This window comes from Rugamonas apoptosis, assembly GCF_014042355.1.
Lineage (GTDB): Bacteria > Pseudomonadota > Gammaproteobacteria > Burkholderiales > Burkholderiaceae_D > Rugamonas > Rugamonas apoptosis.
The window spans coordinates 115,344-226,204 of sequence record NZ_JACEZU010000001.1 but is presented as its reverse complement, the minus strand read 5'-3'; the positions used below and the strand labels follow the sequence as shown (position 1 = coordinate 226,204).

General features: G+C 64.1%; 112 protein-coding genes and 1 tRNA gene (2 of these 113 cut by a window edge). 95 read left to right on the top strand and 18 right to left on the bottom strand.

The features are described from left to right. On the bottom strand, positions 1-473 hold the 5' portion of the coding sequence (gene aqpZ / locus H3H39_RS01000; protein ID WP_182151403.1) for an aquaporin Z. Its footprint begins 214 nt before the window's first position; only the first 473 of its 687 coding nucleotides appear in the window; the start codon lies at positions 471-473; its stop codon lies beyond the left edge, outside the window. A 358-nt stretch (positions 474-831) separates the two neighbouring features. Between aqpZ and H3H39_RS28250 the strand changes: the two genes are divergently transcribed. From H3H39_RS28250 to H3H39_RS00935, 13 genes are all read left to right on the top strand, one after another. After that, the gene (locus H3H39_RS28250; protein WP_182151402.1) at positions 832-1,989 is read left to right on the top strand and encodes a methyl-accepting chemotaxis protein; all 1,158 of its coding nucleotides are present in this window, start codon (positions 832-834) and stop codon (positions 1,987-1,989) included. Between the two features lie 9 nt (positions 1,990-1,998). After that, positions 1,999-2,367, top strand: a complete 369-nt coding sequence (locus H3H39_RS00990; RefSeq protein ID WP_182151401.1) for a response regulator — start codon at positions 1,999-2,001, stop codon at positions 2,365-2,367. Between the two features lie 72 nt (positions 2,368-2,439). Next, the gene (locus H3H39_RS00985) at positions 2,440-2,757 is read left to right on the top strand and encodes an STAS domain-containing protein (protein WP_182151400.1); all 318 of its coding nucleotides are present in this window, start codon (positions 2,440-2,442) and stop codon (positions 2,755-2,757) included. A 44-nt stretch (positions 2,758-2,801) separates the two neighbouring features. Continuing rightward, positions 2,802-4,970, top strand: coding sequence for a chemotaxis protein CheA (locus H3H39_RS00980; RefSeq protein WP_182151399.1), 2,169 nt, complete (start codon positions 2,802-2,804; stop codon positions 4,968-4,970). 35 nt (positions 4,971-5,005) lie between these two features. Continuing rightward, positions 5,006-5,566, top strand: coding sequence for a chemotaxis protein CheW (locus H3H39_RS00975; RefSeq protein ID WP_182151398.1), 561 nt, complete (start codon positions 5,006-5,008; stop codon positions 5,564-5,566). Between the two features lie 22 nt (positions 5,567-5,588). Further along, positions 5,589-6,395: a CheR family methyltransferase gene (locus tag H3H39_RS00970; RefSeq protein ID WP_182151397.1), complete on the top strand. Its 807-nt coding sequence runs from the start codon at positions 5,589-5,591 to the stop codon at positions 6,393-6,395. 2 nt (positions 6,396-6,397) lie between these two features. Next, positions 6,398-6,916 (top strand): chemotaxis protein CheD, encoded by a 519-nt coding sequence (locus H3H39_RS00965; RefSeq protein ID WP_182151396.1) that lies wholly within the window; start codon positions 6,398-6,400, stop codon positions 6,914-6,916. Next, a complete protein-coding gene (locus H3H39_RS00960; RefSeq protein WP_182151395.1) occupies positions 6,913-8,001 on the top strand; it encodes a protein-glutamate methylesterase/protein-glutamine glutaminase in 1,089 nt (362 codons plus the stop codon). Before H3H39_RS00965 ends, H3H39_RS00960 begins: the two co-directional genes overlap by 4 nt. 13 nt (positions 8,002-8,014) lie before the next feature. Then, the gene (locus H3H39_RS00955; protein ID WP_182151394.1) at positions 8,015-9,310 is read left to right on the top strand and encodes an EAL domain-containing response regulator; all 1,296 of its coding nucleotides are present in this window, start codon (positions 8,015-8,017) and stop codon (positions 9,308-9,310) included. Positions 9,311-9,381: 71 nt separating this feature from the next. Beyond that, the gene (locus H3H39_RS00950; protein ID WP_182151393.1) at positions 9,382-11,061 is read left to right on the top strand and encodes a HAMP domain-containing methyl-accepting chemotaxis protein; all 1,680 of its coding nucleotides are present in this window, start codon (positions 9,382-9,384) and stop codon (positions 11,059-11,061) included. A gap of 59 nt (positions 11,062-11,120) precedes the next feature. Next, positions 11,121-12,779 (top strand): methyl-accepting chemotaxis protein, encoded by a 1,659-nt coding sequence (locus tag H3H39_RS00945; protein ID WP_182151392.1) that lies wholly within the window; start codon positions 11,121-11,123, stop codon positions 12,777-12,779. Between the two features lie 14 nt (positions 12,780-12,793). Continuing rightward, positions 12,794-13,315, top strand: coding sequence for a chemotaxis protein CheW (locus H3H39_RS00940; RefSeq protein ID WP_182151391.1), 522 nt, complete (start codon positions 12,794-12,796; stop codon positions 13,313-13,315). Positions 13,316-13,510: 195 nt separating this feature from the next. After that, positions 13,511-14,995 (top strand): methyl-accepting chemotaxis protein, encoded by a 1,485-nt coding sequence (locus H3H39_RS00935; RefSeq protein WP_182151390.1) that lies wholly within the window; start codon positions 13,511-13,513, stop codon positions 14,993-14,995. A gap of 31 nt (positions 14,996-15,026) precedes the next feature. On the opposite strand, the gene H3H39_RS00930 is transcribed toward H3H39_RS00935, so the two are convergent. Further along, complete coding sequence (locus H3H39_RS00930; RefSeq protein ID WP_182151389.1) at positions 15,027-15,707, bottom strand: pyridoxamine 5'-phosphate oxidase family protein; 681 nt, start codon at positions 15,705-15,707, stop codon at positions 15,027-15,029. A gap of 94 nt (positions 15,708-15,801) precedes the next feature. Between H3H39_RS00930 and pdxR the strand changes: the two genes are divergently transcribed. After that, a complete protein-coding gene (gene pdxR / locus H3H39_RS00925) occupies positions 15,802-17,301 on the top strand; it encodes a MocR-like pyridoxine biosynthesis transcription factor PdxR (protein ID WP_182151388.1) in 1,500 nt (499 codons plus the stop codon). Between the two features lie 52 nt (positions 17,302-17,353). On the opposite strand, the gene H3H39_RS00920 is transcribed toward pdxR, so the two are convergent. The 3 genes from H3H39_RS00920 to H3H39_RS00910 all read right to left on the bottom strand — a co-directional run bounded on the left by H3H39_RS00920 (position 17,354) and on the right by H3H39_RS00910 (position 21,562). Then, positions 17,354-19,813 carry a TonB-dependent receptor plug domain-containing protein gene (locus H3H39_RS00920; protein ID WP_182151387.1) on the bottom strand — a complete coding sequence of 820 codons (2,460 nt, stop codon included), beginning with the start codon at positions 19,811-19,813 and terminating at the stop codon, positions 17,354-17,356. 291 nt (positions 19,814-20,104) lie between these two features. After that, complete coding sequence (locus H3H39_RS00915) at positions 20,105-20,893, bottom strand: spermine/spermidine synthase domain-containing protein (protein WP_182151386.1); 789 nt, start codon at positions 20,891-20,893, stop codon at positions 20,105-20,107. A 165-nt stretch (positions 20,894-21,058) separates the two neighbouring features. Then, positions 21,059-21,562: an FxDxF family PEP-CTERM protein gene (locus H3H39_RS00910; protein WP_182151385.1), complete on the bottom strand. Its 504-nt coding sequence runs from the start codon at positions 21,560-21,562 to the stop codon at positions 21,059-21,061. Positions 21,563-21,899: 337 nt separating this feature from the next. Between H3H39_RS00910 and H3H39_RS00905 the strand changes: the two genes are divergently transcribed. From H3H39_RS00905 to H3H39_RS00895, 3 genes are all read left to right on the top strand, one after another. After that, a complete protein-coding gene (locus tag H3H39_RS00905; protein WP_182151384.1) occupies positions 21,900-22,442 on the top strand; it encodes a GbsR/MarR family transcriptional regulator in 543 nt (180 codons plus the stop codon). 103 nt (positions 22,443-22,545) lie between these two features. Further along, positions 22,546-23,832 carry an SDR family oxidoreductase gene (locus H3H39_RS00900; protein ID WP_182151383.1) on the top strand — a complete coding sequence of 429 codons (1,287 nt, stop codon included), beginning with the start codon at positions 22,546-22,548 and terminating at the stop codon, positions 23,830-23,832. Between the two features lies 1 nt (position 23,833). After that, positions 23,834-24,298, top strand: a complete 465-nt coding sequence (locus H3H39_RS00895; protein WP_182151382.1) for a DUF2269 family protein — start codon at positions 23,834-23,836, stop codon at positions 24,296-24,298. A 20-nt stretch (positions 24,299-24,318) separates the two neighbouring features. Here the strand turns inward: H3H39_RS00895 and H3H39_RS00890 are convergent, their stop codons facing one another. Then, positions 24,319-26,235: a phosphoethanolamine transferase gene (locus H3H39_RS00890; RefSeq protein ID WP_182151381.1), complete on the bottom strand. Its 1,917-nt coding sequence runs from the start codon at positions 26,233-26,235 to the stop codon at positions 24,319-24,321. A gap of 290 nt (positions 26,236-26,525) precedes the next feature. Between H3H39_RS00890 and rpsL the strand changes: the two genes are divergently transcribed. The 34 genes from rpsL to dsbD all read left to right on the top strand — a co-directional run bounded on the left by rpsL (position 26,526) and on the right by dsbD (position 48,166). Continuing rightward, positions 26,526-26,909, top strand: a complete 384-nt coding sequence (rpsL, locus tag H3H39_RS00885; RefSeq protein ID WP_073223278.1) for a 30S ribosomal protein S12 — start codon at positions 26,526-26,528, stop codon at positions 26,907-26,909. Positions 26,910-27,054: 145 nt separating this feature from the next. Further along, positions 27,055-27,525, top strand: coding sequence for a 30S ribosomal protein S7 (gene rpsG, locus H3H39_RS00880; protein WP_008444271.1), 471 nt, complete (start codon positions 27,055-27,057; stop codon positions 27,523-27,525). A gap of 114 nt (positions 27,526-27,639) precedes the next feature. Further along, positions 27,640-29,745, top strand: coding sequence for an elongation factor G (gene fusA / locus H3H39_RS00875; RefSeq protein ID WP_182151380.1), 2,106 nt, complete (start codon positions 27,640-27,642; stop codon positions 29,743-29,745). A gap of 64 nt (positions 29,746-29,809) precedes the next feature. Continuing rightward, complete coding sequence (gene tuf, locus H3H39_RS00870; protein ID WP_182151379.1) at positions 29,810-31,000, top strand: elongation factor Tu; 1,191 nt, start codon at positions 29,810-29,812, stop codon at positions 30,998-31,000. A 127-nt stretch (positions 31,001-31,127) separates the two neighbouring features. Beyond that, entirely contained in the window at positions 31,128-31,445 is a 318-nt protein-coding gene (rpsJ, locus tag H3H39_RS00865) for a 30S ribosomal protein S10 (RefSeq protein WP_117014469.1), read from the top strand. Positions 31,446-31,701: 256 nt separating this feature from the next. Next, complete coding sequence (gene rplC / locus H3H39_RS00860) at positions 31,702-32,358, top strand: 50S ribosomal protein L3 (RefSeq protein WP_182151378.1); 657 nt, start codon at positions 31,702-31,704, stop codon at positions 32,356-32,358. Positions 32,359-32,361: 3 nt separating this feature from the next. Then, positions 32,362-32,982, top strand: a complete 621-nt coding sequence (gene rplD, locus H3H39_RS00855; RefSeq protein WP_182151377.1) for a 50S ribosomal protein L4 — start codon at positions 32,362-32,364, stop codon at positions 32,980-32,982. Further along, positions 32,979-33,293, top strand: coding sequence for a 50S ribosomal protein L23 (gene rplW, locus H3H39_RS00850; protein ID WP_182151376.1), 315 nt, complete (start codon positions 32,979-32,981; stop codon positions 33,291-33,293). The genes rplD and rplW overlap by 4 nt, the downstream gene beginning before the upstream one ends. Further along, positions 33,293-34,120 carry a 50S ribosomal protein L2 gene (gene rplB, locus H3H39_RS00845; protein WP_182151375.1) on the top strand — a complete coding sequence of 276 codons (828 nt, stop codon included), beginning with the start codon at positions 33,293-33,295 and terminating at the stop codon, positions 34,118-34,120. The genes rplW and rplB overlap by 1 nt, the downstream gene beginning before the upstream one ends. A gap of 9 nt (positions 34,121-34,129) precedes the next feature. Next, entirely contained in the window at positions 34,130-34,405 is a 276-nt protein-coding gene (rpsS, locus tag H3H39_RS00840) for a 30S ribosomal protein S19 (protein WP_008444295.1), read from the top strand. Then, positions 34,402-34,734, top strand: coding sequence for a 50S ribosomal protein L22 (gene rplV / locus H3H39_RS00835; protein ID WP_182151929.1), 333 nt, complete (start codon positions 34,402-34,404; stop codon positions 34,732-34,734). The genes rpsS and rplV overlap by 4 nt, the downstream gene beginning before the upstream one ends. A 9-nt stretch (positions 34,735-34,743) precedes the next feature. Then, positions 34,744-35,553, top strand: a complete 810-nt coding sequence (rpsC, locus tag H3H39_RS00830) for a 30S ribosomal protein S3 (RefSeq protein WP_182151374.1) — start codon at positions 34,744-34,746, stop codon at positions 35,551-35,553. Positions 35,554-35,555: 2 nt separating this feature from the next. Next, positions 35,556-35,975 carry a 50S ribosomal protein L16 gene (rplP, locus tag H3H39_RS00825; RefSeq protein WP_056404292.1) on the top strand — a complete coding sequence of 140 codons (420 nt, stop codon included), beginning with the start codon at positions 35,556-35,558 and terminating at the stop codon, positions 35,973-35,975. 12 nt (positions 35,976-35,987) lie between these two features. Continuing rightward, a complete protein-coding gene (gene rpmC, locus H3H39_RS00820) occupies positions 35,988-36,179 on the top strand; it encodes a 50S ribosomal protein L29 (protein WP_182151373.1) in 192 nt (63 codons plus the stop codon). Continuing rightward, positions 36,176-36,448 (top strand): 30S ribosomal protein S17, encoded by a 273-nt coding sequence (rpsQ, locus tag H3H39_RS00815; RefSeq protein WP_182151372.1) that lies wholly within the window; start codon positions 36,176-36,178, stop codon positions 36,446-36,448. The genes rpmC and rpsQ overlap by 4 nt, the downstream gene beginning before the upstream one ends. A gap of 265 nt (positions 36,449-36,713) precedes the next feature. Further along, positions 36,714-37,082, top strand: coding sequence for a 50S ribosomal protein L14 (gene rplN / locus H3H39_RS00810; protein ID WP_008444317.1), 369 nt, complete (start codon positions 36,714-36,716; stop codon positions 37,080-37,082). A 9-nt stretch (positions 37,083-37,091) separates the two neighbouring features. Beyond that, positions 37,092-37,406, top strand: a complete 315-nt coding sequence (rplX, locus tag H3H39_RS00805) for a 50S ribosomal protein L24 (RefSeq protein ID WP_182151371.1) — start codon at positions 37,092-37,094, stop codon at positions 37,404-37,406. A gap of 6 nt (positions 37,407-37,412) precedes the next feature. After that, on the top strand, positions 37,413-37,952 hold the full coding sequence (gene rplE, locus H3H39_RS00800; RefSeq protein ID WP_008444321.1) for a 50S ribosomal protein L5: 540 nt from the start codon (positions 37,413-37,415) through the stop codon (positions 37,950-37,952). Between the two features lie 7 nt (positions 37,953-37,959). After that, the gene (gene rpsN, locus H3H39_RS00795; RefSeq protein WP_182151370.1) at positions 37,960-38,265 is read left to right on the top strand and encodes a 30S ribosomal protein S14; all 306 of its coding nucleotides are present in this window, start codon (positions 37,960-37,962) and stop codon (positions 38,263-38,265) included. Positions 38,266-38,279: 14 nt separating this feature from the next. Beyond that, the gene (gene rpsH / locus H3H39_RS00790; protein WP_093556907.1) at positions 38,280-38,675 is read left to right on the top strand and encodes a 30S ribosomal protein S8; all 396 of its coding nucleotides are present in this window, start codon (positions 38,280-38,282) and stop codon (positions 38,673-38,675) included. A gap of 10 nt (positions 38,676-38,685) precedes the next feature. Further along, complete coding sequence (rplF, locus tag H3H39_RS00785) at positions 38,686-39,219, top strand: 50S ribosomal protein L6 (RefSeq protein WP_182151369.1); 534 nt, start codon at positions 38,686-38,688, stop codon at positions 39,217-39,219. 13 nt (positions 39,220-39,232) lie between these two features. Continuing rightward, positions 39,233-39,595: a 50S ribosomal protein L18 gene (gene rplR / locus H3H39_RS00780; protein ID WP_182151368.1), complete on the top strand. Its 363-nt coding sequence runs from the start codon at positions 39,233-39,235 to the stop codon at positions 39,593-39,595. 9 nt (positions 39,596-39,604) lie between these two features. Continuing rightward, positions 39,605-40,123 (top strand): 30S ribosomal protein S5, encoded by a 519-nt coding sequence (gene rpsE / locus H3H39_RS00775; RefSeq protein ID WP_182151367.1) that lies wholly within the window; start codon positions 39,605-39,607, stop codon positions 40,121-40,123. Between the two features lie 10 nt (positions 40,124-40,133). Beyond that, positions 40,134-40,313, top strand: coding sequence for a 50S ribosomal protein L30 (gene rpmD / locus H3H39_RS00770; RefSeq protein ID WP_182151366.1), 180 nt, complete (start codon positions 40,134-40,136; stop codon positions 40,311-40,313). 27 nt (positions 40,314-40,340) lie between these two features. Further along, on the top strand, positions 40,341-40,772 hold the full coding sequence (gene rplO, locus H3H39_RS00765; protein WP_182151365.1) for a 50S ribosomal protein L15: 432 nt from the start codon (positions 40,341-40,343) through the stop codon (positions 40,770-40,772). 32 nt (positions 40,773-40,804) lie between these two features. Further along, positions 40,805-42,139 carry a preprotein translocase subunit SecY gene (gene secY, locus H3H39_RS00760; RefSeq protein WP_182151364.1) on the top strand — a complete coding sequence of 445 codons (1,335 nt, stop codon included), beginning with the start codon at positions 40,805-40,807 and terminating at the stop codon, positions 42,137-42,139. Positions 42,140-42,160: 21 nt separating this feature from the next. Next, a complete protein-coding gene (gene infA, locus H3H39_RS00755) occupies positions 42,161-42,379 on the top strand; it encodes a translation initiation factor IF-1 (protein ID WP_005663428.1) in 219 nt (72 codons plus the stop codon). A gap of 32 nt (positions 42,380-42,411) precedes the next feature. Further along, positions 42,412-42,525 (top strand): 50S ribosomal protein L36, encoded by a 114-nt coding sequence (gene rpmJ, locus H3H39_RS00750; RefSeq protein WP_005663407.1) that lies wholly within the window; start codon positions 42,412-42,414, stop codon positions 42,523-42,525. Between the two features lie 27 nt (positions 42,526-42,552). Further along, positions 42,553-42,918: a 30S ribosomal protein S13 gene (gene rpsM / locus H3H39_RS00745; protein ID WP_008444337.1), complete on the top strand. Its 366-nt coding sequence runs from the start codon at positions 42,553-42,555 to the stop codon at positions 42,916-42,918. 14 nt (positions 42,919-42,932) lie between these two features. Beyond that, on the top strand, positions 42,933-43,337 hold the full coding sequence (gene rpsK / locus H3H39_RS00740) for a 30S ribosomal protein S11 (protein WP_008444339.1): 405 nt from the start codon (positions 42,933-42,935) through the stop codon (positions 43,335-43,337). Positions 43,338-43,590: 253 nt separating this feature from the next. Then, the gene (rpsD, locus tag H3H39_RS00735; protein ID WP_182151363.1) at positions 43,591-44,214 is read left to right on the top strand and encodes a 30S ribosomal protein S4; all 624 of its coding nucleotides are present in this window, start codon (positions 43,591-43,593) and stop codon (positions 44,212-44,214) included. Positions 44,215-44,422: 208 nt separating this feature from the next. Next, the gene (locus H3H39_RS00730) at positions 44,423-45,400 is read left to right on the top strand and encodes a DNA-directed RNA polymerase subunit alpha (RefSeq protein WP_182151362.1); all 978 of its coding nucleotides are present in this window, start codon (positions 44,423-44,425) and stop codon (positions 45,398-45,400) included. A gap of 247 nt (positions 45,401-45,647) precedes the next feature. Further along, a complete protein-coding gene (gene rplQ / locus H3H39_RS00725; protein WP_182151361.1) occupies positions 45,648-46,043 on the top strand; it encodes a 50S ribosomal protein L17 in 396 nt (131 codons plus the stop codon). Between the two features lie 161 nt (positions 46,044-46,204). Then, positions 46,205-48,166: a protein-disulfide reductase DsbD gene (gene dsbD, locus H3H39_RS00720; protein WP_182151360.1), complete on the top strand. Its 1,962-nt coding sequence runs from the start codon at positions 46,205-46,207 to the stop codon at positions 48,164-48,166. 39 nt (positions 48,167-48,205) lie between these two features. Here the strand turns inward: dsbD and H3H39_RS00715 are convergent, their stop codons facing one another. After that, positions 48,206-48,682, bottom strand: coding sequence for a Spy/CpxP family protein refolding chaperone (locus H3H39_RS00715; protein ID WP_182151359.1), 477 nt, complete (start codon positions 48,680-48,682; stop codon positions 48,206-48,208). A gap of 198 nt (positions 48,683-48,880) precedes the next feature. On the opposite strand from H3H39_RS00715, the gene H3H39_RS00710 reads away from it, so the two are divergent. From H3H39_RS00710 to H3H39_RS00685, 6 genes are all read left to right on the top strand, one after another. Next, positions 48,881-49,609 (top strand): response regulator, encoded by a 729-nt coding sequence (locus H3H39_RS00710; protein WP_182151358.1) that lies wholly within the window; start codon positions 48,881-48,883, stop codon positions 49,607-49,609. Further along, positions 49,606-50,964, top strand: coding sequence for an ATP-binding protein (locus H3H39_RS00705; RefSeq protein ID WP_182151357.1), 1,359 nt, complete (start codon positions 49,606-49,608; stop codon positions 50,962-50,964). Before H3H39_RS00710 ends, H3H39_RS00705 begins: the two co-directional genes overlap by 4 nt. 99 nt (positions 50,965-51,063) lie before the next feature. Next, positions 51,064-52,335, top strand: a complete 1,272-nt coding sequence (locus H3H39_RS00700) for an efflux RND transporter periplasmic adaptor subunit (RefSeq protein WP_182151356.1) — start codon at positions 51,064-51,066, stop codon at positions 52,333-52,335. Then, complete coding sequence (locus H3H39_RS00695; protein ID WP_182151355.1) at positions 52,332-55,463, top strand: efflux RND transporter permease subunit; 3,132 nt, start codon at positions 52,332-52,334, stop codon at positions 55,461-55,463. Before H3H39_RS00700 ends, H3H39_RS00695 begins: the two co-directional genes overlap by 4 nt. A 74-nt stretch (positions 55,464-55,537) precedes the next feature. Continuing rightward, positions 55,538-57,448, top strand: a complete 1,911-nt coding sequence (locus H3H39_RS00690) for an FAD/NAD(P)-binding protein (RefSeq protein WP_182151354.1) — start codon at positions 55,538-55,540, stop codon at positions 57,446-57,448. A 203-nt stretch (positions 57,449-57,651) separates the two neighbouring features. Next, positions 57,652-58,524, top strand: a complete 873-nt coding sequence (locus H3H39_RS00685) for a hypothetical protein (protein WP_229217812.1) — start codon at positions 57,652-57,654, stop codon at positions 58,522-58,524. A 117-nt stretch (positions 58,525-58,641) separates the two neighbouring features. Here H3H39_RS00685 and hemB read toward each other — a convergent pair whose 3' ends face one another. Both hemB and yihA read right to left on the bottom strand, forming a co-directional pair. Beyond that, positions 58,642-59,658 (bottom strand): porphobilinogen synthase, encoded by a 1,017-nt coding sequence (hemB, locus tag H3H39_RS00680; RefSeq protein ID WP_182151353.1) that lies wholly within the window; start codon positions 59,656-59,658, stop codon positions 58,642-58,644. 24 nt (positions 59,659-59,682) lie between these two features. Next, positions 59,683-60,435, bottom strand: a complete 753-nt coding sequence (yihA, locus tag H3H39_RS00675) for a ribosome biogenesis GTP-binding protein YihA/YsxC (protein WP_182151352.1) — start codon at positions 60,433-60,435, stop codon at positions 59,683-59,685. A gap of 196 nt (positions 60,436-60,631) precedes the next feature. Between yihA and H3H39_RS00670 the strand changes: the two genes are divergently transcribed. The 5 genes from H3H39_RS00670 to msrQ all read left to right on the top strand — a co-directional run bounded on the left by H3H39_RS00670 (position 60,632) and on the right by msrQ (position 66,456). Then, complete coding sequence (locus H3H39_RS00670; RefSeq protein WP_182151351.1) at positions 60,632-61,312, top strand: c-type cytochrome; 681 nt, start codon at positions 60,632-60,634, stop codon at positions 61,310-61,312. Between the two features lie 138 nt (positions 61,313-61,450). Then, positions 61,451-63,532, top strand: coding sequence for a cytochrome c biogenesis protein ResB (locus H3H39_RS00665; RefSeq protein ID WP_182151350.1), 2,082 nt, complete (start codon positions 61,451-61,453; stop codon positions 63,530-63,532). 26 nt (positions 63,533-63,558) lie between these two features. Continuing rightward, positions 63,559-64,713, top strand: coding sequence for a c-type cytochrome biogenesis protein CcsB (gene ccsB / locus H3H39_RS00660; protein ID WP_182151349.1), 1,155 nt, complete (start codon positions 63,559-63,561; stop codon positions 64,711-64,713). A gap of 92 nt (positions 64,714-64,805) precedes the next feature. Then, entirely contained in the window at positions 64,806-65,783 is a 978-nt protein-coding gene (gene msrP / locus H3H39_RS00655) for a protein-methionine-sulfoxide reductase catalytic subunit MsrP (protein WP_182151348.1), read from the top strand. A 1-nt stretch (position 65,784) separates the two neighbouring features. Next, the gene (msrQ, locus tag H3H39_RS00650; protein WP_182151347.1) at positions 65,785-66,456 is read left to right on the top strand and encodes a protein-methionine-sulfoxide reductase heme-binding subunit MsrQ; all 672 of its coding nucleotides are present in this window, start codon (positions 65,785-65,787) and stop codon (positions 66,454-66,456) included. A 58-nt stretch (positions 66,457-66,514) separates the two neighbouring features. Here msrQ and lysA read toward each other — a convergent pair whose 3' ends face one another. Continuing rightward, on the bottom strand, positions 66,515-67,792 hold the full coding sequence (gene lysA / locus H3H39_RS00645) for a diaminopimelate decarboxylase (protein ID WP_182151346.1): 1,278 nt from the start codon (positions 67,790-67,792) through the stop codon (positions 66,515-66,517). Between the two features lie 3 nt (positions 67,793-67,795). Continuing rightward, positions 67,796-67,978, bottom strand: coding sequence for an LPS translocon maturation chaperone LptM (gene lptM, locus H3H39_RS27715; protein ID WP_311196819.1), 183 nt, complete (start codon positions 67,976-67,978; stop codon positions 67,796-67,798). Positions 67,979-68,019: 41 nt separating this feature from the next. Between lptM and cyaY the strand changes: the two genes are divergently transcribed. Beyond that, positions 68,020-68,355, top strand: coding sequence for an iron donor protein CyaY (cyaY, locus tag H3H39_RS00635; RefSeq protein WP_182151344.1), 336 nt, complete (start codon positions 68,020-68,022; stop codon positions 68,353-68,355). Between the two features lie 36 nt (positions 68,356-68,391). On the opposite strand, the gene H3H39_RS00630 is transcribed toward cyaY, so the two are convergent. Next, on the bottom strand, positions 68,392-70,737 hold the full coding sequence (locus H3H39_RS00630; RefSeq protein WP_182151343.1) for a penicillin-binding protein 1A: 2,346 nt from the start codon (positions 70,735-70,737) through the stop codon (positions 68,392-68,394). Positions 70,738-71,094: 357 nt separating this feature from the next. Here H3H39_RS00630 and H3H39_RS00625 point away from each other — a divergent pair, with 357 nt between their 5' ends. From H3H39_RS00625 to H3H39_RS00585, 9 genes are all read left to right on the top strand, one after another. After that, complete coding sequence (locus H3H39_RS00625) at positions 71,095-72,171, top strand: pilus assembly protein PilM (protein WP_182151342.1); 1,077 nt, start codon at positions 71,095-71,097, stop codon at positions 72,169-72,171. Then, positions 72,171-72,857 (top strand): PilN domain-containing protein, encoded by a 687-nt coding sequence (locus H3H39_RS00620; protein ID WP_182151341.1) that lies wholly within the window; start codon positions 72,171-72,173, stop codon positions 72,855-72,857. The genes H3H39_RS00625 and H3H39_RS00620 overlap by 1 nt, the downstream gene beginning before the upstream one ends. A 14-nt stretch (positions 72,858-72,871) precedes the next feature. Then, positions 72,872-73,531 (top strand): type IV pilus inner membrane component PilO, encoded by a 660-nt coding sequence (locus H3H39_RS00615; RefSeq protein ID WP_182151340.1) that lies wholly within the window; start codon positions 72,872-72,874, stop codon positions 73,529-73,531. Further along, on the top strand, positions 73,528-74,082 hold the full coding sequence (locus H3H39_RS00610; protein WP_182151339.1) for a pilus assembly protein PilP: 555 nt from the start codon (positions 73,528-73,530) through the stop codon (positions 74,080-74,082). Before H3H39_RS00615 ends, H3H39_RS00610 begins: the two co-directional genes overlap by 4 nt. A gap of 59 nt (positions 74,083-74,141) precedes the next feature. Further along, positions 74,142-76,289: a type IV pilus secretin PilQ gene (locus H3H39_RS00605; RefSeq protein WP_182151927.1), complete on the top strand. Its 2,148-nt coding sequence runs from the start codon at positions 74,142-74,144 to the stop codon at positions 76,287-76,289. Positions 76,290-76,346: 57 nt separating this feature from the next. Then, positions 76,347-78,590, top strand: coding sequence for a beta strand repeat-containing protein (locus H3H39_RS00600; protein WP_182151338.1), 2,244 nt, complete (start codon positions 76,347-76,349; stop codon positions 78,588-78,590). A gap of 12 nt (positions 78,591-78,602) precedes the next feature. Then, a complete protein-coding gene (gene aroKB / locus H3H39_RS00595; RefSeq protein ID WP_182151337.1) occupies positions 78,603-80,249 on the top strand; it encodes a bifunctional shikimate kinase/3-dehydroquinate synthase AroKB in 1,647 nt (548 codons plus the stop codon). Next, positions 80,249-81,385, top strand: coding sequence for a deoxyguanosinetriphosphate triphosphohydrolase (locus H3H39_RS00590; RefSeq protein ID WP_182151336.1), 1,137 nt, complete (start codon positions 80,249-80,251; stop codon positions 81,383-81,385). Before aroKB ends, H3H39_RS00590 begins: the two co-directional genes overlap by 1 nt. 93 nt (positions 81,386-81,478) lie before the next feature. After that, positions 81,479-81,838: a hypothetical protein gene (locus tag H3H39_RS00585; RefSeq protein WP_182151335.1), complete on the top strand. Its 360-nt coding sequence runs from the start codon at positions 81,479-81,481 to the stop codon at positions 81,836-81,838. On the opposite strand, the gene mutY is transcribed toward H3H39_RS00585, so the two are convergent. The 3 genes from mutY to mutM are packed head-to-tail and all read right to left on the bottom strand — an operon-like array spanning position 81,835 to position 85,804. After that, complete coding sequence (gene mutY, locus H3H39_RS00580) at positions 81,835-82,995, bottom strand: A/G-specific adenine glycosylase (RefSeq protein ID WP_182151334.1); 1,161 nt, start codon at positions 82,993-82,995, stop codon at positions 81,835-81,837. The genes H3H39_RS00585 and mutY overlap by 4 nt on opposite strands. A gap of 8 nt (positions 82,996-83,003) precedes the next feature. After that, positions 83,004-84,932: a dynamin family protein gene (locus H3H39_RS00575; protein WP_182151333.1), complete on the bottom strand. Its 1,929-nt coding sequence runs from the start codon at positions 84,930-84,932 to the stop codon at positions 83,004-83,006. A 38-nt stretch (positions 84,933-84,970) separates the two neighbouring features. Further along, on the bottom strand, positions 84,971-85,804 hold the full coding sequence (gene mutM / locus H3H39_RS00570; RefSeq protein WP_182151332.1) for a bifunctional DNA-formamidopyrimidine glycosylase/DNA-(apurinic or apyrimidinic site) lyase: 834 nt from the start codon (positions 85,802-85,804) through the stop codon (positions 84,971-84,973). A 203-nt stretch (positions 85,805-86,007) separates the two neighbouring features. Between mutM and H3H39_RS00565 the strand changes: the two genes are divergently transcribed. The 7 genes from H3H39_RS00565 (at position 86,008) to pth (ending at position 92,069) form a co-directional block, all read left to right on the top strand. Continuing rightward, positions 86,008-87,732, top strand: a complete 1,725-nt coding sequence (locus tag H3H39_RS00565) for a tetratricopeptide repeat protein (protein WP_182151926.1) — start codon at positions 86,008-86,010, stop codon at positions 87,730-87,732. A 6-nt stretch (positions 87,733-87,738) separates the two neighbouring features. Continuing rightward, positions 87,739-88,353 carry a lipoprotein insertase outer membrane protein LolB gene (lolB, locus tag H3H39_RS00560; protein ID WP_182151331.1) on the top strand — a complete coding sequence of 205 codons (615 nt, stop codon included), beginning with the start codon at positions 87,739-87,741 and terminating at the stop codon, positions 88,351-88,353. 75 nt (positions 88,354-88,428) lie between these two features. Continuing rightward, positions 88,429-89,307 carry a 4-(cytidine 5'-diphospho)-2-C-methyl-D-erythritol kinase gene (gene ispE / locus H3H39_RS00555; RefSeq protein WP_182151330.1) on the top strand — a complete coding sequence of 293 codons (879 nt, stop codon included), beginning with the start codon at positions 88,429-88,431 and terminating at the stop codon, positions 89,305-89,307. Positions 89,308-89,382: 75 nt separating this feature from the next. Continuing rightward, positions 89,383-89,459 (top strand) — tRNA-Gln (locus H3H39_RS00550). Between the two features lie 156 nt (positions 89,460-89,615). Then, positions 89,616-90,566 (top strand): ribose-phosphate pyrophosphokinase, encoded by a 951-nt coding sequence (locus H3H39_RS00545; RefSeq protein WP_182151329.1) that lies wholly within the window; start codon positions 89,616-89,618, stop codon positions 90,564-90,566. 173 nt (positions 90,567-90,739) lie between these two features. Next, entirely contained in the window at positions 90,740-91,369 is a 630-nt protein-coding gene (locus H3H39_RS00540) for a 50S ribosomal protein L25/general stress protein Ctc (RefSeq protein ID WP_182151328.1), read from the top strand. A 115-nt stretch (positions 91,370-91,484) separates the two neighbouring features. Next, positions 91,485-92,069, top strand: a complete 585-nt coding sequence (pth, locus tag H3H39_RS00535; RefSeq protein ID WP_182151327.1) for an aminoacyl-tRNA hydrolase — start codon at positions 91,485-91,487, stop codon at positions 92,067-92,069. Between the two features lie 54 nt (positions 92,070-92,123). Here the strand turns inward: pth and H3H39_RS00530 are convergent, their stop codons facing one another. After that, positions 92,124-92,549, bottom strand: a complete 426-nt coding sequence (locus H3H39_RS00530; protein WP_182151326.1) for an acyl-CoA thioesterase — start codon at positions 92,547-92,549, stop codon at positions 92,124-92,126. Between the two features lie 383 nt (positions 92,550-92,932). On the opposite strand from H3H39_RS00530, the gene ychF reads away from it, so the two are divergent. Then, entirely contained in the window at positions 92,933-94,024 is a 1,092-nt protein-coding gene (ychF, locus tag H3H39_RS00525; RefSeq protein ID WP_182151325.1) for a redox-regulated ATPase YchF, read from the top strand. Positions 94,025-94,242: 218 nt separating this feature from the next. Then, the gene (locus H3H39_RS00520) at positions 94,243-95,637 is read left to right on the top strand and encodes a 2-hydroxycarboxylate transporter family protein (protein ID WP_182151324.1); all 1,395 of its coding nucleotides are present in this window, start codon (positions 94,243-94,245) and stop codon (positions 95,635-95,637) included. 97 nt (positions 95,638-95,734) lie between these two features. Here H3H39_RS00520 and H3H39_RS00515 read toward each other — a convergent pair whose 3' ends face one another. After that, on the bottom strand, positions 95,735-97,456 hold the full coding sequence (locus tag H3H39_RS00515) for an MORN repeat-containing protein (RefSeq protein ID WP_182151323.1): 1,722 nt from the start codon (positions 97,454-97,456) through the stop codon (positions 95,735-95,737). Positions 97,457-97,758: 302 nt separating this feature from the next. Here H3H39_RS00515 and H3H39_RS00510 point away from each other — a divergent pair, with 302 nt between their 5' ends. From H3H39_RS00510 to H3H39_RS00500, 3 genes are all read left to right on the top strand, one after another. Next, positions 97,759-99,396 (top strand): NYN domain-containing protein, encoded by a 1,638-nt coding sequence (locus H3H39_RS00510; RefSeq protein WP_182151322.1) that lies wholly within the window; start codon positions 97,759-97,761, stop codon positions 99,394-99,396. Positions 99,397-99,542: 146 nt separating this feature from the next. Beyond that, positions 99,543-100,397 (top strand): MOSC domain-containing protein, encoded by an 855-nt coding sequence (locus tag H3H39_RS00505; protein WP_182151321.1) that lies wholly within the window; start codon positions 99,543-99,545, stop codon positions 100,395-100,397. A gap of 129 nt (positions 100,398-100,526) precedes the next feature. Then, complete coding sequence (locus H3H39_RS00500; RefSeq protein ID WP_182151320.1) at positions 100,527-101,696, top strand: GGDEF domain-containing protein; 1,170 nt, start codon at positions 100,527-100,529, stop codon at positions 101,694-101,696. A gap of 79 nt (positions 101,697-101,775) precedes the next feature. Here the strand turns inward: H3H39_RS00500 and H3H39_RS00495 are convergent, their stop codons facing one another. Further along, positions 101,776-103,755: a monovalent cation:proton antiporter family protein gene (locus H3H39_RS00495; RefSeq protein ID WP_182151319.1), complete on the bottom strand. Its 1,980-nt coding sequence runs from the start codon at positions 103,753-103,755 to the stop codon at positions 101,776-101,778. 119 nt (positions 103,756-103,874) lie between these two features. On the opposite strand from H3H39_RS00495, the gene H3H39_RS00490 reads away from it, so the two are divergent. From H3H39_RS00490 to H3H39_RS00440, 11 genes are all read left to right on the top strand, one after another. Beyond that, a complete protein-coding gene (locus tag H3H39_RS00490) occupies positions 103,875-104,882 on the top strand; it encodes a KpsF/GutQ family sugar-phosphate isomerase (protein WP_182151318.1) in 1,008 nt (335 codons plus the stop codon). Then, a complete protein-coding gene (locus H3H39_RS00485) occupies positions 104,882-105,421 on the top strand; it encodes a KdsC family phosphatase (RefSeq protein WP_182151317.1) in 540 nt (179 codons plus the stop codon). Before H3H39_RS00490 ends, H3H39_RS00485 begins: the two co-directional genes overlap by 1 nt. A gap of 9 nt (positions 105,422-105,430) precedes the next feature. Next, on the top strand, positions 105,431-106,024 hold the full coding sequence (gene lptC / locus H3H39_RS00480; RefSeq protein ID WP_182151316.1) for an LPS export ABC transporter periplasmic protein LptC: 594 nt from the start codon (positions 105,431-105,433) through the stop codon (positions 106,022-106,024). A 17-nt stretch (positions 106,025-106,041) separates the two neighbouring features. Next, entirely contained in the window at positions 106,042-106,611 is a 570-nt protein-coding gene (gene lptA, locus H3H39_RS00475; RefSeq protein WP_182151315.1) for a lipopolysaccharide transport periplasmic protein LptA, read from the top strand. Between the two features lie 2 nt (positions 106,612-106,613). Further along, positions 106,614-107,369 carry an LPS export ABC transporter ATP-binding protein gene (lptB, locus tag H3H39_RS00470; RefSeq protein WP_182151314.1) on the top strand — a complete coding sequence of 252 codons (756 nt, stop codon included), beginning with the start codon at positions 106,614-106,616 and terminating at the stop codon, positions 107,367-107,369. Between the two features lie 17 nt (positions 107,370-107,386). After that, complete coding sequence (locus H3H39_RS00465; RefSeq protein ID WP_182151313.1) at positions 107,387-108,862, top strand: RNA polymerase factor sigma-54; 1,476 nt, start codon at positions 107,387-107,389, stop codon at positions 108,860-108,862. 70 nt (positions 108,863-108,932) lie between these two features. Further along, entirely contained in the window at positions 108,933-109,289 is a 357-nt protein-coding gene (gene hpf, locus H3H39_RS00460; RefSeq protein WP_182151312.1) for a ribosome hibernation-promoting factor, HPF/YfiA family, read from the top strand. 256 nt (positions 109,290-109,545) lie between these two features. After that, positions 109,546-109,875 (top strand): metalloregulator ArsR/SmtB family transcription factor, encoded by a 330-nt coding sequence (locus tag H3H39_RS00455; protein WP_311196818.1) that lies wholly within the window; start codon positions 109,546-109,548, stop codon positions 109,873-109,875. Next, positions 109,872-110,303 carry a YeeE/YedE family protein gene (locus H3H39_RS00450; RefSeq protein ID WP_182151310.1) on the top strand — a complete coding sequence of 144 codons (432 nt, stop codon included), beginning with the start codon at positions 109,872-109,874 and terminating at the stop codon, positions 110,301-110,303. The genes H3H39_RS00455 and H3H39_RS00450 overlap by 4 nt, the downstream gene beginning before the upstream one ends. Positions 110,304-110,313: 10 nt before the next feature. Next, on the top strand, positions 110,314-110,724 hold the full coding sequence (locus H3H39_RS00445; RefSeq protein ID WP_182151309.1) for a DUF6691 family protein: 411 nt from the start codon (positions 110,314-110,316) through the stop codon (positions 110,722-110,724). A gap of 59 nt (positions 110,725-110,783) precedes the next feature. Beyond that, positions 110,784-110,861, top strand: partial view of an enoyl-CoA hydratase/isomerase family protein gene (locus tag H3H39_RS00440; protein WP_182151308.1) — the beginning only. Its footprint extends 1,008 nt past the window's final position; only the first 78 of its 1,086 coding nucleotides appear in the window; it begins with the start codon at positions 110,784-110,786; its stop codon lies off the right edge, out of view.

Sequence of the window (110,861 nt, the reverse complement as noted above, 5' to 3'; positions counted from 1 at the left end):
CCGGCCGGCGCGCGCGCGTCGGTGGCGCCCAGGATGATCAGCAGGAACATCATCGTCATCACCACTTCCGTCACCAGCGCCGCCGTCAGCGAGTAGCCGCCCGGCGAATGGGCGCCGTAGCCGTTCGAGGCGAAGCCGGCGGCCAGCTCAAAGCCGCTCTTGCCGCTGGCGATCAGGTACAGCACGCCGCCGGCCACGATCGCGCCCAGCACTTGCGCCACGATGTAGGGCAGCAGCTTGGCCGCCGGGAAGCGGCCGCCGGCCCACAGGCCGATCGAGACGGCCGGGTTGAGGTGGCAGCCGGAGATGTGGCCGATGGCGTAGGCCATGGTCAGCACCGTCAGGCCGAACGCCAGCGACACGCCCAGCAGGCCAATGCCCACCCCGGGGAAGGCCGCCGCCAGCACGGCGCTGCCGCAGCCGCCCAGCACCAGCCAGAAGGTTCCAAAAAATTCCGCGCCATATTGTTTCATGTGATCCCTTTGCATAGGTGCGGCCCGCGGGCCGCGATTGAATTAACGTCTAAACAACGTTTGCAATTTACCTTGCGCCTCTGGAAAAGTCCACCACGCGGCCCGCGCGCGCGAAGTTGCGCTTTCGCAACGTGCCATGACGGTTTACCACTCTCCTTGCGTCAACTAATTTCGTACATGAATCTATTTGAATGGCCGCACAGGGGGCGCCCGCTAGAATCGACCAGCCGCAACAGTATGTCGGCGCCCATTTTTTTATTTAAAACATATGAGCAACGGACCCGAATTTTGCGATACAGTTTGTTGACGGTGCAGTGCGCCGCGGCGGCGCCAACTGACCATTTTTTGGTGGGGTCCAATGAATAGATTGTCCGGCTTGAGCAGCACGACCGTCGTTCCGCTGGCGCTGGCGATCGCCGGTGCGGTGGCCACCTTGATCGCCGGCGCGGCCAGCGGCTACGCCATCGTGTTCGCCTTGCTGCTGCTGGCGGCCGGGGCGGTGGGCGCGCGCCAGCTGGGCGCGGCGGCGGCGGCGCGCCAGCGCATGATCGACCACTACCTGGAAGGGCGCGAACAGTTCGGCGACGCCGTGCTGCCCATCTGGTGCCGCCACATCGAATCGTCGCGCAGCCAGATGGAGGACGCCGTGGCCGACCTGGCCGGACGCTTCTCCAACATCGTCGACAAGCTCGACAACGCGCTGCACGTGTCGAGCCTGGAGCAGCAGGGCGGTGGCGGGCCGGCCCTGATCGACGTGTTTGCCAGCAGTGAGAACCAGCTCGGCTCCGTGGTGGCGTCCATGAAGTCGGCCATGGTGTCCAAGCAAACCATGCTGGAACAGATCCAGCAACTGGAACGCTTCACGCGCGAACTGCGCGACATGGCCGAGGGCGTGGCCAGCATCGCGGCCCAGACCAACCTGCTGGCCTTGAACGCGGCCATCGAGGCGGCCCGCGCCGGCCCGGCCGGCCGCGGCTTCGCCGTGGTGGCGCAGGAAGTGCGCAACCTGTCGAACCGCTCGGCCGAGACGGGCCGCAACATCGCCGACCGGGTCGGCCAGATCAGCGCCGCCATTTTGGCCGCCAGCGCCGCGGCCGAACAGTCCAGCGCGGCCGAGGACGCCTCCATGCAGTCGGCCGAAGGCATGATCGAATCGGTGCTGCGCGATTTCCGCCAGGTCACCGACGCGCTGGTGCAATCGTCCGAACTGCTCAAGCAGGAATCGCTGGGCATCCAGAGCGAAGTGGGCGAAGCGCTGGTGCAACTGCAATTCCAGGACCGGGTCAGCCAGGTGATGACCCACGTGCGCGAGAACATGGAACGGTTGCCCGCCATCCTGCGCGACAACCGCGCCCAGTATGAACAGGCGCAGGCGCTGGAACCGTTGCAGGCCGAGCCCCTGCTGGCCGAACTGCAAAAGACCTACGCCATGGCGGACGAGCACGCCGTCCACAGCGGCGCCTTGGCCACCCGGTCACAACAGCCGGCGGCGGCTGACGAAATCACGTTTTTCTAAGGAATGACTATGGCAAAGACCATCATGGTAGTGGACGACTCCGCCTCGTTGCGGCAAGTGGTCGGCATCGCCCTCAAGGGTGCCGGCTATGACGTCATCGAAGGGCGTGATGGCGTGGACGCCTTGTCCAAGTGCACCGGCCAGAAGATCCACCTGGTGGTGTGCGACGTCAACATGCCCAATATGGACGGCATCACTTTCGTCAAGCAGTTCAAGGCGCTGGCCAATTACCGCTTCACGCCCGTCATCATGCTCACCACCGAGTCGCAGGAAGAGAAGAAGCGCGAAGGCCAGGCGGCCGGCGCCAAGGCCTGGGTCACCAAGCCGTTCAAGCCGGAAGTGTTGCTGGGCGCCGTGGCCAAGCTGGTCCTGCCCTGATTTTTTCCTGATCGCGCGCCGGCCCCGACCTCGCGGGCGCCCCGATTCGCACATCGTCCACCGGGAGCCACCATGTCCGCTTCATCCGCCACCGCTTTACCCGTGCGGTTCGCCATCGATGGCGAGCTGACCATCTACCGCGCCGCCGACGTCAAGTCCCAACTGCTGGAGGCGCTGCGCCAGGCCGCGCTGCTGGAAGTGGACTTGTCCGGCGTGACGGAACTGGACACGGCCGGCCTGCAAGTGCTGATGCTGGCCAAGCAGGTGGCCGCCACGGACGGGCGCGCCCTGCGGCTGGTGGGCCACAGCCCGGCCGTGATGGACGTGTTCGAGATGCTGGACCTGGGCGCCTATTTCGGCGACGCCCTGCTGATCCATTCCGCCGCCTGACCACCACCCGTGGTGGCGCGCGACCTTAACCCTGGGGGTGAGCCATGAACCTGGACCAAGCGCTGCAAACGTTTATCGCGGAAAGCCGCGAACTGCTGGAAGAGATGGAGAACGCGCTGCTCAACGTCGACCTGGCCGGTGACCAGGGCGAAGCCATCAACGCCATCTTCCGCGCCGCCCACACCATCAAGGGCTCGGCCGGACTGTTCAGCCTGGACCACATCGTCGCCTTCACCCACGTGGTGGAAAGCTTGCTCGACGAAGTGCGCGACGGCCGCGTGGTGCTCACCGACGAGATGATCGTGCTGCTGCTGTCGTGCTGCGACTTCTTGTCGGGCATGACGGAGGCGCTGGCGGCCGGCCAGCTGGAAGCGGACCCCGACAGCGCGCCCGAAGGCGAGGCGCTGGTGGCGCAGCTCAAGCGCCACATGGACGCCTCGGCGGACGGGCACGGCGCGCCGCAAGGGCAGGCCCAGGCGGCCCCGCTGGCCACCGTGGAGCCGGCCGTGGAGCGCATCGGCGCGGCCACGGACGCGCGCGACCATTGGCACATCTCGCTGCGTTTCGGACGCGAGGTGCTGCGCAACGGCATGGACCCGATCGCCTTCCTGCGCTACCTGGGCAAGCTGGGCACCATCGTCGGCATCGCCACCGTGCCCGACGCGCTGCCGGCCAACCCGGACGAGATGGACGCCGAGCTGTGCTACCTGGGTTTCGAGATCGCATTCGACACCACGGCCGACAAGGCCGCTATCGAAGGCGTGTTCGAGTTCGTGCAGGACGATTGCGAGATCCGCATCCTGCCGCCGCACAGCAAGGTGTCCGAGTATGTGGACTTGATCCGCGCATTGCCCGAGCGCGACGCGCGGCTGGGCGAGATCCTGGTGCGCTGCGGCAGCGTGACGGCGCGCGAACTCGACAGCGCACTCAACCATCAGGCCAGCGGCGAACCGCAGCAGCTGGGCAGCATCCTGGTGGAAGGCGGCAACGTGCCGCCGGTGGTGGTGGAAGCGGCGCTGGCCAAGCAAAAGCAGGTGTCGGAACAGAAGGCCCAGGAAAGCCGTTCGATCCGCATCGATTCGGACAAGCTGGACCGCCTGATCGACCTGGTGGGCGAACTGATCATCGCCGGCGCGCGCGCCAACATGATCGGCCAGAAGATCCACAACACGGAGCTGCTCGAATGCACGTCCGTGCTGTCGAACCTGGTGGAGGAAGTGCGCGACGCGGCGCTGGAACTGCGCATGGTCAAGATCGGCGCCACCTTCAACCGCTTCCAGCGCGTGGTGCACGACGTGGCCCGCGAGCTGGGCAAGGACATCGGCCTGCTGGTCGACGGCGAGGACGCCGAACTGGACAAGACGGTGGTGGAGAAGATCGGCGACCCGCTCATGCATCTGGTGCGCAACGCCATGGACCACGGCATCGAGCCGGCCGAGGCGCGGCTGGCGGCCGGCAAGCCGGCCAAGGGCATGATCAAGCTGAACGCCTTCCACGAGTCGGGCAATATCGTGATCGAAGTGAGCGACGACGGCGGCGGTTTGCGCAAGGAGAAAATCCTGGCCAAGGCCATCGAACGGGGCCTGGTCGATCCCGAGCGCAAGCTCAGTGATTCGGAGATCTACAACCTGATCTTCGAGGCCGGGTTCTCCACGGCCGAGAAGATCACCAACCTGTCGGGCCGCGGGGTGGGCATGGATGTGGTCAAGCGCAACATCTCGGCCCTGCGCGGCAGCGTCGACGTGGGCAGCGTGGAAGGCCAGGGCACCACCGTCACCGTGCGCCTGCCGCTGACCCTGGCCATCATCGACGGCTTCCTGGTGCAGGTGGGCGGTTCCGTGTTCGTGATTCCGCTCGACATGATCGAGGAATGCATCGAATACGCGGCCGAACCGGGCCAGGACTATAGCAACCTGCGGGGCCAGGTGCTGCCCTTCATCCGCCTGCGCGAGTTGTTCCGGCTGCAGGGCACGGCCACCCGGCGCGAAAGCATCGTCGTGCTCAAGTATGGCAACCAGCGCGCCGGGCTCGTGGTCGACACCCTGCTGGGCGAGTTCCAGACCGTGATCAAGCCACTCAGCCCCATGTTCAGCGAAGTCAAGTGCATCAGCGGTTCCACCATCCTCGGCAGCGGCGACGTGGCCCTGATCCTGGACGTGGCCGCGCTGATGTCTACCGTCACCGGCAAGGGCCTGGCCGCGCTGGCCGCCTGAGCCGGTTCGTGCCGTCCACCGAGAAAGAGCAAGCCATGAACCAAGTCGTCGATCGCGCCACCCCCGCCGCCAGCGGCCGTGCCATGGTGGCGCCGCAGCAGGGCGCGGGCCCGCTGCCCAGCCAGTTCCTGACCTTCATGCTGGGCGAGGAACAGTTCGCCGTGGGCATCCTGGGCATCAAGGAAATCATCGAATACGGCAGCCTGGCCGGCGTGCCCATGATGCCCGACTGCGTGCGCGGCGTGATCAACCTGCGCGGCGCCGTGGTGCCCGTGATGGACCTGGCGGCCCGCTTCGGCCGCTCCGCCAGCCCGATCACCAAGCGCAGCTGCATCGTCATCGTGGAAGTGCAGGAGGTCGACGGCGACGGCCAGCAGGTGCTGGGCATGCTGGTCGACGCTGTCAACGCCGTGGTCGACATCGCGGCGGCCGACATCGAACCGCCGCCATCGTTCGGCACCCGGATCCGGCCCGACTTCATCGCCGGCATCGGCAAGCACAACGGCAAGTTCGTCAGCCTGCTGGCTATCGAACGCGTGCTGTCGAGCGGCGAGATCGTGGAACTGGCGCGCCAGAACCAGGCCGTCCGCAACTGAATGCCTGACCCGGGGGCCGTCCATGTCGCTCATCACGATCACCGATCGCGAATTCAACCAGTTCCAGCGTTTCATCTTCGACGCGGCCGGCATCTTCATGGCCAATGGCAAGCAGGCGCTGGTCAGCGGCCGCCTGGCCAAGCGCCTGGCGCACTACCAGCTGGCCAGCTACAGCGATTACCTGCGCCTGCTGGAAAGCCGGGCCCAGCCCGCCGAGCTGCAGGTGGCGGTCGACCTGTTGACCACCAACGAGACTTATTTCTTCCGCGAGCCCAAGCATTTCAAGCTGCTGGCCGACCTGGCGCAGGAAGCGCGCGCCAAGGGCCGCGCGCTGCGCGTGTGGAGCGCGGCCTGCTCCAGTGGCGAGGAGCCGTACAGCATCGCCATGGTGCTGGCCGACGTGCTGGGCGAGGCGGCCTGGGAAGTGCTGGGCACCGACATCAGTACCCGGGTGCTGGAGCGGGCCCGCTGCGGCCACTATCCGATGGAACGGGCCAGCCAGCTGCCGCCAGCCTACCTCAAGCGCTTTTGCCTCAAGGGCCAGCAGCGCGAGGCGGGCACGATGTTGATCGAGCGCTCCTTGCGCAACCGGGTCCAGTTCCAGCACTTGAACTTGAACGAACCGTTGCCCAAGCTGGGCACCTTCGACGTGATCTTCCTGCGCAACGTGATGATCTATTTCAACCTGGAAACCAAGCGCCAGGTGGTGGCGCGCCTGCTCAACCAGCTCAAGCCGGGCGGCCATTTGTTGATCGGCCACTCGGAAACCCTGAACGACATCTGCGACACGGTGCACGCCGTGGCGCCGTCGATCTACCGCAAGAGTTGACCATGCCCGAAGCCAAGTGCATCGATATCTTCCTCATGCCCGGCGACTGCTTCGTGGGCGATGAGCAATACCGGGTGCGCACGCTGGTCGGTTCCTGTGTCTCCGTCACGCTGTGGCATCCGCGGCTGCGGGTGGGCGCCATGTCGCACTTCCTGCTGCCGGGCAGCAACCGCAAGCGCGACAAGCCTGGCCCCGCCGGCACCTATGGCGCGGACGCGATGGATTACCTGCTGGCTGAGCTGGACCGGCTGGGTGTGCCGCTGACCCAGTGCGAGGGCAAGATCTTCGGCGGCGGTGCCATGTTCCCGCGCCACGCCCGGGTCAAGGATATCGGCATGCAGAACGGCGATTGCGCACGCGACCTGATGCGCCAGCACGGCATCCGCATCGTTTCCGAAAGCCTGTTTGGCGAAGGCCACCGGCAATTGATATTCACCATCCGCACCGGCGAAGTGTTGAGCCGCCAGGTGCCGCCGGAGTTCGCCCTCCACCCACAGCCGCGCAACAAGGAGCAGGCATGAAGGCCATCGAAGTGATGATCGTGGACGATTCGGCCGTGGTGCGCCAGGTGCTGAGCGCGTTGCTCAACGCCGCGCCCGGCATTACCGTCACCCATGCCGTGGCCAATCCCATCCTGGCCATGGAGCGCATGAAGAGCCAGTGGCCGGACGTGATCGTGCTCGATGTGGAAATGCCGCGCATGGACGGCATCACCTTCCTGCGCAAGATCATGGCCGAGCACCCCACGCCCGTGGTGATCTGTTCCACCTTGACGGAGAAGGGGGCCCAGACCTCGGTCGAGGCGCTGAGCGCCGGCGCCGTGGCCATCATCACCAAGCCGCGGCTGGACCTCAAGCAATTCCTGCACGACAGCGCCGAGGAACTGGTGTCGGCCGTGCGGGCCGCGGCCGGCGCCAACGTGCGCCGGCTGGCCGGGCGCGCCGCCGCGCCGGTCCATCCCACCGTCAAGCACAACGCCGACGTGATCCTGCCGCCGGCCGAAGGCCCGCGCGCCATGACGCAGACCACGGAACGGGTGGTGGCCATCGGCACCTCGACCGGCGGCACCCAGGCGCTGGAGGAAGTGCTGACGGCGCTGCCGCGCGTGACGCCGGGCATGGTGATCGTGCAGCACATGCCGGAGAAATTCACGGCCGCCTTCGCCGCGCGGCTTGACAGCGTGTGCCAGATCCGCGTCAAGGAGGCGGCCAATAACGACCGCGTGCTGCAAGGCCAGGCCCTGATCGCGCCCGGCGGCAAGCACATGCTGCTGCGCCGCACGGGCGCCCAGTACTACGTGGAAGTGGTGGATGGCCCGCTGGTGAACCGGCACCGGCCATCGGTCGACGTGCTGTTCCGCTCGGTGGCCCGCTGCGCCGGCGCCAACGCGCTGGGCGTGATCATGACGGGCATGGGCGACGATGGCGCGGCCGGCCTGCTGGAGATGCTCAAGGCCGGGGCCCGCACCGTGGCCCAGGACGAGGCCAGCTGCGTGGTGTACGGCATGCCCAAGGAAGCCGTGAAACGGGGCGGGGTGGAGAAATCCATGCCGCTGAACCTGATCTACCGCGACATCCTGGCCCAGTTGGCCGGGTTCGGCAACTGAGACTGGCGCCGCCATGAACGCCACCACCATCACCACTGACGCGGGGGCGGCGGCCGCCACCCGCGCGGGCGCGCCCTGGCACGGCCAGCGCGTGATGGTGGTGGACGACAGTGCCGTCCAGCGCAGTTATTTGGTGAGCCTGCTGCGCGAACTGGGCTGCGGCACCATCCTGGAGGCGGGCGACGGCAACGAAGCGTTGCGCCTGCTGGAAGCGGAGCAGGGCGTGCCGCTGTTCCTGGTGCTGACGGACCTGGAGATGCCGGGCATGGACGGCATCGAACTGACTTGCCAGCTGCGCGAGCGGCGCCTGGCCCAGCACCTGATCGTGGTCAGCGCGCGCGACCCGCGGCTGCTGGAGATCATCGAGAACATGGGCTCGGAGGACGCCGCCATCGGCCTGCTGGGTACGCTGCTCAAGCCGGTGCAGCGCGACGCGCTGGAAGGCTTGCTGGCGCGGGCCGGGCGGGGCGAGGCGGCCCAGGCCGCGTTGCCCGAGCACGCCTTGCCGGCCATCGGGGAACTGGAGCAGGCGCTGGCGGCCGGCCAGTTCCTGCTGCACTACCAGCCCAAGGTGGTCATGCGCAGCGGCCACCTGAAGGGGCTGGAAGCGCTGGCGCGCTGGCAGCACCCGGTACGGGGCCTGCTGGCGCCGCAGCATTTCATCCCGGCGCTGGAAGGCACGCCGCTGATGGCCGGGTTCACGCTGGCGCTGGTGCGCCAGGTGCTGGACCAGTTGACGGAGTGGCAGCAGGCCGGTTTGCCGCCCTTGACGGTGTCGGTCAACCTGTCGGCCGACAACCTGGCCGACCGCGGCTTCGTGGACTTGCTGGCGGCGGCCGTGCAGGCGGCTGGCGTGGCGCCGGCCGCGCTGGTGTGGGAAGTGACGGAAACCAGCGTGATGCGCCAGTTGTCGCAGGCGCTGACCAACCTGGGGCGCTTGCGGCTGATGGGTTTCGGGCTGGCCATGGACGACTTCGGCATCGGCTATTCGTCGATGCAGCAGTTCGCCCGCTGCCCGTTCACGGAATTGAAGATAGACCGCGCCTTCGTCAACGGCGCGGCCCAGTGGCCGAACCGCCACGTGGTGTTGAAAAGCGCGCTGGAACTGGGCCAGCGGCTGGGCGTGGCCACCGTGGCCGAAGGGGTGGAGACGGAGGAAGACTGGCGCTTGCTGCGCGCGCTCGGTTGCGACCTGGCGCAAGGCTATCTGCTGGCCCGGCCCATGCCGGCCGACGCGCTGGTGACATGGATGAGGACTAACCGGCGGCGCCTGCGGGCGCTGGCGGAAGAAAATGTGGGCCCGGACTGAACACCGCCCGGGCGCTCGCGCGGCAAGGAAAACGATAACAGGACAGATGTCCGGAACAAGGGAGAAGCGGTATGTTTGCACAATTGACGGTGAAAGCCAAAATCAGCGCGCTGCTGGCGGTGGCGGTGCTGGCCTTGCTGGCGGTGATGATGGTGGCCTTTATGGGCTTGAAGAAGCAAAGCGAGATGTTGAACGAGGTGGGCCGCAATCGCATGCCATCAGTCCAGGGCTTGCAGATGATCAACGAGGGCCAGACGGCCCTGCGTTCGTCCAGCCGCGGCATGGAAGCGCTGGCCCCGTATCCCGCCCAGTGGGGCGAGGTGGGCGAAATCTTGAAGCGCAAGCAAAATGCCTGGGCCCGGGTGGACAAGGGCTGGAAGATCTACGAACCGCTGCCCCAGTCGCCGGAAGAGGAACGGCTGTGGAACCAGTTCGTCAAGGAGTGGAACGAGTGGAAGCAGGGCGACGCCAGGATCGATCAGATCGCCGGCCAGATCAGTAGCGCCGACGGTGCGGCCAAGGCCAAGGCCTTGTTCGATGAGCTGCACCGTGCGTTGATGGATAACCGGCCGCGCTTCACGGCGGCCGAGGCCAGCATAGGCAAGCTGGTGGAAATGAACGTGCGTTACGGCGACGAGGCCGTCAAGGAGGCCGAGGCCGCTTCGAGCCGCGCCACCAGCCAGATGTACACCGCCTCCCTCATCTCGCTGGTGCTGTTGGTGGGCCTGGGCCTGATCATCCTGCGCGGCATCCTGCGTCAACTGGGCGGCGACCCCGGTTACGCGGCCGAGATCGTGCGCCGGGTGGCCGACGGCGACCTGACGGCCGAGGTGGAGCTGAAAGCGGGCGACAACACCAGCCTGCTGGCGGCCATGAAGGGCATGATCGAAAAACTGTCGCATGTGGTGCAGGAAGTAAACAACGGCGCCGAGGCGCTGGCCAGCGCTTCCGAGGAAGTATCGGCTACGGCCCAGTCGCTGTCGCAGGCGGCCAGCGAGCAGGCCGCCGGCACCGAGCAGACTTCCGCCTCGGTGGAGCAGATGACGGCCTCCATTTCGCAGAACACGGAAAACGCCAAGGTCACCGACGGCATCGCCAGCAAGGCGGCGCAGGAAGCGGCCGAAGGGGGCGAAGCCGTCAAGTCCACCGTGGCAGCCATGCAGCAGATCGCACGCAAGATCAGCATCATCGACGACATCGCCTACCAGACCAACCTGCTGGCCTTGAACGCGGCCATCGAGGCGGCCCGCGCCGGTGACCACGGCAAGGGCTTCGCCGTGGTGGCGGCCGAGGTGCGCAAGCTGGCCGAGCGCAGCCAGGTGGCGGCCCAGGAGATCGAGCAGGTGGCCAGCAGCAGCGTGGAGCTGGCGGAGAAGGCGGGCAAGCTGCTCGACGAGATGGTGCCGAACATCCGCCGCACCTCCAATCTGGTGCAGGAGATCACGGCCGCGTCGGAAGAGCAATCGTCGGGCGTGGGCCAGATCAACTCGGCCGTCACCCAGTTGTCGCAGACCACCCAGCAGAACGCCTCCAGCTCCGAGGAACTGGCCGCCACGGCCGAGGAAATGAGCGGCCAGGCCGAGCAGTTGCAGCAGACCATGTCGTTCTTCAAGTTGCAAGGCGGTAGCTACCAGCGCGGCGCGCTGCGCAAGATGGGCAAGGCGTCCGCCAAGCCGGCGCGCGGTTTCGGCGGCAGCCGCCAGATGAGCGAGATGAGCGATCCGGATGAATCGCACTTCGTCAAATTCTAGTACTGGGCAAGCCAGCAAACGTTGCTAGCGATCCAGAGGGCACTTTTCCCGGAGGCGTCATGAACTTCAATAACCTGAAAGTATCCACCCGCTTGGGCCTGGGCTTTACCGCCGTGCTCGTCCTGCTGCTGATCGTGGCGGGGCTGGGATTGAACAACATGGCGAAAATTGAGGACAAGCTCGATGAAATCGTGACGCAAAATAATGTGGAAGGCGCCCTGGCCTCGGAGCTGGGGCGCTGGACGCAGGACAAGGCGATCGCGGTGCGCAATGTGGTGCTGCTGACCGAGGTGGTGGACATGCAGCCGGAAGACGCGCGCATCAAGGCCGACACCCAGAAGTTCGAGGCGGCGCTGGACAAGCTGGGCAAAATGTTCGACAGCATCAGCGGCACCACGCAGGAAGAAAAGGCCTTGTTCGCCAAGATCAAGAGCCTGAACGGGGGCGTGACCGTGCTGGTGGATAAGGTCGCGGTGCTGGGCCTGGCCAACAAGAACGACGAAGCCACGCGCATGCTGATGAAGGAGGTCCGCCCGCCGCAGGGGCAGTTGCAGGCTGCGGTGCAGGAACTGGCGGCGCTGGAAACGAAATTGAACCAGGAGGCGGCGGAAGAGGCGCGCCAGGCTTATCTGGCCGCGCGCAAGGTGACGCTGATCACGGTGCTGGTGGCCGTGCTGGCCAGCATAGCGATTGGCTGGTTGATCACGCGCCAGTTGCTGCGCCAGCTGGGTGGCGAACCGGCTTACGCGGCCGAGATCGTGCGCCGGGTGGCCGAGGGTGACCTGACGGCCGAGGTGGAGATCAAGGCCGGCGACAAAACCAGCCTGCTGGCGGTCATGAAGGGCATGACCGAGCGGCTGTCGCATGTGGTGCAGGAAGTGAACAACGGCGCCGAGGCGCTGGCCAGCGCTTCCGAGGAAGTGTCGGCCACGGCCCAGTCGCTGTCGCAGGCGGCCAGCGAGCAGGCCGCCGGCACCGAGGAGACCTCGGCCTCGGTGGAGGAAATGACGGCTTCCATTTCGCAGAACACGGAAAACGCCAAGGTCACGGACGGCATCGCCAGCAAGGCGGCGCAGGAAGCGGCCGAGGGCGGCGAAGCCGTCAAGTCCACCGTGGCGGCCATGCAGCAGATCGCACGCAAGATCAGCATCATCGACGACATCGCCTACCAGACCAACCTGCTGGCCTTGAACGCGGCCATCGAGGCGGCCCGCGCCGGTGACCACGGCAAGGGCTTCGCCGTGGTGGCGGCCGAGGTGCGCAAGCTGGCCGAGCGCAGCCAGGTGGCGGCCCAGGAGATCGAGCAGGTGGCCAGCAGCAGCGTGGAGCTGGCGGAGAAGGCGGGCAAGCTGCTCGACGAGATGGTGCCGAACATCCGCCGCACCTCCAATCTGGTGCAGGAGATCACGGCCGCGTCGGAAGAGCAATCGTCGGGCGTGGGCCAGATCAACTCGGCCGTCACCCAGTTGTCGCAGACCACCCAGCAGAACGCCTCCAGCTCCGAGGAACTGGCCGCCACGGCCGAGGAAATGAGCGGCCAGGCCGAGCAGTTGCAGCAGACCATGTCGTTCTTCAAGCTCGGTGGCGGCAACCGTTCCCAGCAGGTCACCCCGCGCAAGGGAGGCAAGGCATCGGCCAGGCCGGCGCGCGGTGGCGGCGGTACCCGCCAGATGAGCGAGATGAGCGATCCGGATGAATCGCACTTCGTCAAATTTTGAATCAGGAGCCCGCCATGAGCGCACTGTCCGTCATGTCCACCGCGCCGGCCGACGCCGGCCCGGCCCAGTTTCTCACCTTCATGCTGGGCAGCGACATGTTCGCCATCGGCATCCTGGCGATCAAGGAAATCATCGAGTACGAGGGCGTGACGAGCGTGCCGCAAATGCCGGCCTGCATCAGCGGCGTGATCAACCTGCGTGGCACGGCCGTGCCCGTCATGGACTTGGCGCGGCGCCTGGACCGCGTTCCTTCGCCCATCGGTAAGCGCACCTGCATCATCGTGGTGGAGGTCGATACGGACGATGGGCCGTTCGTGATCGGCATCCTGGTGGACGCCGTCAACGCCGTGCTCGACATCAACGCGGCCGATATCGAACCGGCGCCCGCGTTCGGGGCCCAGGTGCGGGCCGACTTGCTGCAAGGCATAGGCAAGGTGCAGGGCCGCTTCGTGCTGTTGCTCAATGTGCAGCACGTGGTGTCGGCCAGCGACATCGGCGCCATGGCCGCGCTGGCGCCGGCCCAGGCGCTCGCCTGAGCACGCCTGCCTTGCAGAACGCAAGGCAAGAATTGGTGAGAATTGGCGTGCATTAATCCGTCAAAATAGCTTGCAGGGTTCGCGCGTCCTGGGGGTGCGCGGGCCATGCCCACCGGTCCGGCCGCCGCGCCGTCCGGGCCGGTCCCACCACCACACCGCGCCGCCCGTGTCGGGTCCGGCGTTCAGGAGTCGCATATGCTCAAGCAGATGAAAATGGAAACCCGGCTGCACTTCGGTGTGGGCGCCATCGTAGTGCTGGTGATCGCCCTGGGGCTGGTCGCCTTCGCCAACCTGTCGACGCTGCAAGGCACGTGGGGCGGCTTCGAGACGGTCACGCTGGCGCGCAAGGATGCCGTGTTGGGCGTGATCAAATCGCGTGGCGAGGCCGTGCACCACTTCAAGAACTATATTTTGCGCGGCGGCGACAACGCGGCCCAGTTCCGGGCCGACCTGATGGCGATCGACAAACAAGTGGCCGCCTACCGCGCGGCCGGCGATCCGGGCCGCGAGGAACTGGTCCAGCTCGACGCGCTGCTGACGGCCAGCCGGGCCTATGGCGACACCATGATCCAGCTCGAAGCCATGCGCGAAAAAGGCATGACGGCCGTCGAGATGGACCGCAGCATCAAGGGCGCCGACGCCGCCATCTCCGCCGCCAGCGAAAAACTGCTGCAATTGAACGGCGCCGACACCCGCGCCGCGTCGGCCCGCATGACGTCGGTGGCCGAACAGGCCAAGGTGTGGATCCTGTCGTTCGACGTCGTCATCGCCGTACTGGGCTGCACGCTGGCCGTGTGGATCTCGCGCAGCCTGTCGGCCATCGTGCGCGATGTGCAGGGCGTGGTGGGCACCCTGGGCGCGGCCGCGCAGGAAGTGAATGCGACGGCCCAGTCGCTGTCGCAATCGGCCAGCGAGCAGGCCGCCGGGGTGGAGGAGACCAGCGCCTCGATCGAACAGATGACGGCCTCGATCGCGCAGAACGCGGAGAACGCCAAGATCACCGATGGCATGGCGACCCAGGCCGCGCAGGACGTGGCGCGCGGCGGCGACGCCGTCAAGGCCACGGCGGCGGCCATGAAGCAAATCGCCGGCAAGATCGGCATCATCGACGACATCGCCTACCAGACCAATCTGCTGGCGCTGAACGCGGCCATCGAGGCGGCCCGCGCGCACGAGCATGGCAAGGGTTTCGCGGTGGTGGCGGCCGAAGTGCGCAAGCTGGCCGAGCGCAGCCAGGTGGCGGCCCAGGAGATCGGCAAGGTGGCGGCCGACAGCGTGGAGCTGGCCGAGCAGGCCGGCCAGATGTTCGACCAGATGGCGCCCAACATCCGCAAGACGTCCGACCTGGTGCAGGAGATCGCGGCCGCGTCGGAGGAGCAATCGTCGGGTGTGCGGCAGATTAACAGCGCCGTCGGGCAGTTGAGCCAGGCCACCCAGGTCAACGCGGCCAGCTCCGAGGAACTGGCCGCCACGGCCGAGGAAATGAGTGCCCAGGCCGAGCAGCTCGACCAGTTGATGGCCGTGTTCAAGCAATACGCGGCGGCCGACCCCATGCGGCGCGCGGCGCCGCGCCGGCCCGTGTCGATCAAGGCCGGCGCGCGCCGTCCCGCCGGCGCCAAGCCCGGCCCGGCGCTGGCCGTGGCGAGCGGACCGGACGAGGGCCACTTCACGCGCTTCTAATGGGCATGCGCAATTCGCGCGGCATCGTCCACTAGTAAATCGGCGCCAGCGCCTGCGCCTGGTCCTGCCAGTTCCGCACATAGGCCGGCGCCGCCACGGCGCAGGCTGGATCCGCCACGGGCGCCACGCGCGCCCGGGTGAACGGCAGCACGCCGGCCCAGACCGGCCATGCCAGGTCTTCCGCATCATCGTTGGGACCGCCCGCGCGCACCTTGCAGGCCGCTTCGGCCAGGCTGATGCGCAGCACCGTGGTGGCCGCGTATTCCTTGTCGTTGCCGGGACGGATCTCGGCCTGGCGGCCCGGCGCCAGCTTCTCCATCAACGCCTCCAGCGCCGCGTGCTTGCCGGCGTCCTCCTCCACCACCTCGAAGCGGCCGTACACCATGGCCGAGCGGTAGTTCATCGAATGGTTGAACGCGGAACGGGCCAGCACCAGGCCGTCCAGGTGGCTGATGGTGACGCAGCACGTCTGCCGCAGCAGTTGCTTGAGCAGGCGGCTGCCGTTGGAGCCGTGGATGTACAGGTGACCGCCGCTGCGCCAGCAGGCCGTGGGGATGCAGTGGGCGCCATGGTCGTCGCTGAAGGCGATGTGGCACAGGTAGGCGTCGTCGACGATCGCATGCAAGGTGGCTGCATCGTAGCGGGCGTTCTCAGCAATGCGGCGTACGCGGGTGCGGTCGCTGGCGGGGACGGGGACGGCGGTGTCTTTCATCGGGGCGGTTCCAGAAAAATTGTTGAGTACTCAATATAATGGGGTGCTGGCTCTGGTAACAGGTCCAGTGCCACGCAATTTCATGGAGCCACGAATGGATTACGCCCGCCTCATCGACCGCTTTACGGAACGCCACCGCCAGCACGGCTGGCCGCGCCAGCGCCTGCTGCACGAATGCCTGCGGGCCGCTATCCGCGATGGCACGCTGGCCGCCGGCACCCGGCTGGTGGCCACGCGCGCGCTGGCCGAGGAATTGGGCGTGGCCCGCAACACCGTGCTGTACGCGTATGAACAATTGGCCAGCGAAGGTTATCTGCGCACGGACCGGCGCGGCACGGTGGTGGCGGCGGTGGCGCCGGAGCGCCCGCCCGTGGCCGCCGCGCCGGCCGCGCGCGCGGGCCTGGCGCGCCGCATGCGCCAGTTGCCGGTGGCGCCGGCCAGCGACGAGTCCGGCGCCTTCGTGCCCGGCGTGCCGGCGCTGGACCAGTTCCCGCTTACCTTGTGGCGCCGCATGCTGGAGCGGGCCTGGCGCGGGCTGACGGTGGCGCAGCTGAACTACGCCGACCCGGCCGGCGAGCCGGTCTTGCGGGCCGCCATCGCCGACCACCTGCGGGCCGCGCGCGGGGTGGTGTGCGAGGCCGATCAAGTGTTCATCACGGACGGCACCCAGAGCAGCCTGGACCTGTGCGCGCGCGCCTTCGCTGACGAGGGTGATACCGTCTGGCACGAGCATCCCGGCTACGCGGGCGCGCTGGCCGCGTTCCGCGCGGCCGGACTGGACGTGCAGGGCATTGCGGTGGACGAGGAAGGCATGGCGCCGCAAGCGGACGACTGGCGCGACCGTCCGCCGCGGCTGGTGTACACCACGCCGTCGCACCAGTATCCGACCGGCTCCGTGCTGAGCCTGCGGCGCCGTCTGGCGCTGCTGGCGGCCGCCCGCGCGGCCGGCGCCCTCATCATCGAGGACGACTATGACAGCGAGTTCCGCCACGACGGCGCGCCGCTGTCGGCCATGCAGGGCCTGGAGCCGGACGCGCCCGTGCTCTACCTGGGCACCTTCAGCAAGACCATGTTCCCGTCGCTGCGGATCGGCTTCGTGGTGGTACCGCCGGCGCTGGCGGCGGCCTTGGCCAGCGTGCGTGGCCAGGCCAGCGCGCGCGGGCGCGTGGCCGACCAGCTGGCGCTGGCGGAATTCCTGCGCAGCGGCCAGTTCGCGCTGCACCTGCGCCGCATGCGCCGCCTGTACCGCCAGCGGCGCGATGCGCTGGTGGCGGCCCTGGAAACCCACATGGGATCGGTGGCCACCGTCCATGGCGGCTCGGCCGGCATGCACCTGGCGCTGCGGTTCACCGACCCCTCGCTGTCGGACACGGCCCTCAGCGCCCAGGCGCGCGCCCACGGCATCGTGGCGCGACCGTTGAGCGAGCACGCGGTGCAGGGGGCGACGGGCTGGCAGGGGCTGATGCTGGGCTACGCGCAGGTGCCGGCCGAGCGGATGGATGAGTTGGTCAGGCAGTTGGCGGCGCTGCTGCACCTGGCGGCGTACACGCCAGGAGGACGCGGGATGAAAAAAGGGCCAGACCCGAGAGTCTGACCCCATTGCTTGCATCATGCCGCCGGACTGGCCGGCGGCGCTGTATGCCGGCTTAGAACGCCGAATCGACGCGCACGTACATCGAGCGGCCGTTCACGCCGATCGGGCAGGTTTCCCAGCAGCGGGTGAAGCCCAGTTTGGGGAAGATGCCGCCGTTGGTCCACTGGTCAGGCAGGGTGTTGAACAGGTTGCTCGCACCCACGCTCACGAAAGTGCGCTGGCTGAACGCGTAGCGCACCGAGCTGTCGACCAGCCACTTGGCGCCCCAGGTGAACAGTGGGCTGAAGTTCTCGGCCTTCACTTCGCCATAGTAGTTGGCGCGCACGTTCACATCCCATGGGCCGGTGGTCACGTCGGCACCGATCACGTGGTGCTGGCGTGGCTGGCCATGTTCCAGCAGCGTCACTTGCGATTGGTCGAACAGCTGTTCGCCGGTCAGCACGGAGGACGAGGAATGGCGTTTCGTCACTTCCGTCTTGTTGAAGCCCAACTGGCCAGACAGCACCAGCTTGGCCCCCGAGAAGTGGGAGGTATGGTCGGCCACGATGTCCAGGCCGCGGGTGCGGGTGTCGACGGCGTTGGTGAAGAACTGGGCCTGGCCCACGCCCAGCGGCTTGAGGATGTTGGCGATCGGGCCGCCATTGGCCTCAGGCGCGATCTCGCTCGAGAACACGATGCGGTCCTTGATCTTGATCTGGTAGGCGTCCACCGTCAGCGACATGTTCTTGGCTGGACGCAGCACCATACCGACGCTGCCGCTGGTCGAGGTTTCCTCTTTCAGCGGGGCGATGCCGAACGCCTGGGTCACGGCGCTGCCCTGGCGGGCGGTCAGGGTTTCCGTCAGCACGCCATTGTTCAGGTTGGTCGACACGGAGCTGTAGAACTCTTGCTGCACGCTGGGGGCGCGGAAGCCGGTCGAGACGCTGGCGCGCAGGCCCACTTCCTTGACCGGATCCCAGCGCGCGCTCAGCTTGCCGGTGGTGGTGCTGCCGAAGTCCGAGTATTTTTCCCAACGCACGGCGCCAGCCAGGGTCAGGTTGTCGACCGGCTTGTGCTCGGCGTCCAGATACAGGGCGATGTTGTGGCGGCCGGAATCGACGGCCGTGCCTGGCGTGTAGCCGGGGAAGCCCTGGATGCCGGAGGCGGCCGTCTTGCCGTCCTGGCCGACGATGGCGATGGCCGGGTTGTTGGTGCGGCCGTACTGGTAGGACACGGGGTCGCCCGCTTCGATCTGGTAGTTGTCGGCGCGGTATTCGAAGCCGGTGGCCAGGAACACGCTGCCGGCGCCCACTTGCAACGGACCTTTGAGGTCGGCGTTGATGGTGGTCTGGGTGAACTTCAGCTTGCCCGTGTCGGCCTCGCGTGGCGATTCGGCGTAGATGCCGCCGCCCGGTTTCGGCTCATACCAGTAGCTGGTGTTGATGGAGTTCGCTTCGTGGAAGTCCAGTTCGCTTTCGCCATGGTTGATCGACAGGTCGGCCTTCCAGTCGTTGGCCAGGTCGCGGCGGTAGCCGAAGGCGAACGAGTTGTCCTTGATGGTGGTCTGGATGTTGGGCAGGAAACCGTTCGGATACACTTCCGGCACGGTGCGGCCGTCGTCGGCCGAACGGTAGAAGCCGTAGGAATTGCCTTTGCGTTTGGACAGGCCGCCGAAGGAATAGAACTCGCCGCTCTTGTCCACGGGCAGGGCCGCGTTCCACCACAGGTAGCCATCCTTGGCCTCGCCGTCGCCGATGTGCTGGGTCACCCGGGGCGGGTTCACGCGGGCCGAGTCGGGGCCGGCGCGGTTGGTTTCGCCGCGCTTGCGGGCTTCGGCCGTCAGGTTCACAAAGCCGCCATCCTGGCCCAGCGCGAAGCCGGTGTTGGCGCTGCCCGAATACAGGTCGCCGTCGCCTTCGGAGGTGGTGCCGACGGTGCCGCTGACGGTGGTTTCCTTGACCTGGCTCTTGAGTACGATGTTGATCACGCCGGCGATGGCGTCTGAACCGTACTGGGCGGCCGCGCCGTCACGCAGCACTTCGATGTGGTGAATGGCGCCCAGCGGAATGGCGTTGATGTCGGTACCGGCCGAGCCGCGGCCCACGGTCTGCTGCACGTTCACCAGCGCTTGCTGGTGGCGGCGCTTGCCGTTGACGAGCACCAGCACCTGGTCAGGGCCGAGCGAGCGCAGCGTGGCCGGACGGATGCTGTCCGTGCCGTCGCTGACGAAGGTGGTGGAGAAGTTGAACGAAGGGTCCAGCGTCTGCAGCAGTTTGCCCAGCTCCAGCGGGCCGGCCGTTTGCATGTCCTTCAGGCTGATCAGGCCGACCGGGGCCGACGTGTCGAGCGCCGTCTTGGCGGCGGAACGGGAACCGAGCACCACCACCGTCTGCTCGGACGCGGCCGGGGCGGCGTCGGACTGGGCATAGCTGGCGCCGGCGGCCAGCAGCAGGGCGCTGGCGAGCAGGGTGCGTTGGAAGCGGGGAGGTTGGTCGGAGTGGGCGGGGCGGGTGCTGCGAGGAGCTCTCTTCATATGTCATTCTCTCGTGAGGTTTTTATTTGAACATACAGCCGAGGGGTCACGGCTTTCCAGCGATCTGGTGAAGGGTAATCACCACCGAGAAAATACTACAGTGCACAATTGGTCTAGACAAACTTGCATGCACCAATATGTTGCATAATGAGCAGGCCGCGTAATAGTGCGTGCTTTATACGGCGATTTCGCGTACGCTTGTCGATGGGCAACGCATTCATGTGCCCGACACGGCTGTTTTTAGCGCGATCCGGTCGATTTTTGCCGCGCCGGCGCCGCGCCGTTGCGCGCTCACAAGTGATCGCGCATCCACGTTTTGAGGCCGTTGACCCAGGCCTTGGCGGGCAAGTTCAATTCCTTCTTGATCACACCGGCCCGTTCGTACAGCACGCTGAAATCGAGCGAAGGCGCGCGCTTGAACGCGATCACGACGATATTGGCGTCGTGCACCTCGGGCAGCCAGACGACGGCGTCGAACACTTGTTCCATGGCCAGCAGGTTCTTGTCGTAATTGCTGAAGTCACCGAACACATTGGTGGTCATCACCCCATCCTCACTGAGGCAGTCATAGCAACCCTGGTAGAACTCGGGCGTGTCGAGCACGGGGCCGCGCGCCTCCTCGTCGTACAGGTCGACCTGCAGCACGTCCACCGTGCCGTGGTTGGCGGGGGCCAGCACGAAGTCGAGCGCGTTCATTTCGCGCACTTGCAGGCGGGCATCGTCGTCGGGCAGGCCGAAGCGCGAGCGGCAGATGGCGATCACATTGGGATTGAGTTCGATGGCCGTCACCCGCGTGTCGGGCAGGCGGCGGTAGCAGAACTTGGTCAGCGCGGCGCTGCCCAGGCCCAGTTGTACCACGTGGCGCGGGCGCTGCAGGAACAGCAGCCACATCATCATCATTTGAACATATTCGAGTTCGATCATATCCGGGCGTGACAAGCGCATGGCGCCCTGCACCCAGGAGGTGCCCAGGTGCAAGCTGCGCACGCCCTGGAATTCGGTGATGGTGGCGGGAGGATGGCCGGGCTGGTCGAAGCGCAGGCCGGTACTGGCGGAGGTGGAGCTGGCGGTAGGTTTCATGCCGCCAGTTTAGCAGCCGGGACGGTAGTGCCTCACAATGGCGCGGACAAAAAAAGAGACGCTGCTGCGTCTCTCACGACCCCGGTGCGCTTCTGGCGGGCCGGGGTTGGCCGATCTGATCGGCGTTGGCGAGTTTCCCCATGGTGTGGGGCTGTGCCTCACGCATCAGCTGCTTTTGCGGCGGCTGGCCAGGAAGCCGATGATGCCCAGGCCGGCCAGCAGCATGCCATAGGTTTCAGGTTCAGGCACGGCCAGCACGTTGATGTCACCCGAGTAGCTGGCCGATGGCGTGGTGGCCACGCCCATCACGGTCAGCACCAGCGTGCCCGAGACGTTGACGGGAGGATTGATCATGCCGTATTCGTAGACCCCGGTAGGCGAGAAGGTCAAGGCATGGCCGTTCAGCGAGGCGCTGGTGAAGTCGATGTTGTTGTTGCCGAACAGGTTGAGCGTCTGGAGGACGGCGTTCGCCAGGCTGGGACCGACAGCCGGATTGAAGGTGAAGGTGTCGGTGAACGCCCCCAAGGCATTGTGATCGGCGCCGAAGTGGCCAGTGTAGCTGCCTGCCGACACGGTCGACATGGGCACGTTCTGGGTGAGGTTGTCAGCCAGTACGGTACCGGTTGAAGCGGCCAGCATCGCCGCCAGGAGTAGAGATCTTAATTTCATTTTGTTCCCCTATGGCAAAAAAACACCCGGCGATCCGAGTGCTGAGTTCCAACTTACAAGGGGTGTAAAACGATGTCAATTAGCTATTATTGAATCGGAACAGCTGGGTCATAGCGAATAGCTAACTGTAGGGCGTGGAGTGAAGCATGCTCGTCCATGCAACCAGTTGGTGAGATAGTCGCTGTCCAAAAAACAACACATCTCATCACTTGTCGGCCGTGGTCGCCTCGCCGGTGCGGTGCGGCGGCCATGGCGCGCGCGGACCGCTCGCATGGTGATTGACAGCGCACGCATCAGATTCTATTATTTCTGTAACGACAGAAATAAAGGAATGCCCATGCCACTCGCGCCGACCATGCAAAAATACATACTCCACTGGGGCGAGATGGGCACCCGCTGGGGCGTCAACCGCACGGTGGCGCAGATGCACGCGCTGCTGTTCCTGTCCAACCGTCCCTTGCCGGCCGAGGAGATCGCCGAGACGCTGGGCGTGGCCCGCTCCAATGTCAGCAACAGCCTGAAGGAGTTGCAGGGCTGGGGGCTGGTGCGCATCACCCATGTGGCCGGCGACCGCCGCGACCATTTCGTCGCCCTGCAGGATGTGTGGGAGATCTTCCGCGTCATCGTGGAAGAGCGCAAGCGGCGCGAGATCGACCCCACCCTCACCATCCTGCGCGAATGCGCGCTCGATGCTGATCACGATCCCGGCCTGGAGGATGCCACCAAGGTCAAGATGGCGCAGGTGCTGAGCTTCCTGGAAATGCTGACCACGACCTATGGCGATTACAAGCACTTGCCGCCGGCCACACTGCAGCGCTTCCTCAAGATGGGCGGCAAGGTCGCCCGCATGCTGGGCGGGGACGAGGCAGACGGGCGCTAAGCACCGTCATCACGGCCTGCGGCGATCGTGGGCCTTTTTTTGCGGTCATCATTTCTGTTTTTACTGAAATAACAGATGCAGCGGCCATCAACAGGGAGGCTTTATGAACGTACTGGTACTCGGCGCCACCGGACTGATCGGCGGTCATACTCTGGCGGCCTTGCGCGCGGCCGGCTGCCATGTGATCGGTGCCAGCCGCCGCCGGCCGGACGGTGTCGCGGCATCGGACTGGCATGCACTGGACATGGCCGCCATGACGGAGCCGGCGGCCTGGCTGCCGCTGCTGGCCGGGGTGGACGCGGTGGTCAACTGCGTGGGCATTATCCGCGCGCGCCGGCCCGGCGATTTCGACCGTTTGCACCGTGCCGCGCCGGTGGCCCTGTTCGCCGCCTGTGAGCAATTAGGCGTGCGCCGGGTGATCCAGCTGTCGGCGCTGGGCAGCGATCCGGCCGCCGCCACCGATTACTGGCGCAGCAAGGGCGAAGCGGAGGCCGCCCTGCGCCGGCGCCGCCTGCACGCCACCATCGTCCGGCCGTCGCTGGTGTATGGCGAGGAGGGCGCCAGCAGCCGCCTGTTCCGCACGCTGGCCACCTTGCCGCTGCTGGCCATGCCCATGGCCCACGGCGCGCCGGTGCAGCCCATCCATGTCGACGACCTGGCCGCCGTCATCGTGCGCCTGCTGCTGCGCGACGAGGATGCGCCGGCCGAGCTGGCCGCCGTGGGGCCGCGCGCGCTGAGCATGGCCGGCTACCTGGCGGCGCTGCGCGCGGGCATGGGGGCGCCGCCGGCGCTGGTGCTGGAGCTGCCCTTGCCGCTGGCGCGGCTGACGGCGCGGCTGGCCGCGCTGCACCCGGCCAGTGCCTTGACGCCGGACGCGCAGACCATGCTGGAACGCAGCGCCGACGGCGGCAACACGGCCGATGCCGGTCCCGTCAGCGCGGTGCTGGCGCGCACGCCGCGCGACCCGGCCAGTTTCGCCCGGCCGGTGCAATTGCCGGCGGCCGTGCTGGGCTGGGGTGCGCCGGCCCTGCGCATCGCGCTGGCCTTGTTGTGGCTGGTCACGGCGTGGGCGTCCTGGTGGGGCTGGCCGCATGCCGACAGCGTGCGCTGGCTGGCCGCGTGCGGCGTGCCGCCGGGCTGGCGGGAACCGCTGTTGCTGGCCGCCAGCGGACTCGATGGCGCCATCGGCTCGCTGTTGCTGCTGCGGCCGCGCCGCTGGCTGTGGCCGTTGCAGCTGGCGCTGGTGGCCGGCTACAGCGCCATCCTGACCGTGTTCCTGCCTGCGTTCTGGGGCCACCCGTTTGGCGTGTTGAGCAAGAACCTGCCCTTGCTGGCGGCCATGCTGGTGTTGTGGCGGCTGGACGGCGACCAGGAAAGTGAGAGGCATTGAGATGGACTACCTGACCATCAAGTGGCTGCACATCCTGTCGGCCACCTTCCTGTTTGGCACGGGATGCGGCACGGCGTTTTTCATGTTCTGCACCAACCGCAGCGGCGACGTGCGGGCGATGGCGGTGGTCACGCGCTGGGTGGCGCGGGCCGACTGGTGCTTCACCACGCCCACCGTGCTCATCCAGCCGCTATCCGGTTACTGGCTGGCCAGGCTGGCGGGCTATCCGCTGAGCGCGCACTGGCTGCTGTGGTCGCTGGCCTTGTATGGGCTGGCCGGCCTGTGCTGGCTGCCGGTGGTGTGGCTGCAATTGCGCATGCGCGACATGGCCGCCCTCGCCGCGGACGGCGGCACCGCGTTGCCGCCGCGCTACTGGCGCTATGAGCGCATCTGGACCGCGCTGGGCGTGCCCGCGTTCGGCGCCCTGGTCGTGGTGTATTGGCTGATGGTGCACAAGGCAGCGTAGCGGGGGCGCTGCGTCCGGGGCTATTTTTCCTGCTTGAGCGGCTTGTCCTTGTCGATCACTTCGCGGCAGTCGCCCTTGATGATGGCGTTGTCGTAGTTGGTCCAGCCATAGCTGTCCACGTAGCGCTTGTGCTGCTTGAAACGGGCGTTGACGAAGCTCCATTCCAGCCGCTCGCCCGGGTAGGCGATATCGCCCAGGTCCAGCAGCGTGTGGAACATGTTTTCCGTCGCCAGCCTGGCCTTGCGGTGGCGCTGCAACTGCCGCACTTTTTCCGGATAGCGGTCGCGGTACTGGTCGGAGTACCAGACGAAGGCGGGAATGTGGAACTCGAACTGGGTGTTGTGGCCGTGGAAGGCCAGGTTGCAGCTGCCGTCGTACAGGGTCTGGCCATGGTCGGCCACGTACACCAGCGCGCCCAGCTGTTGGGTGCGCTTGACGGTGTCGATGGCCTGCGACAGGAACCAGTCCGTATACAGGATGGAGTTGTCGTAGCTGTTGTTGAGCTGGGGCTTGATCTTGGTGTCCGTGTAGACGGGCTTGTCGACCCCGAACAGCGACGGTTGCCACTTGTCGAAGCTCTGCGGATAACGCTGGCTGTAGTTCCAGTGGTTGCCCAGCGAGTGCAGCACGATCAGCTTTTTCGGCGCCGGGTCGTCGATGGCATGCTGCAGCGGTTCCAGCAGCACGGCGTCGAAATTGGAGCGGTTGGTGAAACCGCCCAGGTTGAGGAATTCAACCACGTCCGCTTCCTTGGCGAACACGGACACGGGGGTGTCGAACTGGCCGAACGACACCTGGTTCGACAACCACCAGGTCTTGAAGCCCGCTTCCTTATAGGCCGTCAGGAACGATTTCTCGGAAAAGCCATCCTTCAGGCTTTGCATGGCGGGCTTGCGCGAAATGATCACCGGCACCGACAACCGGGTGGCCGAGACGGCCGTGATCACGTCCGGCAGCGTCACCAGGTTGCTTTCCTTCTTGAGCAGCGGGTTGGTGTTGCGTGGATAGCCGTTCAGGCTCCAACGGTCGTAGCGCGACGATTCGCCGATCACCAGCACCACGATCTCGGGTTCCTGCCCCGGCGTGGCCTGGTGCGCCTGGAAGCGGAAGCTGCGGCTGCGTTCACCGAGCTCGGCCAGGTAGCGGCGTTCCTTCCAGAAATCGGCGAAGCGCGCCGTCAGGCCGAATGGCCAGCTGGCCGCGAACGCGTCGCCGCCCACCGGCGAACGGGCCCAGTAGGGCAGGGCCGCCAGCTTCCACTGTAAATGGCCGGCGGCCGGCATGGCCGGCAGCGACGGGCTGCTGTCCTCGTCCGCATCCTCCTCCTCGTCGTCGCTGGCGCCGTCGCCGAAGCCGGAGGCGGCCACGCTGCCGGACCCGGCGTGCGCGCTGGAGGCGGCCGGCGTTGTGGCGGCCTTGGCCGATACGGACGGCTTGGCCTGGACCCCGAATTCATAGCCCCAGCCAGCCACGGCGGCCAGCAGCAGCAAGGCCGCCAGCGCGGCCCAGCGGCTGCGGCCGGTCCAGTCCAGCGCGCGGGTGCGCACGGCCACCAGCTGGGTCAGCAGCCACCAGGCCAGCACGGCGGCCATGGCGCCGCCCAGCAGCCACACTTTCTGGCCCAGGAATTCCATCGCTTCCCGGGGGCTGGTTTCAGCGATGATGCCCAGGTGGTGGGTGGAAATGCCCTGGCCGTAGAACACGAACAGGTAGACCTCGGCCGGCAGCGCCACGAAGGCGGGCAACAGCAGCCAGTGGAACCAGGCCGGGCGCTTGAACACGGCCCAGGCGGCCAGCCAGCCCAGCGCCTCGACGGCCGCCATCTGCCACGCCTGCTCCACCGGTTTGCCCAGCAGCCAGGGCACGTAGGGCACGGCTGACAGCAGCAGATAAGTGGCGAGCAGGAACAGGTTGGAGGGACGCAACAGGGATGGCATAAAGGCGGAGTACGGGGAAAAATGTCTGCTATTATCAAGTGTTTCCTGATCTTACAGTGAGTTTTCGCTGGCCCGCCCCGTCGGGCGCCGCCCCGAAATAGATTGACTGGCCCCCGGACCCCGTCTATACTCGCGAGTTCTCAATTTATTCTGCGCATCGTATACGCTCTTGTAGCCGCTCCCCAGTGAGTGGCTGTCCGCGCCTCCGCTGTGTGTAAATAGAGACTCAGTTTTAGCCCCCGGGCAATCGCCCGGGTTATCAACGTTGTAATTTTGTTGGATTTAGAACGATGCCAACCATCAATCAACTGATTCGCAGCCCACGCGTCGCTTTGACCGTGAAGAGCAAGTCGCCGGCGCTGGAAAACAGCCCGCAAAAACGTGGCGTTTGCACCCGTGTGTACACCACCACTCCTAAGAAGCCTAACTCGGCTTTGCGTAAAGTCGCCAAAGTGCGTCTGACCAACGGTTTCGAAGTCATTTCGTACATCGGCGGTGAAGGCCACAACCTGCAAGAGCACAGCGTTGTGCTGCTGCGCGGCGGTCGTGTAAAAGACTTGCCAGGTGTGCGTTACCACATGGTTCGCGGCGCGCTGGATACCCAAGGCGTGAAAGACCGTAAACAAGCGCGCTCGAAGTACGGTACCAAGCGTGCTAAGGCCGGTAAGAAGTAATACCCCAAGTTTCGCTCAGTGGCAATAAAAGCTAAGTGAATGTAGTCGACCGCAACTGGTCGAGTAAGTGGATGGCTATGATGGCCTTCCGTGAGAGTGCGAACCCATATCTGCGCACCTCAACTGAAGATTGAAAGGAATTGATATGCCACGTCGTCGTGAAGTACCCAAGCGCGAAATCCTGCCTGATCCTAAATTCGGCAACACGGATGTCGCCAAGTTCGTTAACGTGCTGATGCTGTCCGGTAAAAAATCGGTCGCTGAAAACATCATCTACGGTGCTTTCGAGCACATCGCCGCCAAGTCGGGCAAAGACCCGCTGGAAGTGTTCGCTACCGCCATCAACAACGCCAAGCCGCTGGTTGAGGTGAAATCCCGCCGCGTCGGCGGCGCCAACTACCAGGTGCCAGTCGAAGTGCGTCCAGTGCGCCGTATGGCCCTGTCGATGCGCTGGCTGCGTGAAGCCGCCAACAAGCGCAGCGAAAAGTCCATGCCACAGCGCCTGGGCGGTGAGCTGATGGAAGCGGCTGAAGGCCGCGGCGGTGCGATGAAAAAGCGCGATGAAGTGCACCGCATGGCAGAAGCGAACAAGGCGTTCTCGCACTTCCGCTTCTAATAAAACCGGCCGGACCCTGTGTGGTCCGGCTGTTATCTGTTGTTCGAGGCCGGGCTCATTTTTTAGCAAAAAAATGGTGCTCGGTTTTGTCCATTCAAAGATTTAGGATTAATTATGGCCCGCAAGACCCCCATTGAGCGCTACCGCAATATCGGTATTTCCGCTCACATCGACGCAGGTAAAACGACCACCACCGAACGCGTGCTGTTCTACACCGGCGTGAACCACAAGATCGGCGAAGTGCACGATGGCGCCGCCACCATGGACTGGATGGAGCAGGAACAAGAGCGCGGTATCACGATTACCTCCGCGGCGACCACCTGCTTCTGGAAAGGCATGGCTAACAACTTCCCAGAACACCACATCAACATCATCGACACCCCGGGCCACGTCGACTTCACCATCGAGGTGGAGCGTTCGATGCGCGTGCTGGACGGCGCATGCATGGTTTACTGCGCAGTGGGCGGCGTGCAGCCACAGTCGGAAACCGTGTGGCGTCAGGCTAACAAGTACAAAGTGCCACGTCTGGCCTTCGTCAACAAGATGGACCGTACCGGTGCCAACTTCTTCAAGGTCTACGATCAGATGCGCGCTCGCCTGAAGGCGAACCCAGTGCTGATCCAGATCCCGATCGGCGCTGAAGAAAACTTCAAGGGCGTGATCGACCTGGTCAAGATGAAAGCCATCATCTGGGACGACGCTTCCCAGGGCATGAAGTTCGACTACGTGGACATCCCAGCCGAGCTGGCCGATTCGGCCGCCGAATGGCGCGAGAAGATGGTGGAAGCCGCCGCTGAAGCCAGCGAAGAGCTGATGAACAAGTACCTGGAAGAGGGCGACCTGTCCGAAGCCGAGATCAAGCAAGCACTGCGCGAGCGTACCATCGCTTCCGAAATCGTGCCGATGATGTGCGGTACCGCGTTCAAGAACAAGGGCGTGCAAGCCATGTTGGACGCCGTGATCGAGTTCCTGCCATCGCCGATCGACATCGCCGCCGTGAAAGGTACCGACGAGCACGAAGAGCCAGCCACCCGTAAAGCGGCTGACGACGAGAAGTTCTCGGCACTGGCCTTCAAGATCATGACCGACCCGTTCGTCGGCCAGCTGGCCTTCTTCCGCGTGTACTCGGGCGTGATCAACGCCGGCGACACCGTCTACAACTCGGTCAAGGGCCGCAAGGAACGCCTGGGCCGTATTCTGCAGATGCACGCTAACCAGCGCGAAGAGATCAAAGAAGTGCGCGCCGGCGACATCGCCGCCGCCGTGGGCCTGAAAGACGTGACCACCGGTGAAACCCTGTGCGATCCAGCGTCCATCATCACCCTGGAAAAGATGGTGTTCCCTGAGCCGGTGATTCAACAGGCTGTCGAGCCTAAGACCAAGGCCGACCAGGAAAAAATGGGCCTGGCCCTGAACCGCCTGGCACAGGAAGATCCTTCGTTCCGCGTGAAGACCGATGAAGAATCGGGCCAGACCATCATCGGTGGTATGGGCGAGCTGCACCTGGAAATTATCGTCGACCGTATGAAGCGCGAATTCGGCGTGGAAGCGACCGTCGGCAAGCCACAAGTGGCATACCGCGAGACGATCCGCAAGTCGGTGTCGGACGTGGAAGGCAAGTTCGTCAAGCAGTCCGGTGGTCGCGGTCAATACGGCCACGCCGTGCTGACGGTCGAGCCGCAGGAACAAGGCAAGGGCTTCGAGTTCGTCGACGCCATCAAGGGCGGTGTGGTTCCTCGCGAATACATCCCTGCGGTGGAAAAAGGCGTGCGCGAAACGCTGCAGAACGGTGTTCTGGCCGGCTACCCAGTGGTTGACGTCAAAGTCACCCTGACCTTCGGTTCGTACCACGATGTGGACTCGAACGAAAACGCGTTCCGCATGGCCGGTTCGATGGCGTTCAAGGAAGGCTGCAAACGCGCCAGCCCCGTCATCCTGGAGCCAATGATGGCAGTGGAAGTGGAAACGCCGGAAGACTACGCCGGTACCGTGATGGGCGACCTGTCGTCCCGCCGCGGTATGGTGCAGGGCATGGACGAAATCCCAGGCGGCGGCGGCAAGATCATCAAAGCCGAAGTACCGCTGTCGGAAATGTTTGGTTACTCGACCACCCTGCGTTCCGCAACGCAAGGCCGTGCGACCTACACGATGGAATTCAAGCACTACTCCGAAGCGCCTAAGCATGTGATCGACGCGATCGTCACCGCGAAAGCCAAGTAATAAAAAATTGGTGGCCGGGGAGATCCTCCGGCCGCTTTAACACATTGTTTTAAGGAAGAATAAAATGGCAAAAGAGAAATTCGAACGGACCAAGCCGCACGTCAACGTCGGCACCATCGGTCACGTTGACCACGGCAAGACCACCCTGACCGCAGCAATCGCCACCGTTCTGTCGAAGAAATTCGGCGGCGAAGCGAAAGCCTACGACCAGATCGATGCAGCCCCAGAAGAAAAAGCGCGCGGCATCACCATCAACACCGCGCACGTCGAGTACGAAACGTCGACCCGCCACTACGCGCACGTTGACTGCCCAGGCCACGCCGACTACATCAAAAACATGATTACCGGTGCAGCGCAGATGGACGGCGCGATCCTGGTGTGCTCGGCCGCTGACGGCCCAATGCCACAGACCCGCGAGCACATCCTGCTGGCCCGTCAGGTTGGCGTTCCATACATCATCGTGTTCCTGAACAAGTGCGACCTGGTCGACGACGCAGAACTGCTGGAACTGGTCGAAATGGAAGTGCGCGAGCTGCTGTCGAAGTACGACTTCCCAGGCGACGACCTGCCTATCGTTAAAGGTTCGGCCCGTATGGCGCTGGACGGCGACACCGGCCCACTGGGCGAACAGGCCATCATGCAACTGGCTGACGCACTGGATTCGTACATCCCAACGCCAGAGCGCGCTGTGGACGGCGCCTTCCTGATGCCAGTGGAAGACGTGTTCTCGATCTCGGGTCGCGGCACCGTGGTGACCGGCCGTATCGAACGCGGCGTGATCAAGGTCGGCGAAGAAATCGAAATCGTCGGCATCAAAGACACCGTGAAAACCACCTGCACCGGCGTGGAAATGTTCCGCAAGCTGCTGGACCAGGGTCAAGCCGGCGACAACGTTGGTCTGCTGCTGCGCGGCACCAAGCGTGAAGACGTGGAGCGTGGCCAGGTTCTGGCCAAGCCAGGTTCGATCAAGCCGCACAACCACTTCACCGGCGAGATCTACGTGCTGTCGAAAGATGAAGGCGGCCGTCACACCCCGTTCTTCAACAACTACCGTCCACAGTTCTACTTCCGTACCACGGACGTGACCGGTTCGATCGAGCTGCCAGCCGATAAAGAAATGGTTATGCCAGGCGATAACGTGTCGATCACCGTCAAGCTGATCAACCCGATCGCGATGGAAGAAGGTCTGCGCTTCGCAATCCGCGAAGGTGGCCGTACCGTCGGCGCCGGCGTTGTGGCTAAAATCATCGCCTAATTTTTAAGCGTTGATGTAACAGGGGGTGGCGTGGTGTGTTACCATGTCACCCCTTTGCAGCACCCTCCGTTCTTTTTAAATTTGCTGGCGCTACAAAGTTGCCAGTTCGTTCTTTGAAGGAATTACCATGTCCGTTACCAATCAAAAGATCCGTATCCGCCTGAAGGCTTTCGACTATAAGCTGATCGACCAGTCCGCACTGGAAATCGTTGACACCGCCAAGCGCACCGGCGCCGTGGTCAAAGGCCCAGTCCCACTGCCTACCCGTATCCAGCGTTTCGACGTGCTGCGTTCGCCACACGTGAACAAGACCTCGCGCGACCAGTTCGAGATCCGCACCCACCAGCGCCTGATGGACATCGTCGATCCTACCGACAAGACCGTTGACGCCCTGATGAAGCTGGACCTGCCAGCTGGCGTGGACGTCGAAATCAAGCTGCAGTAATCGCTGCCAGGCCGGCGGGGTGTCCCGCCAGCCGACCAGGGCCGGCCCCTCCGCACTGCGGACGGGCCGGCCTTTTTCATTACGCGCATCCCGGGCCGGCGCCGCAAACCCGACATACCTCGTATTTAGTTGTTGCGTCAAGACCAGAATGACGATACACTAGCCGGCTTCGGTATGGATTCGCCTTTTTCTGGTCCGTACTAATTTTTGTAGTTCAACAAAGCCCCGCCCAATCGTAGGTGGGAATGGAGAAAAAATGAGCCTTGGCCTCCTCGGTCGCAAGGTTGGTATGATGCGTATCTTCACCGATGACGGGGATTCGATCCCAGTCACCGTGTTGGACGTTTCGAACAACCGTGTTGCGCAAATCAAAACGCCTGAAACGGATGGTTATTCCGCAGTTCAGGTTGCATTCGGTCAACGTCGCGCTTCCCGCGTGACCAAAGCCGTCGCTGGTCACCACGCTAAAGCAGGTGTTGAAGCCGGTACTCTGTTGAAAGAGTTCCGTGTGGACGCCGCTAAAGCCGCCGAACTGAAAGCTGGCGATGTTGTCGCCGCTTCCCTGTTCGAAGTCGGTCAAAAGATCGACGTGCAAGGCGTGACGATCGGTAAAGGTTACGCCGGTACCATCAAGCGTCACCACTTCGCCTCGGGCCGTCAGACCCACGGTAACTCCCGTTCGCACAATGTTCCAGGTTCCATCGGTATGGCGCAAGATCCAGGCCGCGTGTTCCCAGGTAAGCGCATGACCGGTCACCTCGGTGACGTCAACCGCACTATCCAGAACCTCGAAATCGCCCGTATCGACGCCGACCGCCAGCTGCTGCTGGTCAAGGGTGCCGTTCCTGGCGCGAAAAATGGCCAGGTCGTCGTTTCGCCTGCCGTTAAAGTTAAAGCAAAGAAGGGAGCTTAAACGATGGAACTCAAGCTCTTGAACGCGCAAGGTCAAGCCGCCTCGAACGTAGCTGCCGCCGACACCATCTTCGGCCGTGATTACAACGAAGCCCTGATCCACCAAGTGGTCGTAGCCTACCAGGCTAACGCACGCAGCGGTAACCGCAAGCAAAAAGACCGTGAAGAAGTTCACCACACGACCAAGAAGCCATGGCGCCAAAAAGGTACCGGCCGTGCTCGTGCTGGTATGTCGTCGTCGCCACTGTGGCGCGGCGGTGGTCGCATCTTCCCGAACTCGCCTGACGAGAACTTCACCCATAAAGTGAACAAGAAGATGTACCGCGCCGGTATCTGCTCGATCCTGTCGCAACTGGCCCGCGAAGACCGTCTGTCGGTCATCGAAGACCTGACGATCGAAGCGCCTAAGACCAAGCTGCTGTCGCAAAAGCTGACCGGCATGGGCCTGGACTCCGTGCTGATCATCACCGACGCCGCCAACGAAAACCTGGAACTGGCTTCGCGCAACCTGCCGAACGTGCTGGTTGTGGAACCACGTCACGCAGATCCGATGTCCCTGGTGTTCTACAAGAAGATCCTGGTCACCAAAGCTGCACTGGCTAAGATTGAGGAGATGCTGGCATGAGCGCAGTGAAATTTAGCGAAGAGCGCCTGATGAAGGTACTCGTGGCGCCCGTCATTTCCGAAAAAGCCACCATGGTGGCGGAGAAGAACGAACAGATCGTGTTCCGTGTCTCCCCGGATGCGACCAAGCCAGAAATCAAGGCCGCCGTTGAACTGCTGTTCAAGGTGGAAGTGGAATCGGTGCAGACCGTCAACCGCGAAGGTAAGCAGAAGCGCACCGGTGCCCGCATCGGCCGTCGCAACCATACCAAGCGCGCTTTCGTGTGCCTGAAGCCCGGCCAGGAAATCAATTTCTCCGAGGAGGCTAAATAATGGCACTCGTTAAGATGAAACCAACCTCGCCAGGCCGTCGCGGCATGGTGAAGGTGGTCAACACCGACCTGTTCAAGGGTCGTCCGTTCGCCGCCCTGGTTGAGAAAAAATCCAAGACCGCCGGCCGTAACAACAACGGCCACATCACCACCCGCCACATCGGCGGTGGTCACAAGCAGCACTACCGTCTGGTCGACTTCAAGCGCCAGAAGGATGGCATTCCTGCGAAAGTGGAACGGATCGAATACGATCCTAACCGCACCGCGCACATTGCCCTGCTGTGCTACGCCGACGGCGAGCGCCAGTACATCATCGCCACCAAAGGCATGAGCGTCGGCGACACCGTGATGAACGGTGCCGAAGCGCCGATCAAAGCCGGTAACTGCCTGCCGATCCGCAACATCCCGGTCGGTACCGTGATGAACTGCGTCGAAATGCTGCCAGGTAAGGGTGCCCAGATGGCCCGTACCGCCGGCGCCGGCGTTGTGCTGATGGCCCGCGAAGGTACCTACGCTCAAGTGCGTCTGCGCTCGGGTGAAGTGCGTCGCGTGCACATCGAGTGCCGTGCAACCGTGGGTGAAGTCGGCAATGCCGAACACAGCCTGCGCAAGATCGGTAAAGCTGGCGCCATGCGCTGGCGCGGTGTTCGTCCTACCGTGCGCGGTGTGGTCATGAACCCGGTCGATCACCCACACGGTGGTGGTGAAGGTAAAACCGCAGCTGGTCGTCATCCAGTTTCGCCTTGGGGCCAACAGACTAAGGGTAAGAAGACGCGCAGCAACAAGCGTACTTCTTCGATGATCGTCTCGCGCCGCGGCAAGAAATAAGGATAAATCATGACTCGTTCATTGAAAAAAGGGCCGTTCTGTGACGCCCACCTGGTGAAGAAAGTCGAAGCCGCGCAAGCTGCCAAGGACAAGAAGCCAATCAAAACCTGGTCCCGTCGTTCGACCATCATGCCTGACTTCATCGGCCTGACGATCGCTGTGCACAACGGCAAGCTGCACGTGCCTGTGTATGTCTCCGAGAACATGGTTGGTCACAAGCTCGGCGAATTCGCGCTGACCCGCACGTTCAAGGGCCATGCCGCTGACAAGAAGGCGAAGAAATAATGGAAACTAAAGCTATCCTCAAGGGTGTGCGCTTGTCGGATCAGAAAGGCCGCCTGGTGGCGGATCTGATCCGCGGCAAGAAAGTTGACGCTGCGCTCAACATTCTGCAATTCAGCCCGAAAAAAGGCGCGACCATCATCAAGAAAGTGCTGGAGTCCGCCATCGCGAACGCCGAGCACAACGATGGTGCCGACATCGACGAACTGTTCGTGAAAACGATCTACGTCGAAAAGGGCCCGATCCTGAAGCGCTTCACCGCGCGTGCAAAGGGTCGTGGCGATCGTATTTCGAAACAATCGTGTCACGTTTACGTGACCGTCGGTAACTAAGGAGCCACGATGGGTCAGAAAATTCATCCAACTGGTTTCCGCCTGGCGGTTACCCGTAACTGGGCCTCGCGTTGGTACGCGGGCAACGGCAACTTCGCTTCCATGCTGAACGAAGACTTGAAGGCGCGTGCTTACCTGAAGACCAAGCTGAAGAACGCTTCGGTCGGTCGCATCGTCATCGAGCGTCCAGCCAAGAACGCGCGCTTCACCATCTACAGCTCGCGTCCAGGCGTCGTGATCGGCAAGAAGGGCGAAGACATCGAAGTACTGAAGTCGGCCCTGACCAAGATCATGGGCGTGCCCGTGCACGTCAATATCGAAGAAATCCGCAAGCCGGAAATCGATTCGCAACTGATCGCCGATTCCATCGCTCAACAGCTGGAAAAGCGCATCATGTTCCGCCGCGCCATGAAGCGTGCGATGCAAAACGCCATGCGTCTGGGTGCCCTGGGCATCAAGATCATGTCGTCGGGCCGTCTGAACGGCATCGAAATCGCCCGTAAAGAGTGGTACCGCGAAGGCCGCGTGCCTCTGCATACCCTGCGCGCCGATATCGACTACGGTACCAGCGAAGCGTCGACCACCTACGGCATCATCGGCGTCAAGGTGTGGGTTTACAAGGGTGACCGCAACGCCGCCGGCGAAGCGCCAGTCATCGAGACCCCAGCTGACGAGAAGAAGAGCCGCGGTCCACGCCGTGACGATGGCAAGCCAGCCGGCCGCCCACGTCCAGCCGGTGCGAAACCATCCACAGCGCCAGGTGCGCGTGTGCGTGCCGCCAAGCCGGCCGCTGCGCCAGCTGAGAAAGCAGGAGAATAATCATGCTGCAACCAGCACGCAGGAAGTATCGTAAAGAGCAGAAGGGCCGTAACACCGGTATCTCGCACAGCCGCGGCACCGCCGTGTCGTTCGGCGAGTTCGGTCTGAAAGCCGTTGCCCGCGGCCGTATCACGGCCCGTCAAATCGAGGCAGCACGTCGCGCCATGACCCGTCACATCAAGCGTGGTGGCCGGATCTGGATCCGCGTGTTCCCGGACAAGCCAATCTCGAACAAGCCTGCCGAAGTCCGTATGGGTAACGGTAAGGGTAACCCCGAGTACTACGTCGCCGAAATCCAGCCAGGCAAAGTCCTGTACGAGATGGATGGCGTCGCAGAAGAGCTGGCGCGTGAAGCGTTCCGTCTGGCCGCTGCCAAACTGCCGCTGGCTACCACCTTCGTGGTGCGCCAGGTTGGCCAATAAGAGGAGTGAAATATGAAAGCATCTGAACTCCGCGGCAAAGACCAGGCAGCTCTGCAACAAGAGCTGAACGATCTGCTGAAGGCCCAGTTTGGTCTGCGTATGCAAGTGGCGACGCAACAACTGAGCAATACTTCGCAGCTCAAGAAGGTACGCCGCGATATCGCGCGTGTAAAAACGGTAATGAACACCAAGGAAGCCAAATGACCGAACCAGTGAAAAAGCCGCTCAAGCGCACGCTGATCGGTAAAGTGGTGTCCGATAAAATGGACAAGACCGTCACCGTTCTGATCGAACGTCACGTGAAACATCCTTTGTACGGCAAGATCATCGTGCGCTCGAACAAGTATCACGCGCACGACGAGACCAACCAGGTGAAAGCCGGTGACACGGTGGAAATCGTGGAAGGTCGCCCGATCTCGAAAACGAAGGCATGGACCGTGACCCGTGTGGTGCAAGCCGCACAAATCGTTTAATTAGAAAAACCTCCCGGCCGGCGACGGCCGGGGGGTGTTTTTAATTAGTTCTTGCAAGCCCGCAAATTGTATGTAATACTTGCGGGCTTCGTTCATGTAACGCCGCAAAGTGTCTGGCCACAGACGCTGAACCGTGCGGTCAGTGCAGTACGAAGGTCAAGCACCCAAACAACGGGGCCCGGCTAGGGCGCCGCTGGCGGGACCAAGACTGACCGCGGGTCCGCATTGTGTGGATTCTTCGGCTTAAGTTGGGAAAGAGAATACTATGATTCAAACTGAAAGCCGGCTCGAAGTGGCCGACAACACCGGTGCCAAGGAAGTCATGTGCATCAAGGTGTTGGGCGGCTCCAAGCGCCGTTATGCTGGCATTGGCGACGTGATCAAGGTAACCGTTAAGGTTGCTGCGCCACGCGGCCGTGTCAAAAAAGGTGAAATTTATAACGCCGTGGTTGTGCGCACCGCCAAAGGTGTGCGTCGCCAAGATGGTTCCCTGGTCAAGTTCGACGGCAATGCCGCCGTGCTGCTGAACGCCAAGCTGGAACCGATCGGTACCCGTATTTTTGGACCAGTGACGCGCGAGCTGCGTACTGAAAAGTTCATGAAGATCGTGTCCCTGGCACCGGAAGTCCTGTAAGGAGTCGTAATGGATAAGATTCGTAAAAACGACGAAGTCATCGTGCTGACCGGGAAAGACAAGGGCAAGCGCGGCGTCGTGCAGCGTCGTGTAGACGCTGAGCACGTCGTGGTTGAAGGCATCAACGTCGCCAAGAAAGCGACCAAGCCTAACCCTATGACTGGCGTACAAGGTGGTATCGTCGATAAGACTATGCCGATTCACGTGTCCAACGTGGCATTGTTCAATGCCGCGTCTGGCAAGGCAGACCGCGTGGGCTTCAAGGAAGTGGATGGCAAGAAAGTCCGCGTCTACAAGTCCTCCGGCGAAGTAGTGAAGGCTTAAGAAATCATGGCACGTCTCCAAGAATTCTATAAAGAAAAGGTCGTCGCCGACCTGACCGCGAAATTCGGTTACAAATCGGTGATGGAAGTTCCTCGTCTGACCAAGATCACCCTGAACATGGGTGTGGGTGAGGCGATCGCCGACAAGAAAGTGCTCGAGCACGCTGTTGGCGACCTGACCAAGATCGCTGGCCAGAAGCCAGTGACCACCAAATCGCGTAAAGCAATCGCGGGTTTCAAGATCCGTGAAGGCTACCCGATCGGTACCATGGTCACCCTGCGTGGCGCTCGTATGTACGAGTTCCTGGATCGCTTCATCACCGTGGCCCTGCCACGCGTGCGCGACTTCCGCGGTGTGAATGGCCGTTCGTTCGATGGTCGTGGTAACTACAACATCGGCGTGAAAGAGCAGATCATCTTCCCGGAAATCGAGTACGACAAGATCGATGCGCTGCGTGGTATGAACATCTCCATCACCACCACCGCCAAGACCGACGACGAAGCGAAAGCTCTGCTCGCCGCCTTTAAATTCCCGTTCAGGAACTAAGTAGATCATGGCAAAACTCGCACTGATTAACCGTGAGCAGAAACGTGTCGACCTGGCGAACAAATTCGCCGCCAAGCGCGCTTCGCTGAAGGCCATCATCGATGACCAGTCGAAATCGGAAGAAGAACGTTACGAAGCACGCCTGAAACTGCAGGCCCTGCCACGTAACTCGAACCCGACTCGCCAGCGTAACCGCTGCGCCGTCACCGGTCGTCCACGCGGCACCTTCCGTAAATTCGGTCTGGGCCGTATCAAGCTCCGTGAATTCGCCATGCGTGGTGAGATCCCGGGTATGACTAAAGCAAGCTGGTAATAGGAGAATAAGCAATGAGTATGAGCGATCCTATCGCCGATATGCTGACCCGCATTCGCAACGCCCAAGGCGTTCAAAAAACGACCGTGGCCATGCCATCGTCGAAAGTCAAAGTAGCGATTGCCAACGTCCTCAAGGACGAGGGTTACATTGAAGATTTCGCCGTCGCCGAAGCTGGTGGCAAGGCGGAACTGAAAATCGGTTTGAAGTATTATGTTGGCCGTCCCGTCATCGAGCGCCTCGAGCGCGTGTCCCGTCCAGGCCTGCGCGTCTACAAGGGCAAGGACGAGATCCCAACCGTGATGAACGGCCTGGGTGTGGCGATCGTATCGACCCCGCAAGGCGTCATGACTGACCGCAAAGCCCGCGCCACCGGCGTCGGCGGCGAAGTCATCTGCTACGTCGCATAAGGAGTTACACATGTCTCGAGTAGCTAAAATGCCAATCGCTGTGCCAGCTGGCGCTGAAGTCGCCATCTCCGCACAAGCGATCACCGTCAAGGGCCCGCTGGGCGTGCTGACCCAGGCCCTGAACGGCCAGGTCACGGTGGAAAACAATGCAGGAACCCTGAGCTTTGTCGCCGCCAATGACAGCCGCGAAGCCAACGCCATGTCCGGCACGCTGCGCGCGCTGGTCAACAACATGGTGACCGGCGTGACCAAGGGTTTCGAGAAAAAGCTGAACCTGGTCGGTGTGGGTTACAAGGCGCAAGCGCAAGGCGACAAGCTGAACCTGTCGCTGGGCTTCTCGCACCCTGTCGTGCACGCCATGCCAGCCGGCGTCACCTGCGCTACCGCAACGCCAACGGAGATCGTCATCAAAGGCATCGACCGTCAGCAAGTGGGCCAAGTGGCTGCTGAAGTTCGCGCTTACCGCGCTCCCGAGCCTTACAAGGGCAAGGGCGTCCGTTATTCGGACGAAGTGGTGAAGATCAAAGAAACCAAGAAGAAGTAACTAGGGGCTGACGATGGACAAGAAAGAATCACGTCTGCGCCGCGGACGCCAAACCCGGATCAAGATCGCGCAATTGAAAGTGAACCGCCTGTCGGTCCACCGCACCAATCTGCACATTTACGCGAACCTGATCTCGCCGGACGCCAAAGTACTGGTGTCGGCCTCCACGGCCGAAGTCGAAGTGCGCAACGAACTGGCTGGCAAGTCGGGCAAGGGTGGCAATGCCGCCGCTGCCGCACTGGTTGGCAAGCGCGTCGCAGAGAAAGCACTGAAAGCAGGAATCACCGAAGTCGCGTTCGACCGCTCCGGTTTCCGTTACCACGGCCGTGTGAAGGCGCTGGCAGAAGCCGCGCGCGAAGCCGGTCTGAAGTTCTAAGGAACGATCATGGCAAAAATGCAAGCAAAAATGCAAGGCGACAAGCCGGATGATGGCATGCGCGAAAAAATGATCGCGATCAACCGCGTGACCAAAGTGGTCAAGGGTGGTCGTATCATGGGTTTCGCCGCGCTGACCGTGGTTGGTGACGGCGATGGCCGCATCGGCATGGGCAAGGGCAAGTCGAAGGAAGTACCGGTCGGTGTGCAAAAGGCAATGGAAGAAGCCCGTCGCAACCTGATCAAGGTACCGCTCAAGAACGGCACCCTGCAACATACGGTATCGGGCCGCCACGGCGCCTCGAAAGTGATGATGAGCCCAGCCAAGCCTGGTACGGGCGTCATCGCCGGCGGCGCTATGCGCGCAATCTTCGAAGTAATGGGCGTGACGGACGTGGTGGCGAAATCCACCGGTTCCTCGAACCCTTACAACCTGGTGCGCGCCACGCTGGACGGTCTGGCAAAAATGAGTACTCCTGCTGACATCGCCGCCAAGCGCGGTAAGTCGGTAGAAGAGATCCTGGGCTAAGGTGGACATCATGACGAAAACTGTCAAAGTACAATTGGTCAAGGGCTTGATCGGCACGCGTGAAGATCACCGTGCCACCGTACGCGGCCTGGGCCTGCGTCGTGTTAACTCGGTACGCGAGTTGCAGGACACCCCATCCGTGCGCGGCATGATCAACAAAGTCTCGTACCTCGTTAAAGTTGTTGCGTAAGCCTGCGGGCTTACGTACGGAGAAAACATGGAACTGAATACCATACAACCAGCCGAAGGCGCCAAGCACTACAAGCGTCGCGTCGGCCGCGGTATCGGCTCCGGTCTGGGTAAAACCTCGGGCCGTGGTCACAAAGGTCAAAAATCGCGTTCGGGCGGCTTCCACAAAGTCGGTTTCGAAGGCGGTCAGATGCCGCTGCAACGCCGTCTGCCTAAGCGCGGTTTCAAGTCGCTCAACGCCACCTTCAAAGCTGAAGTGCGTCTGTCCGACCTGAACGCCCTGGCCGTAGGCGAAGTCGACATCCTGGTGCTGAAGCAAGCTGGCGTGCTGAACGTGCTGGCCCGCGACGTGCGCGTCATTCTGTCCGGCGAGATCACCAAAGCGGTGAACCTCAAAGGCCTGAAAGTGACCGCTGGCGCCAAGGCAGCCATCGAAGCAGCTGGCGGCTCGGTAGCCTGAGTTGTCCGCTAACAGCTTGATCGGAGCGAAAATTGGCGACTAATCCACAACTTGCTAAGAGTGCTGCAGCCGGATTCCCCTGGGGCCGGCTCTGGTTCCTGCTTGGCGCATTGGTGGTTTATCGTATCGGCGCTCACGTCCCGGTTCCCGGGATCGATCCGGTACAATTGGCCGCGCTGTTCAAGTCGCAAGAGGGTGGCATCCTGGGCATGTTCAACATGTTCAGCGGTGGCGCGCTCTCGCGCTTCACGGTGTTTGCGCTGGGTATCATGCCTTACATCTCGGCCTCGATCATCATGCAATTGCTGTCGATCGTGTCACCACAGATGGAAGCGCTCAAAAAAGAAGGCGAAGCTGGCCGACGCAAGATCACCCAGTACACCCGGTATTTCACGGTGGCGCTGGCGATGTTCCAGGCGTTCGGTATCGCAGTCGCCCTGGAGTCCCAAGCCGGCCTGGTGCTGGATCCAGGTCTGGGGTTCCGCTTCGTGACGGTCGTGACGCTGTTGACTGGCACCATGTTCCTGATGTGGTTGGGGGAGCAAATTACCGAGCGTGGCTTGGGTAATGGCATCTCCATCATCATTTTCGCCGGTATCGCCGCCGGTCTGCCGAACGCACTGGGGGGCTTGTTCTCCCAGGTGGCCAACGGTTCGATCGGCAGCTTCTCGGCGATCATCATCGTGGCCCTGGTGGCGGCGGTAACGTTCTTCGTGGTGTTTGTGGAACGTGGCCAGCGCAAGATTCTGGTGAATTATGCAAAACGCCAGGTCGGTAACAAGATTTACGGTGGTCAAACGTCGCACCTGCCATTGAAGTTGAACATGGCTGGCGTGATTCCACCGATCTTCGCATCGTCGATCATCTTGTTCCCGGCCACGATCCTGGACTGGTTCGCCAAGGGCGCCAATCCGGCCAACCCGGTGATCCGCTTCCTCAAGGATGTGGCAGCATCGATGGGTCCAGGCGAGCCTATGCACGCCCTGCTGTACGCCATTGCAATCGTGTTTTTCTGCTTCTTCTACACCGCTTTGGTGTTCAACAGCAAAGAAACGGCGGATAACTTGAAGAAGAGCGGGGCCTTCGTGCCAGGGATTCGTCCCGGTGAGCAGACAGCCCGTTACATCGACAAGATCCTGACCCGATTGACTCTGGCAGGCGCGATCTACATCACTTTGGTGTGTTTGTTGCCGGAATTCATGCAAGCCGAGTGGAAGGTACCGTTCTATTTTGGTGGTACTTCTCTGTTGATTATTGTGGTTGTGACCATGGACTTCATGGCGCAAGTACAAAACTACGTGATGTCGCAGCAATATGAATCGCTGCTGCGCAAAGCAAACTTCAAAGGCGGAATTCCGACGCGATAAGCGCGGTTTCAAACATACCGAATGGCAAAAGACGACGTCATACAGATGCAGGGCGAGATTCTCGAGAATCTGCCGAATGCAACATTTCGAGTGAAGCTGGAAAACGGACACGTGGTGCTCGGTCATATTTCAGGTAAAATGCGGATGAACTATATCCGCATTCTTCCTGGCGACAAGGTGACGGTAGAGCTGACACCTTATGACCTGAGCCGAGCCCGCATCGTGTTCCGGACCAAGTAACATACAACATTGAACCAAGAAGAGAGTGCAAAATGAAAGTTAACGCCTCAGTCAAGCGGATCTGCCGCAACTGCAAGATCATCAAGCGCAAGGGTGTTGTTCGCGTCATCTGCGTCGAACCACGCCACAAGCAGCGTCAAGGTTAATAACCGTTATTTATCGAGGAATAACGAATGGCACGTATTGCAGGGGTTAATATCCCAAATCATCAGCACACCGTTATCGGCCTGACGGCCATCTACGGTGTAGGCCGCCCGCGCGCGAAGTTCATCTGCGCCGCAACGGGCATCGCGACCAACAAGAAGGTCAAAGACCTGGACGATAGCGAACTGGAAAAGCTGCGCGATGAAGTAGCGAAATTCATCGTTGAAGGCGATCTGCGTCGCGAACTGTCCATGAACATCAAGCGTTTGATGGACCTGGGTTGCTACCGTGGTATGCGTCACCGTAAGGGCCTGCCGGTCCGCGGCCAGCGTACTCGCACCAATGCACGTACCCGCAAGGGCCCGCGCAAAGCCGCACAATCGCTCAAGAAATAATCTAGGGAAATCACATGGCTAAGCAACAAAGCAGCGCAGCAGCAGCTCGCGTTCGTAAGAAGGTCAAGAAGAACGTTGCCGAAGGTATCGCGCACGTGCACGCTTCCTTCAACAACACCATCATCACCATCACCGACCGTCAGGGCAACGCGCTGTCGTGGGCGACCTCCGGTGGTGCCGGCTTCAAGGGTTCGCGTAAATCGACCCCGTTCGCAGCGCAGGTTGCGGCTGAAGCGGCTGGTAAAGTGGCCGTTGAATGCGGCGTGAAGAACCTGGAAGTGCGTATCAAGGGCCCAGGTCCTGGTCGCGAATCCGCAGTGCGCGCACTGAACAACCTGGGCATCAAGATCACCGAGATCCAGGACGTGACCCCAGTGCCACACAACGGCTGCCGTCCTCCGAAGCGTCGTCGTATCTAAAGCACAGTCGGCGGCGGCGGGTACGCCCGCCCGCCAGCCTTCTGTGGTGCAGTACCCCGTTTCATCCGCAGCAAAAAAAATCGCTGGAGCAGGGAGCCGGAAACGGTTATACTGCCCGGCTGTTGTCGCCTGTCGAACCCGTTCGGCGGGTTTTTCGTTTTCAGCCACCGTCTGGCCAAACGCGGACCAGACTAGCGCCTAACTGCATGCAACCATGTAGCTGGGGCGTTATTATTTAAAAAAAGGAAGCATCGTGGCACGTTATATCGGACCAAAAGCAAAACTGTCCCGCCGTGAAGGTACGGACCTGTTCCTCAAGAGCGCACGCCGCTCGCTCGACAGCAAGTGCAAACTGGACGTCAAGCCAGGCCAGCACGGCGTCAAATCGGGTGCCCGCACCTCCGACTACGGCAACCAACTGCGCGAAAAGCAGAAGGTCAAGCGCATGTACGGCGTCCTCGAGCGTCAGTTCCGCCGCTACTTCGCCGAAGCCGACCGCCGCAAGGGCAACACCGGCGAAACCCTGCTGAAGCTGCTGGAAACCCGTCTGGACAACGTCGCTTACCGCATGGGCTTCGGCTCGACCCGCGCTGAAGCGCGTCAGCTGGTATCGCACAAAGCGTTCACCGTGAACGGTCAAGTGGTCAACATCGCTTCCTACGCTGTGAAAATCGGCGACGTCATCGCCGTGCGCGAAAAGTCGAAGAAGCAGACCCGTATCGTCGAAGCGCTGTCGCTGGCTGAACAAGTCGGTATGCCAAGCTGGGTGTCGGTTGACGCCAAGAAAATGGAAGGCACCTTCAAGTCCCTGCCAGAGCGCAACGAAATCGCCAACGACGTCAACGAATCGCTGATCGTCGAACTGTACTCGCGTTAATCGTAGTCAGTTGTAAGCCCCGCCCACTCTCCGGAGTGGGCGTTTTCACTAAGAAATCGTTTCAAAATGACCGTGGCTAGGCTTGGCGCCGCAGACAGTGCGCCTGCACGGCAAGGTGCCACAACGACACCATGGGCTTTTTGAAACGATTTTTAATGCCATCAGCCTTATCGGCGTAACGTGCCGAGGGTATTGAAAAGGACATTTCATGCAAAACAGTTTGTTGAAGCCACGTATTATCGATGTCGAGGCGCTGGGCGCCGGCCACGCGAAAGTCGTGATGGAGCCGTTCGAACGCGGCTATGGCCACACATTGGGTAATGCGCTGCGTCGCGTGCTGCTGTCGTCCATGGTCGGCTACGCGCCCACCGAAGTGACGATCGCCGGCGTCGTGCACGAATACTCGTCGCTCGACGGCGTGCAGGAAGACGTGGTCGACCTGCTGCTGAACCTGAAGGGCGTGGTCTTCAAAGTCCACAACCGTGACGCCGTCACCCTGACCCTGAAAAAGGAAGGCGAAGGCGCCATCCTGGCATCGGACATCGATCTGCCACACGACGTGGAACTGATCAATCCGGACCACGTGATCGCCCACCTGACGGCCGGCGGCAAACTGGACATGCAGATCAAGGTCGAAAAAGGCCGCGGCTATGTGCCCGGTAACGTGCGCCGCCTGTCGGAAGACACCAACAAGACCATCGGCCGCATCATCCTGGACGCTTCGTTCTCGCCAGTGCGCCGCGTGTCCTACTTCGTCGAGTCCGCCCGCGTGGAACAGCGTACCGACCTGGACAAGCTGATCATCAACATCGAAACCAACGGCGTGATTTCGCCGGAAGAAGCGATCCGCCAGTCGGCCCGCGTCCTGGTTGACCAGTTGAACGTGTTCGCTGCCCTGGAAGGCACGGAAGCGGCCGCCGAAGCGCCATCGCGTGCTCCGCTGGTCGATCCTATCCTGCTGCGTCCAGTGGACGACCTGGAGTTGACCGTGCGTTCGGCCAACTGCCTGAAAGCGGAAAACATCTACTACATCGGCGACCTGATCCAGCGTTCGGAAAACGAACTGCTGAAGACGCCGAACCTGGGCCGCAAGTCCCTGAACGAAATCAAGGAAGTGCTGGCGTCGCGCGGCCTGACCTTGGGCATGAAACTGGAAAACTGGCCGCCTGCCGGCCTGGAAAAATAACAGATTGGGTGACAGTGCTGGACATCGCGCAGCGATGTTCTGCCCTGTTACCAACTGATTGGAATTGGGTGACGGTGCCGGACATCGCGCAGCGATGTTCTGCCCTGTTACCAACTGATTTGTATTTTGTCGTACCCGCCCGGCGCATGGCGCGCCGGGCGTTTAACCCACTAGAACCGGTCCGCGCTACCGCCCTGGCGGCAGCGATCGAAGAACTCGGATTTAAACACCATCGAAAGGAAGTACCATGCGTCACCGTCACGGCCTCCGTAAGCTGAACCGTACCTCGTCCCACCGTCTGGCAATGCTGCGCAACATGACCGTTTCCCTGCTGCGTCATGAAGCCATCAAAACCACCCTGCCTAAAGCCAAGGAACTGCGCCGCGTCGTCGAGCCTATCCTGACCCTGGGCAAGACCGACACCCTGGCCAACAAGCGTCTGGCTTTCTCCCGTCTGCGCGACCGCGAAATGGTTGTCAAGCTGTTCGCTGAACTGGGCCCACGCTACGCTGCCCGTAACGGCGGCTACCTGCGTATCCTGAAAATGGGTTTCCGCGTTGGCGACAACGCTCCAATGGCTTACGTTGAGCTGCTGGACCGTCCAGAAGTCACCGCTGTGGAAGACGCACCAACCGCCGAGTAATAGCGGTCGTTGTCACGTCAGAAAAGCCAGGCTCCGCCTGGCTTTTTTGCTTTTCGGCCATCTATCTTAAGCCCGCGCTCAGACGGCGCGCCGCCCGCCGGTGTACTATTGCCCGTTGAACTCATTCCGCCGTCATCGAATACTCTATGTCACGACTTGCCATGTCACGACTCGCCGCCGCCTTTTGCGCGCCCGCGCGTTCCTTCCCGTCCCTTAGCGGGGCCCGGGCGCTGCTGTCCTTGCCTGCGTTGCTGACCGCGTTGCTGGCATTGCTGCTGGCCCTGGGCGCCGCCCGTCCGGCCCATGCCGACGAGGATTATCTGGAACCGGACGCCGCCTTCCGCTTCTCGGCCCGCATGGCCGATGCCCACACGGTGGCCGTCACTTACCAGATCGCGGACGGCTACTATATGTACCGCGAGCGCTTCAAATTCGCGGCCCAGGGCGCCACGCTGGGCGCGCCCAAGATCCCGGCGGGCAAGATCCACTTCGATGAAACGTTCCAGAAGAACGTGGAAACCTATCGCGGCAGCGTCACCATCACCATCCCCGTCGAGGCGAACGGCGGCTTCACGCTCGTGTCCACCGGCCAGGGTTGCTCCGACAAAGGCCTGTGCTATGCGCCCCAGGACGCCAAGGCCGCACTGACGGCCAGCGGTGGTCCCGGCCTGGCTGCGCTGGCCATGGGCCAAGCTGCGCCGCCGGGCGCCGTCAGCCAGTCGGCGCCGGGCGCGCAATCGTCCGTCCCGTCCGCCCCCGTGCCCCCCGGCGTCACCGTCAACGCCGTGCCCACGCCGGAAACGACGGTGGTGACGGAGGCCGCCAGCACGCCAGCCCCGGCCGCCGCCGCAGCAGCGGCCCAAGCGGGCGGGGTGGAAGCGGCGCTCAAGGGCGGCAAGCTGCTCGTGATCGTGCCGCTGTTCATGCTGCTGGGCCTGGGCCTGGCGTTCACGCCCTGCGTGCTGCCCATGGTGCCTATCCTGTCCTTCATCATCGTGGGCGAGGGCGCCAAGGCCAGCCGCGCGCGCGGCCTGCTGCTGTCGGCCACCTATTCGCTGGGCATGGCCATCGTCTACACGGCGCTGGGCGTGGCTGCCGGCCTGATCGGTGAAGGCCTGGCCGCCACCTTGCAGAACCCGTGGGTGCTGGGCGCCTTCGCGCTGCTGATGGCCGCCATGTCGCTGTCCATGTTCGGCTACTACAACCTGCAGGTGCCCGCCGCGCTGCAAACCCGGCTCAGCGCCATGTCGCACCGCCAGGCGGCCGGCAAGCTGGCCGGCGTGTTCGTGATGGGCGCCATTTCCGCCCTGATCGTCGGCCCTTGCGTGGCCGCGCCACTGGCCGGCGCCCTGGTCTACATCAGCCAGACGCGCGACGTCATCATCGGCGGCAGCGCCCTGTTCGCCATGGCGGTCGGCATGAGCGTGCCGCTGCTGCTGGTGGGCGTGTCGGCCGGCACCTTGCTGCCCAAGGCGGGACTGTGGATGGATGCCGTCAAGCGCTTCTTCGGCGTGCTGCTGCTGGCGATGGCGTGGTGGCTGGTGTCGCCCGTGCTGCCGGCGGCCGTGCAGATGCTGGGCTGGACGGCGCTGCTGGTGGGCTACGGCGTCTACCTGCTGCGCAACAAGACGGGCCATTGGGCGTCCAAGAGCGCCGGGCTGGTGTTCGCCGCGCTGGGACTGGTGCAACTGGTGGGGGTGAGCACGGGCGGGCGTGACGTGCTGGCCCCGCTGGCGCACCTGCAGGCGCAAGGCGCGGTGCAGCCGCTGCCGTTCAAGCGCGTCAAGACGGTGGCGGAACTCGATGCCGTGCTGGCCCAGACGGGCGGCAAGAGCGCGTTGCTGGACTTCTACGCCGACTGGTGCGTGTCCTGCAAGGAAATGGAAAAGCTGACCTTCGTGGCGCCGGCCGTGCGCGCGCGGCTGGCCAACACGGTGCTGCTGCAAGTGGACGTGACGGCCAACGACGAAGCGGACAAGGCCATGTTGAAGCGTTTCCACCTGTTCGGCCCGCCGGGCATCATCCTGTTTGACGGCAAGGGCCAGGAACTGGCCGATGCCCGTGTGATCGGCTTCCAGGATGCCGACCAGTTCCTGCAGTCGCTGTCGCGCTTGCCGCAATAAGGCGAACGCGCCCGGTCATGTGCCGGGCGCCGCTCGGTCTTACTCGTGGCGATGGCCCATCATGCGATGCGGGCCGTGGGCGCCGCCCATCACATGGTCATCGAAAATGGCTTTTTGCTCCGTGGTCAGCTGGCCGTAAAAGGTGTTCAGCGCGCCCAGATGGCCTTCCATGGCCAGCGTACGCTGCTTGCTCATGTCGATCATCCTGGCCAGGCGCTCCGGCGCCGGCAGCTTGGCCATGGCCGCGTGGTCGATGTGTTCGGCGGGCAGGGCAGGCTTGATGGCGTTCTGGTAAGCCGTCCAGGCTGGTTCCTGGGCCGCCGTCAGCTTGAGCAGGTCGTGCAGCTTGGCCTGGTGCTTGGCGAACATGTCGGCCATGCGGGCCTGGCGCTGCTCGCTGTTGGCCTGCCAGCCGTGGCGGCCGGCCGCCGCGTCATCGGCCAGGGCGGCGGTGCTGGCGCCGGCCAGGCCCAGCACGGTCATGCCGATCAAGATGCTTTTGCGTACGGTGTTCATGGTTGCTTCCTTTGTCAAAGTCGTGGGGAGACGCTGCGTTCTTGCTCATCTCATGAGACATATGGTGGCAGGCCGGTGTTTCGGGCTAGTGTCCCGATTGCCGGTTTTTGTATCAAACTGTTTCCCCGGCAAGGTGGTACTACAAGCCGATACAAATGCACCTTGGTCAGGCGCGGCCAAACTGGCGATAATGAAGGCATGGAATCCATCTCGACAATTCTGATCGTTGACGACGATCGCGACATCCGCACCCTGCTGGCCGATTACCTGGAAACGAATGGCTACCGCACGCTGGGCGCGGCCGACGGTGCGGCCATGTGGAAGCTGCTGGACGAGTCGCGGCCCGACCTGGTGGTGCTGGACCTGAACCTGCCCGGCGACGATGGCCTGACCCTGTGCCGCAAGCTGCGCGCCCATTCGACCTTGCCCGTCATCATGCTGACGGCCCGCAACGAGCCGCTGGACCGGATCCTGGGCCTGGAAATGGGGGCCGACGACTACCTGCCCAAGCCATTCGAGCCGCGCGAGCTGCTGGCCCGCATCCGCAGCGTGCTGCGCCGTAGTAACGCCATGCCGGCCAGCCATGGTGGCGACAAGGCCGAGCGCATCCGCTTCTCCGGCTGGACGCTGGACTTGACGGCGCGCCACCTGCTCAACCCGGACGGTCTGGTGATCATGCTGTCTGGCGCGGAATTCCGCTTGCTCAAGGTGTTCCTGGAACACCCCAACCGCGTGCTCAACCGCGACCAATTGCTGAACCTGACCCAAGGCCGCGACGCCGATCCGTTCGACCGCTCGATCGACATCCAGATCAGCCGCCTGCGCCAGAAGCTGGGCGAGGATGCGCGCCTGCCGCAAATCATCAAGACCGTGCGCAACGGCGGCTATGTGCTGGCCGGCCAGGTCGCCGTGGAGCCGCAGGCGTGAAAGCATTCATCGGCTCCATGACGGGGCGCGTGTTCCTGGTGCTGCTGCTGGGCATCATCGCCTCGGCCGCGCTGACCCAGTGGCTGGCCGTGAGCGAGCGCACGCGCGCGCTGGAACGCTACCGCGACTTCCACGCGCTGGAGCGGGCCGAACAACTGATCACGACGGCCGACGTGGTGCCGCAAGCGTCCCGCCCACCGTATCTGCGGGTGGCCAGCCGGGGCAGCGTGCGGCTGGAGCCGGCCGGCACGGCCGCCGCCGCTGGTGGCTTGCCGGCCACGGAATTCACCCAGACCTTGCAGACCCGGCTGGGCACGGGCTTCACGCTCTATCCGCTGGCCGAACGGCCGGCCGAATGCGATTTGCCGCGCAAACCGATCACCCTGTTCGGCCCCAAGCAATGGCACGGCACCTGCGAAACCATGCTGGTGCGCATGCACGATGGCGCCGTGATGAAGCTGTCCGTGCTGCCGCCGCGCCCGCCGCCAAGTGGCGGGCGTAAAGAACCGCTGACCTTGCTGCCTTTCCTGCTCAGCATCGCCGTGCTGGCGTATTTCGTGGCCCGCATGGCCATGCGTCCGCTCAAGCAACTGGCGCAGGCGGCCAAGGACCTGGGCAACGACATCAACCGGCCGCCGCTGGCCATCGGCGGCGCGTCTGAAATCCGGCAGGCGGCTGGCGCCTTCAACGCCATGCAGGCCCGCATCCGCCAGCACATCTCGCAGCGCACGGAAATGCTGGCCGCCATCACCCACGATCTGCAGACCCCGCTCACCCGTATGCGCCTGCGGCTGGAAAAAGTGCACGACGCCGAGTTGCAGCAGCGCCTGGTGGACGACCTGTCGGCCATGCAGCAAATGGTCAAGGAAGGGCTGGACCTGGCGCGCAGCATGGACAGCACGGAAACCATGCAGGCGCTGGACCTCGATTCGCTGCTCGACAGCGTCTGTTCCGACGCGGCCGACAGCGGCCAGCAAGTGGACCTCAAGGGGCAGGCCGCCATGGCCTTGATGGGCCGGCCGCTGGCGATCCGGCGCTGCCTGGTCAACCTGCTCGACAACGCCGTCAAGTACGGCCAGTACGCGCATGTGACGGTGGAACGGATGGTGGGCGCGGCCCGCATCCGCATCCGCGACGGCGGCCCCGGCATCGCGCCGGAACAGATGGCGCGCGTGTTCGAACCGTTCTACCGGATCGAATCGTCGCGCTCGCGCGCTTCCGGCGGCACCGGCCTGGGCCTGACGATCGCCCGCAACATCGCCGAGCAGCACGGCGCCAGTCTGATGCTGGCCAACCATGCGCAGGGCGGCCTGGAAGTGACGCTGATCGTGCCCGAATACTACGCCGGACGCTGAGCTGTCCATCCCCCATGGCGGCGCCCGCGCCGTCATATTTTTCCGGAAGAATATGCGACAATGTTTCGCTTATGCCCGGCGGCAACACTCTTGACCAACATGAAAAAAACTTCCCTCGCATTCCTGGCCGGCGCGGTCATCGTGGCCGGCTATGGCGTCTGGCATGTCACCCACCAGGCCGGCGCTCCGGCGGCCGCCAAGTCCGGTGCGCAAGGCCCCACGACGGTCACCGTGATCACGCCGCGGCGCCAGGACGTGCCCGTGATCTTCCAGGCCAACGGCACCGTCACCCCGATCAGCACGGTGGACCTGCATCCGCAAATCACCAGCACCATCGCCAGGGTCCACATCAAGGAAGGCCAGTTCGTGCGCGCCGGCGAGCTGATGTTCACACTGGATGACCGCAGCGCCCGCGCCAATCTGGACAAGGCGCAAGCCCAGGTGGCGCGCGACCAGGCATCGCTGGCCGACCTGCAGCGCCAGTACCAGCGCAGCCAGGAATTGTTGAGCAAGAACTTCATCGCCCAGGGCGCCGTCGACACGCTCAAGAGCCAGGTGGAAGCGGCCCGTGCGCTGGTGCAGGCCGACACGGCCGCCGCCCGTTCGGCCGGCGTGGACGCCAGCTACTCGGCCATCCGCGCGCCCATGGCGGGCCGGGTGGGCGCCATCAACGTTTATCCGGGCAGCCTGGTGCAGTTGAGCACCTCGCTGACCACCATCACCCAGCTCGACCCCATCACGGTCGCCTTCACCTTGCCTGAAAGCGCGCTGGCCGATGTGCTGGCGGCCCAGCGCGCCGGCAGCGTGCCGGTGCAGGTGACGGCCGGCGCCGGCGGCGCCTCCAGCGTCTCCGGCGGCGCCTCCAGCGTCTCCGACGGCGCCTCCAGCGTCTCCGGCGGCGCCACCAGCCCCGCCAGCGGCGCCGCCAGCCCGTCCGGCACCACTCTCGACGGCGTGCTCAGTTTCGTCGACAACACCGTCGATCCCGTGGCTGGCGTGATCCGCGTGAAAGCCCAGTTCGCCAATGCCGGCACGCCATTGTGGCCGGGCCAGTACGTCAACGCCCGCCTCACCGTGCGCACCCTCAAGGATGCGCTGGTGGTGCCGCAAAACGCTATCATCAGCAACACGCGCGGCACCTTCGTCTACACGGTGGCGCCGGACCAGACGGCCAAGACCAATCCCGTGCAGCGCCTGTATGCGTTCGGCACCGACGCCGCCGTGTCCGGCCTGACGGCCGACGCGCAAGTGATCGTGGAAGGCAAGCAGAACCTGCGGCCGGGCGGCAAGGTCAAGCCGGTGGCCGCAGGCGGGCACGACAGCGCGTCGGCCCAGGCCACCCCGTTGGCGCAAAAAGGTAAAACGGAATGAACCTGTCCGAATTATGCATACGCCGCCCCGTGATGGTGGTGCTGCTGTCGCTGTCGCTGATCCTGGCCGGCGTGCTGGCCTATACCAGCATCCCGGTGGCGGCACTGCCCAGCTTTAACACCCCCGTCATCAACGTCAATGCCGACCTGGCCGGCGCCAGCCCGGACACCATGGCTTCGTCCGTCGCGCTGCCGCTGGAAAAGCAGTTCTCCACCATCGCCGGCCTGAACCTGATCACCTCCACCAGCAGCCTGGGCACCACTTCGCTGACGCTGGAATTCGACCCGTCCATCGACGTCAACGCGGCCGCCGTGGACGTGCAGGCGGCCTTGTTGCGGGCCCAGCGTTCGCTGCCGCAGGAAATGACGGAACTGCCGTCCTACCGCAAGGTCAACCCGGCCGACGCGCCCGTGTTGTTCATGACCATGACGTCGCCGTCGCTGAGCCTGTCGGAACTGAACGACTACGCGGAAAACCTGATCGCCCCCAGCCTGTCCACCTTGCCCGGCGTGGCCCAGGTCAGCGTCAACGGCCAGAAGCGTTTCGCGGTGCGCATCCGGGCCCGCACCGACCAGCTCAACGCGCGCAACCTGACGCTCGATGAACTGGCCACCGCCGTCAAGGCCGCCAACGCCAACAGCCCGCTGGGCATTCTGGACGGCCCCAGCCAGACCCTCACCATCCAGGGCAACGCCCAGCTGATGAAGGCGTCCGAATTCGCCGAGCTGATCGTGGCCACCCGCAACGGCCAGCCCGTGCGCCTGAAGGAAGTGGCCACCGTGGAAGACAGCTACCAGTCCGTCAAGACGGCCGGCAGTTACAACGGCGAACGCGCCATCGTGCTGCTGGTGCAGCGCCAGCCCAACGCCAACACGGTGCAGGTGGTGGACGGCGTGCGCCAGTTGCTGCCGCGCTTCCTGGCCCAGTTGCCCAGCTCGATCAAGATCAACCTCGTCAACGACCGCTCCGTCTCGATCCGCGACGCCATCCACGACGTCAATATCACGCTGGCGTTGACGGTGGGCCTGGTGGTGCTGGTGATCTTCCTGTTCCTGCGCCGCGCGGCCGCCACCTTCATTCCAGGCATCACCATGCCGATTTCGCTGCTGGGCGCGCTGGCGCTGTTGTACGCGTTCGGCTACAGCCTGGACAACGTGTCGCTGCTGGGCATTACGCTGGCCGTGGGCCTGGTGGTGGACGACGCCATCGTGGTGCTGGAAAACATCGTGCGCCACGTTGAACTGGGCAAGAAACCGTTGCAGGCGTCCCTGATCGGGGCGCGCGAGATGGGCTTCACCATCGTCTCGATTTCCATTTCGCTGGTGGCCGTGTTCATCCCCATCTTTTTCATGCCGGGCACGATAGGCTTGCTGTTCCATGAATTCGCCGTGGTGGTGTCGCTGTCGATCCTGGTGTCGGCCATCGTCTCGCTGACGCTGGTGCCCATGCTGGCCAGCCGTTTGCTGCCGGCCGATCCACACGACGCCGAGGGCGACGACACCTTCATCGGCCGCTGGTTCGAGGCCGGCTTCGCGCGCCTGCGCCAAGGCTACGCGCGCACGCTGGACGTGGCGCTGGCGCACCGTTACGTGGTGCTGGCGATCGCGCTGGGCACCTTCGCGTTGACGGCCGTGCTGTACGTGACCATTCCCAAGGGTTTCTTCCCGGAAGAGGACCTGGGCCAGATCCGGGTGACGACGGAAGCGGCGGAAGACATTTCCTCGTCGGCCCTGATGGCTTTGCAGGAAAAGGTGGCCGACGTCATCAAGGCCGATCCCAACGTGCAGGATGTGACGTCCTTTGTCAGCGGCGGCAACAGCGGCCGCATGTTCCTGGTGCTCAAGCCGCGCGAACAGCGCGCCAAGATGCCGCAGGTGCTCGACAGCCTGCGCAAGGCCACGCGCGCCATCGCCGGCGTATCGGTCTACCTGAGTCCGATCCAGAACCTGCAACTGGGCGGCCGCCCCAGCAAGAGCCGCTACCAGTACACGCTGCAATCGGTCAGCCCCGATGCGCTGGGCGACTGGGCCACCAAGTTCCTCGACCGCATGCGGGCCGACAATGATTTCCGCGACGTCACCAGCGATGCCCAGAACCGCGGCTTGCAGGCGTCGCTCAAGATCGACCGCGACAAGGCCAACAACCTGGGCGTGCAGATCGCCGACGTGCGCAGCGCGCTCTACCTGGCCTTCGGCGAGCGCCAGGTGTCGACCATCTACTCGTCGGCCGCCAGCTATTTCGTGATCTTGGAAGCGGCCACCGAGGACCGCCAGTTCGACGATGCGCTGACCCGCATTTCGGTGCGCAACAAGGCTGGCCAGCTGGTGCAGTTGTCCAGCTTCGCCACGGTCGAGCGCACGGTCGGCCCCACGGCCGTCAACCACCAGGGCCAGTTACAGGCGATCACGCTGTCGTTCAACCTGGCGCCGGACGTGCCGCTGGGTGTGGCCACGGCCAAGATCGACAAGATGGGCGCGGCCATGAACTTGCCGGCTTCCATCATCACCAGCTACGGCGGCGACGCGGCCGTGTTCCAGAGTTCGCAAGGCAGCCAGCTGATCCTGATCGTGGCCGCGCTGGGCGTGATCTACGTGCTGCTGGGCGTGCTGTATGAAAGCTTCATCCACCCGCTCACCATCCTGGCCGGCCTGCCGTCGGCCGCCGTGGGCGCGCTGCTGACCTTGCGCATGTTCAACCTGGACCTGACCATGATCGCCATCATCGGCATCCTGATGTTGATCGGCATCGTCAAGAAGAACGCCATCATGATGATCGACTTCGCCCTGCACGCGCAGCGCAACGGGGGCATGACGCCGGCCGCCGCCATCCGCGAGGCTTGCGTGCTGCGTTTCCGCCCCATCATGATGACCACCATGGCGGCCCTGATGGGCGCCTTGCCGATCGCGCTGGGCCTGGGCGCGGGCGCCGAACTGCGCCAGCCGCTGGGCCTGGCCGTGGTGGGCGGCCTGGTGTTCTCGCAAGTGATCACGCTCTATATCACTCCCGTCATCTACCTGTTCCTCGACAAGTACAGCGGCAGCGGCCCCATGGCCGATGACGTGCTGGCTGGCGAACCGCAAGCTGGCAGCACTGTTGCATTGAAAGCTGTTAATACCGTCAAGCATTGAGCGGCGACAAGCCGCACCGCTGAGCCCCTTCGTATCATAGGCAAGGACTTTTTTCCTTGCAGCAAGGAGGGGCGATGAAGCGATACACCATCACCATCATCGGCATGGGCCCGCGCGGACTCAGCGTTCTGGAGCGGCTGGCGGCCCTGGTGCGCGGCCGCGACCTGTTGCTCGACCTGATCCTGGTCGAGCCCGGCGAGTGCGGGCAGGGCGTGCATTCCGCGCGCCAGCCCCAGCACTTGTTGATCAACACCATCGCCAGCCAGGTCACGCTGTTCCCCGCGCCGGGCGTGGTGAAGCAGGGGCCGCCGTGCGCCGCGCCCTCGCTCACGCAATGGGCGCGCGAGGCCGGCTACCGGCGTGTGGGCGAGCAGTATTACCGCATCGGCGCCACCGGAGCCGGGGCCGAGATCAGCGAACTCGATCATCTGCCGCGCCGCCTGCTGGGCGAATACCTGACCTGGGGCTACGAACAACTGGTGGCCAGCTTGCCGGACGGCGTCACGCTGACCCACCACCGGCTGCGCGCGCACGACCTGTGGCAGCAGCCCGACGGGCGCTGCGTGGTGGAACTGGAAAGCGGCTTCATCATCCTGAGCGACTTCGTGTTCCTCACCACCGGCCATGGCAACAATGTGCTCAGCGACCATGACGCGTGGTGCCGCAAGTTCGCCCAGGATCACGCGCGCTACAACAGCCGGCTGGGCTACTACCGCCACATCTATCCGCTGGAGCAACTGGTCCGGATAGGGGCCGACGCGCGGGTGGCCATCCAGGGCCTGGGCCTGAGCGCGCATGATGTGATCGCGGAATTGACGGTGGGGCGGGGCGGCGCCTTCGTGCGCGACGCGCACGGCATGCGCTACGAAAAATCGGGACGGGAGCCGACACTGCTGCTGTGCTCGCGCCAGTGCCTGCCATCGGCGGCCAGGGGCCTGAACCAGAAGGGACTGGACGGCCGCCACCAGCCGCACTTCTTCACGCCCGAAGCGATCGAAGCCCTGCGCTACCGGGCCCAGCGCGAGCGGGGCAGCCGCCAGCTTGATTTCGATGTGGAATTGCTGCCGCTGCTCAAGCGGGAGATGGGTTACGTCTACCGTGCCACGGTCGATGGCCGCGCACCCGACCCGGCCAGCTACGTGCTGGCCCCGCCGGAAGCGGAGATCATCGACGGTTTGCTGTTCCCGCTGCGGGGGCGCGAGTTCGGCACGCTGGACGCGTTCCGCGCCTATTTCCGCCGCTGGCTGATGGAGGACCTGGCCGAAGCCCACAAGGGCAACGTCGACAGCCCCGTGAAGGCGGCCACCGACGTACTGCGCGACGTACGGGCCGGCCTGCAGGCGGCGCTGGAATTCGGCGGCCTGACGCCGGCCTCGCACCGCAAATTCCTCAACGTCTACCACCCCATCATCAACCGCATCGCGTTCGGCCCGCCCCGGCACCGCAACGAGGAATTACTGGCCCTGCTGGACGCGGGCGTGGTGCAGATCGTATCCGGCCCCAATGGCGTGATCGGCATCGACGAGAATGAATCGACTTTCGTGCTGCAAACCCGTTTCGGCGCACAACAGGAGCGCCACCCGTTCGACGTGCTGGTGGTGGCCAGGCTGGACGTGTTTTGCCCGGAAACGGACGATTCCCCCTTCACCCAGAACCTGATGCGGCGCGGCATGGTGCGGCCGTATTACAACGGGGTGTTCCACCCGGGCGGCATCGACATCGACCTGGATGGCCACCCGCGCAACGCGGCTGGCCAGGCGGCAGGCAATATCTGGGCGCTGGGTTTCCCGGTCGAAGGGCCGCATTACTACACCCATGCCTTGCCCCGGCCCCTGATGCGGTCGCGCCAGGTACTCGACGCCGAGCGTTGTGTTTCCGCCATGTTTGCACAAATTCCGGACGCGCCGCGCCGCGGCCCGCGCCGCCGTCCCGAGGCGGATGCCGAACTTTCTCCCTTGCCGGCCCAGCCGCGCGTCACCATGTAGCGGTGTTGATACATACCGTAACATTCATCAAGACCAAGCTCCGGTAAGCTACCGGAACTCAGGCTGGCCCACCTGCGCGCGCACCGCGCGGGCGGCGCCGGCCTGGCGGCGCGGTTCCAAAAATGGCGGGACTCTGGCACTATGACCGCATTTTGACGATCACGCACCACGAAGGTTCGCTCTTGCACGACGATACGCACACGATGTCAGCAGATTCCGAGTATTGCCACAGCTGCGGCCAGCGCCTGCCAGCCCGCGATGGCTATGGCTATGGCCGGCGCAAGCGCATGTCGGACCGGATCGGCGTCGCCATCTCGATCGGCCTGCACTTGCTGGCCGTGCTTTACTATTTCCTCAAGCCCAGCGAACCGTTCCACCGCACGCCGCCGCGCGGGGACGGGGAGATGGTCTACATCGCGCCGCTGCCGAACCAACCGAATAAACCGAACAAGCCGGAGAAGAAGACGGAACTGGCCAAGGCCAAGCCGCAGCCGCAGCCCAAGCATGCGGTGGCCGCCATCACGCCGCCGGCCGCCGCCCGGCCCAAGCTGGAAACCTATGTGCCGCCCGTGGTGGCGCCCATGCAGCCGCCGCCCGAGCAGGATATGTCGGAAATGATCGCCAAGCGCCGCGCCCAGCGCGCCGCCGAGAACCCGCAGCCGTCCGAACCGGCGCCGGAAAGTGAGAATGACCGCGCCAACCGCATCGCCAGGGCCAACATCGCCGGCGCCCAGGGCCGCTCCAACGGCCGCGACCGCGACGACACGGGCGGCCTGTTCTCCATCGCCGACCGCACCTACCATGGCGCCGACGTCAAGTTCCGGGGCTGGAACACGAATTTCCGCCGCAACTGGACCCAGCAGGTGCACGTGGAAGTGGGCGACTGGCCGGACCTGGAAACGGCCATCGTGAAGAAAATGATCGAGATTATCCGCAAGGACCACCCGGCCGACTTCCCATGGGAATCGCAGCGCCTGGGCAAGGTCATCACGATGAGCGCCCGCAAGCAGGATGAGCCGGAATTGACGGCGTTCCTGTTGAAGGAAATGTTCCCCGAATACCGGCGCGGCCGGTAGGGCATAAAGCAGCGGGGTCAGTTCCGGCAACGTGCCAAATGGTGGCGCGATGCCGGAACTGACCCCGGTCTTCCGATTTTCGGCGGGGCCGCCGCAGCGGCCTCCGCTCCCTTGGACTTAGGCGCGGGCCTTGAGCAAACGCGCCACGTCCAGCGCGAAGTAGGTCAGCACGCCGTCGGCGCCGGCCCGTTTGAACGCCATCATCGATTCCATCATCACCTTGTCGTGATCCAGCCAGCCGTTCTGGGCGGCCGCCTTCAGCATCGCGTATTCGCCGCTGACCTGGTAGGCGAAGGTGGGCACCTTGAATTCATCCTTCACGCGGCGCACCACGTCCAGATAGGGCATGCCGGGCTTGACCATGACCATGTCGGCCCCTTCGGCCAGATCCAGGCCCACTTCGCGCAGCGCCTCGTCGCTGTTGGCCGGGTCCATCTGGTAGGTGTTCTTGTCGCTCTTGCCCAGGTTCTTGGCCGAACCGACGGCGTCGCGGAACGGACCGTAGAAGGCCGACGCATACTTGGCCGAATACGCCATGATGCGGGTGTGGATAAACCCGTTTTCCTCCAGCGCGGCGCGGATGGCGCCGATGCGCCCGTCCATCATGTCCGACGGCGCCACCACGTCCACGCCCGCTGCGGCCTGGGTCAGCGCCTGGCGCACCAGCATGGCGGTGGTGGCGTCGTTGATCACGTAGCCGTTGTCGTCGATCAGGCCGTCCTGGCCGTGGCTGGTGTACGGGTCCAGCGCCACGTCCGTCAGGATGCCCAGTTCCGGGAACGCTTGCTTGAGGGCGCGCACGGCGCGCGGCACCAGGCCGTCAGGGTTGGTCGCCTCCACCCCGTCCGGGGTTTTCAGGGCGCTGTCGATCACGGGGAACAGGGCCAGCACGGGGATGCCCAACGCCACGCATTCCTCGGCCACCTTCAGTAGCAGATCCACCGATACCTGCTCCACGCCCGGCATGGACGCCACCGGCTCGCGCTGGTTGACGCCGTCCAGGATGAACACGGGGTAGATCAGGTCGGAGGCGGTGACGGTGTTCTCGCGCATCAGGGCGCGCGAGAACGGGTCGCGGCGCATACGGCGCATGCGGATGGCGGGAAACTGGGCGGTAACGTGAGGAGTGTGCATTGCGGGCATTCCACTTTCTACAGTTTAGGGTTGGGCGCTGCCGGCGTCGGCATCCACATCGTCGTCGTCATCGTCGGGCGCTTCGATCAGGTCCGTCGCGGCGGCCGCCTCGTCTGCCGTCAGGCCGGCCAGTTCGATGATCTTGTCGTTGGCTTCGTCGATGCCGATGCGCTTGAGCGCGGAGAACAGTTGCACGGTGAAGGGGAAGCCTTCGCCGTCCTCGTCCACGTAGCTGTCGAGCTTGGCCTTGGCCTGGCGCAGCACGTTGACGGATTCGTTGCGGTTGAGCTTGTCAACCTTGGTCAGGATGCAATGGATGGGCTTGCCCGTGGGGGCGAACCATTCCAGCATCTGGATGTCGAGCTCGGTGAACGGGCGGCGCGCGTCCATGATCAGGATCAGGCCGGCCAACTGGTCGCGCCGTTGCACGTAGTCGCCCAGCAGGCGCTGCCAGTGCAGCTTGGCCGAACCGGACACTTCCGCATAGCCATAGCCGGGCAAGTCCACCAGCAGGCAGCGGATTTCGTCGACGATGGTGGGATCTTTCCGGTGCTGGGCCACGTGGGCGCCGCCGATCGAGAAGAAATTGATGTGCTGGGTGCGGCCCGGGGTCTTGGACGCGAACGCCAAGCCCTTCTGGTTGCACAGGATGTTGATGGCGGTCGATTTGCCGGCGTTGGAACGGCCGGCGAAGGCGATTTCCGGCACCGTGGTGTGGGGCAGGTCGCGCAGTTGGTTGACGGTCGTAAAGAAGCGGGCTTGCCAGAGTATTGACATGGGATAGGTAGAAAATGCAACAAGAGGGGCAAAAGCCTGAGAAAGCTATTGTACAATAAGGGGTTACGAATTGTTGCCAAGCATATTTCGTGCTAGATCGAAGCAGTGTGCGCAGCGATGCGCGCGGCAGTGCGGCGGGGAATCGACGGCAACGTTTTTTTACCACCAATTTATTGACTAGTCTCAGGGTGTCTGAATGAATCGTGCCTTTTCACCATTTGCAAAATCCTTGATCGTCGCTCTGCTGGCTGTGTCGGCGACCGCGTCGGCGTCCGAAGAGAAAAAACCTGCCCATGCAGAGCCGGTGGTGGTCAAGGCCGATCCGGCCAAGGGCGCCAAGCTGTTCACGGAAGGCGACGCCACCCGCAGCCTGCCCGCTTGCGTGGCTTGCCACGGCGAAGCTGGTAATTCGACCATCGCCGTCAACCCGAAACTGGCGGGCCAGCATGAAGGCTACATCGTCAAGCAACTGAACGATTTCGCCAGCCCCGCGCGCACCCAGGCCATCATGTCGACCTACGCCAAGATGATGACGGACGAGGACAAGAAGAACATCGGCGCCTACCTGGCCGCCCAGGCGCAAAAGCCTGGCGCCGCCAAGGACAAGGATACGGTCGATTTGGGCAAGAAAATCTATCGCGGCGGTATCGCCGAGAAGAACGTGCCGGCCTGCGCCAGCTGCCATGGCGCCGGTGGCGCCGGCGTACCGGTGCAATACCCGCGCATCGGCGGCCAGCACCAGGATTACACGGTGGCCCAGCTGGACCTGTTCCGCACGGACGCCCGCAAGAACAGCGCCCAGATGAGCACCATCGCCAAGCGCATGTCGGCCGAAGAAATCAAGGCCGTGGCCGATTACGTCGCTGGCTTGAAATAATCGATTGTTGTCCCGCGCCGGCCTCCGGTGCGGTGGCGGACACGGAAGTGAAAAAAGGGCGGCAGCGTAAAGCGGGCTGCCCTTTTTGTTGGTATGCTGCCTGCTTCCGATCCCGCTCCTCCCTCACAAAAGACGCGCATGAGTAGCCCTAGCACCACCGGTATTGAACTGAAAACCCGCCGCCCCATCGTGGGCGAAGTCGTCGAGCTGATCTCGTCGATGCGTTTCGCCATCGCGCTGCTGACCCTGATCGCCATCGCCGCCATGATCGGTACGGTGATGAAGCAGAACGAACCGATGCCCAACTACGTGAACCAGTTCGGCCCGTTCTGGTTCGACGTGTTCGAGAAGCTGAGCCTGTATTCCGTCTATTCGGCCTGGTGGTTCCTCACCATCATGGGTTTCCTGGTGGTGTCCACCTCGCTGTGCATCGTGCGCAATACGCCCAAGATGCTCAAGGATATGCGCAGCTGGCGCGAGCACGTGCGCGAGCAGTCGCTGCACAACTTCCACCACAAGCACCAGTGGCAGACGGCGCTGGCCCGGCCCGCGCTGGTGCAGCAGACCATGAACCGCCTGCACGACGCCGGCTACCGCAGCAAGGCCGTGGAAAAAGAGGGCGCCACGCTGGTGACGGCCAAGAAGGGCGCCGCCAACAAGTTCGGCTACATCTTCGCCCACTCGGCCATCGTCATCATCTGCATCGGCGGCCTGCTCGATTCGGACATGCCGATCCGGGTCCAGGAATGGTTCCTGGGCAAGACCCCATTCGCCGGCAATGGCGTGATCGCGGAGATCCCCAGGCAGCACCGGCTGGGCCTGAGTAACCCCACCTTCCGTGGCAACACCATGATCCCGGAAGGCTCGGCCAGCGACGCCGCCATCATCCCGCGCGCCGATGGCGTGCTGATCCAGGACTTGCCGTTCACGATCCAGCTGAAGAAATTCCACATCGAGTTCTACACGACGGGCATGCCCAAGCTGTTCGCCAGCGACGTGGTGATCCGCGACCATGAATCGGGCAAGACCTTCCCCGCCACCATCGAAGTGAACAAGCCCCTGATCTACAAGGGCCTGGCCGTGTACCAGTCCAGCTTCGAGGATGGCGGCAGCAAGCTGCAACTGACCGGCTTCCCGATGGCCGGCGGCGCCAGGCAGACCTTCAAGATCAACGGCGAAGTGGGCGGCAGCACCGCCATGGGCGACGCTTACACGGTGGAGTGGTCGGGCTTCCGTCCCTTCAATGTGGAAAACCTGGCCAGCACCGATACCCGCGCCGTGGCCAAGGGCCAGAGCTTCAACGAGCAGTTCGCCGTGGGCCTGGACAAGCACCTCGGTTCGGCCGCCAAGAACGCCAACAACAAGGACTTGAAGAACGTTGGCCCCAGCGTGCAGTACAAGCTGCGCGACAAGACCGGCCAGGCCCGTGAATACCAGAACTACATGCAGCCGGTGACGGTCGACGGCGCCACCGTGTTCCTGGCCGGCATGCGGGTGAGCCCCGGTGACCCGTTCAGCTACCTGCGCATCCCGGCCGACGATGGCCACAGCGTGACGGAATGGATGCGGCTGCGGGCCGCCATCCACAACCCGGCCCTGCGCACGCAAGCGGCCCAGCGTTACGCCCAGCACGCCATGCCCAACGGCAGCGACGCGCTGCGCGCCCAGTTGCAGCAGTCGGCCGAGCGCAGCATGGCCATCTTCGCCGGCAACGACAAGGAAGCCGGCTTCGTCGCCATTTCCCGCTTCCTGGAAAAAGTGCCGCAGGCCGAACAGGAAAAAGCGGCCGACATCTTCATGAAGATCCTCAACGGCGCCCTGTGGGATTTGTGGCAGGTGGCGCGCGCCCAGGATGGCGTGGCCCCGGCCCCGGCCGATGAAGTCCACGGCCGTTTCCTGCAACTGGCCACCAACGCGCTGTCCGACAGCTTCTTCTACGGCGCGCCGTTCTACCTGCAGCTGGACGACTTTACGGAAGTGAAGGCATCCGTATTCCAGGTCACCCGCTCGCCGGGCAAGGCCGTGGTCTACTTCGGCTGTCTGCTACTGGTGCTGGGCGTGTTCGCCATGTTCTACATCCGCGAGCGCCGGGTCTGGGTCTGGGTCAAGGAAGCGGGCGGCGGCACGGATGCCGTGATGGCCATGAGCACCCAGCGCAAGACGCTCGATTTCGAGCATGAATTCGCTAGCCTGAAAGAAAAACTGCCGCAATCGGCGTAAGCTGTCAAAAAAGCCGGAGAATAGAGATGGAATTGTCACAAAGCACCACCACTTATACCCAGGCGCCAGGCTATTTCAAGCGCCTGGGCCTGCTCGACTGGCTGTTCGCGGCCGGCCTGCTGGCCGCCGCCCTGTACGCGCTGAACCGCTTCGGCAACTACATGGATGTCTATGAGAAAGGCATCCTGCTGGGGGCCGTGCCCACCTTCGCGGCGCTGGGCTGGCACTGGAAGCCGGTGCGCTGGCTGATGCCGCTGGTGGCCTTGCTGGCGCTGTGGGCCATTTCCCTCTACGCCGGCGAGCTGGACATGGGCACCAAGAAGTTCTTGTTGCGCAACATGCTGTCGAGCCAGTCCGCCATCCTGTGGATGAGCGTGATGTTCTTCCTGTCCACCTTGTTCTACGGCATCGGCCTGGCCACGCGCTCGGCCACCGGCGCCACCATCGGCTCCAAGCTGTGCTGGACGGCCGTGGTGCTGGGCCTGACGGGCTTGATGGTGCGCTGGTACGAGTCCTACCTGATCGGCACCGACGTGGGCCACATCCCCGTCTCCAACCTGTATGAAGTGTTCATCCTGTTCTCGCTGATCACGGCCATGTTCTACCTGTACTTCGAGCAGCGCTACGCGACCCGCCAGATGGGCGCCTTCGTGCTGCTGGTGATCTCGGCCGCCATCGGTTTCCTGCTGTGGTACACGGTCAGCCGCGACGCGTCCGACATCCAGCCGCTGGTGCCGGCCCTGCAAAGCTGGTGGATGAAGATCCACGTGCCGGCCAACTTCATCGGCTACGGCAACTTCGCGCTGGCGGCCATGGTGGCGGCCGCCTACCTGCTCAAGAGCTCGGGCCGGCTGACGGACCGCCTGCCGTCGCTGGAAGTGCTGGACGACGTGATGTACAAGGCCATTTCGGCCGGTTTCGCCTTCTTCACCATCGCCACCATCCTGGGCGCGCTGTGGGCGGCCGAGGCCTGGGGCGGCTACTGGTCGTGGGACCCGAAGGAAACCTGGGCCCTGATCGTCTGGCTCAACTACGCGGCCTGGCTGCACATGCGCCTGATGACGGGCTTGCGCGGCCGCGCGGCCGCCTGGTGGGCGCTGACGGGCCTGATCGTCACCACCTTCGCCTTCCTGGGGGTGAATATGTTTCTGTCCGGTTTGCACTCCTACGGCAAGCTCTAAGCCAGGCCTAAGCACGGTCGACGACAGAATGGTGTAAGGTTTGCGCTGGGTGGACAGACCAAGTCTCAAACCCGCACCTTTCTGGAGTCGCCATGCTGATCAAACGTTCCCCCAACGGCCTCGATGTGCCGTTTCCCTCCGAAATCACGCCGCGCGCCGTATTCGAGTCGCGCCGTCATTTCATGAAGCAGCTGGCGGCCGGCACGATGGGCAGCGCCGCCTTGCTGGAGCTGGCCAGCCGCGAAGCGTTCGCGCAAGGGGTGAACCCCAAGCTGGCCGGCGCCCGTAATCCCGCCTTGTCAGCCATGGACAAACCCACGGCCTACAAGGACGCCACCAGCTACAACAATTTCTACGAATTCGGCACCGACAAGGCCGATCCGGCCCAGTACGCCCACACGCTCAAGCCCCGGCCATGGACCATCACCATCGACGGCGAAGTAAAAAAGCCCATGACCCTGGACCTGGACGCGCTGCTCAAGCTGGCGCCGATCGAGGAACGCGTGTACCGGCTGCGCTGCGTGGAAGGGTGGTCGATGGTGATTCCGTGGATGGGCTACTCGTTCTCCGAGATCATCAAGCGGGTCGAACCGACCGGCAACGCCAAATACGTGGAATTCACTTCGCTTTCCGACAAGAAACAGATGCCCGGCGTGGGCAGCCGCGTGCTGGAATGGCCCTATGTGGAAGGCTTGCGGCTGGACGAGGCGCGCCACCCGCTGGCGCTGCTGACCCTGGGCATGTATGGCGAAACCTTGCCCAACCAGAACGGTGCGCCGGTGCGCATCGTGCTGCCGTGGAAGTACGGCTTCAAGTCGGCCAAGTCCATCGTCCGCATCCGCTTCGTCAAGGACCAGCCCCGTACGGCGTGGAATGTGGCCGCGCCGCAGGAATATGGTTTCTATTCCAACGTCAATCCGGAAGTCGATCACCCGCGCTGGTCGCAGGGCACCGAGCGCCGCATCGGCGAGGACAGTTTCTTCAGCCGCAAGCGCAAGACGCTGATGTTCAACGGTTATAGCGACGTCGCCTCGCTGTACACGGGCATGGACTTGAGAAAGTATTTCTGACATGGACTTCCATCCCACCCCCCGCCAGCTCGGCTTCATCAAGGGCGGCATCTTCGCGCTGGCGCTGGTCCCCTTCCTGCGCATGGTCTACCTGACCGTGACCGGGCAACTGGTCGAACCGCTGGAATTCATCACGCGCGGCACGGGCGACTGGACTCTGTATTTCCTGTGCATCACGCTGGCCGTCACGCCGCTGCGCAAGCTGAGCAAGTGGAACTGGCTGATCAAGCTGCGCCGCATGCTGGGCTTGTTCGTGTTCTTCTATGCGGCGCTGCACTTCACCACCTTCCTGTGGTTCGACCACTTCTTCGATGTGCAGGAAATGTGGAAGGACGTGCTCAAGCGGCCCTTCATCACGGTCGGTTTCTCGGCCTTCGTGCTGCTGGTGCCGCTGGCCGTGACCAGCACCAACGCCATGGTGCGCCGCCTGGGCGGCAAGCGCTGGCAGTGGTTGCACCGCCTCGTGTATGTGGTGGCGCCGCTGGGCATACTGCACTTCTGGTGGATGAAGGCGGGCAAGCATAACTTCACGCAGCCCATCCTCTTCGGTGTGATCGTGGCGCTGCTGCTGGGCGTGCGCTTGCTGTGGCGCCGCAAGCAGGCGCGCAGCCAGCAACCGGGCTGCGCCTGCGCCATGCCGGCGCCCAGGGATGCGGCCCAGCGGACTGGGTAAGTACGGGCAGAGGGAAGGGCGGGCCGCCGCGACAGTGACGGCCCGCAGGGGAGGGGAATTACTTGATGAGCGATTCCAGCGCGTACAGCTCGGCCGGGGTTTCGCGGCGGCGCACCAGGTGGCACACGTCGCCGTCCACGATCACTTCGGCCGCGCGGCCACGGGTGTTGTAGTTGGACGCCATCGTCAAACCGTAGGCGCCGGCCTGCATCATGGCCAGCAAGTCGCCCTGTTCCACCGCCAGGGCGCGGTCGCGCGCCAGCCAGTCGCCCGATTCGCAGATCGGACCCACCACGTCATAGGTCTGGGCCGGCGTGTTGCCCGGGGCTACGGCCTGCATATCCATCCACGCCTGGTACAGGGCCGGGCGCATCATGTCGTTCATGGCCGCGTCCACCACGCAGAAATTCTTTTCCACGCCGTGCTTGATGAATTCCACTTTCGTCAGCAGCACACCCGTGTTGCCCACGATGGAGCGGCCCGGTTCGAAGATCACCTTGATCGGCTTGCCGTCATGGCGCGCGGCGCGCCACGCGTCCACCTTGGCGAATACGCGGCCCAGGTAGTCGGCCACGGCCACGGGCGGGGTTTCGCCCTGCTCACCATAGTTGATGCCGATGCCGCCGCCGATGTCCAGGTGGTGCAGCACGATGCCTTCCGCACCTAGCGTGTCGATCAGCTCGATCAGGCGGTCCAGCGCTTCCAGCAGGGGGGTGTCGTCCAGCAATTGGGAGCCGATATGGCAGTCGATACCGGCCACTTCCAGGTGCGGCAACTGGGCCGCCGTACGGTAGGTGGCCAGCGCGTCGTCGAAGGCCACGCCGAACTTGCTGGCTTTCAGGCCGGTGGCGATATAAGGGTGGGTCTTGGGATCGACGTTGGGGTTCACGCGCAGCGACACGCGGGCCCGCTTGCCCATGGCGCCGGCCACTTCGTTGAGGCGGTGCAGTTCGGGGATCGATTCCACGTTGAAGCACAGGATGTCGTGCTGCAGCGCCAGGCGCATTTCTTCCACGCTTTTACCCACGCCCGAGAAGATCACCTTGCGCGGATCACCGCCAGCCGCGATCACACGTTGCAGCTCGCCGCCGGACACGATGTCGAAACCGGCGCCCTGGCGCGCCAGCAAGTCCAGGATGGCCAGGTTGGAATTGGCTTTCATGGCGTAGCACACCAGCGCGTCGCGGCCCTGGCAGGCGTTGGCGTAGGCGGCGAAGTTGCCCAGCAGGGCGGCCTTGGAATAGACGTAGGTCGGGGTGCCGAACTGTTCGGCGACGGCGCTCAGGGCGACGCCTTCGGCGTGCAGCACGCCGTCTTGGTAAGCAAATTGCGACATAAATTAATGTTCGATGGCAGAGGTGGTGGGGGCCGGCGCGGCGGGTGCCGGGCCGTTGCTCGTGGCGGGCTTGGCGGGTGCCTTGGGCAGGTACAGCGGGCCGGGTTGGCCGCAGGCGCTCAGCAAGGCGGACAGGCACAGGATGGTGCCGAAAACACGGGGAATGCGCGCGACGGAGGACTTCACGATTAGAATCATGGTTTGACTAGAGAATATGGGAGTGTAGCATGGGCGAAACGGAATTCCTGGCGCAGGCGGAAAGTGCGCTGAATGCCATCGAGACGGCGCTGGACCGCTTGAACGACGAGGACATGCTTGATGTCGAGTGCAGCCGCAGCGGCAATGTGCTGGAAATCGAGTTCCTCAACAACGGTTCCAAGATCATCGTCAACAGCCAGGCCGCCATGCGGGAACTGTGGGTGGCCGCGCGTGCCGGCGGTTTCCACTACAGGCAGCGCGACGGCCAGTGGCGCAACACGCGCGACGATACGGAACTGTACGCGGCCTTGTCCGAACTGGTGACCGCCCAGTCCGGCTCGCCGGTCGTCATTGCCCCGGACTGATGTCGCCGGACTGATCCCGCCGGCGTGGGGCGACCGTCAGAACAGCTCGTTCTTGACGGTGTCCTTGGCTTTTTCCTCGGCTGGCGTGCCATGGCCCGGACCGTCCAGGTTGTGCACGCCGGTGCCGGGCGGATTTTCCGCGTAATAGTATTCGTCGCCCACCAGCATCATCCCCTCAGGCACGGCCCGTTCCTCGATCGGAATGCTCTTCAGCGCTTTCTGCATGTAGCCGATCCAGATCGGCAGCGCCAGGCCGCCCCCCGTTTCCTTGTTGCCCAGGTTCTTGGGCTGGTCGTAACCGATCCACGCGATGCCCACCAGCTTGGGCTGGTAGCCGGCGAACCAGGCGTCGATGGAATCGTTGGTGGTGCCCGTCTTGCCGGCGATGTCGGGCCGCTTGAGCACCAGCGCCTTGGTGGCCGTGCCGAAGCGCACCACGTCCTTGAGCATGGAATCCATCAGGAAGGCGTTGCGCTCGTCGATCACGCGGTTCTTGTCGTCGCCGGCCAGCTCCGGCGCGGCCTGCGACAGCACCTTGCCGTCCGCGTCCGTCACCCTGGCGATCAGGTAAGGGCTGACCTTGTAGCCGCCGTTGGCGAACACGGCGTAGGCGCCTGCCATCTGCAGCGGCGTCACGTTGCCCGCGCCCAGCGCCAGCGTCAGGTAGGGCGGATTCTTGTCGGCGTCGAAGCCGAAGCGGGTGCTGTATTCCTGGCCGTACTTGGCGCCGATCCTGTTCAGGATGCGGATCGAGATCATGTTCTTGGACTTGGTCAAGCCGCGGCGCATGGTCATCGGCCCTTCATACTTGTTGTCGTAGTTCTTCGGTTCCCACGCCTGGCCGCCGGTCTGGCCGGCGTCGAACGAGATCGGCGCGTCGTTGATCACGGTGGCCGGCGACAGGCCCCGTTCCAGCGAAGCCGAATAGATGAAGGGCTTGAACGAGGAACCGGGCTGGCGCCAGGCCTGGGTCACGTGGTTGAACTTGTTGCGGTTGTAATCGAAGCCGCCCACCATGGCCTTGATGGCGCCATCCTGGGTGCTGGCCGAGATGAAGGCCGATTCGATTTCCGGCATCTGCGTCACTTGCCAGTCCTTGCCTTCCTGCATCACGCGGATCACGGCGCCACGGCGGATGCGCTTGTTGGGCGCGGCCTTGTCCGACAGCCACGAGCGGCCCATCTCCAGGCCCGCGCCCGTGATGGTGATCTCCTCGCCCGAGGCGGTGACGGCCGTGATCTTTTGCGGCGACGCCTGCAGCACCATGGCGGCCACGATGTCGTCGCTGTCGGGGTGGTCGGCCAGTTCCGACTCGATGGCGTCGTCGGCCTCCTCCTTGTTGCCGGGGATGTCGATGTAGGCTTCCGGCCCGCGGTAGGCGTGGCGCTTCTCGTAATCCATCACGCCCCGGCGCAGCGCCAGGTAGGCCGCGTCCTGGTCGGCCTTGGTGATGGTGGTGAATACGTTCAGGCCACGGGTGTAGGTGTCTTCCTTGAACTGCTCATAGACCAGCTGGCGCGCCATTTCCGCCACATACTCGGCGTGCACGCCGAACTCGCTGCTGTCGGTCTTGACCTTGAGCTGCTCGGCCTTGGCTTGTTCGAACTGCTTGTCGCTGATGTAGCCCAGCTCGTGCATGCGCACCAGGATGTACTGCTGGCGCGTGCGCGCCCGTTTCGGGTTGACCACCGGGTTGTAGGCCGACGGCGCCTTGGGCAGGCCGGCCAGCATGGCCGCCTCGGCCACGGAGATATCCTTCAGGTTCTTGCCGAAATAAATCTGGGCCGCCGACGAGAAGCCGTAGGCGCGCTGGCCCAGGTAGATCTGGTTCATGTACACCTCGAGGATCTGGTCCTTGCTGAGGTTCTGTTCGATCTTCCATGCCAGCAGCGCCTCATACGCCTTGCGCTTGAGGGTCTGTTCGCTCGACAGGAAGAAGTTGCGCGCCACCTGCTGGGTGATGGTGGAGGCGCCCTGGCGCGCGCCGCCCGTCAGGTTGTGCACGCTCGCCCGCAGGATGCCCATGTAGTCGATGCCGCCGTGCTCGTAGAAGCGGTCGTCCTCGATGGCCAGCACGGCCTTCTTCATCACGTCTGGAATGTCCTTGAAGCGCACCAGGTTGCGCCGTTCCTCGCCGAACTCGCCGATCAGCACGTTGTCGGAGGAAAAGATGCGCAGCGGCATCTTCGGCCGGTAGTCCGTCAGCGTGTCCAGTTCCGGCAGGTTGGGGTAGGCCAGCGCCAGGCCCAGTACCACCAGCAGCAGGGCGCCCAGGCCCAGGCCCACCATGGTGATGCCGGCCATCAGGAAGAAACGTCGGGGGCGGCCGCCATTGGCGGCGGGTGGGGTGGAGGCGGGTGGAACCGTAGGGGTGGAAGTCATGCGCGCGATCGCTTTCGGTATCAAGTGCGGGCCATTATAAGCGAGCGGCAGGGGCGGCGGCGCGATGCTGGCGTGGCACAGGAAATTTCCGCGTGAACAACAAAACAACTTAGTTATTCAGGCTGCCACAGCACGGCGCGCGAGTGTGGCGCAAGGGGCACACCAGGCCAATTGTGCACAATAGAAATACCTTTACACTTATATTGCCAGCATTTAATGTACCAACTTATGTTCGCAGTCTAAACGCTGGTTTTCCCTCGAGTTCCCTATGCAAACAGTTCCAGTGCACGTCAGGCAGTACAGCGGCGGCGGTGATGGCCGTGGCCGTGCCACCGCCCATGACCGCGGGGGGCGGCGATGATCGACCTGCAGAATCTGCTGGGCCAGGGCAAGCCGCCGCTGGTCGGGATCGACATCAGCACCTCCAGCGTGCGCCTGGTGGAACTGGCGCCGGCCGGCAAGGATGGCATCCGGCTGGAATGCTACGCGGCCGAACCGCTGCCGCGCGGCGCCGTGGTGGACGGTAATATCGAGAACCTGGACCAGGTGGTCGACGCCGTGCGCCGGGTGTGGAAGAAGAGCGGTACGCGCGCCAGACACGTGGCGCTGGGCATGCCGCCCGCGTCCGTGATCACCAAGAAAATCATCCTGCCGGCGGGGCTGTCGGAAGACCAGCTGGAAGTGCAGGTGGAATCGGAAGCGAGCCAGTACATCCCGTTCGCGCTGGACGAGGTCAGCCTGGACTTCGACGTGATCGGCCCGGCCGCCGGTTCGCCGGAAGACATCGAAGTCATGCTGGCCGCCTCGCGCCGCGAAAAAGTGGAGGACCGGGTGGCCATCGCCGAGGCGTCCGGCCTGAAGGCGCTGGTGATGGATATCGAATCGTATGCGGCGCGCGCGGCGCTGGACCGGGTGATGGCCTTGCAGCCCGACGCTGGCGCCGGCCAGGTGGTGGCGCTGTTCCAGATCGGCGCCCAGGCCACCCATATCTCGGTGCTGCTGGATGGCGCCACCATCTACGAGCGCGAGCAAGCGTTCGGCGGCGCCACGCTGACCCAGGACATCGTGCGCGCCTACGGCATGGCGTGGGACGAGGCCGAGGCGCGCAAGAAATCGGGTGACCTGCCCGACAACTACGCCGACGACCTGCTGACCCCATTCCTGGAAAGCGCCGCGCTGGAAGTGACGCGCGCGATCCAGTTCTTCTTCACCTCCACGCCCTACACCAAGGTCGACCAGTTGTACCTGGCCGGCGGCTGCGCCCTGATCCCCGGCTTGCTGGACCTGGTGGCCAGCCGCACCAAGATTTCCAGCGCCGTGGTGTCGCCCTTCAAGGGCATGACGCTGGCGCCGTCCGTGCGTGAATCGCAGTTGCGCACCGACGCGCCTGCCTACCTGGTCGCCTGCGGCCTGGCCTTGCGGAGGATGGGCTGATGATCCGGATTAACCTGCTGCCTCACCGCGAGGAAAAGCGCAAGCAGAAGAAGACCGCCTTCTTCGCCTTGCTGGGTCTGGGCGCCGTCGCCGGCGCCGCCATCGTGCTGCTGGTGGGGGCCTACAACGCGCGCCGCATCTCGATCCAGAATGAACGCAACCAGGTGATCAAGGCCGCCATCGTTTCACTCGACAAGAAGATCGCGGAAATTGCCAGCTTGAAGCAGGAGATCGAGGCGCTCAAGGCGCGCCAGCAGGCGGTGGAGGATTTGCAGGGTGACCGCAACCAGCCGGTCTACCTGATGGATGAGCTGGTCAAGCAAACCCCGGCCGGGGTCTACCTGAAAGCGTTCAAGCAGGAAGCCCAGAAAGTGAGCGTCAACGGTTATGCCCAATCGCAGGAGCGGGTCTCCGAACTGCTGCGCAACCTGGCCGGCGCCTCGCCGTGGCTCGAGCGTCCCGACCTGATCGAAGTGCGTTCCACCGGCCTGGGCCAGGGCAAGACGGCCAAGAAGGTGGTGGAGTTCAACCTCACCGTCAATATCAAGCGTCCGCGCGACAAGGACCAGCCTGAGCCGGGTGCCAAGCCGGGCGCCAAGCCCGCCGGCGCCGGCGCCGCTGCGGGCGCCAATCCGGCCGCCGTGGCCAGCGCACCGGCCACCGGCTTGCCGCCGGCCAAGCCTTGAACACAGGAACCGACATGGCCGATCTGAAATTAATGGGGGAGTCGCTGGCGGCGCAGTTTCGTGGCCTGAATGACCGGCATCCGGGCCAGTGGCCGCTGGCGCCGCGCCTGCTGTGCGCCGTGGGGGTGCTGGTGGGCGTGGTGGCGCTCGGTTATTTCGCCTACTGGGACAGCCAGTTCGAGGAACAGGACGCGGGCGCCCAGGCCGAACAGCGCTTGCGGGACGAATACCGCTTCAAGGCTGGCCAGGCCGTCAACCTGGACGCCTTGCGCGCGCAGAAGGTGCAAGTGGACCAGTATGTGGAGCGGCTGCAGAAACAACTGCCGAGCAAGGCGGAAATGGCGGCCCTGCTGTCGGACATCAACCAGGCCGGCCTGGGGCGCGGCTTGCAGTTCGAGCTGTTCAAGCCGGGCCAGGTGGTGGTCAAGGATTATTACGCCGAGCTGCCGATCGACATCAAGGTCACGGGCGGCTACCACGACATCGGCGCGTTCACGGGCGACATGGCCAACCTGCCGCGCATCGTCACGCTCAACAACATGGCCATCACGGCCGGCAAGGATGGCGGCTTGACGCTGGACGCCGTGGCCAAGACCTTCCGCTACCTCGATCCGGAGGAAGTGGCGGCCCAGCGCAAGGCCATGGCCGACAAGAAGAAGGCGGCGAAGAAATGATCACACAGCTCCCCACCTCGCGCGCCGTGCTGGCGGCGCTGGGCGCCACCGTGGCGCTGGCCGGTTGCGGCAACAGCGACGAGCAGGAAGTGCGGCAGTGGATGAAGGAGGTCGATGGCCAGGCGCGCGTGGCCGTGCAGCCACTGACGCCACCGAAGACCTTCATCCCGTTCGCCTATGCTTCCAACGACGCCATCGACCCCTTCAATCCCAACAAGCTGCTGGTGGAGCTGGCCAAGGCCGCCAACCGCGGCGGCGGCGTGCGGCCCGACATGGAGCGCCGCAAGGAATTGCTGGAGAGCTTCCCGCTCGACACGGTGAAAATGGTGGGCACGCTGCAAAAAGGCGGCGTGATCTACGCCTTGCTGCAGATCGACCGCGGCGTGTACCAGGTCCGGCCCGGCCAGCACGTGGGCCAGAACTTCGGCCTGATCACCAGCGTCACCGAGGGTGCCGTCAATATCAAGGAAATCGTACAGGATGCGACCGGCGACTGGGTCGAACGCATGTCGAAGTTGGAGCTGCAGGAAAGCAAGGAGACCACCAAATGATGCCCTTCCTCCCCACCGCGCTGGGCGCGCGTGCGCGCCAGGCCGGCCTCTCGCTGGCCATGGCGCTGGCGCTGGCCGGCGCCGCCTGGCCGGGCGTCGTGCTGGCCCAGCCGGCCGCCACGGCCGCCGCCGGCAACGCCATCGAATCGGTCAGCGCCAACCAGCAGGGGGCCAACGTGATCGTCAAGATCGCGCTGCGCGACGCACCCGACAAGCTGCCGATCGGTTTCGCCATCACCAACCCGCCCCGCATCGCGCTCGACTTCGGCGCCACCGTCAACGCCACCGGCAAGACCACCCAGGAATTGAACCTGGGCGATTTGCACAGCGTGAATGTGGTGCAGGCCGGTGAACGTTCGCGCCTGGTGTTCAACCTCAAGCGCAGCCTGAACTACGCCACCGCCATCGACGGCAACGCCATCATCCTCACCATCGACGGTTCCGGCGGCGTGGCCACGGCGGTCGACGCCAGCGGTTTGCCGGTGGCGCCAGCGAAAGGCGCGGCCGCGGCGGCGCCCGCTGGCCGGCAACTGCTGCGCGACCTCGATTTCCGCCGTGGCGCCAACGGCGAAGGCCGGGTGGTGGTCGACCTGCCCAACAGCCAGGTGGCGGTCGACGTGCGCCAGGTGGCCACCGGCGTGGTGGTGGACTTCCTCAAGACGGGCGTGCCGGAAACGCTGCGCCGGCGGCTCGACGTGGGCGACTTCGGCACCCCGGTGCACCTGATCACCACTGTGCCCCAGGGCGAGAACACGCGCATGACGATCGCGGCGCGCGGCCTGTGGGAGCAGACTGTGTACCAGAGCGAAACCCAGCTGGTGATCGACGTCAAGCCGATCAAGGAAGACCCCAACAAGCTGACCCAGGGCAGCCAGGGCTACCGTGGCGAGAAGCTGACCTTCAACTTCCAGAACGTGGAAGTGCGGGCCGCGCTGCAGGCCATCGCCGACATCTCGGGCTTGAACATCATCACCAGCGACAGCGTGTCGGGCAACCTGACCTTGCGTCTGAAGGAAGTGCCGTGGGACCAGGCGCTGGACGTGGTGCTGCAGGCCAAGGGCCTGGATATGCGCAAGAACGGCAGCGTGCTGTGGATCGCGCCCAAGGATGAGCTGCTGACCAAGGAAAAGCTGGAACTGGAGCAGAGAGCCCAGATCGCCGACCTGGAGCCGCTCAAGTCCGAGATCTTCCAGCTCAACTACCAGAAGGCTGAAGCGTTCAAGACCGTGTTCGGGCTCGACGGCGGCGGCGCCGGCGACAAGAACCGCATGCTGTCCAAGCGCGGCAGCGCCATCATCGAGCCGCGCACCAACCAGCTGTTCGTGACCGACATCGCCTCCAAGCTCGACGATATCCGCAAGCTGATCGCCAAGACCGACATCGCCACCAAGCAAGTGCTGATCGAGGCCCGTATCGTCGAGGCCAGCGACACCTTCACCCGCAACCTGGGCGCCAAGCTGGGCTTTTCCGACATGCGCACCTTGCGCGGCGGCGACTCGGGCTACCAGATCGGCAACAGCAACACCCGCATCGCCATCGGCGGCAACTTGACCGGGGTGGGGCAGGTGACGGGCCAGACCCCGGACAAGGGCGACGGCTACAACAACACCCAGTTCATCAACCTGCCGGCCGCCAACATCAACGGCGTCTCGGCCGGCAACCTGGCCGTCAGCCTGTTCTCGTCGGCCGCCAACCGTTTCCTCAACCTGGAACTGTCGGCGCTGGAGGCCGATGGCACCGGCAAGATCATTTCCAGCCCGCGCGTGATCACGGCCGACAAGGCGGTGGCCCTGATCGAGCAGGGCATCGAGCTGCCCTACCAGGTGGCCACCAGCAGTGGCGCCACCTCGATCGTGTTCCGCAAGGCCAACCTGCGGCTGGAGGTGACGCCCCAGATCACGCCCGACGGCAACGTGGTGGTGGATGTGGACGTCAACAAGGACAGCGTGGGCCAGGAAACCCGGGCCGGCTTCGCCATCGACACCAAGCACGTCAAGACCCAGGTCATGGTGGAGAACGGCGGCACGGTGGTGCTGGGCGGCATTTACCAGCAGGTCGAGCGCAAGGAAGTGAGCAAGGTGCCCTTGCTGGGGGATATACCGGTGCTGGGCTATCTGTTCCGCACCACGGGCCGCACCAATGACAAGACGGAATTGTTGGTATTCATTACGCCCAAGATAGTCGCTGAGCGGCTGTCGACGCGATAATGACAACGTTGCGCTGTAAACAAGGGTAATACGATGATCTCTACGGAAAAAAGCGTCATGAAAAAATTCACCGGATGGCTGGCCCTGCTGGCCTGCTCGACCCTGCTGGCCGCCTGCGGCGGCGGTGGCGGTTCGCCTGGCACCAACGGCAATGGGGTGGCGCCGTCCAAGGCCGCCAAGGTGGTGTTGATCGCCAGTGCCGCCACCATGGACTCGTCCGGCATCGACGGCACCGAAGTGACGCTGACGGCCATCGTCACGGACGCCAACGGCAATGCGCTGTCCGGCGAAACGGTTAATTTCGCGGCCGATTCTGGCAGCGTCAGCAACACCGTGCGCCAGACCAATTCCAGCGGCACCGTGGTGGAAAAACTCAACACCAAGGGCAATAGCACGCCGCGCGTGATCACCGTCACGGCCAGCGCCGGCAACGCCACGTCCAACAAGATCCTGGTGACTGTGGTGGCTGCCACCCCGACCCTGGTGCTGACGACCGACTCGGGTGTGCTGCAATCGGCCGGCGCGTCCGGTAATGAAGTGAACCTGGTGGCCCTGGTCAAGGACGCCAACAATTCCGTCATGCCCGGGGTGAAGGTGGACCTGGCGGCCGACTCGGGCAGCCTGACGCTGACCAACCGCATCACGGACGCCAACGGCAAGGTGACGGAGAAACTGAGCACCGGCGGCGACCCGACCTCGCGCACCATCACCGTCACGGCCCGCACGCCGGGCGCCAAGGACGTTACGGCCGTCGTCAACGTGGCCGGCAACAAGCTGGTCATCAACAACAGCAGCACCGTGAAAGTGGGCGCCAGCACCGACGTCACCGTCAAGCTGGTCGACTCGGCCGGCAACGCGCTGGTGGGACGCGCCGTCACCTTCACTTCGGGCGCCAACGCGCTCACCGTCAAGGGCGGCGGCAGCGCGCTGACCGACACGGCCGGCACCTTGCGCCTGAGCTACTCGGCCATGACGGCCGGCGCCGACACCATCGTCGTCAAGGCCATGGGCGAGACGGCCACTTCGAGCATCACCGTCAGCTCCGCCAATTTCAATGTGGCGGCCGTCGATGCCGGTGGCAACACCATCACCAGCGCCTACACCAACACTTGCCAGATCGTGGCCATCCACTACGACGTGAACGGCGTGCCGCAATCCGGTGCCGTGGCCCTGAGCGCCTCGCGCGGGTCCATCTACAGCGACCCCGGCTGCAGCAGCCCCCTGACCACGCCGCTGACGCTGGCCAATGGCAACGCCACTGGTTACGTGTCGGCGCTCAGTCCCGGCGTGGGCACGCTGACGGCCAACGCGGGCGGCGTGACGGTGCAGGGCACGCTCGAGTTCGTGGCCCCCCTGACGGCCGGCGCCGTCATCACCGTGCAGGCCGATCCGGCCGTGGTCGGCGCCAACCAGCCGGGCAGCACGGTGCAGCAGACCACGCTGCGCGCCATCGTGCGCGACGGCACGGCCGCCAACAACCTGGTCAAGAACGCCCAGGTCGCGTTCTCCATCGTGACCGACCCCAGCGGTGGTAGCCTGACCCAGCCGTCCGTGGTCACCACGGCCAGCGACGGTTCCGCCTCGGTCAGCTATATCGCCGGCACCTCCGACACCAAGCTCGACGGCGTGACCATCAAGGCCCAGCTGCAAGGCGCCTCCAACGCCAGCGCCCTGGCCACCCTGACCGTGGCCAAGAAATCGCTGTTCATCGGCGCCGGCACCGGCGCCTTCATCGGCACCCCGAACACGGCCACGTACCAGCTCGACTACGCCGTGTTCGTGACCGACGCCGCCGGCAACGCCGTGCCGGGCGTGAACATCACCGGTTCCGTGCGGCCCCGCAACTACTACAAGGGCCAGTTGTACTTCCTGGGCATCCAGGGCCCGTGGGGCATCAGCACCGACGTCGACAAGATTCCAACGGCCTGCCTGAACGAGGACACCAACGGCAACGGCATCCTGGAGTCGGGCGAGGACATCAACGGCAACGGCCGCCTTGATCCGGGGATCACCATCACTGTGACCTCCAGCGGCACCACGGACGCCAACGGCCAGGCCCTCGTGTCGCTGATCTACCCGCGCGACCGGGCCAACTGGCTGGACGTGGATCTGACCATCCGCGGCCAGGTGTCAGGCACCGAGGCGCGTTATGTGGGCTATGTGAAATTGCCGGGCCTGAACACGGACTACAGCTCCATCTCGACCACGCCGCCGGGCCGGTTCAGCCCGTATGGCACCGTGCGCACCGGCGACACTTATAATGGCGTTCTGGTGGCCAATGGCTGCGCGATCCCTAACTAAGTTCGGAAGTCAATGCAAAATGTGTTTTTAGTGGGGCTGATGGGTGCGGGCAAGACGACGATAGGCCGCATCCTCGCCCGCAAGCTGGGCTTGAGGTTCATCGATTCCGACCACGAGATCGAAGCCCGTACGGGCGCCTCCATCCCATGGATCTTCGAGATCGAAGGTGAACAGAGTTTCCGCCGCCGCGAGGCGGAGGTGATCCGCGAGCTGACCGCCCAGCAAGGCATCGTGCTGGCCACGGGGGGCGGCGCCATCCTCGATCCCGACAGCCGCGCCTATCTGCAGGCGCGCGGCACCGTGATCTACCTGCGCGCCAGCGTCAACAGCATCCTGGCGCGCACGGCCCATGACAAGAACCGGCCCTTGCTGCAAACGGCCGATCCGCGCAAAAAGCTGGAGGAATTGATGGCCTTGCGCGACCCGCTGTACCAGCAAGTGGCGCACATGGTGATCGATACGGGCCGACCTAACGTACAATCGATGGTTCAGACCATTTTGACCGAGCTGGAGGGCCTGGCATGCCAGGCCGCGCCGGATTGCGTCACACAAGCCGAGCCATCGATGAGCGAACAAACCACCATCCTGTTAAACGTAGACCTGGGCGAGCGCAGCTACCCCATAGCGATCGGTCCCCAATTGCTGCACGACGGCGCGCTGCTGGCGCGCCACGTGGGCGGCCGCAAAGTGGCCATCGTCACCAACACCACCATCGCGCCGCTGTACCTGGCGCGGATCGAGGAGCCATTGCGCGCGGCCGGCAAGGACGTCACGTCCATCGTGCTGCCGGACGGCGAGGAGCACAAGAACTGGGCCAGCCTGATGCACATCTTCGACACCTTGCTGGCCGGCAAGGCCGACCGCAAGACCACCCTGGTGGCGCTGGGCGGCGGCGTGATCGGCGACCTGACCGGCTACGCGGCGGCCAGCTATATGCGCGGCATCGACTTCATCCAGGTACCCACCACCTTGTTGTCGCAAGTCGATTCCTCCGTGGGCGGCAAGACCGGCATCAACCACCCCATGGGCAAGAACATGATCGGCGCGTTCTACCAGCCGCGCGCCGTGATCGCCGATACGGCCACGCTGGAAACGCTGCCGGACCGCGAACTGTCGGCCGGCCTGGCTGAAGTGATCAAGTACGGCGCCATCATCGACGCCCCGTTCTTCGACTGGATCGAAGCCAATATCGGCAAGCTGATGGCGCGCGACAAGGGCGCGCTGGCCTACGCCATCGCCCGTTCATGCGAAATCAAGGCCGACGTGGTACGCCAGGATGAGCGGGAAGGCGGCTTGCGCGCCATCCTCAATTTCGGCCACACGTTTGGCCACGCGATCGAGGCGGGCATGGGCTATGGCCAGTGGCTGCACGGCGAAGCCGTCGGCTGCGGCATGGTGATGGCGGCCGACCTGTCGCACCGCATGGGCCTGGTTGACGCGGCCACGGTGGCACGCGTGCGCGCACTGGTGGCGGCGGCCGGCCTGCCCGTCACGGCGCCCGATCTTGGCACGGCGCGCTGGCTGGAACTGATGGAAGTGGACAAGAAGAACGAGGGCGGCGCCATCAAGTTCATCCTGCTCAAGCCGCTGGGCGCGCCCAGCATCACCAACGCGCCGCAGGAATTGCTGCTGGCCACGCTGGCGGCCTGCGTGCAGTGATGCAGCCGGACGCGCACCTGGCCCCCTACGCCGCCCACAGCGAGGGCGGGGTGGGGCGGCGCTATCCGGAAACGGCGCATGCCTCGCGCAGCCAGTTCCAGCGCGACCGCGACCGCATCATCCACAGCTCGGCCTTCCGCCGGCTCGAATACAAGACCCAGGTCTTCCTCAACCATGAGGGCGACCTGTTCCGCACCCGCCTCACCCACAGCCTGGAAGTGGCCCAGATCGGCCGCTCGCTGGCGCGCAACCTGCGCCTGAACGAGGACTTGGTGGAAGCCATTTCCCTGGCCCACGACCTGGGCCATACGCCGTTCGGCCACGTGGGCCAGGACGTGCTCAACGAATGCATGAAGGACTACGGCGGCTTCGAGCACAACCTGCAAAGCTTGCGCGTGGTGGACGAGCTGGAGGAGCACTACGGCGCCTTCAACGGCTTGAACCTGATGTTCGAGACGCGCGAAGGCATCCTCAAGCACTGTTCGCTGGCCAACGCCCGCTTGCTGGGGCCGGTGGCCGAGCGCTTCATCACGCGCAGCCAGCCGTCGCTGGAAGCGCAACTGACCAATTTGGCCGACGAGATCGCCTATAACAGCCATGACATCGACGATGGCTTGCGCTCGGGGCTGATCACCATCGCCCAGCTGGAGCAGGTCGATTTCTTCGCCCGGCTGTGGCGCGATGTGCAGGCCACGTATCCGGGCCTGTCCGGCCGGCGCGCGATTTACGAAACCTTGCGCCGCCTGATCACGGCGCTGGCTGACGACTTGATCGTCACTTCCGGCCAGTTGCTCGCCGACGCGGCGCCGGCCGATATCGAGGCGGTGCGCGCCAGCCCGCCGCTGATCCGTTTTTCCGATGGCATGCGCAAGGATGCCACTGAGCTCAAGCGCTTCCTGCGGGCCAATCTGTACCAGCATTACCAGGTCAACCGCATGCGCGTGAAGGCCAGCCGCATCGTGCGCGAACTGTTCCAGTCCTTCATGGCCGAACCGGTGCTGCTGCCGCCCGATTACCAGGACCAGTCGGGCGCCCCCGATAAGCGGGCCCGCAAGATCGCCGACTATATCGCAGGCATGACGGACCGGTACGCGATCCGCGAACACCGCCGCCTGTTCTCGCTTGAGGAACTGTAAGCATCGCCTGACGCCGCGCAAGGGTGTCCCGTACGCCGCTTGATCTTTGTCGCGTTGTAGACAAAGATGAAAGTCTCTGACGGGGGAATGGCCATGGATGAGCAGACCAGCGAGTGCATCAGTGTGATGAAACAGCGGATCAGTGCCGTAGAAACCGATGTGGCCGTCATTAAGTCCAATTACGTCAAACGGGATGAGTTTGCTGGCTTGCGCACGGATAATGCGGAGAACTTCCGCGTCACCGAGCATCAGTTCGGTGATGTGCAGGGCCAGTTCGGCACGATACAACTTCAATTTGGCGAAGTGCAGCGCCAATTCGGCGAAGTGCAGCGTCAGCTCGGTGAAGTCCGCGCTGAAATCGCGCAACTTGGTTCATCCATGCTGAAGTGGATGGTGGCCACCGATATCACCTTATTCGCTGCTATCGTCGCCGCCATCCACTACATGCGCTAGAACATGCGCCGCTGCGCAGCTGCCTCGTCTCCCAGCAACTCCACCAGCAGTTTCTTGACCGGCGCCGGCAGCGCAGCTTGCGCCAGTGTGGCGCCGTCGTGCCACAGGTGGCCGTCGCCGGCCGCCAGCGCGTGCCGGCGTGCCAATGTCACGCGGTAGGGCGCGATGTGCAGCTTGTAGTGCGTGAACACATGGGTGATGGTCGACAGCCGCTCGTGCGACTCCATCTCGCCAAACGGCGCCACGGCCCGCAACAGGGCCGCGTCGGCTGCCGGCGCCACGTTGTCGTCCTCGGCCAGCGTGTGGCCATCGAGTTCCGGCAGCGACAGCAGGCCGCCCCAGATGCCGCTGGCGGGCCGCTGCTGCAACAGCACCTGGCCCTGGTCGACGATGGCCAGCATGGTCGCGTGTTTTTCGGGACTGGCTTTCTTCGGCTTGCGCACCGGCAGTTCGGCCGTGCGGCCGGTGGCGTGCGCCACGCAGCGTGCCTGCAGCGGGCAGCGCTCGCACGACGGACTGCTGCGCGTGCACAGCGTGGCGCCCATGTCCATCAAGCCTTGCGTGTACGCCTCGATGCCCTGTTCCGGCAACAGCGCCTCGGCGCGCCGCCACATGGCTTCCTCCACTTTTTTCTCGCCCGGATAGGCGTCGATGCCGAACGCGCGCGCGAACACGCGCTTGACGTTGCCGTCCATGATGGCGGCCCGCGTGCCGCAGGAAAACGCGGCGATGGCGGCCGCCGTCGACCGGCCGATGCCGGGCAGTTCGGCCAGCAAGCGCGGATCGGACGGGAACACGCCATCGTATTCGGCCACCACGCGCTGCGCGCACTTATGCAGGTTGCGCGCGCGGGTGTAGTAACCGAGCCCGCTCCACTGCGCCATCACATCTTCCACCGGTGCGGCGGCCAGGTCGCGCAGGGTAGGGAAGCGTTCCAGGAAGCGCGCGTAATACCCCAGCACGGCGCTCACCTGGGTTTGTTGCAGCATGATCTCGGACAGCCATACCAGGTAAGCGTCGCGCGTGTTCTGCCATGGCAGCGTGTGGCGGCCATGCTGGCGTTGCCAGCTGATGATGGCGTCGGAAAAAGTAGGATCGGAAAGTGCTTCCAGGTCCGCCGCGCCGGCCGGCGCGCGCGGGAGTGTCAAACGTGTCATGCTGTTCCTCAGGCGGCGGCGTCGAGCGCGACGAATTCCGCGTTGATCGCGATGCTGATATTGCCCGCCAATTCGTTGAGACGCGCCTTGCGTTGCTCCAGCTCGCGCTGGCCCGCTTCGAACGCGTCGATTTTCTGTTCCAGGCTGTCGGTCGCATCGTGGATGCGCTGGATCGACGCCAGCCTGTGTTTGAGTTGATCCTTGTGCTGCCGGATCTGCGCCTCCAGCGGCGCCATGATCACCTTGAGCCACGCGTCCGCGTCGGCGTTGGCGGCCTTGAAGCAGGCCCGCACGCGCGAGGCGATGGTGTCGAAGAATTTTTCCATCAACACCACGCGGCTGGTGGTGATCAGGGTGGCCGTGCCGAACTGGCGCGCGTAGATGGCCTCGATGGCGGCCACTTCGTCGCGGTAGCGCTGCAGCGAGAACGCCATCGGCATGGCCAGCGTCAGCCCGTGCTCGTTGGAGAAGCGGCGGTACATCACGCCCATCATGTCGGCGATTTCCACCGTCTTGGCGTCGGCCGCGTCCAGGCTGGCGCGGATGCGCTCGAAGTACTGGCGCACGGCTTCACGTACGCCGATGAAGAAGCGGCTGCGCTGCATTTCCTCGCGCACCAGTTCGATGTCGTCGCGTACCAGGTCCATGCCCATGCAGGTGTAGAGCTCCGTGGACAGGCGCGTGAACACGGCGCGCGTGGCCTGCAGCTTGAACAGGCTGGCGTCGAACTCCTTTTTCTCCACGTCGATGCGGCGCATCATGTGCGAGATCACGCTCTGGTTCTTGCCGCGCAGGCTTTTCAGTTCGTGCAGCTGTTCGACGATGTCGCGGATGCGGGTGGTGATCATCGACAGCTGGGCCGCGCTCAGCGATTGCAGTTCCGCGCTCAGCTGCTTGCGCACGATGTCCTTCTTGGCCGGAATCAGCTCATTGAACAGGGCTTGCTCCAGCGCCGGCAAGCGGCTCTTGCCCAGCAGCGCCTGGTCGTCGTTGATCTTGGCCACCAGCGCCTTCTGGGCCGAGACGGGGAACACCTGGCGCGCCTCCAGCCCGAGCATGTGGGCCGCGTGGGTTTGCTGGCGCTCGATCTCGGCGTTCACTTCGGCGTCGCTGCGCAACTCGTCCCACATGCTGTCGATCTTGTTGAGCACCACCAGCCGGCCCGCGCCAGCGCCGATGTGCTGGCGCCATACTTCGATGTCGCTCTTGGTCACGCCCGTGTCGGCGGCCAGGATGAACAGCACCGCGTGCGCGTTGGGGATCAGGTTGAGCGTCAGTTCCGGCTCGGTGCCGATGGCGTTCAAGCCCGGCGTGTCGAGGATCACCAGCCCCTGCTTGAGCAGCGGGTGGGGGAAGTTGATGATGGCGTGGCGCCACAGCGAAATCTCGACCAGGCCCTCGTGGTCCAGCGTGACGGGCATGTCCGGGTCTTCATCGTCGTACAAGCCATAGCGCTTGGCTTCGGCCACGGGCACGTGGCGCGTCAGGCTGACCTGCTTGAACGCTTCGTGCATGTCCTGGCCCGCCTCCAGGTTGAGCGGAATCACGGTCCAGGCGCCGGGTTGGTCGCGGTAGTCGCTGGTGGACAGGTTCTCGGCCCGGGTTTCGATCGGCAGCAAGCGGATCGACGCCGGCCAGGCCGGGTCGTACATCAGCTCCGTGGGGCACATGGTGGTACGCCCGGCCGCCGAGGGCAGGATGCGCTGGCCATAGTCGGCGAAGAAGATGGCGTTGATCAGTTCCGATTTACCGCGCGAGAATTCGGCCACGAAGGCCACCGACAGCTTGTCGTCGGCCAGCCGGGCCAGCGTGCGCGCGATGCGCTGCTCGGCGGCCTGGTCGGCCAGCTCGGCGCTGTTGACCCAGGCCTGGTACTGCTTCAAGGCCGTCACCACGCCTTCGCGCCAGGCGCTGTATTGTTGGAAATCCCGCACCATGGTGCTCCCTTTGCCCGGCTGGTCCGTTGTTGTTTTGGCTATTTCTGGCATACGACGCAATAGAAGGTGGAACGTTGTCCCTGCTTGATCTGGCGTACCGGCGTGCCGCACACCCGGCACGGCACCCCTGCACGATCATAGACGAAATATGACTGCTGGAAATATCCCGACTGGCCGTTCACGCTAATAAAGTCGCGCAAGGTGCTGCCGCCCTGGATGATGGCTTCGGCCAGCACGGCGCGCACGGCCTGGGCCAGCCGCTCGTAACGGGCCAGGCTGATGCGGCGGGCTGGCGTCTTCGGATTGATGCCGGCCCGGAACAGGCTTTCGGACGCATAGATATTGCCCACCCCGACCACGATATCGCCCGCCAGCAGCACCTGCTTGACGGCCGCGCCCCGTCCGCGCGTGTGGGCGTACAGCAGCTGGCCGGAAAAGCCATCCTCCAGCGGTTCCACGCCCAGCCCCCGCAGCAGCACATGCTGGGCCAGTTCGCCATCCTCGGCGCCATGCCACAGCACGGCGCCAAAGCGGCGCGGGTCCGTCAGGCGCAGCACCTGGCGCCCGTCCGGCCCCTCGACCACCAGGTCGAAATGGTCGTGCTTGCCCGGCGGCAGGCCTTCCGGCAGCACCCGCAGGTGGCCCGACATGCCCAGATGGATGATCAGTGTGCCATGGTCGAAATGCAGCAGCAGATACTTGCCGCGCCGGCCAGTGGCGCGCACGGCGTGGCCGGGCAGCGCATCGGGCAACTGGGGCGGGAATGGCCAGCGCAAGCCGTCGCGGCGCTGCACCACGGCCCGCACGGTGCGGCCTTCCAGGTGGGGCGCCACGCCGCGGCGGGTGACTTCGACTTCTGGCAATTCTGGCATGGGGGATCAGGGGTCGCGGGTAAGGGGGGCAGTGGAAAAAAGTCAGTCTTGGCAGGATGGAATATTTCGTTACACTGGGAGCAGACGCAGGCGCCGCGTTGAGCGTAAAATCTGTCACTAGCGCCACCCTCAGCCCGTTCAGTCCGACCTGCCAGGATTTCCCTTTGAAAAACGCTTTCGCCATTGTAACCCTGTCCGTCCTCATGTCGGCGTGCGCCGTCGCGCCGCGCGCCCCGCAGGAGGCGGCCGCGCCGGAAGGGGCCGCGTCCGCCGCCGCGCCAACGCCGGCGCCGGTCGAGGATGCGCCGCCCGGCGTCGAGCTGACCAGCGACATGATGTACAAGCTGACCAAGGCGGAACTGGAATTCAAGCGTGGCCAGTGGCAGGGCCCGTACATGACGCTGATGACGCTGGCCCAGCAGACGCGCGACCCGCGCCTGGCCAAGCGGGCGGCGGAAATGGCGCTCACGGCCAAGCAGGGCGGGGAGGCGCTGGCCGCGATCCGCCTGTGGCGCGAGCTGGCCCCCAATTCGGAGGAGGCGGTGCAGTACTTCCTCGGCTTCGCCGTCGTCAACGACGACCTGACGGAAGCGGAACAAATCTTCGCCCAGCGCCTGAAGGCGGCGCCGCCCGCCGGGCGCGGCCTGGCCATGTTCCAGATGCAGCAATTCCTGCTGCGCGCCAAGGACAAGGCGGCCGCCTACGCGCTCACCGAACGCGTGCTGGCGCCCTATGGCGATTTGCTGGAAACCCATCTGATCCTGGCCCAGAGCGCCTTCGCCAACAACGACGGCGAGCGCGCCCGCGCCGAGGCGGCCGCCGCGCTGCGGCTGCGGCCCGACTCCGAACTGGCCGTGCTGACCCAGGCCCAGGTGGCGCCCGACGTGGAAGGCGCCGTCAAGGTGCTGACTGATTTTCTGGCGCGGCATGCGGGCGCGCGCGAAGTGCGCGCCGCCTATGCCCGCATCCTGGTCGACAACAAGCAATACGATGAAGCGCGCCGCCAGTTCCTGCTGCTGCTCAAGGACCAGCCCGACAACCTGGCCACCTTGTACGCGCTGGGCGTGACGGCCATGCAAAGCCAGGACCTGGCCGGCGCCGAAGATTACTTCAAGCGTTTCATCGCCGTGCTGGGCGACCATCCATCGGACGAACGCGATCCGTCCAAGGTGCTGATGATCCTGTCGCAACTGGCCGAGGAACGGGGCGACTTCGACGGCGCCGCGCAATGGCTGGAGAAAGTGGAAGCGAACGACAGCCGGGTCTATCTCACGGCCCGCCTGAAACGTGCCCAGCTCACGGCCCGCAAGGGCGACGTGGACGAGGCCCGCAAGCAACTGGAAGCGCTGCAGACGACCGACCCGGTGGAGCAGGCCCAGATTGTCCAGACCGATGCCCAGATCCTGCGTGACGCGGGCGACACCCGCACCGCGTTCGTGGTGCTGAACAATGGCCTCAAGCGCTTCCCTGACAATGCCGACCTGCTGTACGACTTCGCGCTGGCGGCGGAGCGGCTGGGCGAGCTGGATGTGATGGAAAAGAGTCTGCGCCAGGTGATCGAATCGGTGCCCGACAACCACCACGCCCTGAACGCGCTGGGCTACTCGCTGGCCGAGCGCAACGTGCGCTTGACGGAAGCGTTCGCGCTGATCGACAAGGCGCTCAAGATGGCGCCGGGCGATCCCTTCATCATGGACAGCATGGGCTGGGTGCAGTTCCGCATGGGCCACCTGGCCGAGGCCGAGGAGATGCTGCGCCGCGCCTACGCCTTGCGCAACGATCCCGAAATCGCCGTTCATCTTGGTGAAGTGCTGTGGGTCAAGGGTGACCAGACGGGCGCGCGCAAGATGTGGTCCGACGCGAAAGCCAAGGACCCCAAGAACGACGCGCTCAGAAGCACGCTGGCACGCCTGAACCAGAGCCTGTAAACGCCGATGATCAAACTGTTTTCTCCATCGGCCGCCCTGGCCGCGCTGGCCGCCTGCGGCGCACTGGCCGGCTGCGCCACGCCGTCCGCGCCGCTGTCCACGGCCGCCGTCGCCCCTTACCAGGCCGCCATCGAACTGAATGGCCGGCTGTCCGTCAACTACAGCAGGGACGGCAAGCGTGAAACGCTGTCAGGCAAGTTCAACTGGCTGCAAACGGCCAATCGCACCGACGTCAGCCTGGCTTCGCCGCTCGGCTCAACCATCGCCACCATCACCGTCGCCCCCGGGTACGCCAGCCTGACGGAAGCGGGCAAGGCGCCCCGCGTGGCCGAAGACATCGACAGCCTGAGCGCGCGGACCCTGGGCTGGACCTTGCCCGTGTCCGGCCTGCGCGACTGGCTGCAAGGCCACGCCACGGCCGCCGACGGCAGCCGCTACACGGCCAGCCCCGCCCACAGCAGCGTGACCACGCGCGACGGCTGGCGGCTTGACTACGTATCGTGGCAGGACGAAGCCGCCGCCGTGCCGCGGCCGCGCCGCATCGACCTGGCGCGCGCCGCCATGGGCGACCTGGAAGACATGCAGATCCGTATCGTCATCGACGCTCCTGAAGAAAAATAAGGGACGCAACACCATTTCAAGGAATTGAAAGAATTCCGTAACGTCCCCAATACACCCATCGATCACCCGCCCCATATGCAAAGCCTGAAGAATTGCCCGGCTCCGGCCAAACTGAATCTGTTCCTGCACGTGAATGGCCGCCGCGCCGACGGCTATCATTTGCTGCAAACCGTGTTCCAGCTGATCGACCATGGCGACACGCTGCATTACACGCTGCGCGACGACCATGCGATCCGCCGCGTGACGGCAGTGGCGGGCGTGCCGGAGCAGCAGGACCTGATCATCCGCGCGGCCATGCTGCTGCAGGCCGAAGTGCTGCGCCGCACGGGCGCCTTGCCGCCCGGCGTGGACATCGCCATCGACAAGATCCTGCCCATGGGCGGCGGCCTCGGTGGCGGTTCGTCCGACGCGGCCACCACGCTGATGGCGCTCAATCATTTATGGCAGGCTGGTTTGACGCGCGAGGAGTTGATGGCGCTGGGCTTGCCGCTGGGTGCGGACATCCCGTTTTTCATCTTCGGCCAGACGGCGTTCGCGGAGGGCGTGGGCGAGGCCATGCAGCCGGTGCGTGCGCCCGATTGCTGGTATGTGGTGGTCGAGCCCGGGGTGGAAGTGCCCACCGCGAAAATTTTTTGCTCGGAACATTTGACAAGGGATACTCCGGTCGTCATAATAACGGACTTTTCCAGCTACCTCGAAAAACAAACAGGTTTGAAAGGGTACGGAAAGAACGATTTGCAGCAAGTGGCAACGCAGTTATTCCCGCCGGTAGCAGAGGCGATCGAATGGCTCGCTGCTTACGGTGACGCCAGGATGACTGGCTCCGGAGCTTGTGTGTTTTGTGCGGTCGGCAGTGAAGTCGAAGCGGACGCGGTGCTCAGTAATGTGCCTGCCAAGTGGGTTGCCTGGAAAGCCAAAGCACTGGGCAAGCATCCCATCGCCAGCTTGTTGTGAGTTGGAAAAAAATTTGGCTTAGCGTGAATTTTCCGGTAGAATGCCGGGCATGTAACGACAAGCAGTCAGTTGCGTAGGGGAATCGCCAAGCTGGTTAAGGCACCGGATTTTGATTCCGGCATACCAAGGTTCGAATCCTTGTTCCCCTGCCATTCATTTTCTCTGCGGTTCTGTCGAGGCGAAGTTTGTCTCCAGCCAGAGGGAAGGCAGATGATACCGCCCACGCGGGTCATTCATAGTACAGCGCCACGCGGACTTGCCGCTGGCGACTTTTCAAAAATTTTCACACTCTATCTCTGGGACTCCCAATGGCTTACGAAAACCTGATGGTTTTTACCGGCAACGCTAATCCTGCGTTGGCAGAAGGAGTCGCAAAAAACCTCGGTATTCCACTCGGCAAGGCAAACGTCTCGAAGTTCTCGGACGGCGAAGTGATGGTTGAAATCAACGAGAACGTCCGTGGTAAGGACGTGTTCGTGCTGCAATCGACCTGCGCCCCGACCAACGACAGCCTGATGGAACTGATCCTGATGGTTGACGCGCTGAAACGTGCATCGGCTGGCCGCATCACGGCCGCCATTCCTTACTTCGGCTATGCCCGCCAGGACCGCCGCCCCCGTTCGGCGCGCGTGGCCATCTCGGCCAAGGTGGTGGCCAACATGCTGGAAGAAGCGGGCGTCGAGCGCGTCCTGATCATGGACCTGCACGCGGACCAGATCCAGGGCTTCTTCGACATCCCGGTTGATAATATCTACGCTTCGCCGATCCTGCTGGGCGACCTGCAGAAAAAGAATCACCAGGACTTGCTGGTGGTGTCGCCGGACGTCGGCGGTGTGGTGCGCGCGCGCGCCCTGGCCAAACGCCTCGGTTGCGACCTGGCCATCATCGACAAGCGCCGTCCCAAGGCCAACGTGTCCGAAGTGATGAACATCATCGGTGAAGTGGAAGGCCGCAACTGCGTGATCATGGACGACATGGTCGACACGGCCGGCACCCTGGTCAAGGCAGCGGAAGTGCTGAAAGAGCGCGGCGCCAAGAAAGTGATCGCCTATTGCACCCACCCCGTGCTGTCGGGCCCGGCCATCGAACGCATCACCACCTCGTCGCTGGACGAACTGGTGGTGACGGACACGATTCCCCTGTCCGAAGCGGCCAAGGCGTGCGGCAAGATCCGTCAACTGACCTGCGCACCACTGCTGGCCGAGACGTTCAAACGCATCATCAAGGGCGATTCCGTGATCTCCCTGTTTATCGACTAAGCAGCATCTGAGATAAACGACAGTATCAGCAACACCGGCGGCGCCTGGCTTTCGAGCCGGAGCGCCGTTGTGCTTTTCCGGATTCATGAGCGTTTTTGCTCATTCTTGAGGCGCCCTGGTCGCGGGGCGCTTCCTAACACGGGGCGCGAGCCCTGTATTTTTTGGAGTATCACATGAAAGTTGTCGCATTCAAACGCGAATTGCAAGGTTCCGGAGCGAGCCGCCGCCTGCGTAATTCCGGCCAGACCCCAGGCATCGTCTACGGTGGCACCGAAGCCCCAGTGACCATCGCCCTGGACCACAACGCCCTGTACCACGCGCTGAAAAAAGAAGCGTTCCACTCGTCGATCCTGGATCTGGAAATCGACGGCAAAGTCCAGCAAGTGCTGCTGCGCGACTTCCAAGTCCACGCATACAAACAACTGGTCCTGCACGCTGACTTCCAGCGCGTTGACGCGAACGCCAAAGTGCACATGAAAGTGGCACTGCACTTCGTGAACGCCGACGTGTCGCCAGCCGTCAAGCTGCACGGCGCCAACATCAGCCACGTGCTGAACGAAATCGAAGTTTCGTGCCTGCCAAAAGACCTGCCAGAGTTCATCTCGGTGGATCTGGCCAACGTGGACGTGGGCCACTCGGTGCACATCGCCGACCTGACCCTGCCAGCCGGCGTGACCGCCGTGACCCACGGTTCGAACCTGACCGTCGCCACCGCTTCCGTGCCAGCCGGCCACGTTGCTGCTGAAGCAGCCGCTGCCGCTCCTGCCGCTGAAGAAAAGCCAGCCGCTAAAGGCAAGAAGTAATCTTCACCCCGCAGCGATGCGGAAGTGAATGAAAAACCCGCCGGCGCGAGCCTGGCGGGTTTTTTTACGGCGCGCCGTTTTGCGCGCATTGAGCATTCTTAACGATAGATACGCCATGCCCATCCGCCTGATCGTCGGCCTCGGCAACCCCGGCCCCGAATACGAACAAACCCGCCACAACGCCGGCTTCTGGCTGGTCGACAACCTGGCCAACAGCCTGCCCGGTGCCCGCCTGCAGCGCGAGACGCGCTTCAACGCGCTGGTGGCCAAGACCACCATCGCCGGCAATGAAGTGTGGTTGCTGGAACCGCAAACCTATATGAACCGTTCCGGCCAGTCGGTCGGCGCGCTGGCCCGCTTCTACAAGATCGCGCCGGATGAAGTGCTGGTCGTGCACGATGAGCTGGACTTGATGCCGGGCGTGGCGCGGCTCAAGCGCGGCGGCTCGGCCGGCGGCCACAATGGCTTGAAGGACATCACGGCCGCGCTGGGCACGCAGGATTACTGGCGGCTGCGGCTGGGCATCGGCCATCCCCGTTCGCTCGGTTTGCAGCAGCAGGTGGCCGACTTCGTGCTGCACCGCCCGCGCCGCGAAGACCAGGAACTGATCGAGCAGGCCATCGATAAAAGCCTGCTGGTGATGCCGCAGATTTGCGAAGGCAAATTCGAAGCGGCCACCATGAAATTGCATACGGCCTGACAGCAGGCCAGTCCGGGCCGCGGCCCGGACTTCAGATCGCGGACTTCAGACCGTTTACAGGGTGGACAGCACGGCCCGTACATGCTCCGGAATGGTGACGGGCTTGTTGGTGGCACGGTCCACGTAAACGTGCACGAAGTGGCCGGCGGCGGCCGGCACCGGCTCGTCGTTGCGGTAGATGCCGATCTCGTAGCGTACGCTGGAGTTGCCCAGCTTGCTCACGCGCAGGCCCACGTGCAGCAGGTCGGGGAAGGAGAGCTGGCTGAAGTAGGCGCAGGCGCTGTCGACCACATAGCCGACCAGCTGGTCGTTGTGGATATCGAGCACGCCCCGTTCGATCAGGAACTGGTTCACGGCCGTGTCGAAATAGCTGTAGTACACGACGTTGTTGACGTGGCCATATTGATCGTTATCTATCCACCGCGTGGGGATAGTCATGAAGTGGCGGAATTGTTCCCGGCCGGCATTACGCAAGATCATGCGATTTCCTGTTGGGTGAATAAAGCTTTCATTTTAGCGCCCATTGTCGGGAATTTTTTGAATGGCAGTAGAGGAAGCGTTTCAATTGTCGTGCTTGACTGAGTGTTTCTCCTTGGGCGTGGTTTTTTGTGGTTTTTGTGGGCATCCGGATGCCGGCCCATCGCGTTCGCCTATTTCTGCGCCATGCTTTTGGAGAAGGGTGACGCTGAGGGTTACAATAGGGGTTTTTCGACAAAACTCGCACAAACTTCAGCGATCATCCGCCTGATTTGCCGCTTTTGTTATCATTTTTGTAGTGATGGTGGTTGGTAATGAATTCTCTGCCTGGTGCGTCCGCGTAGATGCCTGCTTCCGCCTAACTCGCTGATTTTTAAGGAATTTACATGAGTCTCCAATGCGGCATCGTCGGCCTGCCCAACGTCGGCAAGTCCACCCTGTTCAACGCCCTGACCAAGGCCGGCATCCCGGCCGAAAACTACCCATTCTGCACCATTGAACCCAACGTGGGCGTGGTGGAAGTGCCTGATCCGCGCATGGCCGCGCTGGCCGAGATCGTCAAACCCGAGCGCATGGTCAACGCCATCGTCGAATTCGTCGACATCGCCGGCCTGGTGGCGGGCGCCTCCAAGGGCGAGGGCCTGGGCAACCAGTTCCTGTCCCACATCCGCGAAACCGATGCCATCGTTAACGTCGTGCGTTGCTTCGAGGATGACAACGTGATCCACGTGGCCGGCAAGATCAGCCCGCTGGACGACATCGAAGTGATCCAGACCGAGCTGGCCCTGGCCGACATGGGCACGGTGGAAAAAGCCATCCACCGCGAGAACAAGAAAGCCCGTTCCGGCGACAAGGACGCTGCCAAGCTGGTGGCCCTGTGCGAACGCCTGATGCCGCACTTGAACGAAGGCAAGCCGGTGCGCACCATGGGCCTGGACGCTGACGAGATGGCGCTGATCAAGTCGCTGTGCCTGATCACGGCCAAGCCGGCCATGTACGTGGCCAATGTGTCCGATTCCGGCTTCACCAACAACCCGCTGCTGGACCAGCTGACCAAGTTCGCCGCCGCGCAGAACGCGCCCATCGTCGCCATCTGCGCCGCCATCGAATCGGAGATCGCCGACCTGGACGACGCCGACAAGGGCGCCTTCCTGGCCGACATGGGCATGGAAGAACCTGGCCTGGACCGTCTGATCCGCGCCGCCTACAAGCTGCTGGGCCTGCAAACTTACTTCACGGCCGGCGTGAAGGAAGTGCGCGCCTGGACCATCCACGTGGGCGACACGGCCCCGCAAGCGGCCGGCGTGATCCACACCGACTTCGAGCGCGGCTTCATCCGTGCCCAAACCATCTCCTACGACGACTTCATCGCCTACAAGGGCGAGGCCGGCGCCAAGGAGGCGGGCAAGATGCGCGCTGAAGGCAAGGAATATGTGGTCAAGGATGGCGACGTGCTGAACTTCCTGTTCAACGTCTAAACACCTGTTCGAATCCCGGCGGATTCGAACGCACGAGCTAGCCCCGGTTGCCGCCATGGTACCGGGGCTTTTTCTTTGCGCGCCCGTCAGGCTACGATCCAAGCCAGGGGGATCCGCGACCGATAGCGGATTGAAAGGTTGGATCGGTATAGTCGTCTCTGACCTTGGGCCACTGCCCGGGGAGCAGAAGATTTTAATTCCAAGAGACGACTGTAACCATGAATACTTCCCCATCCTGCCATTCCGACGGCGCTGCATCCGCCCATCTGCCCCCATTGCGCGCCTCGCTCGAGGATAGCGCCGGCAAGCCGCATGGCAACACGCCATGGCATATCCATGCCTGGCGGGTGATGGATATGCGGGTCGGCCTGGTCCCGTTGCCGATCTATTTGCTGCTGTTGGCGCTGATTGGCGGCTTCATCGCGATGGGCAAGCTGCCCACCGATATCTCGGTGTCGATCGCCGTGCTGGCCGTCGGCGGCTTCACCTGCGCCGAGTTCGGCAAACGGATGCCGTTGTTGCGCAACATAGGCGCGGCCGCCATCTTCGCCACCTTCGTGCCATCGCTGCTGGTCTACCTGCACGCGATTCCGCCCGTGCTGCTGAAGAACGTGGTGGAATTTACCAAGGTGAGCAATTTCCTGTACCTGTTCATCGCCTCGATCATCGTCGGCAGCATCTTCAGCATGGACCGCACGGTGCTGGTGCAGGGTTTCATGAAGATTTTCGCACCGCTGGCGGCCGGCACCGTGGTGGCCGCGCTGGTGGGCACGCTGGTCGGCACCATGCTCGGTCTGGGCTGGCAGCACACACTGTTCTTCATCGTCGTCCCCATCATGGCCGGCGGCGTGGGCGAGGGCGCCATTCCGCTGTCGATCGGTTACGCGACCATCCTCGGCCAGGCGCAAGGCGATATGTTCGCGCAAGTGCTGCCGCCGGTGATGCTGGGTAGCCTGTGCGCCATCCTCATGGCGGGCACGCTCAATTTCGTCGGCAAGCGCTACCCGCACCTGACCGGCGAAGGGCGCTTGCAGCCGGGCGTCGAGAACGAAGCGCGCGTCGTCGAACTGCCCGCCGCCACGGTCGATGTCGGCCAGGTGGCCTCCGCCGGCCTGACCGCGATCTCCCTGTACATGGTGGGCCTGATGTCGGCCAAGCTGTTCGACTTCCCGGCGCCGGTGGTGATGCTGTTTGTCGCCGTCCTGTTCAAGCTGGGGCGGCTGGTGTCCCCGCAGTTGCAGCAGGGCTCGCTGGTGGTGTACAAGTTCTTTTCCACCGCCGTGACCTATCCGCTGCTGTTCGCCATCGGCGCCGCCATGACGCCGTGGGAAAAGTTGATCGCCGCCTTCACGCTGGCCAACCTGGTCACGATCATGGCGACGGTCGCGAGCTTGATGGCCACCGGCTTTGTGGTGGCCCGCCGCATGAAGATGTATCCGATCGAGGCGGCCATCGTCAACGCCTGCCACAGCGGGCAGGGCGGAACGGGCGACGTGGCCATCCTGACGGCCGCCAACCGCATGCAACTGATGCCGTTCGCGCAGATCGCCACCCGCATCGGTGGCGCCATCGTCGTGACCCTGGCGCTGTTTGCGCTGACGCGGCTGGCCTGATCAATGCGACGGCGGCAAGCCGTCGGCCCCCAAAAGCAAATAAGCCGCGTATCGACGCGGCTTATTTGTTTTTGGGGGCCTGGTGTGCTCGCGCCGCTCAGGTGTCCTTCGCCGCGGCTGGCAGGTCCGGCGTGATGGTGTTGCGCGACAGCGTGCCATCTTCCGTGCGTTCATCCTCGCGGAACACGCCGCTCCAGCTGTCGCCGTTCTTCCAGGTCACGGTGCCTTTACCGTGGCGCAGGTTGGAGCGCCACTGGCCTTCGTAGCGGTCGCCATTGGACCACTCCATGCGGCCAGACCCGGTGCGGTAGCCCGCCGCCAGATCGCCCACATAGACGTCGCCATTGGCCCACGACACCTTGCCGTTGCCGGTGTAGGTGGTCTGGTTGGCATCGATCACAAACGCGCCTTCGATCACGGCGTCGCCGGCCTGCACGCGGATGGTGGGCGCGGTGGCGGCGACAGCGGCGGCGGCCGCCGCCGTGCCGGGCAGCGGCGCGTCCGACACATACGTCACCAGGCCGTTCGGGTCCACCGTGTTGGCGACGGCATAGGTGATCGGCCCGTTCGGGTCTTCACCGTTAAAGGCCAGTTGCACGCGCTCGGCATTGCCGCTCTTGTCCGCGTAAGCCATCATCCATTTCATGCGCTCCTCGTCGAACACGAACGCATTCTGCGCCATCGACTTCGACGCCAGTTTGTAGTGCAGCGTGTAGGCGGCGATGGGATCACTTCCCAGCTTGGCCATGCGGTCGATGGCCCACTGGTCGGCCATGTAAAAGCCGGTGCCGGCCACCCAGGAAACGCCGCTCAGGCTATCGCGGAACACGCTGGCGGCCTTGAGTGAATCGATCGCGACGGATTGCGCCTGGCTGCGCGCCACCGTCAGCAGCGCGTTCTGCGCCTTGGCCCGCAGCGAGGCGGCCGCCTCTTCCGCCGCCACCTTGGCGGCGGCCTCCAGCGCGGCCTGGCCGGCGGCGCGGCTGGCCTGGGCACTGGCCGCCGCAGCAGCGGCCGCGTTGGCCGAGTTGGCGATCGCACCCACCCCGCTCACCACGCTGGCGATGGTGAAGCTGGTTTTGACGATCTTCATGCCGTAGTGGTACACCTTCATGCGCGCACCCGCTTCCTCGGATAAGCCCTGGGTCCACAACACCATCCACAGCGCTTCGTCGGAAGTCAGGTCTTGCTCGAACAGAGGCAGCGGGTGGGTGCTCTGGAGCCAGTGATAGCTCTGCGCCTCGGTCGCCTCCGGCGTGGCCACGTTGAGGTGGCCGCGGCACACTTCCACCGGCGTGACGGGAACCTTGCGGCCGCCGGCCAGCGTGAGCTTGAACGGACGGCCGTTGTCGCGCAGGCTGTTGAGTTCTTCCAGCATCTTGGCCGTATCGGCTTTCGAGTAGCCGTCCACTTCCTCGATATGGTCGCCCAGCGCCAGGCCCGATTCACGCGTGGCCGCGATCACGGTGAGGCGCTCGTCCACCCGCAGTCCGCGCACCCACGCGATCTTCTTTTGCTTGGGCAGGTCGTACGAGGACGCCGTTACGAACGGCAGCTCGTACTGCGTGCTGCAATCCTTGTCCTTCAGTTCGGCCGTCTTGATGATGCTGGGTCGCAGCGCTTGCTGGCCTTTGCCATAGGTGCGGATGCGGGCCAGCAGTTTTTCGTCGACCGGACTGCCGTCGTCGACCGTGTAGGTGGTGCCGCAGCCGGCCAGCAGCAGGGCCAGCGGCAGCATGGGCGTCAGGCCGCGATAGCGGTGGGAACGGACGGTCGCGCCCAGGGGCGGCCGGGGTGTTGCAGCGCTCAATTTACGCATGCCATTCTTCTCGGGATTAGGTCAGCGGGTGGTTCGCAAAGGCACATGCTAAGCCATTGTTGGTGTTGCCAAAATGGATTATAAGTACGTAAAGTAAATTTCCATATGGGAATTTAGACGAGCTGTGGTTAAAAAGCAATCGCTCACTTGCGGTTGTTGTCCGGCCGCCGCTTGCTTGTTGCATACACGGCTGGCCATTTCATCAACGTAAGCAAGCCAGTTCGGTATAATCCCCGCATTGTCTTAGGCGCGCCGAGGCGGAGCGCCTGTCCCACTCTCCTCACTAGAAAAACACATTCCACATGGCTTCCCCCAACGATAACGTCAGCATGGCGCTGTTCTGCGATTTTGAAAACGTGGCGCTCGGTGTGCGCGACGCCAATTACGACAAGTTCGATATCAAGCCGGTGCTGGAACGCCTGCTGCTCAAGGGCAGCATCGTCGTCAAGAAAGCGTATTGCGACTGGGACCGTTACAAGGGCTTCAAGGCGCCCATGCACGAGGCCAACTTCGAGCTGATCGAAATCCCCCACGTGCGCCAGTCCGGCAAGAACTCGGCCGACATCCGCATGGTGGTCGACGCGCTCGACCTGTGCTACACCAAGTCGCACGTGGACACCTTCGTCATCATCTCGGGCGATTCCGATTTTTCGCCGCTGGTATCCAAGCTGCGCGAGAACGCCAAGAAGGTGATCGGCGTGGGCGTCAAGCAATCCACCTCGGACCTGCTGGTGGCCAACTGCGATGAATTCATCTTCTACGATGATCTGGTGCGCGAGAGCCGCCGTGCCGCCGCGAAGCGCGATCCACGCGAGGCCCAGCCGGCCGTCAAGCGTACGCCGGAGGAGGAAAAGCGCCGCCGCGACGACATGGAAAAGCGCCGTAACCAGGCCATGGAAATCGTGGTCGGCACCTTCGACGCGCTGGTGTCCGAGCGCGGCGACAGCGGCAAGATCTGGGCTTCCGTGCTGAAGGAAGCGATCAAGCGCCGCAAGCCCGATTTCAGCGAGTCGTACTACGGCTTCCGCACCTTCGGCAATCTGCTGGAGGAAGCGCGTGCCCGAGGCTTGCTGGAGTTCGGCCGCGATGAGAAATCGGGTGCCTACGTGTACCGCAGCAGCGGCGCCGCCAGCACTGGCATGGCCGAAGGCGCCGGCGCGGCCGAAGGCGCGCCAGCGGTGGCGGAAGCCGTGGAAGCGCCGCGCCATGAAGGTCGCCAGGATGGCCGCCGCGGTCGCGGCCGTGGCCGTGGCCAGTCGGGCCGCCACGCCGAGCGCGGCGAGGAACGCGCCACGGAACTGGTGATGGACGCCGAACCGGAACTGCTGGATGCGGAACCGTTCGAGGTGGTGGAAGTGGTGGAGCTGGTCGAAGTGCTGGCCCCGGCCGACGCTGGCGAGATCATCGACGAAGCAGACATCATCGAGGCGGAAGTGGCCGAGCCGCGCCAGGAAGGCCGTCATGGCCGTGGCAAGCGCGGTGGCCGCAAGCAGGCCGAGCGCAAGGGCGGCAAGCCATCTGCCAGTGCGGCGGTGGATACCGTGGCGGCCCAGTCGCCAGCGCCTGCGGATGACGTGACTCCGGTGCACCATGCCGACCAGGCGCCGGACGCGCAAGCGGCACAAGCGGTGGAATTGGACGCCGACGTAGTGCAAGCGGGTGATGCCAAGCCCGCCAAGGCCGGCAAAGCCGCCAAGCCGCCTGCCAAGGGGGCCCGTGCCGCCAAGGCCGCCACCAAGAAGACGCCAGCGGCCAAAGCCAAGGCCAAGCCAGCCGCCGCCGCGGCTGACGTCGTGGAGGCCGCCCCGGTCGCCGAAGTCCAGCCGGTATCGGACACCCCAGCGGCGGCCAGCCACGAGGCGCAAGCGCCTGCCAAGCCGGCCCGCAAGCCCCAGCCGCGCGGCCGTCGTCCGCGCAAGGACGCCAAGTCCGAAGCGTAAGCACGCGCCCCGCCGCCCGGCGGAGCAAGGTGGTCCGGGTCATCGCCCGGTGTCAGGTCCCACGGTCTGACACCGGGCGCGCTTTCTGCCATACTTCACTTTTGGACAACCTTGCCACAGCGCGCACCGCGCTGCCACGTGCCCGCATGCCTACCCTCACCGCCATCACGCTCTATCCCATCAAATCCTGCGCCGGCCTGTCGCTGCAGGAAGCCACACTGACTGAAGCGGGTCTGATGACCCAGCACATCTACGACCGCGAATGGATGGTGGTCGATGGGGAAGGGCGCTTCATGACCCAGCGCGAGCATCCGCGCATGGCCCTGATCGTGCCGCGCCTGAAGGGGGAAACCCTGGAACTGCGCGCGCCCGGCATGTTGCGGCTGGAAATCCCGCTGGGCCTGCCCCATCCCGAGCAAGCCGTCGCGCGCACCGTGCAGGTGTGGGACGACAGCGTACTGGCCTACGATTGCGACGAGCTGACGGCCGCCTGGTTCAGCAACGCCATCGGCGTGCCGTGCCGGCTGGTGCGCTTCCATGCCGACGCGCTGCGCCAGGTCAGCGAGAAGTGGACCCAGGGCGTGGCGGCCACCACCCTGTTCTCGGACGGTTACCCGGTGCTGGTGGCCGGCGCCGCCTCGCTGGACGATCTCAACACCCGGCTGACGGCGGCCGGCCGTGCCGCCGTGCCCATGAACCGCTTCCGTCCCAACCTCGTCATCGCCGGCCTGGAGGCGTTCGAGGAGGATTACGCGGCCGCCTACCGGCTGGGCGAGGCGGAACTGCGGCCGGTCAAACCCTGCTCGCGCTGCCCGATCCCGTCCGTGGACCAGGACACAGGCCAGATCGGCCCCGACCCGGTCGACCTGCTGCAAAGCTACCGCGCCAAACCGGAGCTCGATGGCGCAATCTGTTTCGGCATGAACGCCATCGTCGTGGCTGGCGCTGGCCAGCGCATACGGCTGGGGCAGGAAGTGGATGTCGAATTGGCGTTTTTGTAAGTAAATTTACTTTTTGGCATTTCCAACCTTCATTTCTTGGCGTAATGTTGTAACTTGCCGGATGATAAATACCATATCGATCCGGCACGGTTCCCGGTCATGGTCGCTATCGAGTAAGGGTTGGTTTGTATGACGCACACTGTCACAGGCGCGATGCCGTCCCACGCTGATCCCGCCACGCGGGCCAGCGAGCTGGCGGCGGAGAACCAGGCGCTGCGCGCGCGCATGGCCTATCTGCTGGAGCAGGCCGAGCGCAACCACTCGATCATGTGCCGCCACCAGGCGTTCGACCTGGACATCGTGGGCGCCGCCACCTTCCCCGAGCTGGTGGGCACCATCTTCCGCAACCTGCCCGTCATCTCCGAGCTGGAAAGCGTGACCCTGACCCTGATCGACGACGGCGCCGACATCCGTACCGTGATGGGCAAGCTGGGCGTGGTGTTCGCCGACTTTCCCAATTTGATTTTCGTCGAGCAGATCGATGATCTAAGCTTCGAGCTGGGCCACCGCAACGCCCACACGCCGGCGCCCAAGCCGCTGCTGGGCATGTACGATCCCGTGCGCCACGCGCTGCCGTTCCCCAACGCGCCGGCCGGGCTGCAAAGCGTGGCGCTGGTGCCGCTGATGCGCAACAAGCGCATTATCGGCAGCCTCAATCTGGGCAGCGTGGACCCGACCCGCTTCACGCCCAGCCTGGGCACCGACTTCATCGAGCACATGGCCTCCATCGTCGCTATCTGCCTGGAAAACGTGATCAGTAACGAGATGCTCAAGTACATCGGCCTGACCGATTCGCTGACGGGCGTCTACAACCGGCGCTATATGGACCGGCGCCTGCTGGAGGAAATCGCCCGCGCGCGGCGCCAGCGCTACCCGATCTCGCTGATGTTCCTCGATATCGACCACTTCAAGCGCGTCAACGACACCGTGGGCCACCAGGGCGGCGACGACGTGCTGCGCGAAGTGGCGGGCCGCATCAAGGACGAGCTGCGCCTGTCGGACGCGCTGGCCCGTTTCGGCGGCGAGGAATTCATCGTGTTGCTGATCGACGCGGACCTGGACAGCGCCGCCTTCGTGGCCGAGCGTATCCGCGCCAGCGTGGCCGGCACCATGATCAGCCTGACGCAGGAAGTGCGGTTGTCCGTCACCGTGTCGATCGGCGTGGCCTGTCTCGATCCGGACCTGGCCGCCGGTGAACCGGAACTGGTGGCGCGCGAACTGCTGGCGCGCGCCGACGGCGCCCTGTACCAGGCCAAGGCGGCTGGACGCAACCGCGTGATCCGCCACCTGCCGACCTAGCGAAAAGCGGAAAAGCGGGGTCAGTTCCGGCATCGCGCCACCAATTTGGCGGGTTGCCGGAACTGACCCCGCTTTTTGGTTAGCGCAGCAGCCGGCTCTCGGCCCGGCTCACGGCGTCGGCCGCGCCGCGCACCACCACCACATCGTCGGGCGCCAGCATGGTCTGGGCTTCCGCTTCCAGCCGGCCCATGCCGCGCCGGATGCTGGCCACTTCCGCGCCCGTATCCTCCAGATGGAGTTCACCGAGCGACTTGCCGATGGCCGCCGCGCCTTCGCTCAGCGTGACCGAGTGCAGGCGCACCAGGTCCGCCTCCTCGCTGCTGTCGCTGGCGCCGTGGAAGTAGCCGCGCAGCGAGGCGTAGCGTTCCTCGCGCGCCGTCTGCACCCGGTGCACCACGCGCCGCAGCGGCACGCCCAGCATCACCAGCGCGTGCGAGGCCAGCATCAGACTGCCCTCCAGCAGTTCCGGCACCACTTCCGTCGCGCCTGCCGCCTTCAAGCGGTCCAGGTCCGTGTCGTCGTGCGCGCGCACGATCACGGGCAGGGTGGGCGCCAGCTCGTGCACCAGGTGCAGCACCTTGAGCGCGGACGGCGTGCTGGCGTAGGTGATGACGACGGCGCTGGCGCGGTAGATACCGGCCGCCACCAGGCTTTCACGCCGCGCCGCGTCGCCGTAGGACACATTGGCGCCGGCCGTCTGCGCTTCCTGCACCCGCTCCGGGTCCAGGTCCAGCGCGTGGTAGGCGATTTTTTCCTCGCCCAGCAAGGTGGCCAGGCTTTGGCCGCTGCGCCCAAAGCCGGCCAGGATCACATGCTTCTGGGTCGACATGGTGCGGCTGGCAATCTTGGTCAGCGCCAGCGACTGCATCATCCATTCATTGCTCGACACCTTCATCACGATCTGGTCCGACTTGGCGATGATGAACGGCGCGGCCAGCATCGACAGCACCATCGAGGCCAGCACCACCTGCACCACGTCCGGCGCCAGCACGTGGCTGCCCCCGGCCAGGTTCAGCAGCACGAAGCCGAATTCGCCGGCCTGGGCCAGCGCCAGGCCGGTGCGCAGGGCCACGCCGTCGGTGGCGCCGTATATCTTGGCCAGGCCGGCGATCAGGGCGAATTTGAGCAGCACCGGGCCGACCAGCAACAGCAGCACCAGCCACCAGTTCTCCAGCACCAGGCGCACGTTGAGCAGCATGCCGATGGTGATGAAGAACAGTCCCAGCAGCACGTCGCGGAACGGCTTGATGTCTTCCTCCACCTGGTGCTTGTATTCCGTCTCCGAGATCAGCATGCCGGCCACGAACGCGCCCAGCGCCAGCGACAGGCCGGCCCGCTCCGTGATCCAGGCCGCGCCCAGCGTCACCAGCAGCAGGTTGAGCATGAACAGTTCCTGCGAGCGGCGCTTGACGACGATGGTGAACCAGCCCCGCATCAGCTTCTGGCCCAGGAACAGCAGCAGCACCAGCACCCCCACCGCCTTCAGGCCGGCCCAGCCCAGCGTTTCGAGCAGGCGGTCGGGCTGCTCCGTCAGCGCCGGGATCAGGATCAGCAGCGGCACCACGGCCAGGTCCTGGAACAGCAATATGCCGATGATCTTGCGGCCATGGGGGCTTTCCAGCTCCAGCCGTTCGGTCAGCATCTTGGACACGATGGCCGTGGACGACATGGCCATGGTCGCGCCCAGCGCCAGCGCGCCTTGCCAGCCCAGGTGCAGGCTGGCCGGCAGCACATGGCCGATGGCCCAGCCGAAGCCCATGGCCAGCGCGATGGTCAGCCCCACCTGCGCCATGCCCAGCCCGAACACGATGCTGCGCATGGCCATCAGCTTGGCGGTGGAGAATTCCAGTCCGATGGAGAACATCAGGAACACGACGCCGAATTCGGCCAGCGTCTGGCTGGCCTCGTTCTGCTCGGCCAGGCCCAGCGCATGGGGGCCGATCAGGATGCCCACGGCCAGGTAACCCAGCATGGGCGGCATGTGCATCATCCGAAACGCGACCACGCCGAGCACGGCCGCGCCCAGCAACAGGAGAGTCAGTTCCAGGGAAGAAAACATTTAAATCCGTGTCAAGGGTAGGGGATTCCGTTGTTTGTCAGCCTTTGTTACCACTGGCAAGTTTTTTGCTTAGCCAATTCGGCTATACTTTCGGCATGAGTGTAACCCATGAAAAAACAATGCTGAAAGCTTTTGATCGAATTGACCCGGCCACCGCCAGCCGGGCGCTGGAACTGGCCCGCGAGACGCTGCAGATCGAAGGCGACGCCATCGCCGCCCTGCACGCGCGCCTGGCCACGGACGACAGCGTGGGCCGCGCCGTGTCGCTCTTGCTCAACTGCAAGGGCCGCGTCGTCGTGTCCGGCATTGGCAAGTCCGGCCACATCGCCCGCAAGATCGCCGCCACGCTGGCGTCCACCGGTACCCCGGCCCTGTTCGTGCACCCGGCCGAAGCCGCGCACGGCGACCTGGGCATGGTGACGGCCGATGACGCCTTCATCGCCATCTCCTATTCGGGCGAAAGTTCGGAGCTGATGGCCATCCTGCCCGTCGTCAAGCGCATGGGCAGCGCCTTGATCTCCATGACCGGCAAGCCCGGCTCCAGCCTGGCGCAACTGGCCGACGTGCACCTGGACGTGTCCGTGGCCAAGGAAGCGTGTCCGCTGAACCTGGCGCCCACGGCCTCCACCACCGTCACGCTGGCGCTGGGCGACGCGCTGGCCGTGGCGCTGCTGGACCTGCGCGGCTTCAAGGAAGAGGATTTCGCCCGCTCCCATCCGGGCGGCGCCCTGGGCCGGCGTTTGCTGACCCACGTGCGCGACGTGATGCGCAGCGGCGCCGACGTGCCGCGCGTGGCGGCCGACGTCAAGCTGACCGACGCGCTGCTGGAAATCACCCAGAAGGGCATGGGCATGACGGCCATCGTGGACGCCGACGGCCGCCCGATCGGCGTGTTCACGGACGGCGACTTGCGCCGCATGATCGAGAAGGTCCAGGACTTCACCCAGGTGGTGATCCGCGATGTGATGCACGCCAACCCGCGCACCATCACGGCTGAAAAGCTGGCGGTGGACGCGGTGGCCGTGATGGAACAGTTCCGCATCAACCAGATGCTGGTGGTGGACGAGGCGGGCAAGCTGGTGGGCGCGCTGCACATCCATGACCTGACCCGCGCCAAGGTGATCTGATGAAGGACGCCTACAAGCTGGAAAACGTGGCCCGCGCCGCCAAGGTCAAGCTGATGATATTCGACGTGGACGGCGTACTGACGGACGGCAGCCTGCACTACGGCGCCGACGGCGAAGCGCTCAAGACCTTCAACGTGCACGACGGCCTGGGCATCAAGCTGCTGCAGGAAGCGGGCGTGCAGACGGCCATCATCAGCGCGCGCGTGTCGCCGCAGGTGGTCAAGCGGGCGTCCGACCTGGGCATCGCTTTCCTGCACCAGGGCGGACATGACAAGCTGACTCCGTTCAACGCGCTGCTGGAAAAGACGGGATTGACGGCCGAGCAGGTGGGCTTCATCGGCGATGACGTGGTCGACCTGCCGATCCTGACCCGGGTCGGGTTCGCCGTGGCCGTGCCCAATGGCCGGGCCGATGTGCTGAGCCGCGCGCACCACGTGACGGAAGCCCATGGCGGCCGTGGCGCCGTGCGCGAAGTGTGCGAATTCCTGCTGCGCGCGCAGGGCAGCTACGACCGGGTCATGGCGCAATTCCTCGTCTGAGGCCACACCATGCATAAGAAAACGGCACACCGCTGGCGCTTGTCCCTGATCATGCTGTTCGGGCTGGCGTTCGCGCTCGGCACGTTCTGGCTGGTGCAGCTGGTCAACCAGGCCGGCCGCCAGGCGGAGGCGGACAGCCATCGCAACGAGCCCGATTACATCATCGAGCGTTTCAGCTTCGTGCGTCTGAACCAGGCCGGCCTGCCCAGCTACATCATCGCCGGCGACAAGCTGACCCACCACCCGGCCGACGATTCGTCCGACGTGGAGCACCCCACCGTGCACAGCCTGTCGAGCGAGCAGCCGCCCATGAACGTGCGCGCCGAACAGGCCCGGGTGGACCAGGATAACAGCCGCGTCAAGCTCAGTGGCGACGTGCGCGTCGACCGTCCGGCCACGGCCACCAGCCAGGCCATGCGCTTGAACACGCCGGCGCTGACCCTGTACCCGGACGACGAAAAAATGGAAACGGACCAGCCGGTGACCCTGCAACTGGGCGCGTCCAGCGCCAGCGGCACCGGCATGAAGGCCGACAACGCCACGCGCCAGATCCAGCTGGGCGGCCGCGGCCAGATCCACATGCCGCCCCGTGCGGCGCATTGATATAGAACGGACCCGCAATGAACAAACGCATCCTGGCCGCCCTGTTGTGGGCGGCGGCCGGCCTGGCCCACGCTGAAAAAGCGGACTCCAGCAAGCCGACTGAAATCAAGTTCGACCAGCTCGAAGTGGACGACGTCAAGCAGACCAAGACCGCCATCGGCAACGTGATCCTCACCCGCGGCACCTTGCAGATGAAGTCGCCCAAGGCCGTCATGAAGGAAGATCCGGAAGGCTACCAGTATGTGACCATGACCAGCACCCCCGGCACCCCGGCCACCTTCCGCCAGAAGCGCGACGGCGAAGGCGACCAGTGGGTGGAAGGCCAGGCCGAACGCATCGAATACGACGGCAAGACGGAACTGGTCAAGCTGTTCTCCAAGGCCCAGATCCGGCGCCTGGAAGCGGGCAAGCCGAGCGACGAAGTGCAGGGCGAGTTCATCTCCTATGACAGCCGTAAGGAATTCTTCGCCGTCAAGAACACGGCCACCGGCGACAGCAAACCGGGCGCCGGCCGCGGCACCATGGTGATCCAGCCCGCCAACAAGAACACGGCGCCGGTGGCGTCCGTGCCGCCAGCGGGGAAATGACGATGGAGATGCAACGCTGCGGCAGTACCCTGATCGTGCGCGGTCTGCAAAAAAGCTACGGCAAGCGCCAGGTGGTGCACGACGTGTCGCTGCAGGTCGAATGCGGCGAAGTGGTGGGCCTGCTGGGGCCCAACGGCGCCGGCAAGACCACCTCGTTCTACATGATCGTCGGCCTGGTGCCGTCGGATGCCGGCACCATCGACATTTCCGGCGTCGACATCTCGTCGCTGCCGATCCACCGGCGCGCCGTGATGGGCCTGTCCTACCTGCCACAGGAAGCGTCCGTGTTCCGCAAGCTGACGGTGGAAGAGAATATCCGCGCCGTGCTGGAGATCCAGCAAGTGGACGGCAAGCCTTTATCCAAGGCGCAAATCGATGAACGGCTCAATACCCTGCTGGCCGACCTGCAAATCGAGAAGCTGCGCGAGAATCCGGCCTTGTCCCTGTCCGGGGGCGAGCGGCGCCGGGTCGAGATCGCGCGCGCACTGGCGACCAACCCCCGCTTCGTGCTGCTCGACGAACCATTCGCCGGGGTCGACCCGATCGCCGTGATTGAGATCCAACGCATTGTGCGTTTTCTCAAGGAACGTGGCATCGGCGTGCTGATCACCGATCATAACGTGCGCGAAACGCTGGGCATTTGCGACCGCGCGTATATCATCAACCAGGGCACGGTCTTGGCGTCAGGCCGGCCAGACGACATCATCGCCAACGAATCGGTGCGTCGCGTGTATCTGGGTGAACACTTCCGTATGTAAGGTCTGTAAGTAAAGCCATGAAACAGTCATTGCAACTGCGCACATCGCAACACCTGGCGCTCACGCCGCAACTGCAGCAATCGATCCGTTTGCTGCAGTTGTCCACGCTGGAGTTGCACCAGGAACTGGAACAGCTGCTGACCGATAATCCGCTGCTGGAGCGGCTCGACGACCCGCTCGACCACTCCGTGCGGCTGCTGGCCGACGGCGCCATCAGCCAGTCCAGCGCGCCGGCCGAAGCCGCGCCGGAAGGCCCGCCCAACCAGCAGCAGGAGGCGGCCGCGCCGGCCGAGGCGGAACCGTACGAGGGCGGCGACGGCGACGGCGCGCCCGAGGGCGACATGGACTGGAGCGACGCCGGCCGCGGCAAGACCCCCGACGACGAGGATGCCCGGCCCCAGCTGGAGGCGAACCACCGCACCCTGCGCGAACACCTGATGGAGCAGATGCGGGTGACGGTGCTGGAAATGCGCGACCGCGCGCTGGTGGAAATCATCATCGACGCGCTCGACGAGAATGGCTACCTGGAGGAACCGCTGGAGGAAATCCTGGCGCGCCTGCCCGAGGAGCTGGAAATCGAGCCGGAGGAATTGCACACCGCCCTGACGCTATTGCAAAGTTTCGACCCGGTGGGCGTGGGCGCCCGCAATGCCTCCGAATGCCTGGCGCTGCAGATCAAGCGCATGCCGCAAGTGCCGCTGGTGACGCGCCGCATGGCGCTGGCCATCGTGGAACAGCACCTGGCCTGGTTCGCCCAGCGCGACTTCAACAAGCTCAAAAAGGCGTTGCAGTGCGACGAGGAGGACTTGCGCGAAGCCCAGGCCGTGATCCGCCAGTGCAATCCCCACCCGGGCGCCGCGTTCGCCTCGGACGTGTCGGACTACGTGGTGCCGGACGTGATCGTGAAGAAGGCCCGCGATGGCTGGCAGGTGAGCCTGAACAACGACGTGATGCCGCGCCTGCGGGTGAATGCCATGTACGCCAACCTGCTCAAGCAAGGCAAGGGCGAAGGCGCCATGGGGGCCCAGCTGCAGGAAGCCAAATGGCTGATCAAGAACATGCGCCAGCGCTTCGACACCATCCTGCGGGTGGCGCAGGCGATCGTGGAGCGGCAAAAGAATTTCTTCTCCCATGGCGCCGTCGCCATGAGGCCCCTTGTGTTGCGCGAAATTGCTGATACACTGGGACTACACGAGAGCACTATTTCTCGCGTAACAACTCAGAAATATATGCTGACCCCGCATGGCATGTTTGAGTTGAAATATTTCTTCGGCAGCCATGTCGCCACGGAAGCGGGGGGAGAAGCTTCCTCGACGGCGATACGGGCACTGATCGTGCAATTGACAGGAGCAGAAGACCCTAAAAATCCTTTATCCGACAGTAAGATTGCGGACATGCTGGGAGAACAAGGCATGGTGATTGCGCGACGAACTGTTGCCAAATATCGCGAAGCGTTGAAAATCCCGCCAGTCAGTCTCCGCAAGTGCTTGTAGTTATCTGGTTCCTGCGCGCCCGGCCGCAATGGGCGCGGCACTAACCGCGACATCATCTTTAGGAGTGTGTATGAATCTCACCATCAGTGGACATCATCTCGAAGTGACCCCAGCGATCCGTGAATACGTGCAGAACAAGCTGGAACGCGTCAAACGCCACTTCGATCAAGTGATTGATATTGCTGTCATCCTGACTGTAGATAACCTCACCGAGAAAGAGAAACGCCAGAAGGCCGAGATCAATTTGCGCATGTCCGGCAAGACCGTGTATGTGGAAAGCCTGTCGCAAGACCTGTACGCCGCCATCGACACCCTGATCGACAAACTCGATCGCCAGGTCATGAAATACAAATCCAAAGTTCAGGAACACGGCCACGATGCCATCAAGCATCTGCCGGACACCTTCGAACCCGCCGCCACCGCATAAGACGGTCCCCGGCATACGAAACAAAGGGCGCATCTGGCGCCCTTTTTTGCGTCCTGTGCCAGCGTAGCGATACAGATAAACAATATAAACAGTATAAACCGTATTATTTAAGGCGGTTAGGGGATGCTCACGCCAACGGCGCGCTGCGCGCCATGCACACCATACCGGCCATGCGGGGCAATTTTAAATCTTATTCGCATATAATATATATTTAGGTATAATGTATGGCGTCACCCATCGCATAGGAGGAGCAAGCGTGAACGATGCGACCATCGATATCGACCAACTGCGGGCCAAGGCCGCCCAGGCCAGCAGCCTGCTCAAGGCGCTGGCCAACCCGGACCGGTTGCTGCTGTTGTGCCAGATGGCGCAGGGCGAATTCAGCGTCGGCAGGTTGGAGGAATTGACCGGCATCCGCCAGCCCACGCTGTCGCAACAGCTGACGGTGCTGCGCCAGGACGAACTGGTGGCCACGCGGCGCGAAGGCAAGCAGATTTTTTACCGGATAGCCAGCCCGGCGGCGCTGGCGGTGCTGCAGGTGCTGTACCAGCAGTTCTGTAATGACGGCCAGGGAGCCCAGCAATGACTATCGCATGGAACGTATTCACCCCGTGGGGCGCGCTGATCGGCGGCGCGCTGATCGGCCTGGCGGCCGCCTTGCTGCTGCTGTTTAACGGCCGCATCGCCGGCATCGCCGGCATCGCGGGCGGGCTGCTGCGCCCGCGCGCGGGCGACATCGCCTGGCGTGTGGCGTTCGTCGGTGGGTTGGTGGCCGCACCGCTGGTTTATGGCTTGGTGGCGGGTCTGCCGGCCGTCCAGATCGACGCTGGCGGCCCCACGCTGATCGCGGCCGGGCTGCTGGTGGGCTTCGGTACCCGCTACGGTTCCGGCTGCACCAGCGGCCATGGCGTGTGCGGCTTGTCGCGTTTGTCACCGCGTTCAATGGTGGCCACGGGCGCCTTCATGGCGGCCGGTTTCGTCACCGTGTATTTCGCACGCCACGTATTCGGTTAAGGAGAACTGCATGACCATCGTAATCGCATTATTGGCGGGCCTGATCTTCGGCATCGGCTTGATCGTCTCCGGCATGACCAACCCGGCCAAGGTGCTGGGCTTTCTCGACCTGGGCGGCAACTGGGACCCATCGCTGGCGCTGGTGATGGCCGGCGCCATCGCTGTCGGCATGCTGGCGTTCCGCTACGCCGGCACCCATCCCAAGACGCTGCTGGGCGTGGCCATGAGCCTGCCCGGCACCAAGGTGATCGACCGCCGCCTGGTGCTGGGCGCGCTGATCTTCGGCGCCGGTTGGGGCCTGGCTGGTTTCTGCCCCGGCCCCGCGCTGGCCTCGATCACCACCGGCGGCGCCAAGGCGTTGCTGTTCGTGGGCGCCATGGTGGCGGGCATGGGCGTGTTCGAATTGCTGGAGCGGCGCTGAGCGCGCAAGCCGGGCAGGGCGCGCTAGAATAGGCGCTTCACCACTTTCCGCATCCAGCCATGAGCGAATTTGTCCAGACCAGCGTCAGCAACCGTACCGGCTTCATCACCCTCGATCGCCCCAAGTCGCTTAACTCC

What these genes read in the sequence shown, in the direction of transcription:
- H3H39_RS00950 (WP_182151393.1), top strand. Translation starts at nt 9,382, where the DNA reads ATGTTTGCACAATTGACGGTGAAAGCCAAAATCAGCGCGCTGCTGGCG.
- H3H39_RS00585 (WP_182151335.1), top strand. Translation starts at nt 81,479, where the DNA reads ATGGATGAGCAGACCAGCGAGTGCATCAGTGTGATGAAACAGCGGATC.
- msrP (WP_182151348.1), top strand. Translation starts at nt 64,806, where the DNA reads ATGCTGATCAAACGTTCCCCCAACGGCCTCGATGTGCCGTTTCCCTCC.
- rplE (WP_008444321.1), top strand. Translation starts at nt 37,413, where the DNA reads ATGGCACGTCTCCAAGAATTCTATAAAGAAAAGGTCGTCGCCGACCTG.
- ccsB (WP_182151349.1), top strand. Translation starts at nt 63,559, where the DNA reads ATGGAATTGTCACAAAGCACCACCACTTATACCCAGGCGCCAGGCTAT.
- H3H39_RS00945 (WP_182151392.1), top strand. Translation starts at nt 11,121, where the DNA reads ATGAACTTCAATAACCTGAAAGTATCCACCCGCTTGGGCCTGGGCTTT.
- H3H39_RS00630 (WP_182151343.1), bottom strand. Translation starts at nt 70,737, where the DNA reads ATGACTTCCACCCCTACGGTTCCACCCGCCTCCACCCCACCCGCCGCC.
- cyaY (WP_182151344.1), top strand. Translation starts at nt 68,020, where the DNA reads ATGGGCGAAACGGAATTCCTGGCGCAGGCGGAAAGTGCGCTGAATGCC.
- H3H39_RS00895 (WP_182151382.1), top strand. Translation starts at nt 23,834, where the DNA reads ATGGACTACCTGACCATCAAGTGGCTGCACATCCTGTCGGCCACCTTC.
- H3H39_RS00965 (WP_182151396.1), top strand. Translation starts at nt 6,398, where the DNA reads ATGCCCGAAGCCAAGTGCATCGATATCTTCCTCATGCCCGGCGACTGC.
- H3H39_RS00980 (WP_182151399.1), top strand. Translation starts at nt 2,802, where the DNA reads ATGAACCTGGACCAAGCGCTGCAAACGTTTATCGCGGAAAGCCGCGAA.
- H3H39_RS00715 (WP_182151359.1), bottom strand. Translation starts at nt 48,682, where the DNA reads ATGAACACCGTACGCAAAAGCATCTTGATCGGCATGACCGTGCTGGGC.
- H3H39_RS00605 (WP_182151927.1), top strand. Translation starts at nt 74,142, where the DNA reads ATGGCGCTGGCGCTGGCCGGCGCCGCCTGGCCGGGCGTCGTGCTGGCC.
- tuf (WP_182151379.1), top strand. Translation starts at nt 29,810, where the DNA reads ATGGCAAAAGAGAAATTCGAACGGACCAAGCCGCACGTCAACGTCGGC.
- rpsG (WP_008444271.1), top strand. Translation starts at nt 27,055, where the DNA reads ATGCCACGTCGTCGTGAAGTACCCAAGCGCGAAATCCTGCCTGATCCT.
- H3H39_RS00935 (WP_182151390.1), top strand. Translation starts at nt 13,511, where the DNA reads ATGCTCAAGCAGATGAAAATGGAAACCCGGCTGCACTTCGGTGTGGGC.
- H3H39_RS00730 (WP_182151362.1), top strand. Translation starts at nt 44,423, where the DNA reads ATGCAAAACAGTTTGTTGAAGCCACGTATTATCGATGTCGAGGCGCTG.
- H3H39_RS00700 (WP_182151356.1), top strand. Translation starts at nt 51,064, where the DNA reads ATGAAAAAAACTTCCCTCGCATTCCTGGCCGGCGCGGTCATCGTGGCC.
- H3H39_RS28250 (WP_182151402.1), top strand. Translation starts at nt 832, where the DNA reads ATGAATAGATTGTCCGGCTTGAGCAGCACGACCGTCGTTCCGCTGGCG.
- rpsE (WP_182151367.1), top strand. Translation starts at nt 39,605, where the DNA reads ATGGCAAAAATGCAAGCAAAAATGCAAGGCGACAAGCCGGATGATGGC.
- H3H39_RS00685 (WP_229217812.1), top strand. Translation starts at nt 57,652, where the DNA reads ATGTCAGCAGATTCCGAGTATTGCCACAGCTGCGGCCAGCGCCTGCCA.
- hemB (WP_182151353.1), bottom strand. Translation starts at nt 59,658, where the DNA reads ATGCACACTCCTCACGTTACCGCCCAGTTTCCCGCCATCCGCATGCGC.
- mutY (WP_182151334.1), bottom strand. Translation starts at nt 82,995, where the DNA reads ATGACACGTTTGACACTCCCGCGCGCGCCGGCCGGCGCGGCGGACCTG.
- ychF (WP_182151325.1), top strand. Translation starts at nt 92,933, where the DNA reads ATGAGTCTCCAATGCGGCATCGTCGGCCTGCCCAACGTCGGCAAGTCC.
- H3H39_RS00465 (WP_182151313.1), top strand. Translation starts at nt 107,387, where the DNA reads ATGAAACAGTCATTGCAACTGCGCACATCGCAACACCTGGCGCTCACG.
- H3H39_RS00970 (WP_182151397.1), top strand. Translation starts at nt 5,589, where the DNA reads ATGTCGCTCATCACGATCACCGATCGCGAATTCAACCAGTTCCAGCGT.
- pdxR (WP_182151388.1), top strand. Translation starts at nt 15,802, where the DNA reads ATGGATTACGCCCGCCTCATCGACCGCTTTACGGAACGCCACCGCCAG.
- rpsK (WP_008444339.1), top strand. Translation starts at nt 42,933, where the DNA reads ATGGCTAAGCAACAAAGCAGCGCAGCAGCAGCTCGCGTTCGTAAGAAG.
- lolB (WP_182151331.1), top strand. Translation starts at nt 87,739, where the DNA reads ATGATCAAACTGTTTTCTCCATCGGCCGCCCTGGCCGCGCTGGCCGCC.
- rpmD (WP_182151366.1), top strand. Translation starts at nt 40,134, where the DNA reads ATGACGAAAACTGTCAAAGTACAATTGGTCAAGGGCTTGATCGGCACG.
- dsbD (WP_182151360.1), top strand. Translation starts at nt 46,205, where the DNA reads ATGTCACGACTCGCCGCCGCCTTTTGCGCGCCCGCGCGTTCCTTCCCG.
- ispE (WP_182151330.1), top strand. Translation starts at nt 88,429, where the DNA reads ATGCAAAGCCTGAAGAATTGCCCGGCTCCGGCCAAACTGAATCTGTTC.
- H3H39_RS00485 (WP_182151317.1), top strand. Translation starts at nt 104,882, where the DNA reads ATGAAGGACGCCTACAAGCTGGAAAACGTGGCCCGCGCCGCCAAGGTC.
- H3H39_RS00960 (WP_182151395.1), top strand. Translation starts at nt 6,913, where the DNA reads ATGAAGGCCATCGAAGTGATGATCGTGGACGATTCGGCCGTGGTGCGC.
- H3H39_RS00975 (WP_182151398.1), top strand. Translation starts at nt 5,006, where the DNA reads ATGAACCAAGTCGTCGATCGCGCCACCCCCGCCGCCAGCGGCCGTGCC.
- rplB (WP_182151375.1), top strand. Translation starts at nt 33,293, where the DNA reads ATGGCACTCGTTAAGATGAAACCAACCTCGCCAGGCCGTCGCGGCATG.
- rpsJ (WP_117014469.1), top strand. Translation starts at nt 31,128, where the DNA reads ATGTCCGTTACCAATCAAAAGATCCGTATCCGCCTGAAGGCTTTCGAC.
- fusA (WP_182151380.1), top strand. Translation starts at nt 27,640, where the DNA reads ATGGCCCGCAAGACCCCCATTGAGCGCTACCGCAATATCGGTATTTCC.
- H3H39_RS00990 (WP_182151401.1), top strand. Translation starts at nt 1,999, where the DNA reads ATGGCAAAGACCATCATGGTAGTGGACGACTCCGCCTCGTTGCGGCAA.
- rpsC (WP_182151374.1), top strand. Translation starts at nt 34,744, where the DNA reads ATGGGTCAGAAAATTCATCCAACTGGTTTCCGCCTGGCGGTTACCCGT.
- H3H39_RS00520 (WP_182151324.1), top strand. Translation starts at nt 94,243, where the DNA reads ATGAATACTTCCCCATCCTGCCATTCCGACGGCGCTGCATCCGCCCAT.
- mutM (WP_182151332.1), bottom strand. Translation starts at nt 85,804, where the DNA reads ATGCCAGAATTGCCAGAAGTCGAAGTCACCCGCCGCGGCGTGGCGCCC.
- rpmC (WP_182151373.1), top strand. Translation starts at nt 35,988, where the DNA reads ATGAAAGCATCTGAACTCCGCGGCAAAGACCAGGCAGCTCTGCAACAA.
- H3H39_RS00450 (WP_182151310.1), top strand. Translation starts at nt 109,872, where the DNA reads ATGACTATCGCATGGAACGTATTCACCCCGTGGGGCGCGCTGATCGGC.
- rplO (WP_182151365.1), top strand. Translation starts at nt 40,341, where the DNA reads ATGGAACTGAATACCATACAACCAGCCGAAGGCGCCAAGCACTACAAG.
- H3H39_RS00610 (WP_182151339.1), top strand. Translation starts at nt 73,528, where the DNA reads ATGATCACACAGCTCCCCACCTCGCGCGCCGTGCTGGCGGCGCTGGGC.
- rpsQ (WP_182151372.1), top strand. Translation starts at nt 36,176, where the DNA reads ATGACCGAACCAGTGAAAAAGCCGCTCAAGCGCACGCTGATCGGTAAA.
- lptC (WP_182151316.1), top strand. Translation starts at nt 105,431, where the DNA reads ATGCATAAGAAAACGGCACACCGCTGGCGCTTGTCCCTGATCATGCTG.
- H3H39_RS00910 (WP_182151385.1), bottom strand. Translation starts at nt 21,562, where the DNA reads ATGAAATTAAGATCTCTACTCCTGGCGGCGATGCTGGCCGCTTCAACC.
- rplD (WP_182151377.1), top strand. Translation starts at nt 32,362, where the DNA reads ATGGAACTCAAGCTCTTGAACGCGCAAGGTCAAGCCGCCTCGAACGTA.
- H3H39_RS00530 (WP_182151326.1), bottom strand. Translation starts at nt 92,549, where the DNA reads ATGATCTTGCGTAATGCCGGCCGGGAACAATTCCGCCACTTCATGACT.
- H3H39_RS00505 (WP_182151321.1), top strand. Translation starts at nt 99,543, where the DNA reads ATGCCTACCCTCACCGCCATCACGCTCTATCCCATCAAATCCTGCGCC.
- rplP (WP_056404292.1), top strand. Translation starts at nt 35,556, where the DNA reads ATGCTGCAACCAGCACGCAGGAAGTATCGTAAAGAGCAGAAGGGCCGT.
- rpsL (WP_073223278.1), top strand. Translation starts at nt 26,526, where the DNA reads ATGCCAACCATCAATCAACTGATTCGCAGCCCACGCGTCGCTTTGACC.
- hpf (WP_182151312.1), top strand. Translation starts at nt 108,933, where the DNA reads ATGAATCTCACCATCAGTGGACATCATCTCGAAGTGACCCCAGCGATC.
- rpsS (WP_008444295.1), top strand. Translation starts at nt 34,130, where the DNA reads ATGACTCGTTCATTGAAAAAAGGGCCGTTCTGTGACGCCCACCTGGTG.
- H3H39_RS00500 (WP_182151320.1), top strand. Translation starts at nt 100,527, where the DNA reads ATGACGCACACTGTCACAGGCGCGATGCCGTCCCACGCTGATCCCGCC.
- H3H39_RS00490 (WP_182151318.1), top strand. Translation starts at nt 103,875, where the DNA reads ATGCTGAAAGCTTTTGATCGAATTGACCCGGCCACCGCCAGCCGGGCG.
- H3H39_RS00540 (WP_182151328.1), top strand. Translation starts at nt 90,740, where the DNA reads ATGAAAGTTGTCGCATTCAAACGCGAATTGCAAGGTTCCGGAGCGAGC.
- yihA (WP_182151352.1), bottom strand. Translation starts at nt 60,435, where the DNA reads ATGTCAATACTCTGGCAAGCCCGCTTCTTTACGACCGTCAACCAACTG.
- H3H39_RS00940 (WP_182151391.1), top strand. Translation starts at nt 12,794, where the DNA reads ATGAGCGCACTGTCCGTCATGTCCACCGCGCCGGCCGACGCCGGCCCG.
- H3H39_RS00955 (WP_182151394.1), top strand. Translation starts at nt 8,015, where the DNA reads ATGAACGCCACCACCATCACCACTGACGCGGGGGCGGCGGCCGCCACC.
- msrQ (WP_182151347.1), top strand. Translation starts at nt 65,785, where the DNA reads ATGGACTTCCATCCCACCCCCCGCCAGCTCGGCTTCATCAAGGGCGGC.
- lptA (WP_182151315.1), top strand. Translation starts at nt 106,042, where the DNA reads ATGAACAAACGCATCCTGGCCGCCCTGTTGTGGGCGGCGGCCGGCCTG.
- lysA (WP_182151346.1), bottom strand. Translation starts at nt 67,792, where the DNA reads ATGTCGCAATTTGCTTACCAAGACGGCGTGCTGCACGCCGAAGGCGTC.
- H3H39_RS00670 (WP_182151351.1), top strand. Translation starts at nt 60,632, where the DNA reads ATGAATCGTGCCTTTTCACCATTTGCAAAATCCTTGATCGTCGCTCTG.
- H3H39_RS00575 (WP_182151333.1), bottom strand. Translation starts at nt 84,932, where the DNA reads ATGGTGCGGGATTTCCAACAATACAGCGCCTGGCGCGAAGGCGTGGTG.
- H3H39_RS00600 (WP_182151338.1), top strand. Translation starts at nt 76,347, where the DNA reads ATGAAAAAATTCACCGGATGGCTGGCCCTGCTGGCCTGCTCGACCCTG.
- H3H39_RS00445 (WP_182151309.1), top strand. Translation starts at nt 110,314, where the DNA reads ATGACCATCGTAATCGCATTATTGGCGGGCCTGATCTTCGGCATCGGC.
- H3H39_RS00695 (WP_182151355.1), top strand. Translation starts at nt 52,332, where the DNA reads ATGAACCTGTCCGAATTATGCATACGCCGCCCCGTGATGGTGGTGCTG.
- H3H39_RS00515 (WP_182151323.1), bottom strand. Translation starts at nt 97,456, where the DNA reads ATGCGTAAATTGAGCGCTGCAACACCCCGGCCGCCCCTGGGCGCGACC.
- H3H39_RS00710 (WP_182151358.1), top strand. Translation starts at nt 48,881, where the DNA reads ATGGAATCCATCTCGACAATTCTGATCGTTGACGACGATCGCGACATC.
- rplF (WP_182151369.1), top strand. Translation starts at nt 38,686, where the DNA reads ATGTCTCGAGTAGCTAAAATGCCAATCGCTGTGCCAGCTGGCGCTGAA.
- rpsN (WP_182151370.1), top strand. Translation starts at nt 37,960, where the DNA reads ATGGCAAAACTCGCACTGATTAACCGTGAGCAGAAACGTGTCGACCTG.
- H3H39_RS00590 (WP_182151336.1), top strand. Translation starts at nt 80,249, where the DNA reads ATGCAGCCGGACGCGCACCTGGCCCCCTACGCCGCCCACAGCGAGGGC.
- rplX (WP_182151371.1), top strand. Translation starts at nt 37,092, where the DNA reads ATGGATAAGATTCGTAAAAACGACGAAGTCATCGTGCTGACCGGGAAA.
- infA (WP_005663428.1), top strand. Translation starts at nt 42,161, where the DNA reads ATGGCAAAAGACGACGTCATACAGATGCAGGGCGAGATTCTCGAGAAT.
- H3H39_RS00510 (WP_182151322.1), top strand. Translation starts at nt 97,759, where the DNA reads ATGGCTTCCCCCAACGATAACGTCAGCATGGCGCTGTTCTGCGATTTT.
- H3H39_RS00905 (WP_182151384.1), top strand. Translation starts at nt 21,900, where the DNA reads ATGCCACTCGCGCCGACCATGCAAAAATACATACTCCACTGGGGCGAG.
- H3H39_RS00890 (WP_182151381.1), bottom strand. Translation starts at nt 26,235, where the DNA reads ATGCCATCCCTGTTGCGTCCCTCCAACCTGTTCCTGCTCGCCACTTAT.
- rplR (WP_182151368.1), top strand. Translation starts at nt 39,233, where the DNA reads ATGGACAAGAAAGAATCACGTCTGCGCCGCGGACGCCAAACCCGGATC.
- H3H39_RS00930 (WP_182151389.1), bottom strand. Translation starts at nt 15,707, where the DNA reads ATGAAAGACACCGCCGTCCCCGTCCCCGCCAGCGACCGCACCCGCGTA.
- H3H39_RS00615 (WP_182151340.1), top strand. Translation starts at nt 72,872, where the DNA reads ATGGCCGATCTGAAATTAATGGGGGAGTCGCTGGCGGCGCAGTTTCGT.
- rpsM (WP_008444337.1), top strand. Translation starts at nt 42,553, where the DNA reads ATGGCACGTATTGCAGGGGTTAATATCCCAAATCATCAGCACACCGTT.
- H3H39_RS00625 (WP_182151342.1), top strand. Translation starts at nt 71,095, where the DNA reads ATGATCGACCTGCAGAATCTGCTGGGCCAGGGCAAGCCGCCGCTGGTC.
- rpmJ (WP_005663407.1), top strand. Translation starts at nt 42,412, where the DNA reads ATGAAAGTTAACGCCTCAGTCAAGCGGATCTGCCGCAACTGCAAGATC.
- H3H39_RS00985 (WP_182151400.1), top strand. Translation starts at nt 2,440, where the DNA reads ATGTCCGCTTCATCCGCCACCGCTTTACCCGTGCGGTTCGCCATCGAT.
- aroKB (WP_182151337.1), top strand. Translation starts at nt 78,603, where the DNA reads ATGCAAAATGTGTTTTTAGTGGGGCTGATGGGTGCGGGCAAGACGACG.
- H3H39_RS00900 (WP_182151383.1), top strand. Translation starts at nt 22,546, where the DNA reads ATGAACGTACTGGTACTCGGCGCCACCGGACTGATCGGCGGTCATACT.
- rpsH (WP_093556907.1), top strand. Translation starts at nt 38,280, where the DNA reads ATGAGTATGAGCGATCCTATCGCCGATATGCTGACCCGCATTCGCAAC.
- pth (WP_182151327.1), top strand. Translation starts at nt 91,485, where the DNA reads ATGCCCATCCGCCTGATCGTCGGCCTCGGCAACCCCGGCCCCGAATAC.
- H3H39_RS00665 (WP_182151350.1), top strand. Translation starts at nt 61,451, where the DNA reads ATGAGTAGCCCTAGCACCACCGGTATTGAACTGAAAACCCGCCGCCCC.
- H3H39_RS00565 (WP_182151926.1), top strand. Translation starts at nt 86,008, where the DNA reads ATGTCGGCGTGCGCCGTCGCGCCGCGCGCCCCGCAGGAGGCGGCCGCG.
- H3H39_RS00620 (WP_182151341.1), top strand. Translation starts at nt 72,171, where the DNA reads ATGATCCGGATTAACCTGCTGCCTCACCGCGAGGAAAAGCGCAAGCAG.
- rplC (WP_182151378.1), top strand. Translation starts at nt 31,702, where the DNA reads ATGAGCCTTGGCCTCCTCGGTCGCAAGGTTGGTATGATGCGTATCTTC.
- rplW (WP_182151376.1), top strand. Translation starts at nt 32,979, where the DNA reads ATGAGCGCAGTGAAATTTAGCGAAGAGCGCCTGATGAAGGTACTCGTG.
- H3H39_RS00920 (WP_182151387.1), bottom strand. Translation starts at nt 19,813, where the DNA reads ATGAAGAGAGCTCCTCGCAGCACCCGCCCCGCCCACTCCGACCAACCT.
- rplQ (WP_182151361.1), top strand. Translation starts at nt 45,648, where the DNA reads ATGCGTCACCGTCACGGCCTCCGTAAGCTGAACCGTACCTCGTCCCAC.
- lptB (WP_182151314.1), top strand. Translation starts at nt 106,614, where the DNA reads ATGGAGATGCAACGCTGCGGCAGTACCCTGATCGTGCGCGGTCTGCAA.
- H3H39_RS00915 (WP_182151386.1), bottom strand. Translation starts at nt 20,893, where the DNA reads ATGAAACCTACCGCCAGCTCCACCTCCGCCAGTACCGGCCTGCGCTTC.
- rplN (WP_008444317.1), top strand. Translation starts at nt 36,714, where the DNA reads ATGATTCAAACTGAAAGCCGGCTCGAAGTGGCCGACAACACCGGTGCC.
- H3H39_RS00495 (WP_182151319.1), bottom strand. Translation starts at nt 103,755, where the DNA reads ATGTTTTCTTCCCTGGAACTGACTCTCCTGTTGCTGGGCGCGGCCGTG.
- H3H39_RS00690 (WP_182151354.1), top strand. Translation starts at nt 55,538, where the DNA reads ATGAAGCGATACACCATCACCATCATCGGCATGGGCCCGCGCGGACTC.
- H3H39_RS00545 (WP_182151329.1), top strand. Translation starts at nt 89,616, where the DNA reads ATGGCTTACGAAAACCTGATGGTTTTTACCGGCAACGCTAATCCTGCG.